The 115,343-nt window shown below is 57.6% G+C and carries 114 protein-coding genes, 2 tRNA genes and 1 pseudogene (2 of these 117 only partly in view); 77 read left to right on the forward strand and 40 right to left on the reverse strand.

The window, feature by feature from the left end; genetic code table 11:
* The 14 genes from IPP88_11200 to IPP88_11265 form a co-directional block, all read left to right on the forward strand.
* A protein-coding gene (locus IPP88_11200) for an AAA family ATPase (protein MBL0123257.1) crosses the window boundary here: on the forward strand, positions 1–410 show its end. Its footprint begins 721 nt before the window's first position; the window shows 410 of its 1,131 coding nt (coding positions 722–1,131); its start codon lies beyond the left edge, outside the window; it ends in the stop codon at positions 408–410.
* Between the two features lie 38 nt (positions 411–448).
* Complete coding sequence (locus tag IPP88_11205; GenBank protein ID MBL0123258.1) at positions 449–895, forward strand: hypothetical protein; 447 nt, start codon at positions 449–451, stop codon at positions 893–895.
* 15 nt (positions 896–910) lie between these two features.
* Positions 911–2,020, forward strand: coding sequence for a hypothetical protein (locus IPP88_11210; protein MBL0123259.1), 1,110 nt, complete (start codon positions 911–913; stop codon positions 2,018–2,020).
* Entirely contained in the window at positions 1,918–2,808 is an 891-nt protein-coding gene (locus IPP88_11215; protein MBL0123260.1) for an AAA family ATPase, read from the forward strand. The genes IPP88_11210 and IPP88_11215 overlap by 103 nt, the downstream gene beginning before the upstream one ends.
* A 313-nt stretch (positions 2,809–3,121) precedes the next feature.
* Complete coding sequence (locus tag IPP88_11220; GenBank protein MBL0123261.1) at positions 3,122–4,237, forward strand: hypothetical protein; 1,116 nt, start codon at positions 3,122–3,124, stop codon at positions 4,235–4,237.
* 7 nt (positions 4,238–4,244) lie between these two features.
* Positions 4,245–6,278, forward strand: a complete 2,034-nt coding sequence (ligA, locus tag IPP88_11225; protein ID MBL0123262.1) for an NAD-dependent DNA ligase LigA — start codon at positions 4,245–4,247, stop codon at positions 6,276–6,278.
* A 12-nt stretch (positions 6,279–6,290) separates the two neighbouring features.
* Positions 6,291–7,181, forward strand: a complete 891-nt coding sequence (galU, locus tag IPP88_11230) for a UTP--glucose-1-phosphate uridylyltransferase GalU (protein MBL0123263.1) — start codon at positions 6,291–6,293, stop codon at positions 7,179–7,181.
* 69 nt (positions 7,182–7,250) lie between these two features.
* Positions 7,251–7,808 carry a hypoxanthine-guanine phosphoribosyltransferase gene (locus tag IPP88_11235; protein ID MBL0123264.1) on the forward strand — a complete coding sequence of 186 codons (558 nt, stop codon included), beginning with the start codon at positions 7,251–7,253 and terminating at the stop codon, positions 7,806–7,808.
* A gap of 3 nt (positions 7,809–7,811) precedes the next feature.
* Positions 7,812–8,582 carry an S-methyl-5'-thioinosine phosphorylase gene (locus IPP88_11240; protein ID MBL0123265.1) on the forward strand — a complete coding sequence of 257 codons (771 nt, stop codon included), beginning with the start codon at positions 7,812–7,814 and terminating at the stop codon, positions 8,580–8,582.
* Positions 8,583–8,607: 25 nt separating this feature from the next.
* Entirely contained in the window at positions 8,608–9,150 is a 543-nt protein-coding gene (locus tag IPP88_11245) for a peptide deformylase (GenBank protein MBL0123266.1), read from the forward strand.
* A gap of 38 nt (positions 9,151–9,188) precedes the next feature.
* Complete coding sequence (locus tag IPP88_11250; GenBank protein MBL0123267.1) at positions 9,189–9,593, forward strand: hypothetical protein; 405 nt, start codon at positions 9,189–9,191, stop codon at positions 9,591–9,593.
* 245 nt (positions 9,594–9,838) lie between these two features.
* Positions 9,839–11,104, forward strand: coding sequence for an efflux RND transporter periplasmic adaptor subunit (locus IPP88_11255; protein ID MBL0123268.1), 1,266 nt, complete (start codon positions 9,839–9,841; stop codon positions 11,102–11,104).
* 67 nt (positions 11,105–11,171) lie between these two features.
* Positions 11,172–11,936 (forward strand): ABC transporter ATP-binding protein, encoded by a 765-nt coding sequence (locus IPP88_11260; protein ID MBL0123269.1) that lies wholly within the window; start codon positions 11,172–11,174, stop codon positions 11,934–11,936.
* Positions 11,937–11,971: 35 nt separating this feature from the next.
* Complete coding sequence (locus IPP88_11265) at positions 11,972–13,156, forward strand: ABC transporter permease (protein MBL0123270.1); 1,185 nt, start codon at positions 11,972–11,974, stop codon at positions 13,154–13,156.
* A 197-nt stretch (positions 13,157–13,353) separates the two neighbouring features.
* Here the strand turns inward: IPP88_11265 and IPP88_11270 are convergent, their stop codons facing one another.
* From IPP88_11270 to IPP88_11325, 12 genes are all read right to left on the reverse strand, one after another.
* A complete protein-coding gene (locus IPP88_11270) occupies positions 13,354–16,002 on the reverse strand; it encodes a [protein-PII] uridylyltransferase (protein ID MBL0123271.1) in 2,649 nt (882 codons plus the stop codon).
* A 16-nt stretch (positions 16,003–16,018) separates the two neighbouring features.
* Positions 16,019–16,819 (reverse strand): type I methionyl aminopeptidase, encoded by an 801-nt coding sequence (gene map, locus IPP88_11275; protein ID MBL0123272.1) that lies wholly within the window; start codon positions 16,817–16,819, stop codon positions 16,019–16,021.
* A gap of 285 nt (positions 16,820–17,104) precedes the next feature.
* The gene (locus tag IPP88_11280) at positions 17,105–18,307 is read right to left on the reverse strand and encodes a hypothetical protein (protein MBL0123273.1); all 1,203 of its coding nucleotides are present in this window, start codon (positions 18,305–18,307) and stop codon (positions 17,105–17,107) included.
* Positions 18,308–18,324: 17 nt separating this feature from the next.
* The gene (locus tag IPP88_11285) at positions 18,325–19,221 is read right to left on the reverse strand and encodes a hypothetical protein (protein ID MBL0123274.1); all 897 of its coding nucleotides are present in this window, start codon (positions 19,219–19,221) and stop codon (positions 18,325–18,327) included.
* Positions 19,222–19,228: 7 nt separating this feature from the next.
* Entirely contained in the window at positions 19,229–19,624 is a 396-nt protein-coding gene (locus IPP88_11290) for a hypothetical protein (protein ID MBL0123275.1), read from the reverse strand.
* 21 nt (positions 19,625–19,645) lie between these two features.
* Entirely contained in the window at positions 19,646–20,920 is a 1,275-nt protein-coding gene (locus IPP88_11295; GenBank protein ID MBL0123276.1) for a TonB C-terminal domain-containing protein, read from the reverse strand.
* A 764-nt stretch (positions 20,921–21,684) separates the two neighbouring features.
* Positions 21,685–22,878: a DUF3443 family protein gene (locus tag IPP88_11300; protein MBL0123277.1), complete on the reverse strand. Its 1,194-nt coding sequence runs from the start codon at positions 22,876–22,878 to the stop codon at positions 21,685–21,687.
* A 166-nt stretch (positions 22,879–23,044) separates the two neighbouring features.
* Positions 23,045–23,542: a DUF2844 domain-containing protein gene (locus tag IPP88_11305; GenBank protein ID MBL0123278.1), complete on the reverse strand. Its 498-nt coding sequence runs from the start codon at positions 23,540–23,542 to the stop codon at positions 23,045–23,047.
* A complete protein-coding gene (locus IPP88_11310; protein ID MBL0123279.1) occupies positions 23,539–24,648 on the reverse strand; it encodes a hypothetical protein in 1,110 nt (369 codons plus the stop codon). Before IPP88_11310 ends, IPP88_11305 begins: the two co-directional genes overlap by 4 nt.
* Before the next feature lie 81 nt (positions 24,649–24,729).
* A complete protein-coding gene (locus tag IPP88_11315; GenBank protein ID MBL0123280.1) occupies positions 24,730–27,234 on the reverse strand; it encodes a hypothetical protein in 2,505 nt (834 codons plus the stop codon).
* A gap of 222 nt (positions 27,235–27,456) precedes the next feature.
* Positions 27,457–30,492, reverse strand: a complete 3,036-nt coding sequence (locus IPP88_11320) for a hypothetical protein (protein MBL0123281.1) — start codon at positions 30,490–30,492, stop codon at positions 27,457–27,459.
* On the reverse strand, positions 30,464–33,265 hold the full coding sequence (locus IPP88_11325; GenBank protein MBL0123282.1) for a hypothetical protein: 2,802 nt from the start codon (positions 33,263–33,265) through the stop codon (positions 30,464–30,466). Before IPP88_11325 ends, IPP88_11320 begins: the two co-directional genes overlap by 29 nt.
* 268 nt (positions 33,266–33,533) lie before the next feature.
* Between IPP88_11325 and IPP88_11330 the strand changes: the two genes are divergently transcribed.
* Together IPP88_11330 and IPP88_11335 are read left to right on the forward strand one after the other, a co-directional pair.
* Positions 33,534–33,998 carry a hypothetical protein gene (locus IPP88_11330; protein ID MBL0123283.1) on the forward strand — a complete coding sequence of 155 codons (465 nt, stop codon included), beginning with the start codon at positions 33,534–33,536 and terminating at the stop codon, positions 33,996–33,998.
* A 176-nt stretch (positions 33,999–34,174) separates the two neighbouring features.
* Positions 34,175–34,576, forward strand: coding sequence for a hypothetical protein (locus tag IPP88_11335; protein ID MBL0123284.1), 402 nt, complete (start codon positions 34,175–34,177; stop codon positions 34,574–34,576).
* A 184-nt stretch (positions 34,577–34,760) separates the two neighbouring features.
* Here IPP88_11335 and IPP88_11340 read toward each other — a convergent pair whose 3' ends face one another.
* Together IPP88_11340 and IPP88_11345 are read right to left on the reverse strand one after the other, a co-directional pair.
* Complete coding sequence (locus IPP88_11340) at positions 34,761–36,554, reverse strand: cytochrome C (protein ID MBL0123285.1); 1,794 nt, start codon at positions 36,552–36,554, stop codon at positions 34,761–34,763.
* 58 nt (positions 36,555–36,612) lie between these two features.
* Complete coding sequence (locus tag IPP88_11345) at positions 36,613–37,503, reverse strand: hypothetical protein (protein MBL0123286.1); 891 nt, start codon at positions 37,501–37,503, stop codon at positions 36,613–36,615.
* Between the two features lie 113 nt (positions 37,504–37,616).
* Between IPP88_11345 and IPP88_11350 the strand changes: the two genes are divergently transcribed.
* From IPP88_11350 to IPP88_11445, 20 genes and pseudogenes are all read left to right on the forward strand, one after another.
* Complete coding sequence (locus tag IPP88_11350) at positions 37,617–38,321, forward strand: 4Fe-4S dicluster domain-containing protein (GenBank protein MBL0123287.1); 705 nt, start codon at positions 37,617–37,619, stop codon at positions 38,319–38,321.
* A complete protein-coding gene (locus IPP88_11355) occupies positions 38,275–38,997 on the forward strand; it encodes an NAD(P)-binding domain-containing protein (protein MBL0123288.1) in 723 nt (240 codons plus the stop codon). Before IPP88_11350 ends, IPP88_11355 begins: the two co-directional genes overlap by 47 nt.
* A 271-nt stretch (positions 38,998–39,268) precedes the next feature.
* On the forward strand, positions 39,269–40,012 hold the full coding sequence (gene rpsB / locus IPP88_11360; GenBank protein MBL0123289.1) for a 30S ribosomal protein S2: 744 nt from the start codon (positions 39,269–39,271) through the stop codon (positions 40,010–40,012).
* A 91-nt stretch (positions 40,013–40,103) separates the two neighbouring features.
* On the forward strand, positions 40,104–40,991 hold the full coding sequence (locus IPP88_11365) for an elongation factor Ts (GenBank protein ID MBL0123290.1): 888 nt from the start codon (positions 40,104–40,106) through the stop codon (positions 40,989–40,991).
* A gap of 116 nt (positions 40,992–41,107) precedes the next feature.
* Complete coding sequence (locus IPP88_11370; GenBank protein MBL0123291.1) at positions 41,108–41,824, forward strand: UMP kinase; 717 nt, start codon at positions 41,108–41,110, stop codon at positions 41,822–41,824.
* Between the two features lie 19 nt (positions 41,825–41,843).
* Positions 41,844–42,403 (forward strand): annotated as a pseudogene (frr, locus tag IPP88_11375) (ribosome recycling factor).
* A gap of 35 nt (positions 42,404–42,438) precedes the next feature.
* Positions 42,439–43,287, forward strand: coding sequence for a di-trans,poly-cis-decaprenylcistransferase (uppS, locus tag IPP88_11380; protein ID MBL0123292.1), 849 nt, complete (start codon positions 42,439–42,441; stop codon positions 43,285–43,287).
* Between the two features lie 21 nt (positions 43,288–43,308).
* On the forward strand, positions 43,309–44,025 hold the full coding sequence (locus tag IPP88_11385) for a phosphatidate cytidylyltransferase (GenBank protein ID MBL0123293.1): 717 nt from the start codon (positions 43,309–43,311) through the stop codon (positions 44,023–44,025).
* Positions 43,928–44,170 (forward strand): phosphatidate cytidylyltransferase, encoded by a 243-nt coding sequence (locus IPP88_11390; protein MBL0123294.1) that lies wholly within the window; start codon positions 43,928–43,930, stop codon positions 44,168–44,170. Before IPP88_11385 ends, IPP88_11390 begins: the two co-directional genes overlap by 98 nt.
* Positions 44,171–44,177: 7 nt before the next feature.
* On the forward strand, positions 44,178–45,389 hold the full coding sequence (locus IPP88_11395; protein ID MBL0123295.1) for a 1-deoxy-D-xylulose-5-phosphate reductoisomerase: 1,212 nt from the start codon (positions 44,178–44,180) through the stop codon (positions 45,387–45,389).
* A gap of 2 nt (positions 45,390–45,391) precedes the next feature.
* On the forward strand, positions 45,392–46,756 hold the full coding sequence (gene rseP / locus IPP88_11400; protein ID MBL0123296.1) for an RIP metalloprotease RseP: 1,365 nt from the start codon (positions 45,392–45,394) through the stop codon (positions 46,754–46,756).
* A gap of 7 nt (positions 46,757–46,763) precedes the next feature.
* Complete coding sequence (bamA, locus tag IPP88_11405) at positions 46,764–49,079, forward strand: outer membrane protein assembly factor BamA (protein ID MBL0123297.1); 2,316 nt, start codon at positions 46,764–46,766, stop codon at positions 49,077–49,079.
* Positions 49,080–49,104: 25 nt separating this feature from the next.
* Positions 49,105–49,602: an OmpH family outer membrane protein gene (locus IPP88_11410; GenBank protein ID MBL0123298.1), complete on the forward strand. Its 498-nt coding sequence runs from the start codon at positions 49,105–49,107 to the stop codon at positions 49,600–49,602.
* Between the two features lie 131 nt (positions 49,603–49,733).
* Positions 49,734–50,750 carry a UDP-3-O-(3-hydroxymyristoyl)glucosamine N-acyltransferase gene (lpxD, locus tag IPP88_11415; GenBank protein MBL0123299.1) on the forward strand — a complete coding sequence of 339 codons (1,017 nt, stop codon included), beginning with the start codon at positions 49,734–49,736 and terminating at the stop codon, positions 50,748–50,750.
* 53 nt (positions 50,751–50,803) lie between these two features.
* Complete coding sequence (gene fabZ / locus IPP88_11420; GenBank protein MBL0123300.1) at positions 50,804–51,247, forward strand: 3-hydroxyacyl-ACP dehydratase FabZ; 444 nt, start codon at positions 50,804–50,806, stop codon at positions 51,245–51,247.
* Positions 51,248–51,261: 14 nt separating this feature from the next.
* Positions 51,262–52,035, forward strand: coding sequence for an acyl-ACP--UDP-N-acetylglucosamine O-acyltransferase (gene lpxA / locus IPP88_11425; protein ID MBL0123301.1), 774 nt, complete (start codon positions 51,262–51,264; stop codon positions 52,033–52,035).
* Positions 52,035–53,201 carry a lipid-A-disaccharide synthase gene (lpxB, locus tag IPP88_11430; protein MBL0123302.1) on the forward strand — a complete coding sequence of 389 codons (1,167 nt, stop codon included), beginning with the start codon at positions 52,035–52,037 and terminating at the stop codon, positions 53,199–53,201. The genes lpxA and lpxB overlap by 1 nt, the downstream gene beginning before the upstream one ends.
* Complete coding sequence (gene rnhB / locus IPP88_11435) at positions 53,173–53,805, forward strand: ribonuclease HII (protein MBL0123303.1); 633 nt, start codon at positions 53,173–53,175, stop codon at positions 53,803–53,805. The genes lpxB and rnhB overlap by 29 nt, the downstream gene beginning before the upstream one ends.
* A 122-nt stretch (positions 53,806–53,927) precedes the next feature.
* Positions 53,928–54,716: an RNA methyltransferase gene (locus IPP88_11440; GenBank protein MBL0123304.1), complete on the forward strand. Its 789-nt coding sequence runs from the start codon at positions 53,928–53,930 to the stop codon at positions 54,714–54,716.
* A gap of 90 nt (positions 54,717–54,806) precedes the next feature.
* A complete protein-coding gene (locus tag IPP88_11445; protein MBL0123305.1) occupies positions 54,807–55,472 on the forward strand; it encodes a queuosine precursor transporter in 666 nt (221 codons plus the stop codon).
* A 27-nt stretch (positions 55,473–55,499) separates the two neighbouring features.
* Here the strand turns inward: IPP88_11445 and IPP88_11450 are convergent, their stop codons facing one another.
* The 3 genes from IPP88_11450 to IPP88_11460 all read right to left on the reverse strand — a co-directional run bounded on the left by IPP88_11450 (position 55,500) and on the right by IPP88_11460 (position 58,787).
* Positions 55,500–55,817 carry a DUF2007 domain-containing protein gene (locus IPP88_11450; protein MBL0123306.1) on the reverse strand — a complete coding sequence of 106 codons (318 nt, stop codon included), beginning with the start codon at positions 55,815–55,817 and terminating at the stop codon, positions 55,500–55,502.
* Between the two features lie 77 nt (positions 55,818–55,894).
* A complete protein-coding gene (locus IPP88_11455; GenBank protein MBL0123307.1) occupies positions 55,895–57,748 on the reverse strand; it encodes an autotransporter domain-containing protein in 1,854 nt (617 codons plus the stop codon).
* Positions 57,749–57,962: 214 nt separating this feature from the next.
* Positions 57,963–58,787 (reverse strand): kinase/pyrophosphorylase, encoded by an 825-nt coding sequence (locus IPP88_11460; protein ID MBL0123308.1) that lies wholly within the window; start codon positions 58,785–58,787, stop codon positions 57,963–57,965.
* On the opposite strand from IPP88_11460, the gene ppsA reads away from it, so the two are divergent.
* The 6 genes from ppsA to IPP88_11490 all read left to right on the forward strand — a co-directional run bounded on the left by ppsA (position 58,741) and on the right by IPP88_11490 (position 65,621).
* The gene (gene ppsA, locus IPP88_11465; protein ID MBL0123309.1) at positions 58,741–61,326 is read left to right on the forward strand and encodes a phosphoenolpyruvate synthase; all 2,586 of its coding nucleotides are present in this window, start codon (positions 58,741–58,743) and stop codon (positions 61,324–61,326) included. The genes IPP88_11460 and ppsA overlap by 47 nt on opposite strands.
* Before the next feature lie 4 nt (positions 61,327–61,330).
* Complete coding sequence (locus IPP88_11470; protein MBL0123310.1) at positions 61,331–61,792, forward strand: GNAT family N-acetyltransferase; 462 nt, start codon at positions 61,331–61,333, stop codon at positions 61,790–61,792.
* A gap of 9 nt (positions 61,793–61,801) precedes the next feature.
* On the forward strand, positions 61,802–62,593 hold the full coding sequence (locus IPP88_11475) for a 3-hydroxybutyrate dehydrogenase (GenBank protein ID MBL0123311.1): 792 nt from the start codon (positions 61,802–61,804) through the stop codon (positions 62,591–62,593).
* Positions 62,590–63,249: a pyroglutamyl-peptidase I gene (pcp, locus tag IPP88_11480; protein MBL0123312.1), complete on the forward strand. Its 660-nt coding sequence runs from the start codon at positions 62,590–62,592 to the stop codon at positions 63,247–63,249. Before IPP88_11475 ends, pcp begins: the two co-directional genes overlap by 4 nt.
* Before the next feature lie 33 nt (positions 63,250–63,282).
* Positions 63,283–64,638: a 3-oxoacid CoA-transferase subunit B gene (locus tag IPP88_11485; GenBank protein MBL0123313.1), complete on the forward strand. Its 1,356-nt coding sequence runs from the start codon at positions 63,283–63,285 to the stop codon at positions 64,636–64,638.
* Between the two features lie 65 nt (positions 64,639–64,703).
* Complete coding sequence (locus IPP88_11490) at positions 64,704–65,621, forward strand: cation transporter (protein MBL0123314.1); 918 nt, start codon at positions 64,704–64,706, stop codon at positions 65,619–65,621.
* On the opposite strand, the gene IPP88_11495 is transcribed toward IPP88_11490, so the two are convergent.
* Positions 65,618–66,661 (reverse strand): cation transporter, encoded by a 1,044-nt coding sequence (locus IPP88_11495; protein ID MBL0123315.1) that lies wholly within the window; start codon positions 66,659–66,661, stop codon positions 65,618–65,620. The genes IPP88_11490 and IPP88_11495 overlap by 4 nt on opposite strands.
* A gap of 199 nt (positions 66,662–66,860) precedes the next feature.
* Positions 66,861–67,691: a TIM barrel protein gene (locus IPP88_11500; protein MBL0123316.1), complete on the reverse strand. Its 831-nt coding sequence runs from the start codon at positions 67,689–67,691 to the stop codon at positions 66,861–66,863.
* A 165-nt stretch (positions 67,692–67,856) separates the two neighbouring features.
* Between IPP88_11500 and IPP88_11505 the strand changes: the two genes are divergently transcribed.
* Positions 67,857–69,749 (forward strand): ABC transporter ATP-binding protein/permease, encoded by a 1,893-nt coding sequence (locus IPP88_11505; protein MBL0123317.1) that lies wholly within the window; start codon positions 67,857–67,859, stop codon positions 69,747–69,749.
* Complete coding sequence (locus IPP88_11510; GenBank protein MBL0123318.1) at positions 69,750–70,688, forward strand: AEC family transporter; 939 nt, start codon at positions 69,750–69,752, stop codon at positions 70,686–70,688.
* A gap of 57 nt (positions 70,689–70,745) precedes the next feature.
* Here IPP88_11510 and IPP88_11515 read toward each other — a convergent pair whose 3' ends face one another.
* Genes IPP88_11515 through IPP88_11530 form a run of 4 tightly spaced genes read right to left on the reverse strand, consistent with a single transcriptional unit; the run spans position 70,746 to position 73,805 of the window.
* Complete coding sequence (locus IPP88_11515) at positions 70,746–71,324, reverse strand: GNAT family N-acetyltransferase (GenBank protein MBL0123319.1); 579 nt, start codon at positions 71,322–71,324, stop codon at positions 70,746–70,748.
* 11 nt (positions 71,325–71,335) lie between these two features.
* A complete protein-coding gene (locus IPP88_11520) occupies positions 71,336–71,698 on the reverse strand; it encodes a nuclear transport factor 2 family protein (GenBank protein ID MBL0123320.1) in 363 nt (120 codons plus the stop codon).
* Positions 71,699–71,704: 6 nt separating this feature from the next.
* The gene (gene slmA, locus IPP88_11525) at positions 71,705–72,283 is read right to left on the reverse strand and encodes a nucleoid occlusion factor SlmA (protein MBL0123321.1); all 579 of its coding nucleotides are present in this window, start codon (positions 72,281–72,283) and stop codon (positions 71,705–71,707) included.
* A gap of 25 nt (positions 72,284–72,308) precedes the next feature.
* Positions 72,309–73,805 (reverse strand): DUF853 domain-containing protein, encoded by a 1,497-nt coding sequence (locus tag IPP88_11530; protein MBL0123322.1) that lies wholly within the window; start codon positions 73,803–73,805, stop codon positions 72,309–72,311.
* Positions 73,806–73,984: 179 nt separating this feature from the next.
* Between IPP88_11530 and IPP88_11535 the strand changes: the two genes are divergently transcribed.
* From IPP88_11535 to IPP88_11640, 22 genes are all read left to right on the forward strand, one after another.
* Entirely contained in the window at positions 73,985–74,713 is a 729-nt protein-coding gene (locus tag IPP88_11535; GenBank protein ID MBL0123323.1) for a YebC/PmpR family DNA-binding transcriptional regulator, read from the forward strand.
* On the forward strand, positions 74,714–75,028 hold the full coding sequence (locus tag IPP88_11540; GenBank protein ID MBL0123324.1) for a YbjQ family protein: 315 nt from the start codon (positions 74,714–74,716) through the stop codon (positions 75,026–75,028).
* Positions 75,028–75,600: a GNAT family N-acetyltransferase gene (locus IPP88_11545; protein MBL0123325.1), complete on the forward strand. Its 573-nt coding sequence runs from the start codon at positions 75,028–75,030 to the stop codon at positions 75,598–75,600. The genes IPP88_11540 and IPP88_11545 overlap by 1 nt, the downstream gene beginning before the upstream one ends.
* Positions 75,597–76,115, forward strand: coding sequence for a crossover junction endodeoxyribonuclease RuvC (gene ruvC, locus IPP88_11550; GenBank protein ID MBL0123326.1), 519 nt, complete (start codon positions 75,597–75,599; stop codon positions 76,113–76,115). The genes IPP88_11545 and ruvC overlap by 4 nt, the downstream gene beginning before the upstream one ends.
* Positions 76,112–76,696 (forward strand): Holliday junction branch migration protein RuvA, encoded by a 585-nt coding sequence (gene ruvA, locus IPP88_11555; GenBank protein MBL0123327.1) that lies wholly within the window; start codon positions 76,112–76,114, stop codon positions 76,694–76,696. Before ruvC ends, ruvA begins: the two co-directional genes overlap by 4 nt.
* Entirely contained in the window at positions 76,696–76,995 is a 300-nt protein-coding gene (locus IPP88_11560; GenBank protein MBL0123328.1) for a DUF4442 domain-containing protein, read from the forward strand. The genes ruvA and IPP88_11560 overlap by 1 nt, the downstream gene beginning before the upstream one ends.
* Positions 76,992–77,159, forward strand: coding sequence for a hypothetical protein (locus tag IPP88_11565; protein ID MBL0123329.1), 168 nt, complete (start codon positions 76,992–76,994; stop codon positions 77,157–77,159). Before IPP88_11560 ends, IPP88_11565 begins: the two co-directional genes overlap by 4 nt.
* 9 nt (positions 77,160–77,168) lie before the next feature.
* Positions 77,169–78,200, forward strand: a complete 1,032-nt coding sequence (gene ruvB, locus IPP88_11570) for a Holliday junction branch migration DNA helicase RuvB (GenBank protein ID MBL0123330.1) — start codon at positions 77,169–77,171, stop codon at positions 78,198–78,200.
* Positions 78,200–78,643, forward strand: coding sequence for a tol-pal system-associated acyl-CoA thioesterase (ybgC, locus tag IPP88_11575; GenBank protein MBL0123331.1), 444 nt, complete (start codon positions 78,200–78,202; stop codon positions 78,641–78,643). Before ruvB ends, ybgC begins: the two co-directional genes overlap by 1 nt.
* The gene (gene tolQ, locus IPP88_11580) at positions 78,640–79,320 is read left to right on the forward strand and encodes a protein TolQ (protein ID MBL0123332.1); all 681 of its coding nucleotides are present in this window, start codon (positions 78,640–78,642) and stop codon (positions 79,318–79,320) included. The genes ybgC and tolQ overlap by 4 nt, the downstream gene beginning before the upstream one ends.
* A gap of 249 nt (positions 79,321–79,569) precedes the next feature.
* Entirely contained in the window at positions 79,570–79,980 is a 411-nt protein-coding gene (locus IPP88_11585) for an ExbD/TolR family protein (protein MBL0123333.1), read from the forward strand.
* 3 nt (positions 79,981–79,983) lie between these two features.
* Positions 79,984–80,787 (forward strand): cell envelope integrity protein TolA, encoded by an 804-nt coding sequence (locus tag IPP88_11590; protein MBL0123334.1) that lies wholly within the window; start codon positions 79,984–79,986, stop codon positions 80,785–80,787.
* A 41-nt stretch (positions 80,788–80,828) separates the two neighbouring features.
* Positions 80,829–82,145: a Tol-Pal system protein TolB gene (gene tolB, locus IPP88_11595; protein MBL0123335.1), complete on the forward strand. Its 1,317-nt coding sequence runs from the start codon at positions 80,829–80,831 to the stop codon at positions 82,143–82,145.
* Positions 82,146–82,215: 70 nt separating this feature from the next.
* Positions 82,216–82,743 (forward strand): peptidoglycan-associated lipoprotein Pal, encoded by a 528-nt coding sequence (gene pal, locus IPP88_11600; GenBank protein MBL0123336.1) that lies wholly within the window; start codon positions 82,216–82,218, stop codon positions 82,741–82,743.
* An 18-nt stretch (positions 82,744–82,761) separates the two neighbouring features.
* Positions 82,762–83,622: a tol-pal system protein YbgF gene (gene ybgF / locus IPP88_11605; GenBank protein MBL0123337.1), complete on the forward strand. Its 861-nt coding sequence runs from the start codon at positions 82,762–82,764 to the stop codon at positions 83,620–83,622.
* Between the two features lie 7 nt (positions 83,623–83,629).
* A complete protein-coding gene (gene queE, locus IPP88_11610; GenBank protein MBL0123338.1) occupies positions 83,630–84,352 on the forward strand; it encodes a 7-carboxy-7-deazaguanine synthase QueE in 723 nt (240 codons plus the stop codon).
* A gap of 24 nt (positions 84,353–84,376) precedes the next feature.
* Positions 84,377–85,069, forward strand: a complete 693-nt coding sequence (gene queC / locus IPP88_11615; protein ID MBL0123339.1) for a 7-cyano-7-deazaguanine synthase QueC — start codon at positions 84,377–84,379, stop codon at positions 85,067–85,069.
* A 339-nt stretch (positions 85,070–85,408) separates the two neighbouring features.
* Positions 85,409–86,530 carry a YeeE/YedE family protein gene (locus IPP88_11620; GenBank protein MBL0123340.1) on the forward strand — a complete coding sequence of 374 codons (1,122 nt, stop codon included), beginning with the start codon at positions 85,409–85,411 and terminating at the stop codon, positions 86,528–86,530.
* A 132-nt stretch (positions 86,531–86,662) separates the two neighbouring features.
* Positions 86,663–86,738, forward strand: a tRNA-Lys gene (locus IPP88_11625).
* Positions 86,739–86,939: 201 nt separating this feature from the next.
* Positions 86,940–87,015: transfer RNA gene (locus IPP88_11630), tRNA-Lys, on the forward strand.
* A gap of 241 nt (positions 87,016–87,256) precedes the next feature.
* Complete coding sequence (locus IPP88_11635) at positions 87,257–87,586, forward strand: YegP family protein (GenBank protein MBL0123341.1); 330 nt, start codon at positions 87,257–87,259, stop codon at positions 87,584–87,586.
* 483 nt (positions 87,587–88,069) lie between these two features.
* Positions 88,070–88,339 carry a hypothetical protein gene (locus tag IPP88_11640; protein ID MBL0123342.1) on the forward strand — a complete coding sequence of 90 codons (270 nt, stop codon included), beginning with the start codon at positions 88,070–88,072 and terminating at the stop codon, positions 88,337–88,339.
* A 206-nt stretch (positions 88,340–88,545) separates the two neighbouring features.
* On the opposite strand, the gene ppk2 is transcribed toward IPP88_11640, so the two are convergent.
* Complete coding sequence (gene ppk2 / locus IPP88_11645; protein ID MBL0123343.1) at positions 88,546–89,454, reverse strand: polyphosphate kinase 2; 909 nt, start codon at positions 89,452–89,454, stop codon at positions 88,546–88,548.
* Positions 89,455–89,681: 227 nt separating this feature from the next.
* Between ppk2 and IPP88_11650 the strand changes: the two genes are divergently transcribed.
* From IPP88_11650 to IPP88_11660, 3 genes are all read left to right on the forward strand, one after another.
* Positions 89,682–89,921: a CDGSH iron-sulfur domain-containing protein gene (locus IPP88_11650; protein ID MBL0123344.1), complete on the forward strand. Its 240-nt coding sequence runs from the start codon at positions 89,682–89,684 to the stop codon at positions 89,919–89,921.
* Between the two features lie 282 nt (positions 89,922–90,203).
* A complete protein-coding gene (locus IPP88_11655) occupies positions 90,204–90,380 on the forward strand; it encodes a hypothetical protein (protein MBL0123345.1) in 177 nt (58 codons plus the stop codon).
* 329 nt (positions 90,381–90,709) lie between these two features.
* On the forward strand, positions 90,710–91,339 hold the full coding sequence (locus IPP88_11660) for a phasin family protein (protein MBL0123346.1): 630 nt from the start codon (positions 90,710–90,712) through the stop codon (positions 91,337–91,339).
* Between the two features lie 79 nt (positions 91,340–91,418).
* Here the strand turns inward: IPP88_11660 and IPP88_11665 are convergent, their stop codons facing one another.
* The 7 genes from IPP88_11665 to IPP88_11695 all read right to left on the reverse strand — a co-directional run bounded on the left by IPP88_11665 (position 91,419) and on the right by IPP88_11695 (position 94,208).
* The gene (locus tag IPP88_11665; GenBank protein MBL0123347.1) at positions 91,419–91,685 is read right to left on the reverse strand and encodes a hypothetical protein; all 267 of its coding nucleotides are present in this window, start codon (positions 91,683–91,685) and stop codon (positions 91,419–91,421) included.
* Positions 91,686–91,886: 201 nt separating this feature from the next.
* Positions 91,887–92,231, reverse strand: coding sequence for a c-type cytochrome (locus IPP88_11670; protein MBL0123348.1), 345 nt, complete (start codon positions 92,229–92,231; stop codon positions 91,887–91,889).
* Between the two features lie 123 nt (positions 92,232–92,354).
* The gene (locus tag IPP88_11675; GenBank protein ID MBL0123349.1) at positions 92,355–92,516 is read right to left on the reverse strand and encodes a hypothetical protein; all 162 of its coding nucleotides are present in this window, start codon (positions 92,514–92,516) and stop codon (positions 92,355–92,357) included.
* Between the two features lies 1 nt (position 92,517).
* Positions 92,518–92,709 (reverse strand): YjfB family protein, encoded by a 192-nt coding sequence (locus IPP88_11680; GenBank protein MBL0123350.1) that lies wholly within the window; start codon positions 92,707–92,709, stop codon positions 92,518–92,520.
* A gap of 170 nt (positions 92,710–92,879) precedes the next feature.
* Complete coding sequence (locus IPP88_11685; protein MBL0123351.1) at positions 92,880–93,299, reverse strand: hemerythrin family protein; 420 nt, start codon at positions 93,297–93,299, stop codon at positions 92,880–92,882.
* 146 nt (positions 93,300–93,445) lie between these two features.
* Positions 93,446–93,853 carry a GIY-YIG nuclease family protein gene (locus IPP88_11690; GenBank protein MBL0123352.1) on the reverse strand — a complete coding sequence of 136 codons (408 nt, stop codon included), beginning with the start codon at positions 93,851–93,853 and terminating at the stop codon, positions 93,446–93,448.
* A 118-nt stretch (positions 93,854–93,971) separates the two neighbouring features.
* The gene (locus tag IPP88_11695; protein ID MBL0123353.1) at positions 93,972–94,208 is read right to left on the reverse strand and encodes a zinc ribbon domain-containing protein; all 237 of its coding nucleotides are present in this window, start codon (positions 94,206–94,208) and stop codon (positions 93,972–93,974) included.
* Between the two features lie 154 nt (positions 94,209–94,362).
* Here IPP88_11695 and IPP88_11700 point away from each other — a divergent pair, with 154 nt between their 5' ends.
* Positions 94,363–95,082 carry a hypothetical protein gene (locus IPP88_11700; GenBank protein MBL0123354.1) on the forward strand — a complete coding sequence of 240 codons (720 nt, stop codon included), beginning with the start codon at positions 94,363–94,365 and terminating at the stop codon, positions 95,080–95,082.
* A gap of 148 nt (positions 95,083–95,230) precedes the next feature.
* Positions 95,231–95,614 (forward strand): AgmX/PglI C-terminal domain-containing protein, encoded by a 384-nt coding sequence (locus IPP88_11705; protein MBL0123355.1) that lies wholly within the window; start codon positions 95,231–95,233, stop codon positions 95,612–95,614.
* A 195-nt stretch (positions 95,615–95,809) separates the two neighbouring features.
* Here IPP88_11705 and IPP88_11710 read toward each other — a convergent pair whose 3' ends face one another.
* The 5 genes from IPP88_11710 to IPP88_11730 all read right to left on the reverse strand — a co-directional run bounded on the left by IPP88_11710 (position 95,810) and on the right by IPP88_11730 (position 100,176).
* Entirely contained in the window at positions 95,810–96,070 is a 261-nt protein-coding gene (locus IPP88_11710; protein ID MBL0123356.1) for a hypothetical protein, read from the reverse strand.
* Positions 96,071–96,114: 44 nt separating this feature from the next.
* Positions 96,115–96,366 (reverse strand): MoaD/ThiS family protein, encoded by a 252-nt coding sequence (locus IPP88_11715; GenBank protein ID MBL0123357.1) that lies wholly within the window; start codon positions 96,364–96,366, stop codon positions 96,115–96,117.
* A 3-nt stretch (positions 96,367–96,369) separates the two neighbouring features.
* Entirely contained in the window at positions 96,370–97,626 is a 1,257-nt protein-coding gene (locus tag IPP88_11720) for an NAD(P)/FAD-dependent oxidoreductase (GenBank protein ID MBL0123358.1), read from the reverse strand.
* 208 nt (positions 97,627–97,834) lie between these two features.
* Positions 97,835–99,682: an aldehyde ferredoxin oxidoreductase family protein gene (locus IPP88_11725; GenBank protein ID MBL0123359.1), complete on the reverse strand. Its 1,848-nt coding sequence runs from the start codon at positions 99,680–99,682 to the stop codon at positions 97,835–97,837.
* Positions 99,683–99,693: 11 nt separating this feature from the next.
* Positions 99,694–100,176: a 4Fe-4S dicluster domain-containing protein gene (locus tag IPP88_11730; GenBank protein ID MBL0123360.1), complete on the reverse strand. Its 483-nt coding sequence runs from the start codon at positions 100,174–100,176 to the stop codon at positions 99,694–99,696.
* Positions 100,177–100,408: 232 nt separating this feature from the next.
* Between IPP88_11730 and IPP88_11735 the strand changes: the two genes are divergently transcribed.
* A complete protein-coding gene (locus tag IPP88_11735; protein ID MBL0123361.1) occupies positions 100,409–100,576 on the forward strand; it encodes a hypothetical protein in 168 nt (55 codons plus the stop codon).
* Here the strand turns inward: IPP88_11735 and IPP88_11740 are convergent.
* From IPP88_11740 to IPP88_11755, 4 genes are all read right to left on the reverse strand, one after another.
* Positions 100,573–103,227: a TRAP transporter permease gene (locus IPP88_11740; GenBank protein ID MBL0123362.1), complete on the reverse strand. Its 2,655-nt coding sequence runs from the start codon at positions 103,225–103,227 to the stop codon at positions 100,573–100,575. The two genes, IPP88_11735 and IPP88_11740, sit on opposite strands and share 4 nt — an antisense overlap.
* Positions 103,228–103,356: 129 nt before the next feature.
* Positions 103,357–104,352, reverse strand: coding sequence for a TAXI family TRAP transporter solute-binding subunit (locus IPP88_11745; protein ID MBL0123363.1), 996 nt, complete (start codon positions 104,350–104,352; stop codon positions 103,357–103,359).
* Between the two features lie 246 nt (positions 104,353–104,598).
* Positions 104,599–105,975 (reverse strand): leucyl aminopeptidase family protein, encoded by a 1,377-nt coding sequence (locus IPP88_11750; GenBank protein ID MBL0123364.1) that lies wholly within the window; start codon positions 105,973–105,975, stop codon positions 104,599–104,601.
* A gap of 9 nt (positions 105,976–105,984) precedes the next feature.
* The gene (locus IPP88_11755; GenBank protein ID MBL0123365.1) at positions 105,985–107,229 is read right to left on the reverse strand and encodes a nucleoside:proton symporter; all 1,245 of its coding nucleotides are present in this window, start codon (positions 107,227–107,229) and stop codon (positions 105,985–105,987) included.
* 175 nt (positions 107,230–107,404) lie between these two features.
* Between IPP88_11755 and IPP88_11760 the strand changes: the two genes are divergently transcribed.
* From IPP88_11760 to pcnB, 5 genes are all read left to right on the forward strand, one after another.
* On the forward strand, positions 107,405–109,102 hold the full coding sequence (locus tag IPP88_11760; GenBank protein MBL0123366.1) for a bifunctional metallophosphatase/5'-nucleotidase: 1,698 nt from the start codon (positions 107,405–107,407) through the stop codon (positions 109,100–109,102).
* A 377-nt stretch (positions 109,103–109,479) separates the two neighbouring features.
* Positions 109,480–112,890 (forward strand): carboxypeptidase regulatory-like domain-containing protein, encoded by a 3,411-nt coding sequence (locus IPP88_11765; protein MBL0123367.1) that lies wholly within the window; start codon positions 109,480–109,482, stop codon positions 112,888–112,890.
* Positions 112,891–113,104: 214 nt separating this feature from the next.
* Positions 113,105–113,764 (forward strand): DnaA regulatory inactivator Hda, encoded by a 660-nt coding sequence (gene hda / locus IPP88_11770; GenBank protein MBL0123368.1) that lies wholly within the window; start codon positions 113,105–113,107, stop codon positions 113,762–113,764.
* 7 nt (positions 113,765–113,771) lie between these two features.
* Positions 113,772–114,428 carry an HAD family hydrolase gene (locus IPP88_11775; protein ID MBL0123369.1) on the forward strand — a complete coding sequence of 219 codons (657 nt, stop codon included), beginning with the start codon at positions 113,772–113,774 and terminating at the stop codon, positions 114,426–114,428.
* Between the two features lie 27 nt (positions 114,429–114,455).
* A protein-coding gene (pcnB, locus tag IPP88_11780; protein MBL0123370.1) for a polynucleotide adenylyltransferase PcnB crosses the window boundary here: on the forward strand, positions 114,456–115,343 show its 5' portion. The gene runs 576 nt beyond the window's last position; only the first 888 of its 1,464 coding nucleotides appear in the window; the start codon lies at positions 114,456–114,458; its stop codon lies beyond the right edge, outside the window.

Consider the following 115,343-nt stretch of genomic DNA (forward strand, 5'->3'; position numbering starts at 1 on the left):
AGGCGTCGAAGGAACGGTACGCCAACGAAATCATCAAGACCGAAACCGGCTTTGAAGGCGAGACCGCCAGGCTTCGCGAGGTTGAGGCTGAACTCGACAAGCTGCGGCAGGATCACTACACCGAAACCGACCAGTTGACCAACGCGCAAGCCGGCATGTTCGAGGCCAACACCACCGTCGTGCAGCTCGAGCAGGAAATCAATTATCTGGGCGACAATCGCCGCCGCCTGACCGCGCAGGTCGAGGCGCTGGCGCAGCAGATCGGCGAGGTCGAGACCAATCGCGAATCGACCGCCAACGAACTCGAGCGCTGGCATCGCGAATTGGCGACCGGAATTGATCGCGTCGCGGAAGCACGTGAACGCGCGGAAGTCGTCGCAACGAAGTACCGACGTTTGAAGACAAGCTGAAGGAATCCGTCAGCGCGACGCGCGCCATCGAAAACGACGTGCGCACCGCCGAGCAGGGGCAGGCGCTGGAAGAAGCGCGAGAATCGAATGCGCTGAAAATTCTCTCGCAGCTGGAACAACGCAAGAATCGCCTCACCACTGAAAACATGAATCTGGTGGTGCCGGAGCCCGACGCGCTGGCGCACGTGGAAGCCGAGCGTGGCGAAGTGCAGGAAATGGTGTTGCAGCTTGAAGAAAAACTCTCCGATGCCGACAAACTTCTGGCCGAGCTGGAATCGCAGCGCAAGAAGTCGGTCGATGCCATCGGCGATGCCACGCGCGAACTGGCGCGCATCGAGGCAGCGTTGCTGGCGCTGCAGAACCAGCAGGCGCGCCTCGACAACAATAATCGCCTGGCCATGTGGCTATCGAAATACCAGCTCGATAACGCGCCGCGCCTCTGGCAATCGATCAAGATTCAAACAAGGCTGGGAAGACGCGCTTGAAGTCCGCGCTTGGGCGTGAAGCTCAACGCGATCAAGGTCAGCGATCGCGCGGTGATTGATCGCGTCGCGGACGATGCCCCGCCCGGCAGCGTGTCGCTGTATTTTGAAAACGGCAATTCGGCCGCGCCATCGGCGACTGGCTTCACCCCATTGGCCGATTGGGTCACCGCCGACAACGCCGCCGTCATGCCATTCGTGCGCGAGTGTCTGGCCAATGTGTTCGTGCTGGAAAATGAATCAGAAGCCAGCACGCGCATGAAGTCATTGCCGTTCGGCGCGGTACTGGTTACGGCCAACGGCCATCTCTACAGCCAGCACGGGCTGGTGTTTCATGGTCCGCAATCCGAGTTGCACGGCGTGCTGCAGCGCCAGCGCGAAATCGAATCGCTCAAAGTTGAACTGCCGGGCAAGATCGAAGCGCGTCATGCGCTGGAAGCCCAGCAGAAGGAAAGTGAATCTCGCCTCACCGATACCCAGGAAACACTGCGCGACCTGCGCACCCGCATCCAGGAAACAAAGAATCGCGAACACGCATTGCAGATGGAGGCGCTGAAACTTTCGCAGGCGGTCTCACAGGCAGAATCGCGGCGCGGCGCAATCCGCGAAGAGCTGGCGATGATTGACACTGACATCGAAAAAGAACGCGCGGAAATGGCCGAAGCACAGGCGCGGCTGGAAGAAGGCGGCAACAAGATCGGCGAAATGACCGACAAGCTGATGGAATTCGAACAAGCGCAGCAGGCCGCCGAGCGCGCGCTGGCCGACGCCCGTGAACGCGTCAACGCCGCCGATCGCGCCGCACAGGAAGCGAATTACTTCGAGCGCTCGTGCCACGACAAGATCAAGTCGCTGTCTGAAATGGTCGCGCAATTGGTGAAGCGCGGCGAAGTGGTGGCGATGAGTCGCGCCGCGCTCTCGACTGAACTGGATAACTTGCAGGAAGGCAATATCCGCGAGCGGCTGCAGACCGCGTTGGCGTTACGCGGCGAAAGGAAAAGGCCCTGGCCGCCGCGCGCGAAGCGATGGATTCGGCGACCGGCAAGCTGCGTGAGCTTGAGGAGCGGAAGACGGCGATCGAGCACAGCCTGCAGCCGCTGCGTGACAAGATTACCGAGCTGCGAATGAAGGAGCAGGAAGCGCGGATCAACGAGGAAAACTACACGCAGCAGCTCACCGAATCGGGCGCCAATATTGAAGAGCTGGCCGATCTGGTCGAGAAGCGGGCACGTTCAACCGCGTATCAGGCCGAAATCAATCGGCTGAATGCGGCGATTGCCGAATTGGGCGCGGTAAATCTGGCCGCGCTGGCGGAACTCGAACAGGCTTCCGAGCGCAAAGCCTTCCTCGACGCGCAGTCCGGCGATCTGAATGAAGCAATTGCGACGCTGGAGTCGGCGATCAAACGCATCGACCGCGAGACCCGCGATCTGTTGCAGACCACGTTCGACATCGTCAATCGCAATTTCATGGAGCTGTTCCCGACCCTGTTCGGCGGCGGCAATGCGTACCTGAAATTGACCGGTGACGAGATTCTCGACGCCGGCCTGCAGGTGTTTGCGCAACCGCCCGGCAAGAAGAATCAGTCCATTCAGTTATTGTCCGGTGGTGAAAAGGCACTGACGGCGTTGTCGCTGGTATTCTCGCTGTTCCGTCTGAATCCGGCGCCGTTCTGTCTGCTCGACGAGGTCGATGCGCCACTCGATGATTCCAATACCGAGCGCTTCTGCGAGTTGGTAAAAAAGATGTCGGCGTCGACCCAGTTCCTGTTCATCACCCACAACAAGGTGACGATGGAAATGGGCGAGCAGTTGGTCGGCGTGACGATGAATGAACCGGGTGTATCAAGAATTGTCGAAGTGGATATTGATGCGGCGAAACGCTTTGCGGCGGCGCCGGTGCCGGTTGCGGCGTAATGGAGAACACAATGGCGAACTCAAGCGGAATTTCGTGAAACCTATGAAACGCGTCATTCCCGCGCAGGCGGGAATCTAATTTCTTGCAGCTGAGCAACATTAAGGGAAACTTGGGTTCCCGCCTGCGCGGGAATGACGGAAAATGATGGTTGAGCTGAAATTCCGATGGTAGTGCGACTTAGGGAAATTTAAGGAAACACTAGCACTGGCGGAACTGCCAGGCTATTTATGCTCTATAAGCCGCCCCAGTGCTTGATTTTGTACTTTTGCTCTGCGTACTGCAACGTCTAAAACATGAATCGGAAGCCAGGCAATGATCAGTGATTTCCAGATAGCGTTGGCAGGTATCGCGGCCGTGGTGGTGGTGGCGGTCATCGCATATAACCGCTGGCAGGAGTCCAAGTACAAGCGGCATGCCGAGCGGGCGTTTTCGACGGACCATGCAGACGTCCTGTTCGGCGGCTCGCATGAACGAGTGGATCCGCAATTGGGCGATTTCCCCGCTCCGCGCGTGAACGATGATGTGGAAGAGGGCCTCCTTTCGCCAATAGTATCGGAGCCGATCGTGCCGCGCAGCATGGAGCAACCCGGCCTTCCCGCCATCAATGCGGAAATCGATACCGTCGCGCTGGTGCTGGCCGATTCGCCGATGTTGCCCGACCAGTTCTGGCCGACCATTGAACAATCGCGGAAGGTGTCCAAACGCATTCTATGGGAAGGTCTCGTTGCCGGACTGTGGCAGCCGATTTCCGAAAACAGCGATGATGATGCCGGTTTCCGTGAACTGCGCGCCGGCCTGCAACTGGCGAGCCGCAGCGGCCCTGTCGATGGCAACACGCTGCAGGCCTTCAATGAAATGATGGCGGCGTTCGCGCAGGGCATTGGCGCGCCGGACGTGGGCGCGGTGGTGCAGCGCGAAGATGTCGCTGCCGCCATGCAGCGCGCACAGATGGTCGATGCGTTCTGTGCGGATACCGATATCGAAATTGCCGTGAATGTCATCGGCAAAGGCGGCGTGACTTTCGCCACCACCAAAGTGCGTGGACTGGCGGAATCGCACGGGCTGGTGCCGCTTCCATCCGGCGAATATGTGCTGCGCGACGAGCTTGGCCAAGTGCTCTTTACCTTGCGGAACATGAATGCTGACGAACCTCCCGGCATCAAGATGGCGGGGGCCTACCTGACCGGGCTGAGTTTTGCGCTGGATGTCCCGCGTGCCCCAAAGCCGGAAATTACCTTCGAAAGAATGATGGGCCTTGCCTTGCGATTTGCCGATACGTTGCAGGGTGAAGTCGTCGATGACAATCGAAAACTGCTGACGGCCAATGGTCGCAAGGTGATCGCAGACACCATTGTGCAGATTACCGGCGTCATGGCGGCCCGCAATGTGATGCCGGGCAGTTCCGCTGCGCTGCGTTTGTATTCCTGATTCAATCATGGTGGATGCATCGACCATCGCGCGGGTCCGTGAGCTCCGGCGCGAACTCGACACGCATAACTACAATTACTACGTCCTCGATGAGCCGACGATCGCCGATGCCGAATGGGACAAACTGTTCCGCGAACTGGTTGCGCTTGAGACGCAATATCCGCAACTGGTGACACCGGATTCGCCGACGCAACGTGTCGGCAGCCGGCCGCTTGAGTCATTTGCCTCGGTCACGCATCGCGTTCCCATGCTTTCATTGGGCAATGCATTCGCCGACGAGGATATCGAGAATTTCGATCGCCGGTGTCGTGAAGGACTCGATATTGCCGGCGACATCGAGTATTCCTGCGAGCCGAAATTTGACGGGCTGGCCATCAGCCTCACCTACGAAAATGGCGCCTTCGTGCAGGGCGCCACGCGCGGCGACGGCACGGTGGGCGAGGATGTGACGCAGAATCTTCGGACGGTGCGCGCGATTCCGCTCGCCATCGACAGCAAGCTCAAGTTGCTGGAAGTGCGTGGCGAGGTCCTGATGTTGCGCAAGGATTTCGAGGTGCTTAACGCGCGTCAGGCCTTGAAGGGCGAGAAGCTGTTCGTCAATCCGCGCAATGCCTCGGCTGGCTCGTTACGGCAACTGGATTCGCGCCTGACGGCCGAACGGCCTTTGACGTTCTTTGCCTATGGCATCGGCGCGGTTGATGGTGCCGGAATGGAAATTGCGCTGCCGGACACTCACTCGGCGTTGATGGATTGGTTAGCCACGCAGCGTTTTCCGGTGGCAGCGCAGCGGCGGGTAGTGCGCGGCGTTGCCGGGTTGCTCGGTTTCTACCGGGACATCGGCGCGCAGCGATCCGCACTGCCGTTCGACATTGATGGCGTGGTTTACAAGGTGAATCGCTTTGCGCAGCAACAGGCGCTGGGGTTTGTGTCGCGCGCGCCGCGGTTTGCGATCGCCCACAAGTTTCCCGCTGAAGAGGCCACCACCGTATTGCTGGGCATCGATGTGCAGGTGGGCCGTACCGGTGCGATTACGCCGGTGGCACGCCTGCAGCCGGTGTTTGTGGGTGGCACCACCGTGTCGAACGCGACGCTGCACAACGAGGATGAACTGAAGCGCAAGGACCTGATGATCGGTGACACGGTCGTGGTGCGGCGCGCGGGAGATGTGATCCCGGAAGTGGCCGCGGTGATTTACGCCAAGCGCCCGGCGGATGCAAGGCCCTTCGTGATGCCGACTCAGTGCCCCGAATGTGGATCCGCCATCATCAAGCTGGAAGGCGAAGCGATCGCGCGTTGCACCGGCGGACTCATTTGTCCCGCGCAGCGAAAGCAGGCGCTGTTGCACTACGCGCAACGCCGTGCCGTTGACATCGAGGGCTTGGGCGACAAGCTGGTGGATCAGCTTGTCGATGTCGATATCGTGCACACGCCGGCCGACTTGTATCGTCTCGGCCTTGCGGCATTGTCGAGCCTGGATCGCATGGCGGAAAAATCCGCCGCCAATCTGCTGGCCGCCATCGAAAAGAGTAAACACACCACGCTGGCGAAATTCCTGTTTGGCCTTGGCATCCGCAATGTCGGCGAAGCGACCGCTAAGGATCTCGCCAAACATTTCGGTGCGCTGGATGCGATCATGGACGCCACGGTCGAACAATTGCTTGAAGTGAATGACGTTGGGCCGATCGTCGCGGAGAGCCTCCGCAATTTCTTTGACGAACCGCACAATCGCGAGGTCGTCGAGCAGCTCCGCGCCTGCGGCGTGCGCTGGGCGGAATCCGAACCCGCCGCAAACGCGCGGAACGTGGCGGGTGCATTTGCCGGAAAAACGGTGGTGCTGACCGGCACGCTCACGGGCATGACCCGCGACGAAGCCAAGGAAAAACTGGAGGCGGCCGGTGCGAAAGTGGCGGGCAGCGTGTCGAAAAAAACCGACTTTGTGATCGCGGGCCTGGAAGCCGGTAGTAAACTCGACAAGGCGCAGGAACTGGGCGTTGCCGTGATCGACGAAGCGCAGCTCAACGCCATGCTCTCCACAAACTAGAAAAACAGGAAAATGAAAAACGCCGCAAGGATCACCAAAGCCGTATTCCCCGTCGCCGGACTCGGCACGCGATTCCTGCCCGCGACCAAAGCGAGCCCCAAGGAAATGCTGCCGGTGGTGGACAAGCCGCTCATTCAGTACGCGGTGGAAGAAGCGGCGGCGGCGGGCATCACCGAAATGATTTTTGTTACTGGCCGCGGCAAGCGCACCATCGAGGATCACTTTGACAAGGCCTATGAACTTGAAGCCGAACTCGCCGGCAAGGGCAAGTACAAGTTGCTGCAGGAGGTCCGCGACATGCTGCCGGCGGGCGTGCAGTACGTGTACGTGCGCCAGTCCGAAGCGCTGGGGCTTGGGCATGCAGTGCTTTGCGCACGACCACTCGTGGGCGATCAGCCGTTTGCGGTGATACTCGCCGACGATTTGATCGACGCGGGAGATCACGCGCCGGTGATGAAACAGATGGTTGATGAGTACGAGAAGCACCACGCGTCGATCCTCGGTGTCGTCAATGTCGAGCGGCATGAGACGTCGTCATACGGCATCGTCGCGTCCCAACCTATTTCCGACAAAGCGGGTGAGCGTGTCTCGAGAATGTCGGGCATCGTCGAGAAGCCGAAACCCGAGAATGCACCGTCGACACTCAGCGTGGTGGGGCGCTATATCCTGACGCCGGAAGTGTTCGCACACCTTGAAAAAATCCAGCGCGGTGTCGGCAAGGAAATTCAATTGACCGATGGCATTGCCGCGCTCATGACGCAACAACCGGTGTTTGCCTACGAGTTCGAGGGCACGCGCTACGATTGTGGCTCAAAGCTCGGATACCTGAAAGCGACCGTCGCGCTGGGCATGAAGCATCCCGAAGTCGGCAAGGCGTTCGCGCGATTTCTGGCCAAACGATAGCCGTGCGTGTCAATGGCTGCTATCTTCTGCAAATCCATTTTTTTTGAATTGCCTGAATAGAACCAACTCATGAATACAAAAGACGCCAAAGCCCTGCTTGCCGATTCCGAAGTATTGTTCACCGCTGACGAGGTCAACGCCGCGACAACTCATGTCGCCAGGGAATTGAATCGCGACTACGCGGACAAGCATCCGCTGGTGTTTGGTGTGATGGGCGGCGCGGTGGTATTTGCCGGCCAATTGCTTCCGCAGCTCGATTTTCCGCTGGACTTCGATATCGTCCAGGCATCGCGCTACGGTGAAAATACCGTCGGCACGCACCTTACCTGGCGCGTCACGCCGCGCGATAACGTCAAAGGGCGCCACGTGCTGCTACTGGACGACATTCTGGATGAGGGTGTCACGTTGTCGGCGATTGTGGAATTACTGAAGAGCCAAGGTGCGCTCAGTGTTGAGTGTGCCGTGTTTTGCTACAAAGACTACGGCGCCGCGATCAATGACAAAAAGCCGTTGAAGGCCAAGTACGTCGGCCTCACCGTGCCTAACCGTTTCATCTACGGCTATGGCATGGATGTGTCCGGCGCATGGCGTAACCTGCCCGCGATCTATGCGAAAAAAGGGAATTAGGCGATGCTGGCGATTATCGGCGGCACCGGCCTCACCAACCTGGCGAATCTGGAAATCTCGCGCCGCGAAGTGGTGCGCACGCCTTATGGCGAGCCCTCGGGTCATCTCACGTTCGGCCACATCGGGTCGGCAGAAATGATATTTCTCGCGCGCCATGGCTATGCGCACACGCTGGCGCCGCACGAGGTCAACTACCGCGCCAATATCTGGGCACTGCACAAAGCCGGCGCAACGCGCATCATCGCGGTCAATGCGGTGGGCGGCATTGCCGCGAACATGGGCCCCGGTGTATTGGCCATTCCCGACCAGCTAATCGATTACACCCACAGCCGCAAACATACGTACTTTGAAGGTGATGAGCCCGTCACGCACATCGATTTCACGTTCCCGTTTTGCGAGCGTGGCCGAAAGTTGCTGCTGGCTGCCGCCAAGGCCGTTGCCATGCCGGTGCTGGAAGCGGGCGTGCTCGGCGTGTTGCAAGGGCCGCGTCTGGAAACGCGCGCAGAGATCATGCGCATGGACCGCGATGGCTGCACTATGGTCGGGATGACCACCATGCCAGAGGCGGCACTCGCGCGCGAGAAGCAGCTTTCGTATGCGACGCTGGCGCTATCGATGAATCATGCCGCCGGGTTGGGCTCGTCGTCCGCGGGAATCAAGCTGGTCGACGCCGATGCGGTGCTTGCGGCCGGCATGGAAAAAGCGCGGCTGATCATTGCCGAGGTGGTGAAGATGCACGCGGCATTGCCGGCGGCGGAAAGAGGACTGAGCTGATGGCGGCGGAAAGGGGGCTTGGCTGATGGCCGCGCGTGCGATCCTGAAAATGGGCACACCGAGTTTGTTCGAAAAATCGGCGCCGTGGCCGAGAGATAAATTCGATTCTCCCGCGCTGCATGCGTTGCTGGCCGACATGAAGGACAGCATGGTCGCGGCCAGTGGTGCGGGCCTCGCGGCGCCGCAGATCGGCGAAAATGTGCGCGTGGTTATTTTTGAAGTAACGGATAATCCGCGCTATCCCAATCGCGAGCGCATTCCGTTCACCGTGCTTATCAACCCGGAGCTCACGCCGGTGTCCGCCGCCCAAGTGGATGATTGGGAAGGATGCCTGTCGGTACCGGGAATGCGCGGGCTGGTGCCGCGCTACCCCGAGCTTCGATACACGGGTTTTGACCCGTTTGGCAAGCCGATCGACCGCACCGTCGGCGGCTTTCACGCGCGCGTGGTGCAGCACGAAGTCGATCATCTCGACGGCGTGCTCTATCCCATGCGGATGAAGGACCTGACAAAGTTTGGATATACCGACATCCTGTTCCCGGAATTGGTGGGCGTGGATGAGGAATGAAGGAATGAAGCAGCACATTTTTCTTAAAGGAGGTCACCATGGCCGAAACAATTGATGTCGTACCCGTAACTCATGCCAGTCCCGAAGGCGAACGCGACGTATCCGGTCAGATGACGATTACTCACGTTCTGTATGCCCTGCATGCGCTGGCGCCGTTTACGATGTGGCTGCTCGCCATCGTGGCCATGATCATCGGCATGATCAGACGCGACGACGTTCGCGGCACGTGGCTCGATTCGCACTATTCGTATCTGTCGCGTACTTTCTGGTGGGGCATCCTGTGGGCCATCGTCGCGTGGACCGTCTTCTGGGTGCTCGGTTTGTTGACGCTCGGTGTTGGTATGCTGGTGCTGTGGATGCTGCCAGTTGGTGTGTTGATCTGGTATTTGTATCGCGTGATCAAGGGCTGGTTGAAACTGAATGATCTGAAGCCGGTCGCGTAGCGCCGCAATACGCAGATTGCCATTTGACGGGGGTTTTCAGGCGAAAGTGTCCTGGAAGGTGCGCCAGTGCTTGAGTTTTCTGACGCCGCCCCATCAAATTCACAAGCTCACGAGCCTCTGACATTCCCGCGGCGACCAACGGGAGTCCCTATGGAACGCGGGAAAGTCGGACGCTTGGTTGTTGCCGTGTTTGCCACCGGACGCACCCCTTCCAATAACCCTTGTACGTTGACCGCGCACCCAACATGAAACTGATCACCAAAGGCCGTGTAATAGGCACCATTGTCATCCTCGCCATCGTGGCGCTGGTGTGGGGCGGCAATGTGTTGCAGAAGAAATTCATGTCGGCTGACGACAAGCCGCGCTACAAAACATCGGACGTTGATCGTGGCTCGATCGTGCAGTTTGTCACCGCGACCGGCACGCTGAATCCGGTTGGCCTGGTAAATGTCGGCACTCAGGTTTCGGGCACGGTCAGTGAAATCAACGTGGATTTCAACGATCGGGTGAAGCGCGGTCAGGTGCTGCTCAAGATAGAGCCGACGCTGCTGCAGGCGGTCATCAAGCAAAACGTCGCATCGCTCAACGCGGCGCGCGCGCAGTTCACGCTGGCGGACAGCAATTACAATCGCAATGCAAAGCTGGTCACCCAGGGTTTCATTTCCCCTGCGGCACTCGAACAGTTACGGCAGACGCTCGACGCCGCTACCGCGCAAGTGCAGGTGAACGAAGCGCTGCTTGAACGCGCTCGCGCGGACATGGCCAACAGCATCATCCGTGCCCCGATTGACGGCGTTATCATCAAACGCACGGTAGACCTTGGGCAGACGGTTGCCGCAAGTTATCAAACGCCCAATCTGTTCATCATCGCTGCCGACCTGAAGCGCATGCAAATCGATACGAATGTATCGGAAGCGGATGTCGGCTTGCTGAAGGACGGGCAGCCAGTTCGGTTTGTGGTCGATGCATTTCCCGACCGCGACTTCGATGGCAAGGTGCGGCAGTTTCGCCTCGCCGCCAACGTTCAGCAGAACGTCGTGACCTACAACGTGGTGATCGATGTCGAAAATCCGGAAGAACTTCTCAAGCCCGGCCTCACCGCGCAGGTCCGCATCATCACGGCAAACAAGCCAAACGCGTTGCGTGTTCCCACCGCAGCGTTGCGTTATCGCCCGAGCGATTTTGAAGTCGCCATGGACGCGCTGAAGAAGAAATTACTGGGCGTGAAAGATCCGAAGGACGACAAGACGGCAGACGGCAAGAAAGATGAAAAGATCGCCGAAGACAATACCGACGAACTCGGCCTGCGCACCAAGACCGGTGAGCGACTCTATCGCATCTACAAACTGGTGGAGGCGAAAATACCCGGGCAACAAGCGCAGGCAGAACCCGTCGATGTCGTTATCGGTGTCTCCAACAGCAAGTTCACCGAAGTGGTGAAAGGGCCGTTGCAGGCGGGCGACAAGGTGGTGGTGCGTTCGCTGCTGGCTGACCCGACGAAGCAGCCATAGTGCCTGGTTGAATATTCCGGCCCCAATCGTCATGTCCGACACCGCATTGAACACCGCACTTGTGCCGTTGGTGAAACTCACTGCCGTGCGCAAAAGCTACTTCTCCAATCGCGTTGAAACGCCGGTATTGCACGGCATCAATTTCAGCATGCAGCGCGGTGACTTTGTTGCCATCATGGGGCAGTCCGGCTCGGGCAAGTCCACGTTGATGAACATCCTTGGCTGCCTCGATACGCCAACCTCGGGCCAGCACCAGCTTGCGGGCCACACCGTGAATACCCTCACGCGCGCCGAACTGGCGGGACTTCGCAATCGAACCATCGGCTTTGTGTTCCAGAGTTTCAACTTGTTGAAACGCATGACCGTTCTCGACAACGTGGCGCTGCCGTTGCTTTACGCAAGCGTGTCGCGATCCGAAGCACGCAAGCGTGCGCAGGCGCAGCTCGCGAAGGTGGGCCTCGCCGAGTTCGCGCAGCGGCAGCCGAACCAGCTCTCGGGCGGACAGCAACAACGCGTGGCGATCGCCCGCGCGCTGGTGGCTGATCCGCCGCTTATTCTGGCCGACGAGCCCACGGGAAACCTGGACACTCGCACCAGTAACGATATCCTGACCGCGCTCACCGAGCTCAACCGCGATCGCGGGCAGAGCATCATCCTGGTCACGCATGAGCCGGATATCGCGGCATATGCAAAGCGACTGGTGAGGCTGAAGGATGGGCTGGTGCTCTACGATGGACCGGCGCGCGAAGGTTTGCATCAATTGCAGAACGAACCACATGAAGCTGGCGGGCAGGATCTCAATGCCACCGCGATACGCGAGGTGCGCGCATGAAATTCACCCAGGTGTGGGCAGAGTCCCTGCGAGCGATGCTGGCCAATCCGATGCGCACCATGCTCACCATGCTTGGCATCATCATCGGCATCGCCAGCGTGGTGTTGATGCTCGCGGTGGGTGACGGCATCAAGGCATTCATCAACAAGCAGCTTGCGGTGCTGGGTAGCAATCTGGTGCTGGTGCAGGCTGATTCGCGCAAGGCCGTCGGCGCGCGGCTGCGTACCGGTACCGTGCAGACCATGACGATCGATGATGCGGAGGCAATCAATCGCCTGCCGAGCGTGCAGGGCGCGGCGCCGATGCTGACGACGTTTTCGCAGATTTCATTTGGCAACGACAACAGCAACAACCAGGTGCAGGGCACCACGCCCGCCGCCTTCGCCATTCGCAATCTGCGCATGGCGAAGGGCATTGCACTGAGCGAAGTGGATATCGCCAGCGCGGCCCGGGTCGCGGTGCTCGGCAAGAAAGTCGCCGAGCAGTTGTTCTACAAAGCGGACCCCATCAACCAGCGTATCCGCATCGACAACCAGAGCTTTCAGGTGATCGGCGTACTCGACAACGAAGGTCAAAGCTTCGATGCCGGCGATATCGGCGAAGTGGTGATGGTGCCGATCTCTACCGCGCGCGTGACGCTGGTGCGCACGCCGACGCCGCGTTCGGTGCAGTACATCATCGCGCAATCAAAGAGCGCCGAAGGGCTCAACGACATGGTGGCCGACATTTCGGACCTCATTCGCGATCGTCATCGCATCCGCGCTGACGATCAGGATGATTTTCGGGTGGTGAATTTCGGTGAATTCGCCAAATCCGCCGAGGCGATCGCGACCGGTTTGTCGCTGGCGCTCGGCTTCATCGGCGCGGTGTCGCTGGTAGTGGGCGGCATCGGCATCATGAATATCATGCTGGTCAGCGTCACCGAACGCACCCGCGAAATCGGCATACGCATGGCCATCGGCGCGCGGCCGGCCGATGTGCTGTGGCAGTTTCTGATCGAGGCCGTGTCGATATGTTTGGTCAGCGGTGTGATTGGCGTCGCGTTGTCCTCTGCCCTGGCAGCGGCGATTTCCTCGACCGGAAAATTTGACATGGCCATCGGAGTGAAGGCTGTGGTCATTGCGACAGTATTCAGTTGCGCGGTAGGCGTGTTCTTCGGCTTTTATCCGGCGAGGCGCGCGTCGAAGCTGCAGCCGGTGGAGTGTTTGAGGCACGAATGAATGGTAGGTCGCGTTGTGCCACCCGACCTGGAACCGAACTTGGCGATTCCTTGAAGTTGTTAGTGGTGCAGCTTCATCGCTTTCTTCATTCCGTTTTGCAATGTACGCCGACGCCTCAACGTATATCGCGATTTGCCGGGCATCTCCGGGGATTTATAGCCTGGAAGCCGCGCTAGCGTTTGCGTTTTAAACTTGCCCTACGGCCGCAATTCCTTCGTCAACTTCGCCTGAAACTCCTTCGCAAATTCCACATTTCCCAACTCAGGATGCGCAAGGATAAATACGTCCTCCGCGCGCTGCCCCAGGGTAGTGATGCGCGCGTCGTGAAGGCTGATATTGAATTCAAGAAATACTCTGGAGATGGCGGATAGCAACCCTGGCCGGTCCGCACAACTTACGGTGAGTTCGTAGTACGGTTTCTGACGCGATGGCTTGAGCGCAATGGCCGGCTCCATCGGGAAGTGTTTTACCTGGCGGGAGATGCGTCCGGAGAGCGAGGGCGGCGGCGCGGACGGGTCGTTCAGTACGCGCGCAAGTTCGTGTTCGATCATGCCGATCACATCCCGGTAGCGGTCCGCGCTGTCGGCTTTGGGCAGGATTTGGAATACGTCGAGGGCGTAGTCGTGAGCGGTGGTGTAAATCTTGGCGGCAGCGATGTCGAAGGCGAGTTTCTCGAAGAAGCCGGTGATGCGCGCGAACAGTCCTGGCTGATCGTGGGTCATGACCATCACCGCGAAGCCTTGCTGCGGGTCATCGTCAGACTGGGGGCGTACCTTGACGACCGCTTCCGCGGGGCTTGGATTGTCATTCAGCACCAACGCATGCCACGAAATTTCGGCCGAATCGAAACGCTGGAAATAGCGGGCATCGGTGTGCGCCCACAGGTTTGGCGTGGATGCTTCGTTAATGTTGGCGGACTCGCGATAAAGTTTGAGTGCCTCAAGCTTGCGCGCCTCGATCCAGTGTTCGTTCGGCATCGAGTCGCCGCGCAACAAGCGCTGCGTGGCGCGGAATAATTGTTCGAGCAGCCTGCCTTTCCAGGCGTTCCACACGTGTGGGCTGGTACCGCGAATGTCCGCGACCGTCAGCAGATAAAGGGCAGTGAGTTTGCGTTCGTCGCCGACGCGCTGCGCGAATTGCGAAATCACATCCGGGTCGGACAGGTCCTGCTTTTGCGCAACCGCGGACATCTGCAAGTGCATTTCCACCAGCCAGGTCACCAGCGCGGTATCTGCTTTCGACACTTGCAGTTTTCGGCAGAATTGGCGGGCATCGCGCCTGCCTAGCGCGGAATGATCACCGCCGCGCCCTTTGGCAATGTCGTGAAACAACGCCGCCAGATACAGGATCTCCGGTCGCGCAAATTCGTGGGCCAGTTCGTGGCAGTACGGGAATTCGTGTGAGAAGCGCGGCAACACCATGCGGCGCAGATTGCGGATCACCATCAGGATGTGTTCATCCACCGTGTACACGTGGAAGAGGTCGTGCTGCATCTGCCCGACGATGCGGCCGAACGCGGGAATGTAGCGGCCGAGTACGCCGTAGCGGCTCATGCGGCGCAGGTTGAACGTGACTTTTTCACTTTGCAGGATTTTCAGGAATAGCTGGTTCGCTACCGGGTCGTCGCGGAATTTCTGATCGATCAGATGAACGGCGCGCCACAGCGCGCGCAAGGTGTCGGGCTCGAAGAATTCGGCTTCCTGGACGCTTTGCAGGGCAAGGAACGCGCGAAAAATAGACCGGGGATCACGTTTGAAAATTTCCACGTCACACGCGGCAATGTTGCCATTCTCCAGCACGAATTCGTCGTCGATCGGCTGAACCTGATCCTTGCGCCGATGTGAAATTCTCTCCAGCAAGGTCGGCAGCAGGATCGAGTTCATCTGCCAAATGGCTTTTGCCGTGAGGTAGTAGCGGCGCATCAGGACTTCGGAGGGCAATTTACTTTTGGTCCCTGCGAGTTTGAGTTCTTTGGCTAACGCGGTTTGATGATCGAATACCAGGCGGTCCTCGCGGCGCCCGGCGAGGTAATGCAGGCGAATGCGAATATCGATCAGGACTCGCCGGTGATGGCGGATATATTTCGCCTCGTACGGCGTAATGAGTCCCTGTTCTTCAAGTATCTTCCAGTCGTCGCCGAGATCGGCCGCCTTGACCAGCCACATGATGGTTTGCAAGTCGCGCAAGCCGCCGGGACTTTCCTTGATGTTCGGTTCCAGATTCAAGGCGACATCATTGTGGCGTGCGTGGCGGCGGTGCTGCTCGTCGATCTTGGCCTCGAAGAAACCTTTGACCGAACGGGCCTTCTTTAGCGCGCGATTGAGTTCGGCGACCAAGTCTGCACTGCCCCACACGCGGCGTGATTCAAGCAGGCCGGTATCGACGGTGATGTCTTTCCGGGATTCTTCCACGCACTCGTTCACGGTGCGCACGGAAATGCCGGGCTCCAGCCCCGCATCCCACAGCAGACTCACGAACGCCTCGACAGTCGGCATGGCGGAAGTCGTATCGGATGCGGCCCCGGCGTCGGGCAATAGCACCAGAACGTCTACATCGGATGCCGGAAACAGGAACCTGCGCCCGTAACCGCCAACGGCAACAATAGCGAATGATTCCGGCAGGCCGATATCGGTCGCGATACGCACGATGGCGTCATCGACGATCGCGGCATGTTGCCGCAGGTTGCGATCGGGTTGCGGACGTTGCTGGTAGGCGCGTTTCAGTGCCGTGCGCTGTTCAGCCAGCCAGTCGCGAATATGCCGCGCATAGGCGACACGGGTGCTGGCCTGTGCAGGCGAATTGGCGGGAACCTGTCGTAGAGATGCGGATCTCTTGGCGGAAGCCATCGTCCGCGGCGCAGTGCTAATTGAGGTGCGCCGGCGCTGCGGGCGTACCTTCAGACACCGTCAGAACTTCAAAGCCGTCTTCCGTGACCAGCACCGTATGTTCCCATTGGGCGGAGAGGCTGTGATCGGCCGTTACCACCGTCCAGCCATCGCCGAGCATGCGGATATCGCGACGGCCGGCGTTGATCATAGGCTCGACGGTGAAAATCATGCCGGGCTGCAATTTCGCCCCTGTCCCGGCACGGCCGTAGTGCAGCACTTGCGGTTCTTCGTGAAATCTTTTGCCGATGCCATGACCACAGAATTCGCGCACCACGCTGTAGCCTGCCCCTTCGGCAAATACCTGAATCGCGTGGCCGATATCTCCAAAGGTGGCGCCTGGCTTTACTTCGCGTATGCCGCGCCACATCGATTCGTACGTGCTTTCGCACAAGCGCTTGGCCTGGATTGAAGGTTCGCCCATGCAGAACATACGGCTGGTATCGCCGTGATATCCCTCTTTGATGACGGTGATATCGATATTGACGATGTCCCCATTTTTCAGCAGTTTGTCGCCAGGAATGCCGTGGCAAACTTGGTGATTGACGGAAGTGCATACTGACTTCGGATAAGGCCGGTGCCCCGGTGGCGCGTAATTCAGGGGTGCCGGGATGGTACCCTGCACATTGACCATGAAGTCGTGACACAACTCGTCGATTTTGCCGGTGGTGACGCCTGGCTTGACGTAGGGAGTAATGAAATCGAGCACTTCCGAGGCCAGTCGGCCGGCGACGCGCATTTTCTCGATGTCCTGCGGGGTCTTGATAACAATGTTCACGATTTCAATTCTGGTTGGAAAAGCAAGGCAGGAGTATAGCAATTGAGTTGCGCATGCGCCGACCAATGGCCGGTGCGATGCCCGATAAAGGACAAAAAGTCCAGCATTGGCGCGGCTTTCCGGGCAAAATCGCCCGGGACGCCGCGTCAAATGGCGATCTTCAACAATTTTCTGCGTTTCTGCCTGAGTGTGAATCCCGGTCAATGAACCGGATGGACGTGCGGACGGCAAGTTTGAATCGGCGACCACCCCCATGTCGGCGTGAATTGGCCCTGCCGTCACGATTCAGTTTGCTTCAAATTCAACTTTGGTTGCTCTGACGCTTCCATCCGACTTCCGTTTTCCCTTGGCCTTGGCTTTTTGTCCAACAGCCGGCGCGTGATCGTCCTTAATGCTTATCGATGCATCCGAGGCGTCAATTCGCCGGCCCTTGACGACGAAATCACCGATTGAGCGAAACTCGCTGATGATTCCGCTGACCTCGATTGACGATCCACTGGAATCGCTCGATTCTATTTCGGTTGAATGAAACTTGATTTCCTCCGCGACCAGAACGCCATTGACGACGAATCCTTCAACGGTGACTCGCACGCCCGGCTTCAGGTTGTTGGCGGTGCCGCCGGAATAACTTGCCGCGCCTGCATCGATGGCGACACCGGCAACGGTGAAGTTTCTTGACGAACGGAAGTCAGCGATAAACCCCTCAATGTCATTGCCCGCGTCCTCGTGGATTTCGATCTCTGGTGTGACTGAAACTTCCGTCGCCAGAACTGACGCTGACTTGGCGTCGAATATCCCTTTCACCGCGACGAAGTCGCCATTTTCGACGCGAGCTGTTTTGGAAATCACGTCAAGAACGCCGATGCGGAAGCGATCATCGCGGGTGTTGCGCACAACCCCCCGAATCTCGGAGAGCGCCGACATGGGCGGCGCGATGGCTTCAATAAGCGTTGCCGCAAACAGGTTACGTGCAGGGTCGTTCAAGCCATGTATGGCGACCCAATCGCCCGCCGCGATTTGTGAAAGGTTCGCGATTCCACCAAGTCGCGTCGACAAGTCGGCAGCCACGCGTTGCGAAAGCACCTGCATTTCGCCATTCGCGGAATTGATACTTTGCACTTGCCCAAGGATGGCGCGGTTCGTGCGCACGATAGCGGCGGTACCGGTGCCAAGCGTGTAATTGAAATCACCTTCGATTTCGACCACCATTCCGAGTTTCAGAGCCGCACGTGACTGATTGGGCACGCCATCGACGATGATGTTGGCTTGCGACTCGTCGTAGTGCACACCATGCACGACGATACTGCCAAAGTCTTCGATTTCGCCGAAGGCATAGTGCTGGCCGGTCCCGCCTGTCCGCACCGCAGCGCCCAATGCGCCGGCGACGAACAGGGTGGCCACGGATAGCAACGCGGTAAGCCAAATTACCAAGCGTTCCCGCGTGCGGCAGGCGTGTTGCGATGTGTTGAAATTATTTGTGTTTTGCATGGCGAATTCCTTGAAAGCTAACTACGGATTGCTCCCGTACGTTTGGCGGCACGTTTTCCGGTAGTGGGCGATCCATCCAGCGTAGGAACAGATTCTTTGTAGAAATACGCACCGAAGTTGATACGCGCGTCGTGTTTTTCGTCGATCTTGTCGCGTCCTTCCAGTTCAATGGCGCGCTCCATGAGCTGTTGCATGACCTGCTTCCACAAACTGCGGGCGGTGCGTTCAAGCTCCTCCGCGGAAGCGGCGGAAAGGGCGGTCGCGGAAATGCTCTGCTCAAGCATTTGCGTTTCCGCTGCGCTCAAATTGTGGACCACCGCCGCGAGATGGTCATGACCGTTTTCAGCAAGATATTGCACTTGATCGTCAAATGCTTTTTGGGGGACGAATGCATCGACAACCAAATGCACCATTTCGTTTTCGACATGAACGATGCCCATTCTTACCATTTCGGCCAAAACGACTGATGGCCTCAATTCGGCGTCAACGGACTTGACCAATGTGGAAAAGGTCTCAACCGCTTTGCCTTTGCGGATGCTGAGTGCCCTTGGCTCGCGCCGCGCAGACTGAAAGCGCTTGTCGGTGAGCCAGCGCGTAACGACATCCGCACCCATCGAAAGCGTTGGCGAGAGAATAAAGGCATCGTATCCCTCTTCGCGAAAACGCTTCACCTCCTTGCGATGCAAACCGGTCATCATGGAGATCTGCAAATCGGTTGCGGTCCCGCCAATGGCTTTGATTTCCTTCTCTGATTCCTCGGTATATACGGACTTGATGAGCTGGTGAAATGTTTGCAATACGATGCCGTGACGCATCATCAATCGAACGATCGGCCGCATGATGTGGCGGATCGAACGGATCAGCGCCGCACTGGAGGTTGCTGCAGAAGCGTTGGTTTGTCGTCGAGCGGCCATGAATAGCCTATTGGACCTTGTTGATGAGCACGGAAACTTCGCCCGCGCCGATTGCAATAGCCGCGCTGACTCCCTCGAAATCTCCAGCCTGGGCACGCGCGTCGCCGGTCCGGGATGCGCGCGCTACGATAGCGACCCGGCTGAGCGATGATAACTTGAATTCCGGCGACGTTGTATCCGCGTCGCTCAAATCAAAGCAGGTCGGCGGATTCGCGATGCAGTCGCGTTTCGCCAGTTCATGCACGTGAACAAAATGGGCAGGCCCAAACTTCTGTAGCTTCTCCCAAGCGCTAACTGCGGCGGCAGAGTTCGCGGCCCATCGTCGATCATTCGCGAGAAATTCCGCCTCGGCATATTTGATCTGCATGTCGCCATCATAGGGGTGCATAAGCGGCAGTCTCACGCTTTTGCCCCGGCAAAAATTCTAGCGTCCGCCATAGAGGAGACGAACGGCGACATCAAAGCTCCACACGCGGCGAATCTCGATGATGTCGTAGTCCACTCCCACATCCGACGGAAACGGAGAAAATGGCGATAGCATGTAAACGACTTGCCTGACGGCATCGTCGATTGCGACCACGCCGCTGGAACGATTGATTACGACGCTCTCGACACTGCCATCCCGACGAAGCGCCACAGTGACCACGGGATTTTCATAAGGGCCGCTCTTTGCGGCTTGCAGCACGTCAAGCGGGGCGTTTTGTTCGACTTTCTGCCGCCAGCCCTCGGCAAGCATTCTCAGGCGCAAATCCTGGTCCGGACCCGGGCGCCCCAAAAGCGTTCGACGCCTTGAGCTTTCCGATCGTCCTTCCGGTGGTTTTTCGGCAAGTTTAATGGGCGCGGACTGCTCGACTTTTGCTGAAGTAGCCGCCGGCGCAGTACGCTGTTGTGAGGCGGCAACACTATCGGATTTTGCGGCCTGTCCTGCGGCCTCCCGGCGCAATGCTTCCTGTCCCTGACGCATGGTGTCACGTTGAGCAGCCTCCTGTGCGCTTGCTGCTTGTGCGGAAGCTTCCTGTCGCAAGGCTTCTTGCCGCATGGCCTCTCGCTGAGCGGCTTCCTGCGCGGCTGCTGCTTGTGCAGCCGCTTCCTGTCGCAATCCCTCCTGGCGCATAGCCTCGCGCTGCGCTGCTTCCTGTGCGGCTGCTGCCTGGGCGGCAGCTTCCTGTCGCAATGCGTCCTGACGTGCCGCTTCACGCTGAGCCGCCTCCTGAGTAGCCGCAGCCTGGGCGGCTGCCTCCTGTCGCATTGTTTCCTGTCGCAGAGCTTCAAGACGCGCGGCCTCACGCTGTGCCGCTTCTTCCGTGGCGGCTGCTTGCGCCGCGGCCTCTTGGCGCGCGGCCTCCTGACGCAATGCTTCACGCCTGGCCGCTTCCTGCGTAGCTGCTGCTTGTATAGCCGCTGCTTGCACGGCAGCCTCCTGGCGCATGGCATCCTGCCGCAGCGCCTCCTGACGTAAGGCCTCACGCCGAGCCGCTTCTTGCGCGGCTGCCGCCTGCGCCGCAGTCGCTTGACGCATGGCTTCCTGCCGCAAGACCTCACGTTGAACGGCTTCCTGTGAGGCCACTGCCTGCGCAGCCGCTTCCAGGCGCAGGGTTTCTTGCCGCAATGCCTCCTGCTGCAAAACCTCGATCCGTGCCGCTTCCAGCGCTGCCGCTTGTGCGGCGGCCTCCTCGCGGCGTATTGTTTCTTGTCGCACGGTTTCTTGACGCAATTCCTCTGCCTTGCTTGCTGATTCCGGCGTGGGCGCGCTCGCCGTTACCTTCGCGACAAACGCGGGCTCCGGTGCAATCCGCTTCGTGGGCGGGGGAGGCTTGACAGATTCCTTGGCCTGCGCCGGCTTGACTTGACGCGGAGCACTCTTCGCCTGCTTCCGCGAAACCTCGGGAGGTGAGTCGGTTTTGGATTGCGTCTGGCGTTCCGTGTCAGAAGGTTTTGATACGGAGCCAGGTGTCATGACCTGACGGGGCGAATTCTGTACGGGCCGGGTGACCTTCTCTCGAGGGGATGACGACGACGGTTTTGCGTTTGTTTGCGTGGCGATGCTCGATCGGGCCGCAATTGTCACCCTTAACGAAGCATCACCGGTGCGACGTTCGGCCTTTGAAAAAAGGCTACCCGGCATGCCCAAGCTGGGCAAATCAAATTTGACGCTCAGGATCATCAGGTGAATCAGGCACGAAATAATCAGTGCGTGCTCAAAACGCAAACGAGTATAAATGCGACGGAAATACCAGCGTCGCCGGCGTGGACGCGCTTTGACCGGCAATCTCGCCGCCGACCAGTCTGATTTCGCGCGCGAATTCACCGGCGGAGGCGCGCGCCTGCTATCGCCCGGCTGTGCCAATTTTCCACGCCCCGCGGAGCGCTCCCAACGTGAAATAACCAGGCCCATCGAACCGCAGGGAACTGCGGATCAACGTCAAGCTATTCAAATCCGAAAGGGGGCGGCGATATCTGGGTCTAGAAAGCATTCCAGGGACCGTTGGGTGAAAGTGCCTGCCCCCAGATCGACGTGTAGACACTACGCCCATAAAAGAATGAAAGCCCCCACACAAAGGTCTGGGGCGCTTGATTGATGGAACCTCCCAGATTGCCGAAGGCGGTGCTGGAGCCACTGAAAAGCACATCCGCATTGGCGATTGAAAAATCGACGGGTGCGGTGCGCCCGAGTGAATCGGTCAGGATCGCGTTTCGCGTGACTGGCGCGGTGCCTGGAGGGCAATACCAGCCGGCAGACGTGGTTGATCCTGAGGAACTCTTGCAGCTTTGCGGAATACTGGCGTCATTGAAGAAAAATGCATTTGATCCGCTGTCGATGTAGCTTTCTGAAAAGCTTGTTGAGCCCAGATTTGTCGTGAAATAGAGATAGCTGGGACTGGACGGGTTGACGTCAACCATCAGCATTTTCGCGCTGGGTGAAATCTGATTGTTGGTGCGTGTGCCAATGCCGAATACCAACCGTCCCTTTGCGACACCGGCCCCCAAGGCCGGCAGTGCGGGCAAGCTGAGAATCGTACCGTTGTTGTCTGGCTGAGGGTTGCGATCGTCCGGGACGAAATGTATGACAGGATTCTGCGTTTGTTGGGCAATTGGGATGCCCGCCGGCTTGCAATTTGCCGTGACTGCGTCAGGGCAAACGTAGTACTGGACATGGAATCCGGCGTAATTTGCCGGTGACAGGCAACTCAGCCCGCAATCATAGGGGATCATGCCGATGCCAAGTATTCCATTTGCCTGTAGCGACGCCGCTGAGCTGAACACGCTCCCGCCGGAGGCCGTGACGCAGTCTGACGGCACGGTGAGAGTTGTGCCTGCGGTGTCATCGATCACCTGAATGGGAATTGCGGTGGCCGTTTCCCCCGAAATATGGACATCGGCTTTGGCCAGCGGACCCCAAACCCCACCGAGAACAAACGCGTAACACTCCACCGCAGTACCCGCGGGCGTATTGTTTTGCGGATCCGCGGCCAGCGCGATGGGCGGCAATGACAGGCTGGAAACTTTGCTTTTCAACACGCGCAAACCATAGGAACCCGTGTCGAGAAAAACATGGTCTATGATGGTACATGTGCTTGAGTTCGGCGCGCAGATGGTGACGGTAACGAACGGAACGTTTGCAACACCCAGCGAAAAACCGGCCGGGCCTGAATCCACAATCACCTCGGTCGTGTTTGGACCCGTTGGAGTGTCTAAAGTGACCGTTGTCCCCGCCGTACCCGTCCCCAGTCCGCCACCGGACAAGGTTGTGACCGATGAGTTGCCACCTCCGCAGCCAGCGCAGGTCGCCAAGACCAGTAACGCTGCCGTAAAGAGATCAAGCCTAGCGGAGCAATTCTGCATCGATACCTTCTGGAACCAGCGTCGGGACATAGGCCAATCCGGCAAATGCGTTCATGCGACCGCCTTGATGAACAACAAGGTTTGGCTGACGAATGGATTGCTGTCTCTTGATTCCGGCAACCCCGGCCGCCGCTCCAACCGTTGCGCCCTGCAAGGCGAACCGCGGGCCGAGTAACGCCTCAAGGTCCGGCTTCAGGCGAGTCCGCCAGGAAACGGCAAATACTACTCCCGCGGAATTGACATACTGCTTGATTCCCGATCCGTCACTCATTCTGATTTCATGCGTAGTCATCAGTCCGTTCGCGCTGGCACTCTCGCTACGTGCACCCTTGTAGCGAATCTGATCTGCGTGAATCGTATTGGCGGCCGCTCCCAAGACAGCGTGCGCGGTGTGTGAATAAAACAGGACGCAGCATGCGCCGGCAAACACCCAGGAGCAACGCATTGATCTGCCAGCCGACATGATGGACCACTTCATTTCAGAACCTCGGTAATCTCCAGTTTCAGGTTACTGGTGCCGACGGGAACCGGCGCCGATACACCTTCGAGATCTCCTGGCGCCGGCGTGACATCTCCCTTCAACGATATACGCGCAACAACGATAACCTTGGACAGTTTCGAAAGGCCCATATTTGGAACCATGGCCGTGGAATCATCCAGCGTGAAGCTCATCGGCAGGTCACTGACCTTTTTTCGCAACAATGCAACCGGCATGCGCGAACCGTCTGCAGGGCGCGCAAACAGGAACAGAGTTGCCTGCGCAGGCGCCTTGGCGCGCAGATCCGCAGCCAGCCAAACGCGGCCTGACACTTGCGCCGCGGCGCCGCCGACGACATCCGTTTGGGCTTTTCCCTGGACGGGTGCTGCTGTTGCCGATGATGGATCGCCAGAGAGGGACTTCGCCTGCGCGATGCCGTCGTCAATTTGACGAAGAATTGCCGCATCTGTCGACGCTGAACGAGCCTTTTCCAAATGCGAAATGGCTTTTGCATAGTCTTGCGCTTCGATGTATGCGATGCCTGTCAACAATAGTGCCTTTGCATTCTTCGCATCAAGTGCCAGCGCACGTTTCAACAGCTCGAAGGGTTCCCCTTTGAATGAGCGTCCATTAACCACCGCGAGAACGTCCGCATAATCGGCAAGTACTTGTGCATCCTTGGGTAAAATTTGCGCGAGCCTGGTATAGGCTTTGGAGGATTCAGTGAACTTTCCAAGCATTTCGTACGAGTGCGCGAGCATCCCCCATGCCGACGCATTCTTTGGTTCCTTTAGTGTTTGGCTGGTAGCCTGCTCGACCATGCGCTCCAGTTGCTCGTCTGAAAGGACTTTCAGAGTCGTTGCCGGGCCAGCCACTTTGGACGATGCGGAGTCTTCGCCGGCTTTGGATGCAACGGAAATCGGCGATCCGGATTTCTCGACAAGAAACAGGTACGCAACCGCGACCAAGGCGACAAACAGCACCGCCAATGCGAGCCAAGTCCTCTGCGAAGTCTTTTTCGACCGGCCGAACTCACTCGCCGGGGTTGATGCGTTCTCTATGACGCCACCTGTGTCCAGGTGACTGTTCTCGGGTTGCGAATTCAATCTTCATTCCTTGCGATCTGGGTTGGGTGGCGCAACGATGCGGAAAACCTTGCTGGACCAGATGGCCAATGGTGCGAATACCTAGAACAATTCATAACGCACGCCAAAATAGAAGAATCCTGAATTAATGGTGGCATTGTTTGTGGTGCCCTGATTCGTCGAACGCTCTAATAGACCTTCCCCCAGAACACTAGTTCGCTTGGAAAAGTTGTACGTGCCCCGCAGCCCCGGCGAAATCCGCGTCAGTTTGGAACCCTCGTCATCTCGCTGCGTATACCAGCGCAGGGATGGTTCCAGGGTGATCTTGTTGTCATTAAAACCAGTCAGGTTGTTGTACGACAACTGAACACCACGAAAGAGAGGTGTCGACAAATAGCTCAGGTTGAAGTTATTGATATCGCGCTTGGAATAAAGATTCGAGCCGGTAAGTTGCATCGATAGCCCGGTCTGGGCGCCCGTTGCAGGCGTTGCATCAAAGTTGCCCACGGCGGGTAGCGCACCGATATCACTGGCCCGGAGATCCCCCGTTAGCTGCCATTTTGCGCTAATGGGTCTCGAAACACTGAATAGCGCTTGGCGCGCCTTCGCGGTGGTCCCTAACGCCGCCGTCCTGATTTCTTCCAGGCTTTGCATTTGCAACAATGTTCTCAACGAGGCCGCTCCAGAGCTGATCAGGGCGTTGGTCATTTGCAAAGAAGGTGCCTTTCGGGAATCCAGCAAGATCGTGTAGGTTGTCTGTCCACCGCCTTGAAGTGAACCTTGCAGCGACACCGCATTCACCGCGCGAAACAGTTGATCGTAGTCCAACAATGCGTACATGGACCCACGCTCATTTGAATAACGCGCCTCGGCGCCGATTGCGCGGCGATTGGCAATTGTTTGCGTCCTCTGCTCAATGATGTAAATGTCGCCACTTAGATTTTCCGTGATGGCGTCAGCTTCAATCATTCCGGCGAACAAGGTCTCCGCGGGTGCAGTGACCAGCGGGTTGGCAGGTACGCCACCCATCAAGCTCAAGCGAAGACTCGGACGCACCGGATAGGTCAACGAAACGCCGTCGAAAATACCAAGCAGTCCGCCATTGATGGGCGATTGCCGGCCAAATCGGACTGCAAGTCCGCTGGCTTTCTGACGGTAATCCACGTACGCCGCATTCAGCACGCTGGTATTGTGTGAGGTCGCCGTCAGGTTTGCCGACCCGGTCCCTCTGAGCACGGCCCGGATATCTGACGCTTCCGTGGTATATCTCGCGCCGAGATCAACGTTGGTTACCAGCGCGGATTCCGTAGTCTTGCTCAAGGTCGATTGATCAATTCCGGCGGCCAGGTTCACCAGCGACTGGCTGCGGGATTTGCCGCCGAAGTAATACTGTGCGATGTTGCCGTTGTATTTGACTTCGGGTTTTTTCGCCTGTTCCGTTCGGGCAACTTCTGATGGGGCGCCAGGTTTGATTGAGCCGGCGTTCATCGAAGCAAGCCGCCGCGCAACACGCTGCGCACCATCGCCACCCTCAAAGAGCTTCAGGTACAGCTCATATTCGACCCTCGCGCGGGCAAGATTACCCGCACGCTCCCATGCGATGCCGATCATTTCCTGCGCATCTTGCGTCGCCGAATTGGGGGGCAGCAGCAATAGCTGATTGAGTTTGCTGATAGCCGTTTCCGTGTTCTCCTTGCTGACAGCCTCCTTGGCTGCCGCCAGCAACTCGGTAGCTTTGGCCTCAATTTCGGCGGAAGCCGCCGACATCGGTGGTATATCCCGTGCCGTTTCTTCCAGCTTTTCTGCGATTTTCTTATCAGCCGGCGATGCCAAAGGTTGCACGGGCTGACTCGGCGCCGCAGTTGCCACGGCCGGTTTCTTGTCGAGCTGAACCGACGCTGATTTCAACGTTTCTGCACGTCGCCGGGACAAATCCACCACAACGGCTTTTGGAAATCGCTCCAGAAGTGACTTGCGCGCCGTTTCGGCATCGGCTTCCGATGAAAAATAGCCAAGATTGAGTTCAAACGAGCTGACACCATCGACAACTGAACGCGTGTCAAAAACTTCGTAATTCTGAAACCTGGCGGGCACTGCCGGGACTCTATCCATTGCGCTCGATGGTCCGCTGGCCAACTTGACCGCGTAACGCTGTTCGGACACTTGTGCGACCGGCTGCGTTCTTGCCTTGCCGACAAGCAAGATGTCAATGGTTCTCGGGTTCGCTCCTTGCCGCGCTCGTACCTGAGTGAGTTCGCTGATCTGCATCGTCATTTGCCGTGTTCGCACATTCGGCGCGGCGTTCAGGACCAGCGTGAACTCTGGCGATGTCGCGGTTGCCGGCACGCGTCGCGACTCCGCGGTCCGTTGTTTGAGGCTCGTCTCGTCCGCCGTCAGTAGTTCAACCTGGAATTGAACGAACTGCGTGGGGGTAGCGGGGGATTGCTGAACCAGTCTCACGGATCCGGAAAAACTGACGTGCGCAACCACGTCATTGCCTTGGACCGTTACGGTTACATCGTCGAGGGTTTGTGCGAAGACCTGTTGCGTCAGCGCAGCGAAAACGCCGGCGAGCAGCCAGCGTCCGATCGCGTATCTACTTTGCATGATTACCTGCTTCCTCTTATTGCCACGGTCGACGGCCGGGCCTTCGTTAGGGAACGCCTGATCAAGTCTTTCGGCAGTCCCGGGACCAACAATACACCCTGTTTCCATGCGTTCCGAGTCTGCCGACCCTCATCCAGATTTGACGAAATCAGATCTTCCTTTGATATTAACTTTGGTATCGGGTTCGGCACAACCCCAAGTTTCGCCGATCGACTTTGCCGCTCATGGACCTGGACGGAATGGAAGCTTGGGCCGGTTGTTCCCCCGCATTTGCCGCGGAATCATTTCGCCATTGGTGATGTGGCAGCTCACGCACGTATTCTTGTCCACCTGAGGCTGGTAGAGAGGTGACAAGTGCGAGTAGGAAACCGGTACCCACGCAACTGTTCGGTGACATGAGTCACATGATTTGGCGGTCACAAAATGCCTGCCGGTCTTGCCCGTCGCCGCAGCATTGTTGTGACAGACCTGGCACTGACCCGGCAGGACACCCTGGTGGCTGAACTGTGCCGGCTTCCATGCCGTCGTGCGGTGACACGCGTCGCAAGACAAGCGTGTTTGCAGATGTTTGGCCGGCATTCCCGTCGCTGTTTGTGCGTTGTGGCAGGTTCCGCATTCCCCTGGCAATACACCCGCGTGACTGAATGCTGGCAAGTCACCCTGGAGCATTGATGAGCCCAATCTGCCACCCGGCAGAAAACGCTGGTTCATCGAATTCTGCGCACCACGCATTACGGGACGAACTCTCGCTGCAGCGCCACTCCACTTGGTGTACACCTTGGTATGACAAGCGATGCAGTCCTGACCCGCTTTACGGCCCTCGTGACCAACACCTCGGGTCACGATTGTTACGCCGTACCATTTATAGCCGCCTTCATGACAATCAATACAAGGTGTGCCCACGGCGACGTGCGCTGGCGTATTTCCCTTCATGTTCATGCCCGCAAAGGAGGTGAACACATTGGCTTTGTGGCAGATTTCGCACGCAATCGTTCCCGTTGGAACGTGGGTTGATGACGACGGCGCGGTTGGCGACCCGCCGGCGGCCAACGGCATTGCCATCGGCTGATAGGTCATCGGTGGCGGCGACGGGCAGTTAGCTTGCGTTGTGCAGCCGGCGAACGGTCCTGCGCCTGCCCCCTTGGAATGGCAAGTGATACAGCCGCTTGTTATTCCGGCATGCATTGCCGTGTTGCTGGCAAGTCCGGCAATCGAGAAGTCACCGTTAACGATGTGACAGGTTGCACAGGTTCCATTTGTCGGTATATGTCCCACCGGCTTCGCAGCGCCAGAGAAATAGTTGGTTCCCGTGTGGCATTGCGAGCAATCACCGGTGCTTGGGTGAGCCGCATCAGCGATGTTGTGGGTGCTTGCCGCCGCCTTGGGCCGGCTGTGGAAGCCCGTGTACTGCGCGCCGCTGACCAAGGTTGTCGGCGCAATCGGGTAAGCGTTCATGCCCATCCAGACATAGTTCGTGTCATGACAACTCGAACAGCCACCAGTGATGCCGGCGTGAATCTGCGCGGATGTCGGTGCGGGTGTCGCGAACAGCGTGCCTGGCGCGGTCTTCGTCGCCGAGGCCGGAATCAACCCTGCAGGCGTCGTACCCAAGTGACACGCTTCACACGTTGTCGATGACGGGATGTGCGCACTGGCGCCAACCGGCGAGGTCGGCGGCATCACCACAATCCGGCTCACCCCGGCAAAGCTGCTGCCGGTGATACTGGGGCCGTGACAGGTGTCGCACTTGTTCGTGATCCCGGTGTGACTCATGCGGGAGTTGCTGAACTTGGCGCCATTGCCCACCGGTGTGGTGGTAACGCTCGACCCCGGACCGACGTGGCAGACCTCGCAGGCTGTCGTTATCGGCATGTGGTTGCTTGGCGGGCCGACGATGCTGAAGTTGGCCGATGGTATTGCAAAGCCCGCTACGACGCTTGCGGCATGACACTGCGCGCAGTTGGTCGTGGTACTCGGCGCATACGTGTGTATGTTGAGCAGCGTTGGCATCACCGCATAGTCGCTCGACGTATGACAAGAAGAGCATTGTGCCGTGGCCGCGTACGGGATGTGATTGGCTGGTTTGTCCTGCGCCGAAAAGAAGTTGGTGCCGCTATGGCACTGTGAGCAGTCGCCGGCACTCGGATGCGCCGCATCCGCAATGTTGAAGGTTCCCGCCGCCGCTTTTGGCCGGCTGTGGAAGCCTTTGTACTGTGCGCCGGTAGTCTTCACGGTCGGCGCAATCGGATAGGCATTCATGCCCATCCAGACGTAGTTCGTGTCGTGACAACTCGAACAGCCACCAGTGATGCCGGCGTGAATCTGCGCGGATGTCGGTGCGGGTGTCGCGAACAGCGTGCCTGGCGCGGTCTTCGTCGCCGAGGCCGGAATCAACCCTGCAGGCGTCGTACCCAAGTGACACGCTTCACACGTTGTCGATGACGGGATGTGCGCACTGGCGCCAACCGGCGAGGTCGGCGGCATCACCACAATCCGGCTCACCCCGGCAAAGCTGCTGCCGGTGATACTGGGGCCGTGACAGGTGTCGCACTTGTTCGTGATCCCGGTGTGACTCATGCGGGAGTTGCTGAACTTGGCGCCATTGCCCACCGGTGTGGTGGTAACGCTCGACCCCGGACCGACGTGGCAGACCTCGCAGGCTGTCGTTATCGGCATGTGGTTGCTTGGCGGGCCGACGATGCTGAAGTTGGCGGATGGTATTGCAAAGCCCGCTACGACGCTTGCGGCATGACACTGCGCGCAGTTGGTCGTGGTACTCGGCGCATACGTGTGTATGTTGAGCAGCGTTGGCATCACCGCATAGTCGCTCGACGTATGACAAGAAGAGCATTGTGCCGTGGCCGCGTACGGGATGTGGTTGGCTGGTTTGTCCTGCGCCGAGAAGAAGTTGGTGCCGCTATGGCACTGTGAGCAATCGCCGGCGCTCGGATGCGCCGCATCCGCAATGTTGAAGGTTCCCGCCGCCGCTTTTGGCCGGCTGTGGAAGCCTTTGTACTGTGCGCCGGTAGTCTTCACGGTCGGCGCAATCGGGTAAGCGTTCATGCCCATCCAGACATAGTTCGTGTCATGACAACTCGAACAGCCACCAGTGATGCCGGCGTGAATCTGCGCGGATGTCGGTGCGGGTGTCGCGAACAGCGTGCCCGGCGCGGTCTTCGTCGCCGAGGCCGGAATCAACCCTGCAGGCGTCGTACCCAGGTGACACGCTTCACGTTGTCGATGACGGGATGTGCGCACTGGCGCCAACCGGCGAGGTCGGCGGCATCACCACAATCCGGCTCACCCCGGCAAAGCTGCTGCCGGTGATACTGGGGCCGTGACAGGTGTCGCACTTGTTCGTGATCCCGGTGTGACTCATGCGGGAGTTGCTGAACTTGGCGCCATTGCCCACCGGTGTGGTGGTAACGCTCGACCCCGGACCGACGTGGCAGACCTCGCAGGCTGTCGTTATCGGCATGTGGTTGCTTGGCGGGCCGACGATGCTGAAGTTGGCGGCCGGTATCGCAAACCCTGCCACGACATTCGCGCCATGGCATTGCGCGCAGTTGCTAGTGGTGCTTGGCGCGTTGGCGTGAATGTTCAATAACGTCGGCATTGCCCTGTAGTCGCTTGATGTGTGGCACGCGGAACATTGTGCTGTGGCCGAAGTCGGGATGTGGTTGCTGGGTTTTATTTCGCCGGCGAAGAAACTCGTTCCCGCGTGGCATTGAGAACAGTCGCCATTGCTTGGATGTGAGGCGTCGGCAATGTTAAAGGTACCTGCCGCTGCCTTGGGCCGGCTGTGGAAACCCTTGTATTGCGCGCCGCTGGTCAGAGTTGTCGGCGAGATCGGGTAGGCACTCATGCCCATCCAGACGTAGTTCGTGTCGTGACAACTCGAACAGCCGCCAGTGATGCCGGCGTGAATCTGCGCGGATGTCGGTGCGGGTGTCGCGAACAGCGTGCCCGGCGCGGTCTTGGTCGCCGAGGCCGGGATCAGGCCTGCAGGCGTCGTGCCCAGGTGACACGCTTCACACGTCGTCGATGACGGGATGTGCGCACTGGCGCCAACCGGCGAGGTCGGCGGCATGACCACAATCCGGCTCACCCCGGCAAAGCTGCTGCCGGTAATGCTGGGTCCATGACAGGTGTCGCACTTGTTCGTGATTCCCGCGTGGCTCATGCGGGAGTTGCTGAACTTGGCGCCATTGCCGACCGGTGTGGTGGTAACGCTCGACCCCGGACCGACGTGGCAAACCTCGCAGGCCGTCGTTATCGGCATGTGGTTGCTTGGCGGGCCGACGATGCTGAAGTTGGCGGCCGGTATCGCAAACCCTGCCACGACATTCGCGCCATGGCATTGCGCGCAGTTGCTGGTGGTGCTTGGCGCGTTGGCGTGAATGCTGGCCAGCGTTGGCATCACCGCATAGTCGCTCGAGGTGTGGCATGCGGAACATTGTGCCGTGGCCGCGTACGGGATGTGATTGGCTGGTTTGTCCTGCGCCGAGAAGAAGTTGGTGCCGCTATGGCACTGTGAGCAGTCGCCGGCACTCGGATGCGCCGCATCCGCAATGTTGAAGGTTCCCGCTGCCGCTTTTGGCCGGCTGTGGAAGCCCTTGTACTGTGCACCAGTCGTCTTCACGGTCGGCGCAATCGGATAGGCATTCATTCCCATCCAGACGTAGTTGGTATCGTGACAACTCGAGCAGCTGCCAGTAACCCCCGTGTGAATCTGCGCGGAGGTGGGCGCAGGCGTCGCGAATAGCGTGCCCGGGGCCGTCTTCGTTGCCGAGGCTGCAATCAAGCCCGCAGGTGTCGTGCCGAGGTGACAGGTTTCGCAAGTCGTACTCGACGGGATGTGCGAGCTGGCACCGACAGGCGAAGTGGGCGGCATCACCACAATATTGCTGATTCCCGCAAAGCTGCTGCCGGTGATGCTGGGGCCGTGACAGGTGTCGCACTTGTTCGTGATCCCGGTGTGGCTCATCCGGGAGTTACTGAACTTGGCGCCGTTGCCCACAGGTGTGGCGGTGATGCTCGAACCCGCCCCCACGTGGCAAACTTCACACCCGGTTGAGATGGGCATGTGGTTGCTTGGCGGGCCGACGATACTGAAGTTAGCTGCAGGAATCGCAAAGCCCGCCACCACGTTCGCGCCATGACACTGCGCACAATTGCTGGTGGTGCTCGGCGCGTTGGCGTGAATGTTCGCAAGCGTTGGCATCACTGCGTAGTCGCTTGATGTGTGGCAGGCGGAGCACTGTGCTGCAGCCGAGGTCGGTATGTGATTCGCTGGCTTGTCCAAAGCCGAAAAGTAGTTGGTGTTGCCATGACATTGCGAGCAGTCACCGGCGCTCGGGTGCGATGCATCCGCTACGTTGAAGGTCCCCGCCGCCGCCTTGGGCCGGGTGTGGAAGCCGTTGTATTGCGCGCCCGCCGTCTTGATTGTCGGCGCGATCGGGTAGGCATTCATCCCCATCCAGACGTAGTTCGTGTCGTGACAACTCGAGCAGCCGCCAGTAATTCCTGTGTGGATCTGCGCGGATGTCGGTGCGGGTGTCGCGAACAGCGTACCCGGAGCGGTCTTTGTCGCCGAGGCTGCGATCAATCCAACCGGTGCCGAACCCAGGTGACAGGTTTCGCACGTCGTACTTGACGGAATGTGCGCGCTGGCGCCTACCGGCGAAGTGGGTGGCATCACCACAATATTGGCGATCCCCGCAAAGCTGCTCCCGCTGATGCTCGGGCCGTGACAGGCGGCGCAATTGCTGGTGATTCCCGCGTGATTCATCCGGGAGCCGCTGAATCTGGCGCCGTTGCCCACCGGCGTGGCTGCGATGCTCGAGCCCGAACCTACGTGGCATGTTTCGCACCCAGTCGAAATGGGCATATGGTTGCCGGGAGGACCGACGATGCTGAAGTTGGCAGCCGGAATCGCAAATCCCGCCACCACGTTGGCGCCATGACACTGCGCACAATTGTTCGTGGTGCTTGGCGCGTTCGCGTGAATGTTGGCCAGTGTCGGGATCACCCTGAAGTCGCTTGATGTGTGGCAAGCGTTACATTGCGCCGTCGCCGCCGTCGGGATGTGGTTGGCCGGTTTGATCTCTTCACCGGAAAAATAGCCGAAGCCACTATGACATTGCGAGCAGTCACCGGAACTCGGGTGAGCAGCATCTGCAACGTTGTAGGGACCCGCCGCGGCCTGCGGCCGTGTGTGGAAACCCCTGTACTCAGCTTTGGAAATTACGGTACTGGGAGATATCGGGTAATTCGAAACTCCCATCCACACGAAGTTGGTGTCATGGCAACTGGAACAACCACTGGACACTCCAGCGTGGATCTGTGCGCTGGTCGGTGCGGGCGATGCAAAGCCGCTGCCGGGTGCCATACGGCTGGCGTTTGCATCAATTGGACCTGCAGGCATTGATCCCAAGTGGCAGTTCTCGCACGTGGTCGATGACGGTATATGCGAATTCAGCCCGGCGGGTGAGGTCGGTGGCATGACGACGATGCTGCTTATTCCTGCAAACGTGGATCCAGTGATCGAGGGGCCGTGGCAATCCGCGCATCCACTTGACATGCCGGCGTGGTCCATTTTCCCGCCCGCAAAACTTGTGAAGCCGGTAAGCGTCGAGGCCACATGGCACGAACCACACATTGCCGGGTTGGTGCGGGGAATATGGTTCGCAGGTGTACCCAATGCTTTTTCGCCATTGTGGCAAGTGGCACAGGTGCTCGTGTCACCGCGCAGCGTCGAATGATTGAATCCTTTCGCGGGCGTGAATGCGATGGTTGAATGACATACATCGCACGACAAATTGGTTTCAATATGATTCTGGGATTGTCCTTTTGCCCGTGTGCCATCGTGGCAGGTTCCGCAGGTGCCCGGCATGACATTCACGTGACTGAAAAGCACCGCTGAAAAGGAGCTGACGTTGTGGCAAGATTCGCAACCGGTGCTAACGCGCATATGCGAGTACGGCATGGCGACGGCGCCACGCTGATTGTTCACCGCATGGCAAATGGCGCAATCACGGGGGGTCGACTTGAAAATTCCCTTGATATGGCAGGACTCACAGCGTACGCGTTCATGCGCACCCAAAAGCTGGAAAGTAGTCGCGGCATGATCAAATCCGGCATTGGTCTGGGCCGTCGCAGCGGGCATGCCAAGCATCAGGACCGTGCTCATCAGCATCAGTGCAACCGCACGAATCCTGAGGCACACCGATTGGAATTTAATTTTATTTATCATGGCGGTTACCTTGGTATGAACTGCGACATGCAAATTGAATTCCCTCACTTGTCGCGCGTTCGAGCTGAAAATTGCGCTGCACCCTGAAGTGCGGTTTCACTATTCAGGGCCTAGAGAATGAAGGGTAAGACACGACTTGGCAGCTTTGAGTCTGTCGGCAGATGCCGCCAGCTCGAACGCCTGTGTAAGCAATTTACACACTTGGCACTTAGTGTCGCCCAGTTCCAAATGATTTGCAATATGGGTTTTGTCGCCAAATGGAGACAAAAAACTACTTCAATTTAGAAGGCTGTGGGATATTTTGGATGATACCCGGTTTCAGGGTCCGCCAATCGCGCGTGACGTGGCATCTCTCGCACTGTTGGCCGAATCCGCCGGAGTGTGTGTCGTCTGCTGCATGGCAACCTACGCAATTACGGGGCACGGCAGGAATTGGTTCGCTCGATCCGCTTGCCGCCTTGCGGTGACAGGCCTCGCAGGTGATCTTTGCATGCGCACCGTCGAGCGGAAACCGGGCTTGCCGGGCATGATCGTAATCCCATGCTTTCCACGTGCGTGAGTTGTGGCAAAGGTCGCATTTTCCGCCCATCCTGCCTTTGTGCAGGTCATCGGCAGTGTGACATCCTCCGCAGACCATCGGCGCATCCTTGAATTTCGGCGTCTTGTGGCAGGATTTGCACTCACTGCGGGCATGCGCGCCGACCAGCTTGAACCGGGATTTGTTGTGATCGTATACAACACCTGGCCACTTCCTTTCATCATGACATGTCTCACAACGTTCGCCCAGTTGTCCCTGATGCGCATCGTCATTCTTATGGCAGGCGTTGCAATTTTGCGGGGCGGCTTTCCCGCCGTCCTTCACATATAGCGTGCCCTTGTGGCAACCTTCACACTTGGCGCTGGCGTGTGAAAATTTCAACGGAAATTTTGTCGATTTGGTGTGATCAAAGATCGAGGGCTTCCAGCCTTTGTCATTGTGACAACTGTCGCACGCCTTGCCGTAGTCGCCCTTATGACTGTCATCGGCGCGGTGGCATTCGATGCAGGTCGTGGGCAGCTTCGCCTTCAGACCGGTCTTGTGACAACTTCCACACGGCGTGGACTTGTGCTTGTTGTAAAGTGGAAATTTGGTTTCCTTGTTATGGTCGAAGTTGGTTTTGGTCCAGCCGATTTCCTTGTGGCAGGTCTCGCACTTGTCGCCCAACGAGCCCTTGTGTGAGTCATCCTTGAGGTGGCAGGCCACGCAACGAGTCGGCAACTTCTCCGTGTACAACGGCGCACGGTGGCAGGCATCGCATTTCGCGGTCAAATGTTTACCCAAAAGAGGATAGCGCGCTTGACGGGCGTGGTTGAACTGGCTCTTCCAGTCCTCTGCGTGATGGCACGTCTCGCATTTCTCGCCATATCGACCCTTGTGATTGTCGTCCTTCTTGTGACAGCCTATGCAGGTTCGCGGCGTGTTCTTATATCGTTCATTGGCATGGCAGGCTTCACACTTCGCTGTATCGTGTTTGCCGACGAGCGCAAAGCGAGTCTTGCTATGATCGAATTTAACCTCTTTCCATGTGTTCTCATTGTGGCAATCCACGCATTTATTGCCCAGATCACCTTTGTGTTTGTCGTCCTTCTTGTGGCAGCCTATGCACGTTAACGGGGCATCGCGATATTTGATTTTCGCGGCATGGCAGGCCGAACACTCCGCTTTTTGATGGGCGCCCTTAAGCGCAAAATCAGTGTGTGCGTGGTCAAAAGCTTTCGAATCGACTGGGGCGACGTCGGCATCGCGGCCCTTGTGGTCGGTATGGCACACATTGCACTCTTTGTCCTTTACCGTCGGTGACAAACTGTGGAAGCCGCGATTGGCCTTCAGGTCCTCGGCCACTGGTTTGTGACAATCCAGGCAAAGTCGACGCTGATCGGACTTCTTGAACTTGGTGTGGCATTTATCGCACTGCATTTCTATCTTGGCATGTCCGGCAATCACTTTTCCGGGCATGACAAGGCCCTCGAACGCCTGTCCGTTTGCGAGTGGCGTGCATAGTGCACTCGCCAGTCCCAGCAGAATGGCGGCGAACCGAAGGGCATCAATCGTCCGGCGACGCATGGCGGAGACCAACATCTCCCTAGTACATGTGTACAGCAACGACATGATAGATAGCGCTCGCAACCAGCAGATAAATGAAAGGTACATGCACGACGTGCCATAACGAGAAGAGACGTTTGTAGGCATCAAGCTGGGCGGCGCGCTTGACGGTCGTTGTGTAGCGGGCGACTAGTGCATCGAATTGACGACCACGCCGTCCACGCTTGGCTGTGTCCCATTGCCGGGCCACACCTCGCTTGTCAAGGTGCACGGAAAGCGCGCGGTGGCACTGATTGCGGACTCGCCGTTCAAGCAGTGGCAACGTAACGAACCGAATGACCCCATCGACCTTGTTTTTGCCGGGACGCTTCACATCGTCCCGGAAATTCATCATCATTGCAATCACATCCGGCGCCCAATGCATATCCCGGTTAAAGCTGAGGGCTTCGCTTTCTTCATCCCCTTCGAGTTCGTCCAGCGTAAACTCATGGTCGGACAGGCCATCGTGAACATGTACGTAGATAAAGCGTCCCACAATACCGCTGCCCACCACCAGCAGCATTGAAATCGTGGCAATTGTTGCGTTTTCCGAGCCAAATCGAAACGTCGAATGAAAAATAATAAGCAACGGCCCGACTATGCCGCATACCATGTGAAATATGAACCAGGGCTTGCTTGGCCCGGTTCGCTGAAAGGCGCGGATCCGCTTTTTCAGCGGGTATGCGAACAATGCGAGCATGAGAATGCCACCCACAAGGCCCAAGTTGTATCCCAAGTCAGAACCCGGCGTGTACCAGTTCTGCGTCCGTATGACGATCACACTTGCGCCCAGCAGCCCGGTAACAGCGAACCAAATGACCCAGTTGCTTACAAATTTCATTGATACCAAACCCTTGTTGTATTGATCGCAGTTTCTCACATAGCCGGTCAACCGCGATGTGTAAAATAATGACACAGTTTAGTATGCTCACCGCAGTTGGTGTCATAAAGTTGGAACGAACTGGCTTGATCACGCGTGGTGAAATGGTTTGAACGGAGATTTACATGTTGTCTGAATACCTGATTCACGGTGTCTACGTCGTACCGATTGCGACTGTCCTGTGGTTTTACCTGCGGGGTCGCGCAAAACTTACCACCGAAAGCATTGCGGTACGTGACGAATCGATTTCTGCGGGACTGACCGAGCCGCCGTCGTTGCATCCGGTCATCGATAACATTCGCTGCATAGGGTCGGGGGGCTGTATTAAGGTCTGTCCCGAGCACGCGCTGGGAATGGTCAATGGCAAGGCGGTATTGGTGAATCCGTCAGCGTGTATCGGCCATGGCGCTTGTGCAGCTGCCTGCCCTATGACGGCGATTAAACTGGTATTCGGTACCGAGCGGCGCGGCATGGAAATCCCGGTCGTCAATCCGGACTTTCAGACCAATATACCGGGCATGTTCATCGCCGGTGAGCTCGGCGGCATGGGCTTGATCAGGAAGTCAGCGGAGCAGGGCAATCAGGCGATTACGTCGATTGAAAAGCTGCTTAAGTCGAAGCGGCCCGAAGGAGTTGATTTTGATGTGGTCATCGTTGGCGCGGGGCCTGCTGGTCTCGGTGCTTCACTTACCGCGACCGCGGCAAAACTTCGCTACGTGACGCTTGAACAGGAAACCAATTTGGGCGGCTCCGTTCTGCATTATCCACGAGCCAAAAATAGCCATGACGCCTCCCCTGACACTACCGCTCGTTGGCAAAGTAAATTTTAGCGAAGTTTCCAAGGAGAAGTTACTCGAGTTCTGGGAAAACACGGTCAAGACACACGCGCTCAAAATTCGCTTCAATGAGCGCATGACCGAAATCAAACGCGTCGCCGGTGGATTTGAGGTCGTGACATCAACCGGCACCTATCGATCGGCGACCGTGCTGCTCGCAATCGGACGGCGCGGGACGCCACGTAAGCTTGGCGTTGAAGGTGAGGACCTGCCCAAAGTCGTTTACCGTCTCCTCGAACCCGAACAGTACCGGCACAAGCATGTGCTGGTGGTCGGAGGCGGTGACAGCGCTGTTGAAGCCGGATTGGCACTGGCGGAGCTTCCTGATATCACGGTCACGCTGTCTTACCGGGGGGATGCATTTGGCCGTATCAAGACCAAGAATCGCAAGCGTCTTGAACAGGCAACGGCGGAGCGCTCTTTGTCCGTCATGCTGTCATCCCAAGTCAAGCACCTTGGCGAAACCGACGCCGTTCTTTCGACGCCGACGGGTGACTCGGTCATCAAGAATCACGCCGCGATTGTATGTGCGGGCGGTGAGTTGCCCACCAAACTGCTGGTTAGTTTGGGCGTCACCGTTGCGACACATTACGGAGAAACCGAAGCTGCGCCTAAAACTCGAGCAACTTCGTCCCGACCTCGACCCAGACCCGCGCTCCCGAAGAAGTAGCTGTGAACGCTGGCGAAGAATCATTCCGCAGGAAGCAAAGAATACGATGTGGCGCCGAACTGGTTTCGTCGGTCAGTTTCAGGGAAAGCGTTTGATTATTTTCACTTTTCCGCGCTATAATGCGCGGCTTGGGTAATTGTTGATGCGCCTCGCAATCTGCGTTGCGCCAATTGCCCGATGTAAATCCACACTCTCGCACCGTTAAGGTCTCCCTCTCATTGTGACGGGGAGTCTCGTGAGAGGCGGCTAACCTTAACTATTGGAGTTTTTCATGTCAGTAACCATGCGTCAAATGCTGGAGGCGGGCGTCCACTTCGGACACCAGACCCGTTTCTGGAATCCCAAGATGGCACCTTTCATTTTCGGTGCCCGCAACAAAATCCACATTATCAATCTTGAGAAATCGCTCCCGATGTACCAGGACGCGCTCAAGTTTGTGCGCCAGTTGGCGTCCAACAAAGGCACCATACTGTTCGTTGGCACCAAGCGTCAGGCCCGCGAAATTGTCATGGAAGAAGCGCAGCGTGCCGGAATGCCGTATGTCGATTCCCGTTGGCTGGGCGGGATGCTCACCAATTACAAGACGGTCAAGGGCTCGATCAAGCGCCTGAAGGAACTCGAGGCGATGGTCGCAGATGGCTCGCTCGAAAAACTGTCGAAAAAAGAAGCGCTGATGTTTTCGCGCGAAATGGAAAAACTGCAGCGCTCAATGGGTGGCATCAAGGACATGGGCGGCGTTCCGGATGCAGTTTTCATTATCGATGTTGGTTTCCACAAGATCGCCGTGACCGAGGCCAAGAAACTGGGCGTGCCCATCATTGGCGTGGTTGATACCAATAACTCGCTGGATGGCGTGGACTACGTCATCCCCGGCAACGACGACTCAACCCGCGCAATTCGATTGTATGCACGCGGTGTGGCCGACGCGATTCTCGAAGGCAGGAGCCAGGTGATTCAGGAAATGGTGAAGCCCGGTGAAGAACTCGTGGAAGTCACCGAAGACGAAGCGAAATAGTTTTGAAATCGGAAAAAAGGGGCTCCGGCCCCTTTTTTTTAGATTGCATACGAACAACGCGAATAACCAATACCAAGTTTAAGGAACAATGATGGCGGAAATTACAGCAGGCATGGTGAAAGAATTGCGCGAGAAAACCGACGCGCCGATGATGGAATGCAAGAAAGCGCTGACCGAAGCGGCTGGCGACATGGAGCGGGCTGAAGAGATTCTTCGAGTCAAGCTGGGAAACAAAGCCAGCAAGGCGGCCAGCCGCGTTGCTGCCGAAGGTGTAGTTGCCATCCACATTTCCGCCGATCAGAAACTGGGCGCAATAGTGGAAGTTAACTGCGAGACCGATTTCGTGGCCAAGAACGACGACTTCCTCGCCCTGTCGGCCAAATTGGCGGAACTGGTCGCGACGGAAAATCCGGTTGACGTGGCGGCACTGTCTGCGCTCACCATTGGCGGCACCAGCGTGGAAGAAACCCGCAAGGCGCTTGTCGGCAAGATCGGCGAGAACTTGTCGATTCGCCGCTTTGTGCGCGTGCCAGCCAAAGGCACTTTGAATAGCTACATTCACGGTGGTGCAAAGGTTGGCGTGCTGGTCGACATCACTGGTGGCGATGCGGCCCTGGCAAAGGACGTGTCAATGCATATTGCCGCGTCCAAACCGGTGGCTTTGTCCAGCGCCGATGTTCCCGCGGAACTCGTCGAAAAAGAACGCGAAATTGCGCGCCAGAAAGCGGCCGAATCCGGCAAGCCCGCGGAAATTGTTGCCAAGATGGTAGAAGGCTCCGCCGCAAAATTCATGAAAGAGGTGGCGTTGTTGAGCCAGCCATTCGTGAAGGACGACAAGTTGACCATTGAAGCGTTGTTGAAGTCCAAGGGGGCGGCGATCAATTCGTTCACCCTGTATGTGGTGGGTGAAGGCATTGCCAAGAAAGTCAGCGATTTCGCGGCGGAAGTTGCTGAGGCTGCGGCGGCTGCGGCACGATAAGCAGCAATTCGGGGAAGCGTGCGTAACGCTTCCCCGAATAGTTTTGCGGTAACGTTTTTCTGCCTGGTTGTGGACACAATCCGCGATCAAACTTGAGAACCCAAAAAGGACGAATGATGGCGACACCAAAGTATCAACGAATCCTCCTCAAGTTATCCGGTGAAGCGCTGATGGGAGATGACGCGTATGGCATCAATCGGCCGACGATTCAGCGCATTGCCGCTGAAATCAAGGATGTCGCGGATCTTGGCGTCGCGATCGGAATCGTCATTGGTGGGGGAAATATTTTCCGCGGCGTTTCCACCAGCGCCGCCGGCATGGACCGCGCAACGGCGGATTACATGGGAATGCTGGCGACAGTGATGAATTCGCTTGCACTGCAGGATGCCCTGTCAAAAGCCGGGCTGATTCCGCGCGTGCAGTCCGCGATCAACATTGAATCGGTGGTGGAGCCCTACGTGCGTCCCAAAGCGATGCAGTATCTGGAAGAAGGCAAGGTCGTTGTATTCGCGGCCGGTACCGGCAATCCATTTTTTACCACCGACACCGCTGCCGCACTTCGCGGCGCTGAGATCGGTGCCGAAATCGTGTTGAAGGCCACCAAGGTCGATGGTGTTTATACCGCCGATCCCGCGACGGACAAGACGGCAACGCGTTATCATCAACTTTCGTTTGACGAAGCGATTGTCAAGAATCTGAAAATCATGGACGCCACGGCGCTGGCACTATGCCGTGACCAGAAGTTGCCAATCAAGGTATTCTCCATCTTCAAGCAGGGCGCGCTCAAGCGGGTTGTGCTGGGTGAAGACGAAGGTACTTTGGTGCACGCATAGAAATTGGTGGAGTAAAGAAATGAACGTCGCAGAACTGAAAAAACAATCCGAACAAAAAATGGTTAAATCGCTTGAGGCGCTGAAGAGCGATCTCGGCAAAGTTCGTACCGGTCGTGCGCATGCAGGAATTCTCGATCACATACAGGTCGACTATTACGGGTCGATGGTACCGCTGAAGCAGATTGCCAACGTCACGCTTTCCGATGCGAGAACCATTACGGTGCAGCCGTGGGAAAAGAAACTCAGCCTGGTCATCGAAAAGGCGATACGCGATTCCGATTTAGGCTTGAACCCCATTTCCGCGGGCGAAGTGATCCGCGTGCCGATGCCGCCCCTGACCGAAGAACGTCGCAAGGAGCTGACGAAAGTCGTCAAATCCGAAGGTGAACACGCCAAGGTAGCTATTCGCAATATCCGGCGCGACGCCAACAGCGCCCTCAAGGACGCCCTCAAGGCGAAAACCATTCCCGAAGATGACGAGAAGCGTGCGCAGGACGACATACAAAATTGACTGACCGCTATATCGCGGAAATGGACAAGGCCGTCACCGAGAAAGAAAAGGATCTGATGTCGGTGTGAGGCCGCGAGGGCCACATTCAGACCCGGTACGCAACATGCACGACAGTTCGACTCAAACCATTCCGCACACTGGCGATGTGCCGCGCCACGTGGCCATCATCATGGATGGTAACGGTCGCTGGGCCAAGCAACGCTTCCTGCCGAGAGTGGCGGGCCACAAGCGCGGTGTCGAATCCGTTCGTGAAACGGTCAAGGCTTGCGGTGAGCTGGGCGTTGAGTTTCTCACCTTGTTTGCATTTTCAAGTGAAAACTGGCGGCGCCCGGCTGAGGAAGTCTCCGTGTTGATGCAACTCTTCATTCGCGCCCTCGAGAGTGAAGTCGCCAAACTGCATGAAAACAAGATCCGTTTCAAAGTGGTTGGTGACCTCGCGGCATTTGATGTGCGCATTCGCGACCTGATTGCTTCCGGCGAAGAACTCACCAAAGACAACAAGAAACTGACGCTCACGATCGCCGCAAATTACGGCGGCCGGTGGGATATCCTGCAAGCGGCAAATCGGCTGTATCAGGTGAAACTCCAGCAAAGACGGGTACACCAGGCGGAAAATGCCCGGAAAGGCTCGCCAATGCTTGACTTTGCCGATTTTCCCGATGCGGCGTGCGATGTGTTTTCCGAGGCCGACTTGGCAGCCAACTTGTCGATGAATTACGCGCCTGAACCCGATCTGTTCATTCGCACCGGCGGCGAAGCCCGCGTCAGTAATTTTCTGCTTTGGCAACTCGCTTATGCCGAGCTCTATTTCACGCCGGAATTGTGGCCAGATTTTGGGCGCGCGGGTTTGCTGAAGGCGATCGAATCCTACCGCATGCGTGAGCGGCGCTTTGGTCGCACCAGCGAACAGGTGGCGAGCGTGAGCGCCCCGCCCGCCGTCGACGCGGCGTAACGATTCAAACCCGAACATCACGTGCTGAAAACCCGCATCATCACTGCGTTGGTGAGCCTGCTGATTGTGCTGATCGCGCTGTTTGCCTTTCCGGCTTGGGCGTGGGGAATATTTACGCTCGTCATTGTGACGGCGGCATTTTGGGAATGGGGCCGCCTTTGTTCATTGCCGGCGCCGTGGAAGGCCATCTATCCGTTTGTCACTGCGATATTAATGGCAGTGATTTTTCTCGCGTATGCATGGGGCAGCGTGATCGGGATTGAGTTCAGCGCGCTGAAGTTGGTCGGCTTCACGCTTTCTGCTATTTTCTGGGTCGTGTTTGCACCGATATGGTTGATCAATTCCTGGCGGCCGGCATCGCCGGCGCTCCGCATTCTCGCGGGATGGCTGGTCATTTTCCCGACTTGGCTCGCGTTCCTGTCGCTGCGCGACGTCAGCCCGTGGCTGTTATTGTCGTTCGCCGCAATCGTCTGGGTGGCGGATATTGCCGCGTATTTTGCGGGCCGCCAGTTTGGTAAGCATAAACTCGCGCCTGCCATCAGCCCGGGAAAGACCGTCGAAGGTGCCGTCGGCGGCATCGTTGGCGTCATCCTGTTTTTTTTCGCCTGGCAATATCTGACCGCGAATTCTCCAGTGCGCAATGACGAATGGGTCCTTGCGCTGCACTCTTCGCTACGGGATACTGTTTGCGTTGTTCATGCTCCTTACCGTATTGTCGGTGCTGGGCGACTTGTTTGAATCATGGATGAAACGCGGCGCCGGCATGAAGGATTCCAGCAATCTGTTGCCTGGTCACGGCGGGATTCTGGATCGCATCGACGCGTTGACGTCCACGTTGCCGATTGCCGGGTTGTATGTCATGTTCATGGCGCGTGCAACGTAACAACAAGATGAAGAACATCACCATACTCGGCTCGACCGGCTCCATCGGCGTCAATACGCTCGATGTGATCGCGAGGCATCCGGACCGGTTTCAGGTGTTCGCATTGTCCGCGGCGTCGCGCGTTGAAGAACTTGCCAAACAATGCCAGCAGTTTCGACCGCGCTTTGCCGCGGTCCCCGATCCAAAGCTGGCAGAAACCCTGCGCACGCGTCTTGCATTCCTCAACGTTGCCACTGAAGTGGTGTTTGGCGAAGACGCGTTACCCATGGTTGCTTCGCATGCCGATACCCACATGGTGATGGCCGCCATTGTGGGCGCGGCGGGATTGCCATCATCGCTGGCCGCCGCCAAGGCAGGGAAAACTGTCCTGTTGGCAAACAAGGAAGCGCTGGTGATGGCTGGCAATATCTTCATGGAAACCGTCCGTGAGAATGGCGCATCGTTGCTGCCGATTGACAGCGAGCACAATGCCATCTTTCAATCCTTGCCAAGTGATTTCAGCGACGGGTTGTCGCGGGCTGGTGTAAGAAAGGTAATTCTCACCGCGTCGGGTGGCCCGTTTCGCACGCGGAACATGGCGGAATTGGCCGGCGTCACACCTGATCAAGCATGCGCGCACCCAAACTGGGTGATGGGCCGGAAGATTTCGGTGGATTCCGCGACCATGATGAACAAGGGGCTCGAGGTCATCGAGGCGCACTGGCTGTTTGATGCGGCGCCCGAACAAATTGAAGTGCTGATCCACCCTCAAAGCATCGTGCATTCGATGGTCGAATATCTGGACGGTTCCGTGCTAGCGCAAATGGGCAATCCCGACATGCGCACACCGATTGCCTATGCACTGGGTTTTCCCGAGCGGATTGCGGCAGGCGTTTCGCCGCTGGACCTTGCCAAGGCCGGTCGCCTGGAATTTGAGGCGTTGAATCTCGATCGATTTCCGTGCGTTCGTCTGGCCTACGAGGCTCTGAGACGCGGCGGCACGGCACCCGCAGTGCTCAATGCGGCAAACGAAAAGGCAGTCGATGCCTTTCTGAATGGGCAACTTGCGTTCCTGGATATTCCGCGCGTGATCGAGGATGTTCTTGGCGCGGCACGAATAGTCGACGCAACGACGCTAGCCGACGTGTTGATCGCGGATACTGCCGCACGAATAGCGGCGATCGAACGTATCGCGCATTTGCGACTCAAAGACGAAACCGCAGAATTATCCCGGACCTAAAATTGAACCTGACCATCACTATCGTTGCATTTATTCTTGCCATCGGCATCCTCGTGACCTTCCACGAACTCGGGCACTATTGGGTCGCGCGCTGGTGCGACGTCAAAATTCTGCGATTCTCGATCGGTTTTGGCCGCCCGCTGTGGTTGCGCCGACGTGGTCCCGATCAAACCGAATGGGTCATTGCCGCGCTTCCCTTGGGAGGCTATGTAAAAATGGCCGACGAGCGCGACGGCACAGTTGAGCCAAAGGACCTTGCGCGTGCGTTCAATAACAAACCGGTCGTGCAGCGTATTCTCGTTGTGATTGCCGGGCCGGTCGCCAATTTTCTGCTCGCCGCCATTTTGTACTGGGCGCTATTCGTTAGCGGAATTCCGGGTACCAAGCCGTATGTGGCGGCACCGGTCGCTAATTCGGCGGCGGCGCGGGCCGGATTTGCCGAGTTTGAACTAATCACACGCGTTGGCGACCGATCGACCAGGACGTGGGGAGACGCGCGACTGGCCCTGCTGGATGAGGCAGTGAATCGCGGCATTGTTGAAATTGAAGTGGAAGATGCGCGAGGGCAGAAATATGCCCGGCGTCTCAACATGGAATCGATCACAACCGACGACCTTGACAGTGATTTCATGTCGAAGGTCGGGTTGGCGCCGTATCGTTTGAAAGTGACTCCGGTACTCGATGAGGTGGTCGCCGGCGGTGCCGCGGCCCGGGGCGGACTTCGGAGCGGCGATCGTATCGTCGGCGTCGCCGGGCAACCGGTGGATCGGTGGGAAGCCTTTGTAGAAGCAATCGTCGCGCGTCCGGATCAGGTCTTGGATATCGACGTCACACGTGGTGCGGAGCAGTTCTCTCTCAGCGTCCGGCCTGATCGCATCACTGAAAACGGAAGGACATTCGGTCGCATTGGAGTCAAGCCGCGCGTAAACACGGCGGAAGTCGAGAATTTGCGGGTACTGGTGCGTTACGGACCGCTTGAATCACTGGGCTTGGCCGTGAAAAAAGTCTGGGATATGTCGGCGTTCAGCCTGAAAATGATGGGCCGGATGCTGATGGGTGATGTTTCCTGGAAAAATCTGTCCGGTCCCATCACCATTGCCGATTACGCCGGCCAGTCCGCGATGCTCGGCTGGATACCGTACGTAAATTTTCTGGCGCTGATCAGTATCTCTCTTGGCGTGCTGAATCTGCTGCCGGTTCCCGTCTTGGATGGCGGGCAGTTGATGTATTATATGGCCGAGATTCTCAAGGGCAGCCCCGTTTCGGACCGGACCATGCAAATCGGCCAGCAGGTCGGCTTGGCTTTGCTGCTGGGCTTGACCGCCTTCGCCTTCTACAACGACATTCACCGTCTCCTCACCGGTTAGATCCCTGATGCCCCAGCTCTCCAAAAAAACCCAAAAAATATCGAAATTGCTTTCGGCGATTATCGCCACCTTCGTCACCGCCGTGTATTCCACCGCGGCCCTTGCCATTCAACCTTTCACCATTCGCGATATTCGCGTAGAGGGCGTGCAACGCACGGAAGCAGGGACAGTATTCAGTTATCTGCCTGTCAAGGTTGGCGAGCAGATGGATGATGACAAGGCTGCGTCCGCCCTCAAGGCGCTGTACGCGACTGGTTTTTATACCGACGTCCGGCTGGAAGTGGAGAACGATGTGCTCGTGGTATTTGTCGTCGAGCGCCCCGCCATTTCCCAGATCGAGATTAATGGTGCCAAGGAATTCACCAAGGACAACCTCAAGGACGGCCTGAAACAGGTCGGCATATCGGAGGCAAAAATATTCGATCGCTCCGTCCTTGATCGTGCTGAAAAGGAAATCAAGCGTCAGTACACCAGCCGCGGTTTCTATTCCGCGAAAGTGACCACGACCGCGACGCCGCTTGAGCGCAATCGCGTCTCCCTCACGTTTACCATCGAAGAGGGCGAAGTCTCGAAGATTGTCGATATCAATATCATCGGCGCAAGCGCATTTTCCGAGAGTACGCTCCTGAAAGAATTCGAACTTTCCACCGGAGGCTGGTTCTCATGGTTCACCAAGGAAGACCAGTATTCGAAACAGAAGCTTTCCGGCGATCTGGAGAAATTGCGCTCATTCTATTTGAACCGCGGCTATCTGGAATTCAACATAGATTCCACACAGGTATCGATCACGCCGGACAAGGAAAAGATTTACATCACGCTTACCATCTCGGAAGGCCCGGTTTACAGGCTCGGCGAGATCAAGTTTTCCGGTGACCTGAAGATTCCCGAGGCCGAAATGCGCGCTTTGCTGCTGTTCAAGCCGGGCGAAACTTTTTCCCGCCAGAAAATCGTCGATTCGGTCAAGGCCATCGGTGACCGATTGGGTAACGACGGCTATTCATTCGCAAATATCAACCCGGTACCCGATCCAGACAAGGGCAAACAGATTGCCACGTTCACCATGTTTGTGGATCCGGGCCGGCGTGTCTACGTGCGGCGCATCAATGTGCAAGGCAATTCGCGGACCCGGGATGAAGTGGTGCGGCGCGAACTTCGGCAACTGGAGGCTGGCTGGTATTCGGTCGACAAGATCAATCGTTCAAAGGAGCGCCTGGAACGCACGGGATTTTTTGAGGACATCAGCGTTGAAACTCCGACGGTTCCCGGCACTACCGACCAGGTCGATCTGAACGTCAACGTCAAGGAGCGCAACACCGGCAGCTTGCAGTTTGGTGTGGGTTATTCCAGTGCGGACAAGCTCACCGTTTCCGCATCGGTTTCCCAAGCCAACATTTTTGGCAGCGGCAACCAGCTGTCGTTCCGCGTCAACAATGGCACTGTCAGCAAGGTGTACGAAGTTTCCTACCTGAATCCGTACTGGACCGCTGACGGCATTTCGCGCGGTTTCGATCTTTACCGCCGCGATCTCAATACGGCGTCACTATCGACCGGTGAGTATCAATCCCAGTCAACCGGCGTGGGCGTGCGCTACGGTGTGCCGGTGACCGAATATGACTCGATCAATTTCGGTGTTGGTTACGAACGTAACGACCTGACGCTGGATGCGTTCAGCCCGCCCCGCTATCTCGACTACGTGAATACCTTTGGTTCCCGAAGTAACACCATTCGCGGGTCACTGGGCTTTGGCCGCGATACTCGTGACAGTATTTATTTCCCCACGCGCGGATACTTGCTGGAGGCGGGGGCCGAGGTTGGGCTACCCGGCGGCGATATTAAATTCTATCGATTGCAAACCCATGCGCAATGGCTGCGCCCGATATGGGGACCGGTCGTGCTGGGCCTGAATGCCGAGTTCGGCGTCGCCAATGGCTACGGCGGCAAGCCGTTGCCATTTTTCAAGAATTTCTACGCTGGCGGTGTGGACTCGGTACGTGGATTCGAACAGAGCTCGCTGGGCCCCAAAGACAGCAATGGCAGCTTCGTTGGCGGCAACCGGCGTATAGTCGGCAACATGGAAGTGTTGTTTCCGATGCCGGGTGTGAAGAGCGATAAATCAGTCCGCCTGTCGACATTTATTGATGTGGGCAATGTTTTCGCGGCAGACGAGAAGATTCGCTTTGGCGACTTGCGCAGTTCGGTTGGGTTTGCCGTAAGCTGGTTCTCGCCGGTGGGACCGTTGAAGTTCAGTCTGTCAAAACCGTTGAAACAGAAGCCTGAAGACAAAGTCGAACGATTCCAGTTCCTGCTTGGGCGGGTGTTCTGACGTTCGGAACGAGAAAGGCGATGATATGAATAGACATGCTTGGGTACTCTCATCATTGTTGATGTTACTGCCGGTCGTCGGTCATGCGGCGGAACTCAAGATCGGGTTTGTCAATCAGGAGCGCATCCTTCGCGAATCTTCACCGGCGAAACGTGCTCAGGACAAGCTGGACAAGGAATTCGCGCCCCGACGTGCCGAGCTCGATCGCATGGAAAAACAGGGCCGGGACCTGGAGTCGACGTTGCAAAAGGAATCCGTCACATTGCCTGAGGCCGATCGCGTTGCCAAGGAGCGTCAACTCGCCCAGCTGGCGCGCGATGTGCAGCGGATGCAACGCGAATTTCGTGAAGACGTGAATCTGCGCCGCAATGAAGAGCTGGCCTCATTACAGGAACGAGCCAATAAAGTAATCAGCGGCATCGCGGAAAAGGAAAAATTCGACCTGATTTTTCAAGAGGCAGTTTTTGCAAGCGCAAAGATCGACATTACCGACAAAGTCATCAAGGCGCTTGGCGAAAAGTAGTCAAGGTTGTTTCGGGCTGGCGGTGGTGACCGGCTGGTAATACTATTTCGGACACATTGAACAGGTAGCCATCGCCGGGCAATGTCAAGCGCCGATTTCCGGGATGGCTCGTGGCATGCGAAAATGCCACAATGTACCTGCGCGATCTTAATAAAAGGCTAGGTGGCGAAGTTGTGGGCGAGGTGACGCAGCCGCTCGCCGGCGTTGGCACGATCAGTTCCGCGGATCCGACGCAAATCACCTTCCTTGCCAATCCGCGATACCGTTCAGAATTGTCTGGTACACGCGCCGGCGCAGTAATTGTTGGTCTGCAGGACCGGGATTTGACTTCGCTCCCCCGGATAGTGGTGGCCAATCCCTATGCGTACTTTGCGCGCGTGGCACAGCTCTTCAATCCACCTCAAACCTACAAGAGCGGCATCCATCCTTCTGCAGTCATTGGTGCGGATGCGCGTGTCGCGCAAAATGCCTCGATTGCGGAATTTGTTTCCATCGGCCGAGGGGCGGATATTGGTGAAGGCGTGCGGGTCGGACCCGGTAGTTTCATTGGTGACGGCGTTTCGCTGGGCGCCAACACGTTCCTGGGCGCAAGAGTAACGATCTACACGCGCTGCAGAATTGGTGCCAGAGGCATTGTCCATTCCGGTGCGGTGATTGGCGCGGATGGCTTTGGCTTTGCGCCGGATTTTTCCGCCGAATCCGGCGGCTGGGTGAAAATCCCGCAAACCGGACGCGTCATCATCGGTGATGATTGCGAGATCGGTGCCAACACCACCATTGATCGTGGCGCCATTGAGGATACTGTTATTGGCAACGACGTCAAACTCGATAATCAGATTCAGGTTGGCCACAATTGCCAAATTGGCGATCACACCATCATTTCCGGCTGCGTGGGAATCGCCGGTAGCAGCAAGATCGGTAGTCGCGTCATGATTGGCGGTGCCGCAGGGATTCTTGGGCATCTCGAAATCTGCGATGGGGCGATCATTTCGGCGATGACATTGGTCACCAAGTCGATTACCGAACCGGGAACCTACACGGGGTCCATGCCGCTGATGAAACACGAGGATTGGCTCAGGAACGCCGTGCATCTGCGTCGTCTTGGCGCGATGGCCAATGCGATCAAAAACAAGGGAGGCTCGAAATGAGCGCTTTAGATAGCACAAAGGTCACCAATCCAGCTGTCGCCAAGGCAGTCGTCATGGACATTGCCGAAATCAAGAAATACCTGGCGCATCGCTACCCGTTTCTGCTGGTCGACAGGGTGCTGGAGCTCGAGCCGATGAAACGCATCAAGGCACTGAAGAACGTGACGATCAACGAGCCGTTTTTTCAGGGGCATTTCCCGCATTATGCGGTGATGCCAGGTGTGTTAATCATCGAGGCGCTTGCACAGGCCTCGGGGCTGCTTTCGCTCAAGTCAACCGGGCAACAACCTGACGATAAATCTGTTTTCTATTTCGTTGGCATTGATGACGCTCGATTCAAGCGTCCGGTGGTGCCAGGCGATGCACTGATCCTGGAATCCGAATTGCTGCTGGAAAAACGCGGGCTTGTGAAGTACGGTGTCAAGGCCACGGTCGCCGGCCAACTGGCGTGCGAAGCAACGCTTCTTTGCACACAACGAACCTTGATCGCATCCTGATTGCCTCGCGAAACATGAGTATTCACCCCACTGCCATCATCGACTCGCGCGCGAAACTTGGCGCGAATGTTTCGGTAGGCGCTTTCACCGTCATCGATGGTGATGTGTCCATTGGCGACGGTACGACGATTGGCCACCACAATGTCATCACTGGAAACACCCGCATCGGCCGCGACAACCGTATTTTCCATTTCGTTTCGTTGGGCGAGGCCAATCAGGACAAGAAGTATCAGGGCGAGGCGACGCGCCTCGAGATCGGCGATCGCAACACGATTCGTGAGTATTGCAGCCTGAATCGTGGCACGGTGCAGGATCAAGGCGTGACCACGATCGGTGACGACAACTGGCTGATGGCCTACGTACACGTCGCGCACGATTGCGTGGTTGGCAGCAAAACCACCATCGCCAATTGCACTCAGCTTGGCGGCCACGTGCAGGTCGGGGACTGGGCAACACTGGGCGGTTTTACAGGCGTGCATCAGTTTGTAAAAATCGGCGCACACGTCATGTGTGGCGTATCAAGCGTGGTACTGATGGATATTCCGCCCTATGTCACGGTGGGTGGCAATCCGTTGTCTCCCGTCGGAATCAACTCGGAAGGGCTGAAGCGGCGCGATTTTTCCACCGACCAGATATCCACCATCAAGCGCGCCTACAAGACCCTGTATCGATCGGGTTTGACGTTTGCCGAGGCCAAAATAAAACTTGCCGCGGATGCGTTGTCCGCACCGGAACTGGAAATTTTTGCCGGCTTTCTTGAAGCATCCACACGCGGCATTGTGCGTTGATGAAAATTGGTATCGTAGCCGGAGAAGCTTCCGGCGATCTGCTCGGCAGCCTGTTGATCAAGGCATTGAAGGTCGAATTTCCCGACCTGGACTTTGTCGGTATCGCAGGACCCAAAATGCAATCGGCCGGCGCGACCTCCTGGTACTCGATGGAGAAACTGGCGGTGCGCGGCTACGTGGAAGTGTTGAAAAGCTTCCGCGAAATCCTGTCAATTCGACGCGGCGTGCGCGATCGGATGTTGAAAGAGCGCCCGGCGATGTTTATCGGCATCGATGCACCGGACTTCAATCTGGGTCTGGAGAAAGTGCTGAAGCGCGCCGGTATTCCCACCATCCACTACGTCAGTCCGTCCATATGGGCGTGGCGTGGCGAACGCATTAACAAGATCAAGGAATCCGTGAGCCACATGTTGACGGTATTCCCATTCGAGCCGGCCATCTACGAGAAAGCGGGTATCCCGGCGACGTTTGTGGGGCACCCGACGGCCGATGTCATTCCGCAGGTTTCGCAACGCGAGAACGCGCGCACGCAATTGCGCATCAAGCCCAATGAGCTGATAATTTCACTGTTACCGGGCAGCCGCCAGAGCGAGCTCGACTATCACGCCGAACTGTTCATCGAAACGGCAAAGGTGCTGCATGCCGACTTTCCCGAGGCGCGTTTTCTGGTGCCACTGACGACCCGCGAAACACGCGATATGTTCGACCAGGCTCGCTGGAGACTGGGTGCACAGGACTTACCCATGCAGATTCTCTTTGGCCACGCCAATTTTGCATTGGCTGCGGCGGATGTCGCACTTGTTGCCAGCGGCACGGCCACGCTGGAGGCAGCACTTTTGCGTTGCCCGCATGTGATTGCCTATCGCCTGTCCGCAACCACCTATCGCCTGATGAAGAAAAAAGCCTATCTGCCCTACGTAGGATTGCCAAATATCCTGGCGGGCGAATGGCTCGTGCCGGAATTGTTGCAAGATGATGCGACGCCGGAGAATCTGGCGCGCGCAATGGGAAACTGGCTGCGGCATCGCGATGCGGCCGCGGTCCTGCGTGAACGCTTTGGCGAAATTCATGCCCAGCTCGCGGTGAACAACGGTGCGCGCGTTCGCGACGCGCTCCGGCCGTTCCTGGCGCGCAGCCATGCAACGGCAACGACTGTGGCGGCCTGAAATCGTGGGCGCAATTGGCGCGGGGAAGCGCTGTGGTGTTGATGAAGCCGGTCGCGGGCCGCTGGCGGGCGCCGTCTTCGCCGCAGCGGTGATCCTTGATCCGCGCAATCCGGTTGCGGGACTCGCTGACTCCAAAGTGCTTTCCGAAAAACGGCGCGAGTTTCTCGCCGTCGAGATCAAGCAGCATGCCTTGGCCTGGTTCATCAGCAGCGCAAGTGTCGCGGAAATCGATGCGCTCAATATCCTTCAGGCGACTTTGCTGGCGATGAAACGTGCAGTTGAAGGGTTGTCCTGTCGCCCCGATGAAGTGCTCGTCGATGGCTTGCACGTTCCGCATATTGATATCGCCAGCCGCGCAATCGTCGAGGGCGACCGCATCATCGCGGAAATTTCCGCGGCATCGATTCTCGCCAAGACCGCGCGCGACGACGACATGCGAGGATGGGACGTGCGCTATCCCCAATATGGATTCGCGCGACACAAGGGCTATGGCACGCGTGCGCATGTTGACGCGCTGAATCGTGTAGGACCTTGCGAGATTCATCGCATGAGCTTCGCGCCGGTGCGCGAGGCAAAGCGGCAGTTAAAGTTGTTTGGCGGCTGAGTTGTACCTGGCTCTCGAAGTGAAAACTCTAGCACTGGCGAGGCGTCCAGGCAATAAATGGCTTGAAAGCCTCGCCAGTGCTAGGGTTTTCATATTTTTCGTATGCAACCTGCGTACACGACATGAAAACCATCCGTTCCCGCGATAACGCATTCGTCAAGCAGCTCGTTGCGCTGGCGCATTCGTCGCGCGAGCGCCGCAAGATCGGATTGACTGTGCTCGATGGCATCCACTTGGTGCGCGCGTATATCGATGCGCAAGGCCCGCCGCATGCGATTGCCGTGGCGGAGTCGGCATTGGCGCGAGATGAAGTAGGCGGCATGCTCGCCGATTGCCCGCCGCAAATCGTGAATGTTCTGGCCGACAAACTGATGGCGGATGCGTCGAGCCTCGAGTCGCCGGCATTCGTGATCGCCACGATCGCGACGCCGGAAGCCCGCACCGTACCGGCGGAGGCAACGGTGCTGGTGCTGGAAGATGTGCAGGACCCCGGCAATGTCGGTTCGATGTTGCGCAGCGCCGCGGCGGCGGGTATCACCGACATTTTGCTGTCGAAAACCACGGCATTCGCATGGTCACCCAAAGTGCTGCGGGCGGCGCAGGGCGCCCATTTCCTGTTGAACATCGCCGAAGGCATCGACGTCGTTGAATATGCGCGGATCTATCGGGGCCGGTCGCTGGCACTCGTGCCGCGCGGTGACGGCGTGGAGCGATTGTATGATGTTGATATGACGGGTCCGACAGCGCTTGTGATCGGCAACGAAGGGTCTGGCCTGTCGGCGGAACTCATCAATGCGGTGTCGCTTCGCGTTACCATTCCAATGCCGGGAAAGATTGAGTCGCTTAATGCCGCCGCTGCCGGGGCGATTTGCATGTTTGAAATGGCGCGCCAGAGAGCTTTGCGCAAATAGGACAACCGCCACCAATTGCTGGAGAAGCACGTGAATTCTGCCAACGAAGCCGACCCCGCGCCACGCAGTTACCGCTACTACGAATTCGTGATGGTCGCCTTTGTGACCATTCTCATTTGTTCGAATCTTGTCGGCCCGGCGAAGATTGCCCAGATCGACGCACCGTTCCTGGGGACGCTGACGTTTGGCGCGGGCGTGTTGTTCTTTCCGATTTCATACGTGTTCGGCGATATCCTCACCGAAGTCTATGGCTACGCACGTTCACGGCGTGTCATCTGGGCGGGCTTCGCCGGACTCGCCTTTGCGTCGTTCATGGCCTACGTGGTGGTGGCATTGCCGCCCGCACCGTTCTGGCAAAACCAGGGCGCGTATGAAACAGCGTTCGGCTCGACCTGGCGCATCGCGCTCGCATCGTTGATTGCGTTTTCCTGCGGTGAATTCGTCAACTCGTTCGTGCTGGCGAAAATGAAAATCATGACTGGCGGAAAATGGCTATGGTCGCGTACCATCGGCTCCACCATTTTCGGCGAGGGCGTGGACTCGGTGCTGTTCTATCCGTTGGCGTTTTATGGCACTGGCATCATTCCCGATGACAAATTGCCGATGGTGATGCTCGCCCAGTTCGTGACGAAGGTCGGTGTCGAAGTCCTCTTCACGCCGGTAACCTACAGGATCGTCGGCTGGCTGAAACGTGTCGAGCATGAAGATTACTACGACCGCAATACCAATTTCACACCGTTTTCATTGAAGGCGTGACGCAGTTGCGTGGCGCATCCAGCGGCACTACGCTCCAACACCGAGCGCCGCCGCGCAATTCCAGCATATTTCGAATTCGCCGGGATTCTGCTCGCCGCAAGTCGCGCAATTTTTCGTGATTGTTGACGCTGACCGGGTTTCGAAGTCAGCAATCACCGTGCGGGCATGTTGCTCCTGATGTTCCTGGGCGATCCATACCTGCGGATACGCAGAACCCAGCGCAAGTTCACCCATCGCCGCCATTGCATGTTCGTTGAATACGTGGGCCGCCACGCCAGAGCGGGTCAACAGATCGCGAACCAGATAGGCTTCGGGCAGGTTTTGCGCCGTGTAGATTCGCTTCATGCCGCCATCATCGCACGGCGGCCAGAAATGAAAAAGGCCGCAAGGTTGCCCTGGCGGCCTGTTGGATTGTTCGCCAATCAGAAATCGTAAGACACGCTTGCGGTGACACCATCCTGCTTCACGTTGCTGTTGCTGGATACTCCCGTATATACAACCGACAGTCCCACACGATCGGCAAGCTTGCCGCGCACGCCGACACTCGCAGTTACCCAGGTGGAATCCGCCTTGTAAGCAGGAATATCGTAGGTATTGCCAGCGGCCACTGTTACCGGATTGGCACTCACAAATCGGTCCGCGTTGATGGCATCGCGGTCCATTGATATCCGCGCAAATGGCGTCCAGTTACCAAAATTCATCGATGCACGAATACCACCACTGGTGACACGCGACTTGCGAGTCTGTTCAAGAATGTTGAGGTTTGCGGAACCAGCGCCATCCTCGGTGAAGGCATTTACCGTCACGAGTTGCGAGGTGCTGGAGACGAATGGGCCGATTGTCAACGCACCCCATTGATGGTCGTAGCCGAAGGTAAGGTTGGCTGACGCATTTGATCCTTTGGTGCTGGCGGCGGCTGTGCGCGTGACTTGGCCGAGTTTGACCCGCCGCTGGATGTTGTCGTACTTGACATCGGCGAATGAACCCATGAAGTTGGCATACCAAGGGCCACTTCTCGCGCTGCCGAACACGGAAAGCGCATTTTCCTTGAGGTCAAACTGCCCGATGCCCATGCGGGCTTCGCCTTTGGTATTGCCCACGCCGGCGCCAACGGTTACGGCCTCGGAAGCGCGCATCGTGACACCGACGGTCACGGCGCGGTTCTTGGTGTCGGCTTGTGGACTCAGGGCATTGCTGCCGATGTCAAACTTGCTGCCTTCGGCCGCGGCAAACGCCGAGACCCGACCAATCTGCGCTGACTGCCCTTGGCGCAAACCTTCATCAAGTGTGCGAATATGCGCAGCGCGCGAGGAAAGTGGTACCTCGGCCATCAACGAGTAGGCGTTCGGGCCATCGATCAGGGATTTTACGAAATCCGCAACGATTGCATGCGTGGCAGTGGTTGGGTGGATGCCGTCGGCAAAGACATAGGAAGACGCCGCGTTGCTGGCAGCGAGGTTGGTCGGTCCGCAAAACTGCGAACTCGGCGTTGCGGCGAACGGCGGGAAGGGTAGGCAAGCCACGCCGGTCGTGTTGGTGAAACCAAACGCCGAGGCATTTGCAATGACGTCATTGAAAAGCGCAAATGTGTCGACCGGAATTACTTTGACGTTCGACGATTTCAACCCGGTGAACAACAGGGTGTTGTAACCGACTGCCGCGGCGGTTCCTTGCCCAATGGCTGCTGCGCCGCCGGCAATCGAAGAAGGCGTCTTTCCGAGATCAGGGAGTCCGAACACCAGGATATAACGCGCTCCCGCGGCCTGCAGGCGGGCAGCCTGGAGAACGTTTGCGGGCGCGGCGGCGGAAACACCGGCAGCACCAGCCTGAAGTACGTCATTGCCGCCACCCCATATCGCGTAAAGTCCATTCGGATTGGCGTTACCGCCATTGGCACTAAGGTATTCGCTGATTTGCGTGGAAATCGGGCGCTGGCTAGCAGCTACTGGCGGGGTAGAGGCGGAATCTACCGCAACGCGCGCGCCGCCCTGGGCATAAATTCCGCCGCCGGCGTTCGACGGGTTTGGATTGCCGCCGTAATATTGCGCAATCAACTCAGACCAGACGGGGCCGGGGTTGGTCGTGAAGCGGCCTAATCCGGCGACAGTCGTCGCGGGAAGTCCGATGGCGGAAAGAAAGGGCCTGAAATAGCCGGCGTCTGAAAGTGAATCACCAAATATATAAACGCCGCTGAACGGGACGGCGCTGGCCGCAGTCGCGCCCATGGCCAACGTTGCGCCAACAAGCACGGAAATCAAACGTTTTTTGAGGGACATGGAAGCTCCTTGCGAGGGTGGAAACAAAATTCTTGTTGTTTTGTGGCGGGACCCGACGGCGGTCACCGTGTGGCTGGGCGAAATCATGGCACAAACAAGGGCGAATCTCAACGAAATTGCCGTGTTCTGCCGCCAAGCGTCTCCTGCCTACAACAACGCACGCCTTATATTTATCACGACCTTCGTCGCGCCGTTCGTCGCTGGACTCGCATGGCTAGTAGACGCGCCGATCCAGTTGAGCTTCGTGAAGGATGGTCGTCGCCAGTTCCTCGATGCTCTTGGTTGTGGAATTGAGGTACGTTACGCCAGCATTTTTCATCAGGGTTTCGGCCGCCTGGATCTCCCATTTGCAGTTTTCAAGCGAGGCGTACTTGCTGTCGGGTTTGCGCTCCTGGCGAATCTGCTGCAAGCGGTCCGGCATGATGGTTAATCCCCGGATCTTGTGTTTGAGCGGCAACAGTGAGGGTGGCAGCTTCATTTTCTCCAGATCTTCGGGAATCAGCGGGTAGTTGGCTGCTTTCACCCCGAATTGGAGCGCCATGTACAGGCAAGTCGGCGTCTTGCCGCTACGCGATACACCGACGAGAATGATATCCGCTTCGGCGAGATTTCGATTGGTGACACCGTCGTCGTGCGCCAGTGTGTAGTTGACGGCGTCGATGCGATGGTTGTAGTCCTTGAAGTTGCCGGCCGAATGGCTCCGACCCACCGCGTGCGCCGATTTCACACCCAATTCGGCCTCCATGGGAACGATGAACCGGTCAAAAAGGTCAAGTACCATCGCATCGGCATTGCCGACCTCGGCGCGCAGTTCATTGGACATCAAGGACGTAAAGACTAGCGGGCGTTTCCCTGACTCAATCCGCGCAGCCTCAATCTGGCTGAGCGCATCGTGGACCTTGTCCATGTTATCGATGAAGGGCAGCGTAATCCGCTGGAATTCAACGTTGTCGAACTGCGTCAGAAGGGAATTTCCCAGCATTTCCACCGTGATGCCGGTGCGGTCGGAGATGAAAAAGGCAGTGCGGCGATCGGGCATTTTTTTGAGTCTCGGCGTGGCGTTCGGCGTGGTGATTGGGTCGGCTATAATTCTAGCATTGCGCACTGCAACAATTCTCCCGATCCTGGCCAACCCCCCTCGATTCCTTCATCCCTCCCTAGCGGCTGCCATCATGTCCAAAGCGACCACCGTCTCACCGTCCCCGTTAGTTCTGCCGCTCGCACAACTTCGCATGCACGATGTCGCCACGGTTGGTGGCAAGAATTCGTCGCTTGGGGAGTTAATCAGCCAGTTATCGCAAGCCGGCGTTCGCGTTCCGGGAGGATTCGCCACCACGGCCGAGGCGTTCCGGGAGTTCCTCAAGCACAATGGCCTCACCGAAAAAATAAATCTCGCGCTTGGGACGCTCAATGTAGATGACCTGGATGCTTTGTCGAAGACCGGCGCCATGGTGCGCGAAATGGTCGTAAAGGCACCCTTTCAGCCAAATTTGGAGAGGCAGATTCGCGACGCCTACGCCGAATTGACAGAAGGCAATCCTGATGTGTCGTTTGCCGTGCGCTCGTCGGCGACCGCCGAAGATCTCCCCGATGCGTCGTTCGCGGGCCAGCAGGAAACGTATCTCAACATCAAGGGCATCGACAATATCCTGGAGGCAATTCGCCATGTGTTCGCGTCGCTTTACAACGACCGCGCAATTTCATACCGCGTGCACAAGGAATTTGTTCATGCCGATGTCGCCTTGAGTGCAGGCGTGCAGCGCATGGTGCGTGCCGACACAGGTGCCGCGGGCGTGATGTTTACCATGGATACCGAATCCGGCTTTCGCGATGTGGTCTTCATCACTTCCAGCTACGGGCTCGGCGAAATGGTGGTGCAAGGCGCCGTCAATCCCGATGAATTCTATGTCTCCAAACTTTGCCTGAAGAACGCCAAGCCCGCCGTGCTGCGGCGCGGCCTCGGCACGAAGGCCCAAAAAATGATCTTCGGTTCGACATCCTCGGCCGGCAAGTCGGTCGAGACTCTGGCGGTTGCACCCGCCGAACGTGAGCGCTTTTCGCTTAACGATGCTGACGTGGAAGAGTTGGCCAAATATGCGATGTCGATCGAGGCGCATTACGGCAGGCCCATGGATATCGAATGGGCGAAAGAGGGAAATGCGGACGGCGGCGACGGGAAGATTTATATCCTGCAAGCGCGTCCCGAGACCGTGAAATCGCAAGAAACCCGGACCGAAACCCTGACGCGTTATCGCATGACCGAAAGAGGCGAGAAAATCGCCGAAGGCCGTGCTATCGGTGGGAAGGTCGGACAGGGGCCTGCACGGGTGATCAAGAACGTGAATGAAATCAGCCGATTCAGGGACGGCGACGTGATCGTTACCGATATGACGGACCCCAATTGGGAGCCGGTAATGAAGCGCGCCTCGGCCATCGTTACCAATCGCGGCGGCCGCACTTGTCACGCGGCCATCATCGCCCGCGAACTGGGTGTGCCGGCGGTGGTCGGGTGCGAGCATGGCACGGAGGTCGTCACCGAGGGTGAAGTAATCACCGTGAGTTGCTGCGAAGGCGATAACGGCAATATCTATCGCGGTAAAGTCGGTTTTGAAGTGCAAACCATCGCGCTTAACAACATGCCGGCAATTCCGGTGAAGATTGCGATGAATGTCGGCAACCCGGAATTGGCTTTTGATTTTGCGCAATTGCCAAACGAAGGTGTCGGCCTGGCGCGGCTCGAGTTTATTATTTCCAACACGATCGGCATCCATCCGAAGGCGTGTCTGGAATACGAACGGCTACCGATGGACTTGAAGGAAGAGGTGGCCAAGCGCGCGCGTGGTTACGCCAATCCGGTCGAGTTCTACACCAAGAAAATGATCGAGGGCGTGGCGACCATTGGGGCGGCGTTCTGGCCGAAGAAAGTCATCGTGCGCCTTTCAGACTTTAAATCGAACGAGTATCGGAACCTGATCGGCGGACCGCGATATGAGCCTACCGAAGAAAATCCCATGCTGGGATTTCGTGGGGCGTCGCGTTATATCGCGAGTTCGTTCCGCGATTGTTTCAGGCTCGAATGCGAAGCGATGAAATATGTCCGTGACACCATGGGCCTCACCAACGTCGAACTGATGGTGCCCTTCGTTCGTACGTTGAAAGAAGCGGACACCGTGCTGGAAATTATGAAGAATTTCGGCCTGGAACGTGGAAAAAATGGATTGAGGATCGTGATGATGTGCGAGATTCCATCAAATGCGATTCTCGCCGAAGACTTCCTCAAGCGCTTCGATGGATTTTCGATCGGCTCCAACGACATGACGCAGATGATGCTCGCGCTGGATCGCGATTCCGGCCTGGTCATGGATTCCTTCGACGAACGCGACCCGGCAGTGAAGCGCATTCTGAGCATGGCGATTCAGGCGTGCCGCAAGGATAAAAAATACGTCGGTATCTGCGGGCAGGGCCCCAGCGATTTTCCCGATCTCGCGGAATGGCTGATGAAGGAAGGCATTGAATCGATGTCGCTGAATCCCGACTCGGTCGTGGAGACCTGGTTGCATCTGGCGAAAGTCCAGTAACAAGATGCTACGTTGGCAGTTCGCCAGATTCGACGACTTGCCGATTCGTGATTGGTATGCGGCCTCGGCCGCGCGCATCGATGTTTTTGTGATGGAACAGAATTGCCCCTTCCAGGATAACGATGGCGCGGATTTTCAGTCGTGGCATTTGCTCGGGTGGGTCGAGGAGAATGGCGCGCGTGAACTCGCTGCCTATTGCCGCCTCGTTGATCCCGGCGTCAAGTTTAAAGAGCCATCGATCGGCCGCGTGGTGACGCCGCGCGGTTTCCGGTCGAAGGGCTACGGCAAAGTGTTGATGGCTGAGGCCGTACGGCGGCACCAGAGTCTTTTTCCGGGTCAGCCGAATCGCATTGGAGCACAACAACGGCTGGAGAATTTTTACGGAGAATTCGGCTATAGAACCGCGTCGGAAATGTATATCGAAGATGGAATTCCACATGTGGAAATGCTGCGCCCCGCCAACTAAGGAGTCGTCATGAGTAAACAACTTTCCGGAAAATCCGCCGTCATCACTGGCTCCACCAGCGGCATTGGTCTTGGCATTGCGCGCGCCTTTGCAGGTGCGGGCGCAAACATCATGTTGAACGGTTTCGGCGACGCCAAGGAGATTGAGAGCATTCGCTCCGGTCTCGCGTCGGAACACGAGGTCAAGGTCAACTATTCAGATGCCGATATGAGCAAGCCCGCTGAGATTACGACAATGGTGGCTGACGCGCAGAAGGCTTTCGGCAGCCTCGACATCATTGTCAACAACGCCGGCATCCAGTTCGTCTCACCGGTCGAGGAATTCCCGGTGGAAAGGTGGGATGCCATCATTGCCATCAACCTGTCCTCAGTATTTCATGGCACGCGCGCAGCGATTCCCGGCATGAAAGCCCGGAACTGGGGGCGCATCATCAACATTGCCTCGGCGCATGGCCTGGTGGCGTCGCCGAATAAATCCGCCTATGTCGCGGCGAAACATGGTGTGGTGGGCTTCAGCAAATCGGTCGCGCTGGAGCTGGCCGAGACGGGCATCACCGTGAATTCGATTTGTCCGGGATTTGTGCTGACGCCATTGGTGGAAAAGCAAATTGTCGATCTCGCTGCACAAAAGAATTTGCCGCGCGAAACTGTAATTCGCGATGTGTTGCTGGCACCACAGCCGTCAAAACAGTTCATCACCATCGAACAGGTGGCGGCGCTGGCCCTGTTCCTCGCTTCTGACAACGCGCAATCGATGACCGGCAGCGCGTATTCGATCGACGGTGGCTGGACAGCTCGATGACCGAACGGGCAGTGCGCCGCGTATTGGTTACTGGCTTCACGCCATTTGGCGGCGAACGGGCCAATCCGTCGTGGGAAATCGTCAAGGCGCTGCCCGACAGCATTGGCGGCTACGGCATTGAGAAACTCAGGGTACCCACGGAATTTGGCAAAGCCATCGATGTCGCGGCGGCTGCAATCGACAAATGGCAACCGCAGGTGGTGCTGTGTTTCGGTCAGGCGGGCGGGCGATCGCGCATGAGCGTTGAACGGGTAGCCATTAATGTCGACGATGCGCTCATTGCCGACAATGCCGGCAAGCAACTGATCGACGAACCGATTCGCACCAACGCACCCGCCGCCTATTTCTGTACGGTGCCGGTCAAGGCGATGGTGGCCGGCATGACGCGCGCCGGGGTGCCATCGGAGGTATCGAACAGCGCGGGCACCTTTGTCTGCAATCACCTGATATATGGCGTGTTGCATCATATCGCGAGCAAGGGATACAAGACGCGCGCAGGATTCATTCACGTGCCGTTCATGGAGCTGCAGATAGTCGATCGGCCCAACACCGCGGCGCTGTCGCTGGCGACGATGGTCACGGGGGCCAAAGCGGCGATAATGGCGGCTGTCCGCAACAAGACCGATTTGAAACTGGTGGGCGGCGCGCTCGATTGAGCCGCTTTGGTCCCGCTAATACTGGAGCAATAAATGAGCAAGTCAAAAGTTTATGCGGACGCCAAGTCTGCCCTCGCAGGACTCATTCACGACGATATGACCATTGCCGCGGGCGGCTTTGGGCTGTGCGGTATTCCCGAGAATTTGATTGGCGCGCTGGTGGATAGCGGCGCCAAAGGACTCACCATTGCCGGCAACAATGCCGGTGTGGATGACTTTGGCATGGGGCTGCTGCTGAAGACGCGCCAAGTAAAAAAAGTGATCGCTTCCTACGTCGGCGAAAACAAGGAGTTCGAGCGCCAGGTGCTGGCGGGAGAACTTGATTTGCAGTTGGTCCCGCAAGGTACATTGGCCGAAAAGTTCCGCGCGGGTGGTGCCGGCATACCGGGCTTCTACACTCGCACCGCGTTCGGCACCAAACTCGCCGAGGACAAACACACTCACAACTTTCACGGCAAGGAATACGTGCTGGAAGAGGCGATCCATGCCGATGTGTCGATCGTGAAAGCGTGGAAAGGCGACAAGGCCGGCAACCTGGTTTATCGCATGACCTCTCGCAACTTCAATCCGATGATAGCGACGTGCGGCAAGGTGACGGTCGCGGAAGTAGAGGAACTGGTGGACATCGGCGAACTCGATCCCGACCAGATCCATACGCCGGGAATTTTTGTCGACCGGATCATCCAGGGCGCCAAGTATGAGAAGCGCATCGAATTTCGTACTTTGTCCGGCGTAGCCGCCTCGAAGAAGGATTCACCGATTCGTGATTTGATGGCCAAGCGCGCCGCCAAGGAATTGCGCGACGGCTATTACGTCAACCTCGGCATCGGCATTCCAACACTGGTCGCCAACCACATTCCGGACGGCATGACCGTGAACCTGCAGTCGGAAAACGGGCTGCTCGGCATCGGGCCGTTTCCGACCGAGGAAAACGTTGACCCCGATCTCATCAATGCGGGCAAGCAGACGATTACCACGATTGCAGGCTCCAGCTTTTTCTCGAGCGCGGATTCCTTCGGCATGATCCGCGGCGGGCACATCGATCTCTCCATTCTCGGCGGACTGGAAGTCGACGTGAATGGCGATCTCGCCAACTGGATGGTTCCCGGCAAGATGGTTAAGGGTCCGGGTGGCGCGATGGATCTTGTGTCGGGCGTAAAGCGTGTCGTGGTGCTGATGGAGCATTGTTCCCGGGACGGGGCGTCGAAAATATTGACCAAGTGTTCGCTTCCGCTGACCGGCAAGGGCGTGGTCAATCTGATCATTACCGACCTTTGCGTGTTTGAAGTGAAGCCACTATTGGGGCTGACGCTGATCGAGTTGCACCCAGGCGTGACGCTTGAAGAAGTCAAATCTAAAACTGCCGCGGAATTTCTTGTCGCGCTCTAGTTCCTGCCTGACTCGGCGCTATGTTGATGCACGTGCTTCTGTCCAAGTAAGTTGGTGATGAAACCATGAATATCGTCCGTGTTCATTCGCCGACTTTCTTCGCATGGATGTCGGTCTTTACGTCCGTCCTGACGATCGGCCTCAAGTTCGCGGCGTGGTGGGTCACGGATTCCGTTGGCCTGCTGTCTGACGCGATCGAATCGCTGGTGAATCTTGCGGCCGCGCTCGTGGCGCTTTGGACACTGCACTATATTTCCACCGGCGCCGACGAAGACCACAACTTTGGTCATGAGAAGGCCGAGTATTTTTCCAGTGGCATTGAAGGCAGCCTGATTTTCGTTGCCGCCATTTCAATCATCATCAGCGCCATGCCGCGATTGATCCACCCGGAACCGCTTGGGCCGCTCGGCCTCGGCGTCGCGTTATCGGTGTTGGCGGCAATCGCCAATGCGATTTGTGCCTGGTTCCTGCTCAAGGGCGCGCGCGCGCACCGGTCCATCACGCTCGAGGCCGACGCACACCACCTTTTGGCGGATGTGTGGACGACGGTTGGCGTCATCATCGCAGTGCTGCTGGTACCGGTAACCGGTTGGTGGCGGCTCGATCCGATCGTCGCGGTGGTCGTTGCCCTGCAAATCCTCTGGACCGGCTGGCGATTGATCAAGCGTTCATTTGATGGATTGATGGACAAGGCCATTCCGGACGCCGAGCGTGAAGAAATTGTGCACGTGCTGGAAACCTTGCGGCACCAAGGCTGTGACTATCATGCCCTGCGCACGCGCCAGGCAGGCCGCAAGCATTTCGTCGATGTGCATATCCTGGTGCCGGGCACGATGAGCGTGCAGGCAGGTCATGATCTCGTTGAACGCATAGAAAACGAAATCAATCTGAAAGCGCCCTACGTTGAAGTCATGACGCATCTTGAGCCGCTGGAGGATCCGCGCAGTTGGGACGATCCGAAGAACCCGCTGGCGGGAAACTAGCCGGGCGAGCCCCACTCCGGCTGAAAATTGGTATGCCCGATCTCGAACTTGTCGCGCAATGACTGGTTGATGCGCGCGACCAGCGCTGTGTAATCCGTCACGGCGTCCGGCTTGACGCGTACGTGTGCGGTCAGGCAATTGAAGCGCTGGGAAATCTGCCAGATATGCACGTCGTGAATATCCAGCACCTCGGGGAAGTGGTGCAGCACATGTGCCTTCAGCGCGGCGACATCGATGGGCGAGCCCTCCATCAGGACATGCAGTGAATCGCGCAGCAGGGTCCATGACCATTTGAGGATAATGACGGCAACGACCAACGCCAGCAGCGGATCGATAAATTGCCATCCGGTGTAGTGGATCGCCACCAGTCCGGCGATGATCGCCACCGACGACAAGGTATCCGTGAGCATGTGCAGGAACGCCGAACGAATGTTCAGATTGCTCTGGTCGCCACGCATGAGAATGGCGCCGGTAATCAGATTGATCACCAGGCCGCCAATGGCGATGATGAGCGTGGTGCCGATGGCAACCGGTTCCGGTGCAATCAGGCGCGTGACGCCCTCGATCACAATCCATATCGCCGACAAGAGGATGGTGATCCCGTTGACGAACGCGGCGACCACCTCGACGCGGTAGTAGCCGAACGTCTTTTCCATGTTTGCCGGGCGCGATGCCAGCACAATTGCGCCCCAACTCAGCCCCAGCGCAAAGGCGTGGGTAAACATGTGGATGCCATCCGAAACCAATGCCAGCGAATGGGTGAGGAGTCCGCCGATGATTTCAACCGCCATGGTGCTGACGGTGATCGCGAAACTCACCAGCAGCAGTGATTTGTCATGAGCGCGGTAATCGTGTTGATGGATCGCCCCATCGTGATGCACATGCGGGAGAGCATGATCATGTTCATGCGCGTGATCGTGGTGGTGCGCGTGTTGGTTTTGGAGATCATGTCCCTGGCCCGGGTCGGCGCGCATCGGCGCATGGCCACCGTCGTGCGGGCAGGGTGATGGATCGTGCGTGCGTGTGCGGGCGGTAGGCATGGGCAATTATAGTGCCGTCATTTCCGGGCGCTCAGAAGGTCACAATTCGCAGACTTCCACTATTTGCCGTACGGTAACCTTCGATCTGTATTTCGCGACCCGAAGAGACAAACTCTAGCACTGGCGAGGTGTGCCGGCCATAAATGCCTCGAACGCCTCGCCAGTGCTAGAGTTGTATCAAATTCGATGCCCGTGTCGCCTATAGCGCCGTCGCACCAAGGTCCTGCTGTGGCAGAAACGAGTTCAACCAAACAAGACTGTCATCCGTTCTTCCGCTGGGCCGGTATTCCGCGCCCAGCCAGCCTGCATAGCCGATGGTATCGACGTGCGCGAACAGCGCCGGAAAATCGATGTGTCCTGTTCCGGGTTCGTGCCGGCCCGGGGCATCGGCAAACTGGATATGGCCGATCATGGGTAGAAGCAGACGCATGTTATCCGCGAGCCGGTTCGCGCGTGAACCAGGACGTGCACGTTCCATGATGTGCATGTGATACCAGTCGTATTGCAGCATCACATTGTCGGCACCGATCTCATTGATGATACGCATCGCGTCGCGCGTGTTGCTAATCAGAAAGCCAGGGACATCGTACGTATTGAGCGCCTCAATGTTGAGTGTGAGGCCAATCTTTGCGCATTCCTCCGCGGCGCGCCGCACATTGTCGATGAACACAAGTTCGCAGGTGCGCATATCGACATTGGCCGGCTTGACGCCGGCGAGGCAATTGATTTGCCGGATGCCGATTTCCAGCGCGTACTCCATTGCCTCGATCACGCAGAGGCGAAAGGTCTCTTGGCGCCCCGGGATACCGGCAAAGCCCCATTCGCCGCGTGCGGGATTGCCGGCGCGTATGTTCATCAGCACCGGTGTCAGACCATGCGCATCAAGGCGCCGGCGAATTTCGGCGGGGTCGAACGCAAACGGATAGTGAAACTCAACGCCGCGAAATCCGGCGCGCGCGGCCGCCTCGAAGCGGTCGAGGAACGGCAGCTCGGTAAACAGAAACGTGATGTTGGCGGCGAATCGGGGCATGAAAGTACTTCGCGGGACGTCCTTTGTCGCGTTACGCTTGAAAGTGGGTCTGCGCCCCCTCATCTCATGGGAATACGCCGACAACGCCGTCCCGATTGCAGGTGGCTGGCCGACAGCACGTCATAATACTAGCCTGCCCGCATTTCGCACACCGAAAAAACCCCCATGTCGAATCCCCACGCCCACACTCACGCCGATGCAGCGCCCGCTACAACCGTTGTTCCGGCCAGTGCGGCCTCGGCTGCTGCCTCCGCACCGGCATCCAAGAGCGATTGGCGGGTCATTCGCTCGCTGGTGCCTTATTTGTGGGATTTTCGCTGGCGGGTCGCGCTGGCGCTGACTTTCCTGGTAACAGCCAAGCTGGCCAATATTGGCGTACCGCTGCTGCTGAAGGAAATCGTTGATTCGCTCGATAGGTCCCGTGCCGTGTTGGCGGTGCCATTTGCCCTGCTGGCGGCATACGGGTTGCTGCGGCTGTCATCGACACTGTTCGGTGAATTGCGCGATATTGTATTCATCAAGGTCACACAGCGAGCCATGCGACGCATCGCGCTGTCTGTTTTCCGGCACCTGCACGCGCTGTCGCTTCGGTTCCATCTCGAACGCCAGACCGGCGGCGTGACCCGCGACATCGAGCGCGGCACGCGCGGCGTTTCCACGCTGATGTCGTTCATGCTGTTTTCGGTGATTCCGATCCTGCTGGAAATCACGCTGGTCACCATTCTGCTGGCGAAGAAATTCGATATCTGGTTTGTGGTCATCACGCTATGCGCGATCCTGCTGTACGCGGGCGCGACCATTGGCATTACCGAGTGGCGCACCGCGCATCGCCGGCGGATGAACGAGATGGACTCGAAAGCCAACACCAAGGCCATCGATTCGCTGCTCAATTACGAGACCGTGAAGTATTTCGGCAATGAAGAATTCGAAGCCGGGCGCTACGACAAGAACCTGCAAAGCTACGAAGCGGCGGCCACCAAGAGTGAAACCTCGCTGGGATTGCTAAACGTCGCGCAAAGTTGCGTGATTGCGACCGCCGTGACATTGCTGATGTGGCGCGCCTCCGATGGCGTGGTCAACGGCAGCTTGACGCTGGGCGACCTGGTAATGGTGAATGCGCTGCTGATCCAGTTATACATTCCGCTGAATTTCCTCGGTGTGATGTATCGAGAAATCAAGCAGGCGCTGACGGACATGGAAAAAATGTTCCGCCTGCTGGGAGAAAATCGCGAGATCGCCGACAAGGCGGGCGCCAAGGGGCTGGCGATCAACGGTGCGGCCATCCGATTCGAAAATGTCGACTTCGCCTATGATCCCAAACGCCAAATTCTCCATGGAGTAAGTTTCGACGTGCCGGCGGGACACACGGTCGCGGTGGTGGGTTCGAGTGGCGCGGGTAAATCCACGCTGTCACGATTGCTGTTTCGCTTCTACGATATCCAGAAGGGCAGCATCACCATCGACGGGCAGGACATTCGCGACGTCACCCAGAACAGTGTGCGTGCCAGCCTCGGCATCGTCCCGCAGGATACGGTGCTGTTCAACGACACCATTCGCTACAACATTGCCTATGGCCGGCCGGGTTCGACCGATGCCGAAATCGAGGATGCCGCGCGGCGCGCGCACGTGCTGGAGTTCATCGAGCGTCTGCCGGATCGCTGGGAGGCGATGGTGGGTGAGCGTGGTCTGAAACTGTCGGGTGGCGAAAAACAGCGCGTTGCGATTGCACGCACGTTGCTCAAGAATCCGTCCATCATGATTTTCGATGAAGCGACTTCGGCGCTGGATTCAAAGACCGAGAAAGCGATTCAGGCAGAACTGCGGGAGATCGCGGAAGACCGCACCACGCTGGTGATCGCGCATCGGCTCTCTACAATCATCGATGCCGACCAAATCCTGGTGCTGGAACATGGCCGCATTGTCGAGCGCGGCAATTTCCGGGAATTGATCGACCTGAACGGAAAGTTTGCGGAGATGTGGCAATTGCAACAGCAGGAGGAGCGGGCCGAAGTCCTGCAATTGCCCGCGAATACGATTCCGGCGCCTGAAGCGGTTTGAATGCCGCTGACTGAAAAACTCCTGCCGATCTTCCTGCTGGCGTTTGCCGGCTATCTGTTTGGCCGCGGCAAGGCCTTTGACAGCGGCCACGTTACACGCGGAATATCAAACGTTGCGTTCTACCTGTTCATTCCCGCGCTGCTGTTTCGCACCACCGCACGCATCGAACTGGCGAGCCTCGAATTTCGTGCGCTGGCCGCGTTCTTTGTGCCGACGGTACTGCTGATGCTGTTGGTCGTGGCCTACGAGCGGCGGCGCCGCGTGGCGGGCGATGTCGCGACGGCGCGCGCGTTGTCGGTGACGTTTGGCAACACGGTGCAGATCGGCATCCCTGTTGCATTGGCGACATTTGGCGAAGCCGGCCTCGCCATCCACGCGACAATCATTGCGGTGCATGCACTGGTGCTGTTGACGTTGGCGACGATCATGATGGAATGGACGCGACGCGATCGACAGGGCACAAAGTCGCTTGCCACGGTGCTGCTGCCAATGCTCCGGCAGACAATGATTCATCCGGTAATCCTCCCGGTGGTAGCCGGTTTTTCATGGAATATTTTCGGGCTGCCGCTGCCGGGCCCCGTGGATGCCACGCTGGTTACGCTCGCGCAGGCAGCTGTGCCTCTGTGCCTGGTGCTGATCGGCTTGTCGATCGCGCACTACGGCGTGGTGGGCGTGGTAAAGCCCGCCATCGCGTTGACGGCGTTAAAACTGCTGATTCATCCCATGCTGGTCGCGGTCGCGGCCTTCATATTGATCCCGCTGGAACCGCGAACGGCGGCGGTGACGGTGTTATGCGCGTCGCTGCCGATCGGCGCCAATCCATTGTTGTTCGCGCAACGCTACAACGTTGCCGAACGCGAGATTACCGCGGCAATTGCAATCTCAACGGTGGCATATGGCGGAACGGTGATTGTGTTGTTGGCGCTGTTGACGCGCTGATATCGAATTCCAGGTATTCATCCTGCATTTCTTCACCGACGCCGCGGTCGCACAAGACTACCCCATTCTGATCCAGCCCGCATCAAACGCGGCATTGGTAACGGACGTCAGGATATGGTCGCGCCACGCGCCGTCAATAAACAGGTAATCCTTTGCATAGCCATCGATCCGAAAACCGAGCGTTGCCAGCAAGCGCCCGCTACGCACATTTTCAGGCCGGTAGTTGGCGGCAACGCGATGAAGTTTCTGTTCTTCGAACATGTAGCGTAGCGCCGCACGCATGGCTTCGCTCATCATGCCGTGGCTCTCAAACTCACGGTCGATCTGATAGCCAGCCACGCAGGAGCAAAACGGTCCACGGAAAATTTGCGAAAAGCCGATGCTGCCGATGATGCGGTCCGGCTGGTCGCGCGGCGCGAGCCAGAAGCGCACAGCGGTTCCGTTTTCAAATGCCAGCGCATATTTTGAAATCGCCTCCCGCCAATGGAGCAACGTATACAGGTTCGGCGGTTCCGGCGGATTCCACGCCTTGAGATGCTCGCGATTGCGCGCCACGAAATCGAGCATGGCAGCCGCCTGATGGTCGCGTGGTGTCGTGAGAAGCACGCGACCGGTGGAAATAGCCAGGTCAGGCATGTAAAACAACTTCAGCTGGACTCTCGCAAAAATCGCACGTGTGCGATCAATCCGGAAGTACGGTCGATGCGATAAATCACCACCGCCCGGCGCAATTCGGGTTCTGTGCCGGGCAGGCGGCCACTGATGCTTTCTTCGTCGATCACATAGTCGCCGATACGGGTGCGGTGGACAATGACGCAGTGCAGATTGGGTGAGCTGTCAAACAAAGCACGGTAGCGCGTCCGCATTTCGGCATGCCCCGACATCAGGCGAGCGCCAGCACCGTCGTCAATCGTGCAATTTGACTCATAGCAGGCGATAAAAGAATCGACATCGCGAGCGTTGTACGCCGCGAGTTGCGTGTCCACCGGGTCGAATGTCGCGGTGCTCATTGCGTGTCAGCCCGCGAACACACTCCAGCTTTGCGCCAGATTCTCTGTTGGAGAGCGCTTGAAGCCGGATTTGGCGAACTGGTGCCAGCGCCCGACGATAAACGACATGACCGCGTTGGCATAGGCATTGGCATCGAGTGAGGCGTGGAGCGCGCCATCGCTCGCGGCGACGCGTGCGCTCTGACGCAACGAGGCTTCCAGTCGGTCATGCAACTGGTTCATCCGCACCTGCAGGCGCTCGTCTTCGTTCACCAGTGCGTCGCCGATCAGCACGCGGGTCATTCCTTGATTCTTTTGCGCAAACGACAACAGCATGGAGACAATGCCTTCAGCCTGCTTCATGCCATTGGTCTCCTCGGACTGAATCTTGTTCACAAGCGAGAAAACTGTCTCCTCGATGAACTCAATCAGGCCTTCGAACATTTGCGCTTTGCTGGCGAAATGGCGGTACAAGGCCGCCTCCGACACATCGAGTTTCGCGGCGAGCAGGGCCGTGGTGATCTTCTGTCCCTTGGGGTTTTCCAGCATTTGGGCGAGGGTCTGCAAGATCTCCTTGCGGCGCTCCCCCGGCGCTCTTTTTGCCATGTTGTTTTCTCCCTAAAGCCTGTTTCTACTTGCGACCGCCCAGAATTGAGCCCAGTACACCGCGAATGATTCTGCGTCCCGCTTCGGACGCCATTGCCCGCGCGGCACTTTTCATTGCGGCTTCCACCACGCCTTCGCGCTTCGATGTGCCGCCCGAAGTGCCCGAAGGAAAGCCAATCTTGTCCAGCATGCCGCCAAGTCCACCACCGCTTCCGGTGTCGGCTGTTGGGGTGGATGGATCCCCGCGTCGAGCCTTCAATTTCTCAAACGCGGACTCGCGATCAACAGCCTTTTCGTACTGGCCCGCGACCAACGAATTCTGCATCAGCACTTTGCGTTGCTCAGGCGTAATCGGGCCAATTTGCGATTTTGGCGGGCATACAAAGGCGCGCTCGACAACGGTGGGACGACCTTTTTCATCGAGGAATGAAACCAGCGCCTCGCCGACCCCGAGTTCAGTGATGACCTGCTCGACCTTGATTTTGGGATTGGCGCGGAACGTCTCGGCCGCCGCCAGCACCGCTTTCTGGTCGCGCGGCGTATAGGCACGCAGCGCATGTTGCACGCGATTGCCCAGTTGACCCAGTACGGTGTCGGGGATGTCGAGCGGGTTCTGTGTCACGAAATAGACGCCCACGCCTTTCGAGCGCACCAGGCGCACCACTTGCTCGATTTTCTCCAGCAATTCCTTTGGCGACTCGTTGAACAGCAGATGCGCTTCATCGAAAAAGAACACCAGCTTGGGTTTGTCGCGGTCGCCTACTTCCGGCAGGTTTTCGTAAAGCTCGGAGAGGAGCCAGAGCAGAAAGGTTGCGTACACACGTGGACTGGAAAGCAATTTATCGGCAGCGAGGATGTTGATGACGCCTTTGCCGTCGTCGGTTTGCATGAGGTCGTCCAGCGCCAATGCCGGTTCGCCGAAAAACCGGTCACCGCCTTGCTGCTCCAGTGTCAACAAGCCGCGCTGGATGGCCCCAATGCTCGCAGGCGAAATGTTGCCGTAGCCGGTCGTGAACTGACTGGCGTTTTCGCCGACCCAGGAGAGCAGTGAACGCAGATCCTTGAGGTCCAGTAAAAGCATGCCATTGTCGTCGGCGATCTTGAACGCCAGCGTGAGCACACCGGACTGGGTATCGTTAAGGTTGAAGATGCGCGACAGGAGTAGCGGACCCATTTCGGAAATCGTTGCGCGGATCGGGTGTCCCTGTTCGCCGAAGACATCCCACAGTGTGACCGGGCACGCGGCGGGCGTGTGATCAAGGTGAAGCAACTTCACGCGCTCATCGATTTTTGTATTGGGCTTGCCCGGCTGCGAAATGCCCGTGAGATCGCCCTTGACGTCCGCCATGAATACCGGCACCCCAATGGACGAGAAGCGTTCAGCCAGCACTTGCAGGGTGATGGTTTTACCGGTGCCGGTCGCGCCGGCAACCAGTCCATGCCGGTTGGCCATGTATGGCAACAGGCAAAGCTCGGTAAGTAATGTGTCGCTGGTCTTGGCGATTAGGAGCGGGTCGGCCATGGCAAAGAGGTGATTAGGCTTCGGCGATTGGGTGAGTGAATGTTAACATTACATTTTGAAAATTGTTGGGGCACCGTAGCGTCCCGATGGTCAATCAACGCAAAGAGTCCCGAGCGTCGCATTTCACCATGCCGCACAGGCAAGCGAAGACTCGTACTGGCTAGAAAGAAGAAAGCAAAATGGCGGGACATAGCAAATGGGCGAACATCCAGCACCGCAAAGGTCGCCAGGACGCCAAGCGCGGCAAAATATTCACGCGCCTCATTAAGGAAATCACCGTCGCATCGAGACTGGGCGGCAGTGACGCAAGCTGCAATCCGCGCCTGCGGCTGGCGACTGACAAGGCGTACGAAAACAACATGCCCAAGGATACGGTCGAGCGCGCGATCAAGCGCGGCAGCGGTGAACTGGAAGGCGTGAATTACGAAGAAATTCGATACGAGGGCTACGGCATCGGCGGGGCGGCGGTGATGGTCGATTGCATGACCGATAACCGTGTACGCACCGTGGCTGAAGTTCGGCACGCTTTCTCGAAATACGGCGGCAACATGGGCACTGACGGGTCGGTCGCGTTCCTGTTCAAGCATTGCGGCACGCTGCTGTATGCGCCCGGCACGAATGAAGACAAGCTGATGGAAGCCGCGCTCGAAGTTGGCGCGGAAGATGTTGTGACCAACGACGATGGCTCGCTCGAGGTAATCACCGGGCCCTATGAATTTTCGAATGTGAAAGCGGCGCTGGAAAAGGCCGGATTCAAGGCGGAATTCGGTGAAGTCACGATGAAGTCCACCAACGAAACCGCGCTGGTTGGTGACGATGCGGTGAAGATGCAGAAACTGCTCGATGCGATCGAGTCCCTGGACGATGTACAGGATGTATATACGTCCGCTGTCATGGATGAAGCCTGAATGTCAGTCCTGATCACCACCACCGACTATGTTGAAGGCAAGCGCATCACCAAATATCTGGGCATGGTGACAGGCGAGGCCAGTGCCGAAGTGCAACTGGTGTCCGACAAGCCGGTCGCCGGATTTGCCGACGCCTATCACAAGGTGATTCCCGGGGTTCGCGACAATGCCTTGCGCGGCGCCATGCAGGGAGCCGAGCAATCCGGCGCCAACGCGATTGTCGGCGCGCGCATCGACTACATCATCCACGGCAGCGGACGTGGCATGGTGATGGTATCGGTGTCGGGCACGGCGGTGGTGATCGAGGACCGTTGATGGGCCCAATGCAGCGCGCGCTGCTGCTAGAGATTCCCGAGACAATCGAGACCGAACGCATGATCCTGCGCGCCGCGAAATCAGGCGACGGGCCGGAAGCGTATGAAGCCGTACTCGAATCAGTTAACGAACTCAAGCCGTGGATGCCGTGGGTGCATCCGGCGCCGACGCTGGAAGGCTCCATCGAATTTCACGCGAACGCGCAGGCCAAGTGGTACAGCCGCGAGATGCTCGATTTTCAGTGGATGGACAAAACGACCAGGCAATTGATCGGCAAGGGTGGATTCCACACCATCAGTTGGGACGTGCCAAAGTTTGAGATTGGCTATTGGGTGCGCACTTCAAGGGCGGGAAACGGTTATTGCACAGAAGCCGTGAATGCGCTGGTCGTTTTCGCCAAACGGGAGCTGGGGGCGAAGCGCCTGGAAATTTGCAGCGATCCCAGAAACCTGAAAAGCCGTCAGGTCGCTGAACGCTGCGGATTCGTACTTGAGGGCATCCTGCATCAAAACATGCGGGACCCCATCGGCGGACTGCGCGATTCCTGCATGTATGCACTGATACCGGAATGAAAATCCTCGGCCTCGATCCCGGATTACGTGTAACCGGCTATGGCGTCATCGAAAAAAATGGTTCGACCCTGACCTACGTGAGTAGCGGATGCATCAAGTCGCCAGACGGAGAGTTGCCGGATCGCCTAAAGAATATTCTGAATTCGGTGCAGGAAGTCATTGCCCGCTTTGGCCCCGACGAGGTGGCCGTGGAAAAGGTATTCGTCAACGTCAATCCGCAATCGACGCTGTTGCTGGGCCAGGCGCGCGGCGCCGCCATCTGCGCGGCGGTCTCACGCGATCTGCCGGTATCGGAATACACTGCGCTTCAGGTCAAACAGGCGGTGGTCGGAAATGGCCACGCGAAGAAGGAGCAGGTTCAGGAAATGGTCAAGCGATTGCTGAAATTGCCGGGGTACCCGAGTCCGGATGCGGCGGATGCGCTGGCATGTGCGATTTGTCATGCGCACGGTGGGCTGCTGGGAGAGATGAGTACGCGCGGGTATCGGGTCAAGGGCGGGAGATTGGTGAAATGATCGGACGCATATCCGGCGTGCTGCTGGAAAAAAATCCTCCGCAAGTCGTCATCGACGTCAACGGCGTCGGCTACGAGATCGATGTGCCGATGAGTACTTTCTACAATCTCCCCAAGCTCCAGGAAACGGTCGCGCTGTTCACCCATATGGTGGTGCGCGAAGATGCCCAGCTGCTCTACGGCTTCGGCACCGAGGCCGAGCGCGCCACCTTTCGGCAGTTGCTCAGGGTGAGCGGTGTGGGGCCGAAGGTCGGGTTGGCGGTGCTTTCCGGCATGAGCGTCAACGACCTGGCTGAAGCGGTGGCCATGCAGGAAAGCGGGCGTCTGACCAAGGTACCGGGAATTGGCAAGAAGACGGCCGAACGATTGCTGCTGGAACTGAAAGATCGATTGAAGGTGGATGTGCGGATCTCGGTCGGCGGCGAAGCGCCGGCGCCTTCATCGGCCGCGGATATCCTGAATGCGCTGATCTCGTTGGGATACAACGAGAAAGAAGCGCTGTTTGCGATCAAACAACTGCCGCGGGACGCATCCGTGTCTGACGGAATCCGGCAGGCGCTGAAACTATTGTCGAAGTCCTGATGTCGTCGAGCAAGCAGGGCTTCTATAGCCGCTTTCGCCTTGGTCCCGGCACGTTCCGCCATCTGATGAATTGCTGGCCGCCTTTCATTGGCCTGCGAATTCACATTGAGCAGATTTCCGTTGACTGGCGGCATGTGCGCGTACGCATGAAGCTGGGCGCACGCAATAAAAATTTCGTGGGCACGCACTTTGGCGGTGGCCTGTTTGTCATGACCGATTCGTTTTACATGATCATGATGATGCATCTGCTCGGCGGCGAGTATGTGGTGTGCACCACGGTGTTGCGGATTTTCACTTGAGCGAAGAGCAGATCGAGGATGTGAAGCGGAAAACCTCGAACGGCGAGAAGTTCGAGCCAATGTATTCAATTGATGTGGTCGACACCGCGGGCAAGGTTATTGCCCGCGTCGAAAAAACGCTCTACATCCGCCGGAAGCAGGAAAAACCCCGGGCGGTCGCGTAAAATCACCGAATGATCGAGGAAGACCGTCTCATCTCCGGCATTACCGCCTCCCCGCAGGAAGAAGCGCTGGAGCGCGCACTACGCCCCAAGCTGTTGAATGAATACGTCGGCCAGGAAAAAATCCGCGGTCAATTGTCGATATTCATCCAGGCAGCGCGCGGTCGAAAGGAACCTCTTGATCATACGTTGCTGTTTGGGCCGCCCGGCTTGGGCAAGACCACGCTGGCGCACATTATTTCGCGGGAAATGGGCGTGAACCTGAAGCAGACCTCGGGACCGGTGCTGGAGCGCGCCGGTGACCTGGCGGCGATGCTGACCAATCTTGAGCCCAACGACGTCCTGTTCATCGACGAAATCCATCGGCTCAGCCCGGTGGTGGAAGAAATCCTTTATCCCGCGCTGGAGGACTACCAGATCGACATCATGATCGGTGAAGGCCCGGCGGCGCGCTCGGTGAAGCTCGATTTGCCGCCGTTCACGCTGGTCGGCGCGACGACTCGTGCCGGCATGTTGACCAATCCGCTGCGGGACCGGTTCGGCATTGTGGCGCGGCTGGAGTTTTACTCGCCGGAAGAACTGAAACTCATCGTTGCCCGTTCGGCAAAATTGCTGAACGTGCGTGTTGACGATCATGGTTCCCAGGAAATTGCGCTGCGTTCCCGCGGCACGCCGCGTATCGCCAATCGCCTGTTGCGGCGGGTGCGCGATTTTGCCGAAGTGAAGGGGGATGGCCATGTGGACAAGTCCACCGCTGACGCCGCGCTGAAAATGCTCGATGTCGACCAGATCGGCCTGGATGTGATGGATCGGAAGATGCTGCTCGCGATCATCGAGAAATTCGCGGGCGGGCCGGTTGGCGTGGAAAATCTGGCGGCGGCGCTCAGTGAGGAGCGCGATACGATTGAAGATGTGCTGGAGCCGTACCTGATCCAGCAAGGCTATTTGCAGCGCACGCCGCGTGGGCGGGTAGCCACCGCGCTTGCCTATCGTCACTTTGGCCTGACCGCGCCGGCGAGCAGTATGGCGCCGGAACTATTCTGATGGCCAAACTGTCCCTTAAGAATGCCCAGCAAACACCGCTGTTCACGTTTGATTTTCCGCAGCGCATTTATTTTGAAGATACCGATGCGGGCGGCGTGGTGTACCACGCACAGTATTTGAAGTTCCTCGAGCGCGCCCGTACCGAATGGTTGCGTTACTTGGGATTCACCAATAGCGAGCTGGAACGCAAGTACAAGATGCTTTGGGTGGTCAGCGAAATTGCGGTGGAATTTGTTAAGCCGGCAAAGCTGGATGATTCGGTCAACATCAGCGTATCGATAGAAAATCTGGGCCGGGTGCGATGTACCTTTCATCAGGAAATTCGCCGGGGTGATGAGCTGCTGGTGAGGGCGCGGGTGCTGGTGGCGTGCGTGTCGGCGGATGGCTTCAAGCCGATCGAAATTCCGGCCGATGTGCGTAAAAAAATGGAGGCAACCGTTTGAATCTCTCGAGTGATACTGGATTCCTGCAGATGATTTTGCAGGCCTCGATCGTGGTCAAGATCGTCATGGGCATTTTGGTGATGGCATCGCTGATGTCGTGGTGGTACATCTTCGTCAAGATGTTCTCGATCAGCCGGACCAAGAAAGAGACCGACGAATTCGAACGCGAATTCTGGGGCGGCACCGATCTGGTCGGTCTCTACCAGCGCGCCAATGCGGGCCATTACGAGCCGGCGGGCATGGAGAAAATCTTTGAGGCGGGCTTCAAGGAATACCTGAAACTCAAGAGCAGAACCGGTGCCGATGTCGGGGCCCTCATGGATGGCACACGGCGCGCCATGAAGGCGACGTTCCAGCGCGAACTGGACTACCTCGAATCACATCTTTCATTCCTGGCGACGGTCGGTTCGGTGAGCCCGTACATCGGCTTGCTTGGTACGGTCTGGGGCATCATGAATGCGTTCCGTGGACTATCGAACGTCGCGCAGGCCACGCTGGCACAGGTGGCGCCGGGCATCGCCGAAGCACTGATCGCGACGGCGATCGGTTTGTTCGCCGCCATTCCCGCCGTGATCGCGTACAACCGCTATACAGCCGAGATCGACCGCATCGCCAATCGCTACGAGAGTTTCATGGAGGAATTCACCAATATCCTGCAACGGCAGGCCACCCACTAGCGGTATGAAAGTGAAAAGACAAACTCCAGCACTGGAGCGGATTGCGGGCCATAAATGGCTGGAAAGGCGCTACAGTGCTTGTGTTTTATCAATTGGTGCTTCCATTAACTTCATTTCCGTTCGCCCTGAGGTATCGAAGGGCAATCCGGACGTAAATGAATCGGTGGCTTGCATTAAATGTGCTTCGATACCTCAGCACGAACGGGGAGTTATTAAAATTTCCCCAAATGGTGCCGGACGGTTCTGCCGATGAGACGCCCCCGCAAATCGATGGCCGAGATCAACGTCGTCCCCTACATCGACGTGATGCTGGTGTTGCTCATCATTTTCATGGTGACCGCGCATATCCAGCCTGGCGAGATCGATCTTCCCAGCGTCGGCCAGGCATTGGCGCCAACTGTTGCGCCACTCGAGGTCCGAATCAAGAAGGACGGAAGCATCAGTCTCGCGGATCTTCAGCAGGGCGGTCGGGAGCAAGCTGTCTCGCGCGACAATCTGCTGCGCGCGGTACGTGCGGTGCAGGCCAGTCGTCCCGATCAGGCGGTGGTCATTTCAGCCGACAAGAATCTGAAATACGATGAAGTGGTGCGCGTGCTCGATATCTTGCAGGGAGGCAAGATCAAGCGCGTGGGCCTGCTCACGAAACCGCTGGCGCGCTGATCCATGGCAGCGACTTACCCACCGAACATGCCGCGTCCTTCCGGGCAATCCAGGCAGGTTGCGCGTAGCGAACCTGGCAAATTGCCGGCGGCCTTGCTGGCGCTCATCGTTCATGCCGGTTTCTTTGCCGTTATCGTGTTTGGTGTGTCGTGGCAGGTGAGGCACCCGGACCCGGTGATGGCGGAGTTGTGGGATCAGTTGCCATCTTTGCGCAAGGAACCCGAACCTCCCGCGCCGCCACCCCCGCCACCGGAACCCGAACCGGAAGTGAAAAAAATCATTGAACCGCCGGTTGAAAAACCGCTGCCGCCGCAGCCCAGCAAGGCCGATATTCAGTTGAAAGCAAAGAAAGAAAAGGCCGAGCGCGAAAAGGTAGAACGCGAACGCCTTGAGAAGCAAAAGCAAATCGATCTCGAGAAGAAGCGCAAGGAAGAAGAGGCGCAAAAGAAAGCGGCCAAGGCGGCCGATGACAAGGCCAAAGCCGAGCAGGCATTACGCGAAGCGGCGGCAAGTGCGTCGCGCAATGCAGCCGTGCAGGACTACGCCGGCAAGATCGCCGCCCTGATTCGCAGCCGCGCAAATATTCCCGATACGGTCTCGGGCAAGCCGGCGCTGACCGTTCGCTTGCGATTACTGGTGAACGGCGTGATCTTTGATGCGCAGGTCATCAAACCGTCCGGCAACCGTGTGTATGATGAAGCAGTCGAACGCGCCATCAACGGCATCCGCCAATGGCCATTACCGGAAAATGCGGAACTTTTTGGTAACCGGCGTGAACTTAACCTTAATATCGAACACGAGCGGTAGTGCAAAAAATGAATACGAAAACGAGCGCCAGCATGATGAAAATGATACGAACGGGTGAGGTACTGCGCCGCTTCATTGGCTTATCCGCGCTGACGGCACTGCTTGCGATGGCAATGATGCCCACTGCGCAAGCTCAACTGACCATCGATGTCACCACTAATGCCGGGCGTCAGGTTCCCGTCGCTATCGCACCGTTTGCCAATGAGACGAATGCACCGCAGAACATCACGCCTGTCATTTCCGCCAATCTGGCGCGCACCGGCCTGTTCCGGATGGTCAACATGGGCGGCATCATCAAAATGCCGACCGAACCGTCAGAGATAAATTTTCTCGATTGGACAAGCCGTAGCGCCGAAGCGCTGGTAATCGGCACGATGGTCGCGCAGCCGGATGGCCGTTTCGAAATCCGGGTGCGATTGTTCGATGTCGCCAAGCAGAACCAGCTGGCGATTTTTTCCTATGTCGCGACCGCCTCGCAGCTGCGCGCCACCGCACACAAGATTTCCGACGAAATCTACGAAAAACTGATCGGCGAAAAGGGTATTTTCTCCACCAGGATCGCGTACGTACTGAAGCGCGGCCCGCGATTTGAATTGCAGGTGGCCGATGCGGACGGCTTCAATCCGCAGGCAGTGCTTTCGTCGCTGGAGCCGATTCGCTCACCCAAGTGGTCTCCCGATGGCAGCAAGATCGCCTATGTTTCGTTTGAAAGCCGCAAATCCTCGGTGATCGTGCAGGACCTTGCCACGGGGCAGCGCAAGACGGTGGCGAACTTTCGCGGTGACAATTACGCACCGAGCTGGTCGCCGGATGGCAGCAAGCTGGTTGTTACCCTGTCCAAGGATTCGGTCGCGCAGATCTATGTCATTTCGGCCGCTGGTGGCGAAGCGGTTCGTGTGCTGGATAGCAACAGCATGGACCTGAATGCCACCTTTAGCGGCGATGGCAAGGACATCATTTTTGTCTCTGAGCGTTCGGGCGGCGCGCAACTCTACATCGTGCCGGCAGCGGGCGGCACGCCGCGACGCCTGACCTTTGAAGGCGGCAACAACACCAATCCGCGCATGAGCCCGGATGGCAAGCTGGTGGCCTTTGTCAGTCGCGAGGCCGGCCGTCTTCGTATCGCGACGCTGGAACTGGCGACCGGCCAAATCAATGTGCTTACCGACGGCCCGCTCGATGACAGTCCGAGTTTTTCTCCCAATGGCCGCACCATTCTGTATGAAGACAAATCAGGCGGCCGGGGCAAGCTGGGTGCGGTCTCGGCCGACGGCCGGGTCAAACAGAAACTGTCATCGCAGGCAGGTGATGTGCGCGAGCCCGCTTGGGGTCCTTTCGGCACCTCAAGCGCGCGGTAATGTGGTCCGGCGCAAAAGCGACTAAAATTGGCCGGTAATGTTCAAATATTGAGTCACTAGGAGAATTGAAATGAAAAGATTACTCATTGGTCTGAGCCTGGCCTTGTTGTTGGCTGCCTGCGCAAGCAAGGACCCCGTCAAGGAAACGAAGATCGAAGACCGTACGCCGCCGAAAACGACCGCGTCCACGACCCCTCCGCCAAGCACCCAGGCCACCCAAGGCCAGCAAGCCGTCAATCCACTGAAAGACCCCAACAACCCGCTGTCGAAGCGCGTGATCTATTTCGAATACGACAAGGACGTCGTCAAGCCCGAGTACACCTCGCTGGTGCAGGCCCATGCTTCTTACCTGGGACAGAACCGCAATCGCAAAGTGCGCCTCGAAGGCCACGCTGATGAACGCGGCTCACGTGAATACAACATGGCATTGGGCCAGCGGCGTGCCGATGCGGTTCGCAAGGCGACGGCGGTTCTCGGCGTCGGCGGCGAGCGTATCGAGACCATCAGCTTTGGTGAAGACAAGCCAAAGTCCAGTGGCCATGATGAAGCCGCATGGGCGCAAAACCGCCGCGTTGAAATCCTGTACGACGGCGAATAGGAAATACTGGAACTTCTCATGTCAGGAATCCCCCGCGGTCGTTCATGTTTGATGTTGGTGGCGCTGGTTGCGGCGCCGATGTTGGTGCCAGGCATGAACGCCACCGCAGGAGTGTTCGATGAAGATGCCCGCCGCGAGGTCAGGGATCTTCGTATCGAGATCGACAAGAAAGACCGTGACATCGATGGGCGGCTGCAAAGACTTGACGAGTCACTGAAGAATCTGGGCATCATTCAATTGCTCAATCAAATCGAGCAACTGAATACCGAGATTGCCAAATTGCGCGGGCAGGGCGAGGTAATCGCGAACCAGAATGATATTTTGACCAAGCGCCAGCGCGATTTCTATCTGGACATCGATACCCGTTTGCGCAAGCTCGAAGGTTTGCCGGCCGATACGCCACTCGTCGCGCCGGCTGCGTCCCCGCCGTCGCTCGTGTCGCCTGCGGCGGGTCCAGTCCCGACAGCCGCTCCCCCAACCACGGTCACGCCGGCGGTACGAGAACAGGAAAATCGGACCTACGATGTGGGATCGAATTTGTTCAAGCGCGGCGACTTCCACGCGGCTATCCGCGCCTTCCAGGTATTCATGAAGGATTTTCCCGCCAGTCCGCTCGTATCCAACGCGCAATACTGGATCGGAATCTGCTATTCCAATCTTAAAGATTTCACCAACGCGCGTACTTCGCAGGAATCGTTGCTGAAGATGTTTCCGGATTCCCCCAAGGCGCCTGATGCCCTGCTGGCGATCGCAAGCATTCAGATCGAAAGCAGCGACCATGGATCGGCGCGCAATACACTGGAAGATATCATCGCCAGATTCCCGGCGTCCGACGCCGCGGTAAAAGCCCGAACCCGGCTTGCCCAGCTAAAGCGGTAAACGTTCCATGACCACCGTGACCAGGATTCCCGCTGCGATCCCTCGCAAAGCCGAAGGGAAGAAAGCGACCGTCTCACGCCGCGACAGGATTAGCGAGCTTCGCGTCAACGAGATTTTTTTCTCGTTGCAGGGCGAATCAACGCGAGTCGGATTGCCGACGGTATTCATTCGCCTGACTGGTTGCCCGCTGCGTTGCGGGTACTGCGATACGGCCTACGCTTTTCATGATGGCATCACCCGCACCATCGACGACGTGCTGGCCGAGGTTGCAACGCACCCGACGCGCTACGTGTGCGTGACGGGCGGTGAGCCTCTCGCGCAGCGAAATTGTCTGTTGCTCCTGAGCCGGCTTTGCGATGCGGGGCTTTCAGTTTCGCTGGAGACCAGCGGCGCGATCGACATTGCCGAAGTCGATGCGCGCGTGTCGCGCATCATGGATATCAAGACCCCTGGCTCCGGCGAAAGCGGGAAGAATATCCGGGAAAATCTGGCGCGCATCACTTCTCACGACGAAATAAAATTCGTCATTACCAGCGAGGCAGATTACGTGTGGTCGGTGGCAATGCTGCGAGAGGAAAAACTCGCGGAACGCTGCACCGTACTTTTCTCGCCATCATATGCTGACGTGCGACCGGAACAATTGGCCGGGTGGATTTTGCGTGACGCATTGCCGGTGCGTATGCAATTGCAGTTGCACAAAATCCTCTGGGGCGAGAAGCGGGGCGTATGAGGACCAACGCATGAGGACCGGGCCATGAACGGCAGCCGCAAAGTTGTCGAAAAAGCCGTCGTGCTGTTATCCGGCGGGCTCGATTCCGCGACAGTGCTGGCGATAGCGCGCGAGCAGGGTTTTGAGTGTTACGCACTGTCGTTTGACTATGGCCAGCGGCATCGTTCCGAATTAGTGGCCGCCGCCCGCGTCGCAACAACAATCGGTGCGCATGAACATCGTGTGGTCAAACTTGACCTGACTGGTTGGGGCGGCTCTGCATTGACAGACAGCCACATCGCGGTGCCCACCGAGGCAACCGCCGGTATCCCCGTCACCTACGTGCCGGCACGCAACACCATATTTCTGTCGCTCGCCCTGGCGTGGGCCGAAACGCTCGGCGCCCCGAACATATTTGCCGGAATGAACGCCGTCGATTACTCGGGGTATCCCGATTGCCGGCCCGAATACATCGCGGCGTTCCAGACCATGGCGCGCCTGGCGACCAAGGCCGGCGTCGAGGGCGCATTGCTTACGATTCACACGCCCATCATCAAAATGAGCAAGGCGGACATCGTTCGCGAGGGAACAAGGCTCGGCGTGGATTACGGAATCACCGTTTCCTGCTATCAAGCCGATGTGGGCGGAAATGCGTGTGGAGTATGCGATTCCTGCCGATTGCGCCGCGAAGGGTTTCGCGCGGCGGGGATCGCTGATCCGACCCGATACGCAACATGACGCTCATGTCACTACATTAAGGCCGTGTTGCGCGTTGGTTGTCGCCAATTGCGAGGATCATGGAACAGTCGCCCCTGAGAACAACCACAAGGGTTGCGCCGGGCAGGGGCTCAATTTTACGTGGCGAAACTTGGGCCAATCTACTGCATTGGATTGGCGCTCGCCGGGCGCAGAGCATGCTCTGCGAATTCCCCGCCTCTCCCCCGGGACTAAATCCGGGACGACAACCTTGAGGTAGCGCCATGACCCCGCTTGCGGATCGGAACGGCCACAAGGTTTCGCCACCCAATGTGCAACGCGTAGAATGGCGATCTTCAAGACATCTGCTATTTCCGCTTCATGAGCAACACGCCCAATCTTGCGGTCACCGTCGCCTGGCTTAGTTTCGCGATTGCTTTCGTACTCGGCGCCATTTCCGCGCGCACACAGTTCTGCACGCTTGGCGCCGTCTCGGACATCGTCAACATGGGTGACTTTTCGCGCATGCGGATGTGGGTGCTGGGCATGGCGGTGGCGATTGTCGGCGCGCAGGCGCTCTACGCGTTCGGTTTGATAGATCTGTCCAAAGCGTTTTACGTCCGGCCGAATGTGACGTGGCTTTCCTACCTTGTCGGCGGCCTGCTATTCGGTATCGGCATGACATTGTCCAGCGGCTGCGGCAGCCGCACGCTGGTGCGCATCGGCGGGGGAAACGTCAAATCGCTGGTGGTGTTCGTGTTCCTTGGCATATCGGCCTACATGACGATGAAGGGCCTGTTCGGCGTATGGCGGGTCAACTATCTGGATGTGGTTAATGTCGATCTGGCACCGCAAGGCATCGGCACGCAGGAATTCGGGGCGCTGGTGGGTTCCATGATGGGAGTCAGCAAGAAATCCGCGCAAATCGCCATCGCGGCAATAGTCGCGGCGCCGATGCTCGTATTCGTATTGGCGGGAACGGAATTCCGCAGAAGTCTCGATGGCTGGCTGGGCGGATTGGGCTATGGCCTTGCCGTGGTGGCGGGCTGGTACGTCAGTGCGCACATCGGCTTTGGTGAGAACCCCGACACACTGGAAATGGTGTTCTTCGGCACCAACAGCCGGACGGCGGAATCACTGACCTTTGTCGCGCCGACCGCGTATAGCCTTGAATTGCTGATGCTCTGGAGCGACAAATCGCTGATCGTGACCTTCGGTATCGCCTCAATCGCCGGCATGATTGCTGGCTCGCTGGCCTATGCCTTGATCACCAAACGGTTTCGCTGGGAGGGCTTTGCGAATATCGACGATACCCGCAAGCATATTCTGGGCGCTACGCTGATGGGATTTGGCGGCGTTACCGCAATGGGCTGCACGATCGGACAAGGCATGACCGGGCTTTCCACGCTCGCCGTGGGCTCATTTCTGGCCTTGGCGGCAATTGTTTTCGGCTGCTGGGCAACACTCAAATATGAGTACTGGAGACTGATGCAGGAGGGCTGATCCGTTGCGCAAGGCGATTCTTGGGTTGACCGGAATTTGATGGAAAGTTATAATTGCGAGCTTTGTGGGGGCGGGGGAGAAAGGGGGGGCGCCCCCCGCCCCCCCCCCCCCCCCCCAAAACCCGGCAATGTTGGGTCGTTAGCTCAGTTGGTAGAGCAGCGGACTTTTAATCCGTTGGTCGCAGGTTCGAATCCCGCACGGCCTACCAGTTTCAAACAAAGGGCTGCCATTGGCAGCCCTTTGTATTAGATAATGTCCTTCTGTTTTGGGTCGTTAGCTCAGTTGGGTGAATCAGGGGTTTCGCGTTCCACGGAACGCGCCTGATGAACCGGAAAGCCATGCAGGGCTTTCCGTGGAAGAGCAGCGGACTTGTTGCCGAGCCTGCAGTGTTAGAGAATCAAAAAAACGTGGGTCGTTAGCTCAGTTGGTAGAGCAGCGGACTCTTAATCCGTAGGTCGAGTGTTCGAGCCACTCACGGCCCACCAAAACTTTAAAGCACTTAGGCCTGTCTGATGACGGGCCTTTTTGCTTTTTGGGGCGTCGGCATTGGGTTGGCGCTTTGCTTACCGGAAGGCTAACAAAACTAACTTCCAAATTGCAGTTCCCACAGGTCGGTGTTTGCAAACCACACAAGGTTCGGCACAACGACGTAAACTGTACGTTGCGCACGCATTTTCGGGCTTGTACCAAGTACCATTTCACTCCAGTTTGCGAAAGGAATTTCATATGACCGGCTACTACGAACTAAAGAAGTCTGGTGCCTCTGGATACGTGTTCAATCTCAAGGCGGGTAATCATGAAGTAATCCTGACGAGCGAGACTTATGGCTCTAAAGAAGCGGCGAAAGGTGGGATTGCTTCAGTGCAGACCAATTCGCCGAAGGATGAGCGGTATGAAAAAAAGACTGCGAAAGATGACAGTCCATATTTCGTTTTGACGGCAACCAATGGACAGACGATAGGCAAGAGTGAGATGTACAGCAGTGTGGCTGCAAGGGACAACGGCATCGCGTCAGTGAAATCCAATGGTCCTACACCGACAATCAAGGAAGTCTAATAGTCCCTCACGCCCCACCAAAGCTTTGAAACACTTAGGCCTGTCTCCGGACGGGCCTTTTGTTGGTTTTTTGCGGCTAATTGATGAAGCCACGTCGCACCTGAATGTGCGTTCCCGGCCGCTATCAGTTTTTCTGAGCATGGGCCGGACCAAAGAAACGCGTAGCCGTCGTGCCATTGCTAGTGATTTGTACGATGTTCCTGCGCGGCCCAGATTACCCAGCAATGCGCGAGTGCGACGACCCAGCCAAAACCGTGCTAATGCGTTGGTTTGGAATGCCAATGCAGTTCGAAAACCGGGTACCCGTCGTCGCGCGCAGTTGGGTAATTTCGTTCGCGCAACAACACACGTGGTATCCCCAGCGCAATCAATCGCAGATCGCCATTTGGCGCGCCTTCCAGGCAAATAATGCCGGGAAATGCGCGCCAGTGCTGGAGTTTGGCTACAGTTTCGAGGGGGATAGACAGCTGAAGAATTAGCCCGGTGACGCAGCCCACCATCCGGGCCGCATTTGAAAGAAAGCGCGTCCTAGCCTTTTTTTCCGGCGACCGCGCCGGCTTTATTTTTCGCCTCTTGCCGGCTGAGTTCTTCCTTGGTCAGTTTCACCTTTTTCACTTTTTCGATTTTGACTTTTCCACCTTCACTTTTTCTTTCTTTACCTTCTCTTTCTTCACGACGGGCCCTGCCAACGCTAGCTTCGCCTCCTTCTTCGCTTTCTTTTCGGCCCCGTCGAGGAGTTTTTTGTTTTTTTGATTTTGCCTTCTGGCCTTCAACATTTTTGCGTGACTCAATTTAACCTCCGGTTGATGAACGATTGAATTCCGTTGTAGTTTGATCCGATTTTGCGTTCTTGGCTAACTGTTGTTGCACGGCCCAGATTGCGCATGGTTACGCGGTCACGGGTAAGCCGTCGTCTGCATCTTTGCGGCGTGCTCCAGGTCTTTGCCGATGCGCGGCCGCTAGTAAATCTTGGGGACGAACCGCTGGCTCGACATCTTCGGGCGCTTGTAGCCGATGTCGGCCTGCCGCGGCGGCACTTCGATCTCGACCGGGGTGATGTGTTCGTAGGGAATCTGGTTAAGCAGATGGGAAATGCAGTTGAGGCGGGCCTTTTTCTTGTCGTCGGCTTCCACCACGTTCCAGCGCGCTTTGGGTTTGTCGGTCGCGGCAAACATCACGTCCTTCGCCTTGGAATACTCGATCCAGTGTTTGCGTGATTCCATGTCCATCGGGCTGAGCTTCCAGCGCTTGCTGGGATTGCGGATGCGTTCCTGGAAGCGCTTCTCCTGTTCTTCATCGTTTACCGAGAACCAGTATTTGATTAGGTAGATGCCGGAACGAATCAGCATTTCCTCGAACAGCGGGCAGGATCGCAGGAACTCCTGGTATTCAGCCTCGGTGCAAAAACCCATCACATGTTCGACGCCAGCGCGGTTATACCAACTGCGGTCGAATAGCACGATTTCGCCGGCGGCCGGCAGGTGCGGAACGTAGCGCTGGAAATACCACTGGCCGCGCTCGCGTTCGGTCGGTGTGCCCAGCGCGACAATGCGGCATACCCGCGGGTTGAGGCTCTCCGTGATGCGCTTGATCACACCGCCTTTGCCCGCGGCATCGCGGCCCTCGAAGATCACCGCGACACGCAGGCCGTGCCCGCGAACCCATTCCTGCAGCTTGATGAGTTCCATCTGCAGGTGCGCGAGCTCCTCGACGTACTTGTATTTCTTGCCAGGCCTGCGCGGCTTGGAGCGGCCGGTCGATTTCCACGCTTTCTCGATGGCTTCCGCTTCTTTCGCATCCGCGAGAAGCTCGCCGCCTTTCGTTTTCTGGGACTTCCTTATCTTGGCCGTATTTGCCATCTTCGTCATTCCTGTCTCCTGTAGATCTCGTCTATGAAAAAGGATACACCACCCGGGCAAATTCGACGCTTGCCGCGCGGCCCGCATGACCTGGCGCCGCGCTTGCGTGGTTCCGTATTTGTAACTTTATTGGCTTGGTTTCGGTTGATTGACATATCGCAGCGGCGGGAAATTGTGTCAGGATCAATGTCTCAGGACGAATCCCTTGAATTCGTTTCTGGTAAAGGAGTCAGAAAATGGTCATACCTGAAATCGCACAAAAATCGCCATATCCCGTCGCCGTTGAAGCGGGGAAAAGTTATTGGTGGTGTGCTTGCGGCAAGAGCAAGAGCCAGCCGTTCTGCGATGGCTCGCATAAGGGAAGCGAATTCAATCCAATCGAGCACAAGGCGGCGGCGAGTGGCACGGTCTACTTCTGCGGCTGCAAGAACAGCAAGAACGGAGCGCTTTGCGACGGTAGCCACAAGAGCCTGTAACACAACACGCGCGAAGCGAGGAGCTCGCCGGCGCCTGAGTGCGAGTGCCTGGTGTCCCGATCAGGTAATCGATCGACAAACTCTCACCTGCCCACGGGTTTTTCCGTGTCCGAGTAGTTGCGCGGACAGGGAGTGCACTTGGCCTCGCAAACGGTGCAGGCCAAATTGACTTTGGCGGATCCACCCGCCAATTGTTAAACATTGAAAAACGTGCGCTATCCCACACCCCTATTCCGCCGGGGAGCTCAATATTTGCGCATCACCACTAACCACCCGGCGATCATGAAAACCACCGACAAGAATCTGCAAACCAAAGTTGATGCACTGGACTGCCTGCTTGCAGAACCCTGTCCGGAGGACGCGGGCTGGTTCGATCAGGTACTGACGGCACTTGAACTCGTCGCCGAATATGCACTCAATCCCGGCGTGCCGGTGAAAGCGTTGTCGCGGGTCGCGTAGCGTTTTGGAGGGATCGAGGATTGAAGGGGCACGCACTAGCAATTGCCCCCGAGGCCACTTTCATAGAGACATAACGCATAGAACGCCATTTGGCGAGGGCTTCCAGACATTTATGGCTGAGAATCCGCACCAGTGCTTGAGTTTGATGTTTATTTCTTGACAGCACAGCGCCGCTTCGTGGATGTGCGCCCAAGCGCGTTGTCTCGCGCCTTCGCGCAAGGTCGCACAACCACGCCTGATGCCAAAACGATGCCTGTTGATCCAAGTCAGATTATCGTAATGCATTGGTGGTAAATTAATCCCGTCGAATAAATCACGGGAGAACCATCATGGCAGGCAAAGGCGAACAATTCAGCGAATTACAACGCAAGAACATGGAAGCCGCCATGCGTATGGCGCAGCTTTCGATGGATAATTCCCGGCGCATCATGGCGCTGCAAACCGAGCTGGCCAAGGAAATGTTTCAAAGTGGCGTGGAAAACGCCAAGGCGCAGACCAGCGCGCACGATCCGCAGGCGATGATGCAGTTGCGCACAAAGTACGCGCAGGAAACGACCCAGCGCATGGTGGAAGCCGCGCAACAGATTGCCGAGATCAGTAACGCCGCGCGAGCCGAGTTTTCCCGGCTGGTCACCGAGCAATTGGCGTCTGGCAGTCAGGACATGAACGAATCCATGCAGACTTTCATGAAGAATCTGCCTGGCCAAACACCAAACATGATGGAATCTTTCCAGCAGGCGATCGCTTCCGCCAACGCGGCTTTTGAGCAGATTTCAAAGGCATCGACCGCCGCCATGGGTAACGTCAACGAGACAGTCAAAGCGACAGTCAAAGCGAGTCAAGAAGCCCGCGAGCGGCGCAAAACGCAAGTAAGCACGCGGGCCCGTCAGCGCATCACCCGCCGAATGGCGGGGCGCTGCCGCGAACGCCAAATTGGCATGGCACGCCACATTCGTTGATCCACCGTCCTTCGCAAACATTTGATTGAGATAGGCCATGGGACTTTCGTGATCGCGTGCCGAAAATCGGTGGCGCGGGTCAAATTCGCGTCGGCGGAATCGTTTTTCGTATCACGCGCTGATAGACATCGGCGGCCTCCTGCAGCATTCGCAGGCGCATCGTCTCGTTCCGGATAGCGTGACTCTCGGGGGAAACTTTTCCCCACCACACAACGCCTTCCATATCCCGGCAGCAATCCGTGTCGCAATACGAGCCCATTGGTTGCGCCGTGAACTTGACGACAAATCCACCGGTCTGTGCCGTGTGCGCTCTAAGATTGATTTCCCACATCCCAACCGTGTGCATGCTTGTTTATCGGCACGAACATCGAAAACCAAAGTCGCCATTCACAGCACCCAATCAAACACCGGCGGGTGATCCAGTTTCAGGCCGCGAGGAAATTGAAAACAGGTTACCGGTCACCGCGCACAACGGGACTATCTTGCACGCAAAGAAAAATCCAATGGGTGCGCGGGCCTTCCGGCACGAATCAAGAACAGAAGTTTTTTACTGCGCCAGAATCCACTGCACCAGATTCTTGATCTCCTTTGCATCCTTTGACTCGATCACTTTGTGATCTTCTTCCGTTCCGTCCTCGAATTTCACCCTCGGTCCTTTGGTGATGCTGTCGGTCACCTTGGCTTCGCCGTCAGCCTTGCCTTTATATTTCGCCGCAGTCTTCTGGTATGACGAGCCTTTTTTCGCCTTGTCGATCGCGTGGCACTTCATGCAACCGCTTTTCTTGGCGAGAGCCTGCGCGGCATTGGCGTCTACGGCAGCATGCACAGGGACGGCGCAGAGTACAGTGGCTGAACCTGCAAAAATCAGACTGGCGATCAACTTCAGTTTCATGCTCTATCTCCTTCAATTGAATGGGTACGGCTGACACGAATTGACATTAAAAACGTACCGCGCAGGCGAGATTGTGATCAGGATCAAACAATGTAAAGATAGGCAAATCACGTTTGATCCACATCAACTGCTGACCCGCACGCGCGGATGGATGGCGGTACGCGGCACCAGGTAATCGGGGTTGCGCGCAATGGGCCGGAGAGTGAAGGATTTGACGGATTTGATGCGCTTCGCGGAGCGATCGATGGCGCCAGTGTGCCGAAACCGCGCGGTACTGTGCTCCATTTCACGCCGTGGCATTCACTTTCTGCCCCAGGCTGGACGAAGGGCTTGGAAGCGCGGGAAGGGCGGCGACCAGGGACATCGCACCGTTTGCCTGTACATCGAGCGCTTTTCTCAAGACGGCGATACCGACTGCCTGGTCGGTGCGTGCTACCGACATGTTTATCGCCAGTCTTGCGATTTTGCCAACGTCCATCGGGCCCTCATCCTTGTTTTGCGTAGCGTGCAAGACGTATATCGGCAATGGCGGCCCGCTCTTAAGGGGAAACGATTGTGTCAGTGCGAAATAACTTGCTTGGGAGCCGCCACAAATGCGGGACCGGCATCCTTACGGCATCCACAAGTACTGGGGCTCGGCCCCGATTTTCATTCTGCCGATTTCGTCAGGCCATTGGCCGCGAGATATGTACCCAGCATCTTGTCCGATTGGTCAATGTGGTGCCATAGCCAGTCTTGCAGGAAAGCGATGGTATCCATGGTGAAAGCACCTGCGCCCGACCCGAAAATCTTCTGCAATTTGAGGGCAGTTGAGACTAATTTCCTGTGCTCCTCGATATGGGCGACCGATTCCGGATACCCGTGCTTGTTCATGAGCCCTTCTTCGGTTTCAAAATGAAACGCGGTGTATTCGATCACGCGGCGGAGAACTTTTTCCATAGTCTCCATTGCATCGCCGGCGACAATATGGTCGTGCAATCCGTTGATCAATTGCACCAGTTGCATGTGCTGGGCATCAATTTCGTCGATTCCAACCGCCAGCTGGTCACTCCAGGATAATCGCGAAATTTCAGGCTCCTCTCATGCGCCACAAAGCACCAGTAAAATTGCCCGCTTCAGCCGATGGCAATGAATTTACGCAAGCCGCCAGAATGCGGCTGCGATATTTTCTCACTTTTCCTTTTTTTGGTCAGAGGATATTTTGCAAGCCGTGTTCATTGGGGGCAAATCCGGCCCGCGCCGCGATAGGCGTGGTTTGCAGCCTCACTGCTTTTTCCAAGATAGCGCAGATGGCTTCCGCAGCCGTTCCGGCAATCGGAAGCACCGAAACCCGGGACCACAATCGTGCCAGTCACTTGTTGATTGAGTGCGCATTCACCTTTGCCGGAGCACGTCACACGCGCGACTGTGACCCCGGGCGCCGCCAGTAGCCAGTCGATGTGCCAGTGGAACGCCTTCTCCTTGCGCAGGTGCCTCGCAATTCGCGTTTCTATGTTGCGTTTGGCGCTGCCAGTGTAGACATAACTGCCAGCAGGAAACTGGAAATGGCCAAGGCACCCAACGCGTATCCGAATCGACCGCTTGACATCAATGTGGAGCTGGTAGGAAATTGTTGGTGTCATGGCGCATCCGGGAGCGGTCGTACTCCGTCGTTTATCCACCGCCACTTACCGCTGCCGGCGACCTTTGCCGTATTCACCGCCGCGTTTCCGACACCTGCAGAAACGCCGCACGCGGCGATCAGCCTTGCGAAAACCCGCAGGCACCCGGACCGCCTGGCATGCCGCAACCTTGGCATGGGGTGGGTGTTTCGTTGAAGGTCGTCGAGGAGGCCGCCGTCACGGCGGCGAACGTGGACAGCTTCTTTTGCAAAGCGGTGCTGCCGCATTGGGGGCACGCCGGGGCGGGTGTGGACGACCGCATCAATTTCTCGAATTCCTTGTTACAGTCGCGGCATTGATATTCATAGATCGGCATTTCAATATTTCCGTATTTTCGTGGAGAAAACGCACTGCACCGCAAATTATATGACGCTTGCGCAATCATCAGTCTATTTATGGCGCGGCGATGTTACGATTGTACGATTGCGTTGAATTGACGGCCCAAACGAATCAATACTCACAGGCAAAATGTGCAGATAGTCCGTGGCGTGTTTTTTGCCTCACTTTTTCTTGGCGGATGCGCGCATCAGGCGCAAGTGGAGGCGACCAAGATTGATCCGGTTCATTTGTTTGAACGGAGCTATTTGCTTGGCACGCGTAGCCGGGTGGCGGTCGGCGACGCAATAGTCAAGGTCAAGGACTATTATGTCGAGCGCATCGAGCACTCGGCCGTCCGGCCGACGCACGCGATAACCATCGCCAGAGATTCCATTCCAACAATGAGATTCGCCGCGAATCGCACCTATCCCATCCTGGCGCGATTCGAAATGGATGGCGTGTCCCATTTCGTTGTGCCGGACCCGCTTTCAAGGGGTATTGCCGCGATTGTCCGTCCCGATGGAATTATTCTCCAGCGAGCCGCGGGAGTGGTGGGCAATGCTGTTTCCGGGCTCGCCTGGTTTGACAGTACCGTCTCGCCGTCCGACGCGCGCATGCTGCAAGACGTTGAAGACCGTGTGCTGAAGGCGAGGGGTTACGTAAACTATGAGTTGATCTACAACGGCGCGTCTGGGGGCCACCTGCACATGACATATCGAGAGTTCACTGCGGAAAGCACTGCGCGTACGGCGCGTTTCCAGCGCATGGACTATGACGCCAATGCAGAAATTGTCACGTTCCGAAAACTGAAGATACGTATTCATGCCGCAACCAGCGAGAATATCGACTTTACGGTCGTCGAAGAAGGCTAGAGTCGTGGCACAGGCCATGGTCGTGCCTCGGAACTTATCCCAATACATTTTTCGAACAGTAGCTGGATTTACATTTGCCCCGGTTTCGCTAAGCATCATGCTCACGTCACGCTTCTTCAAATGAACAGGAAAAACCACGGAGGTCACCATGCATTTTTTTACCAAAGTTTCCACACTCGCATTCATGATGGCATGTACCACTCCTGCCGTCGCCCAGTTGAATCTCCCATTTGGAAGCCAGAAGGAAGTCGACAAGCTTTCCAAGGTCGACATTTCCAAGGTGGTCCTGTTCGCGACCGGCGACATCAACAAGTGCCGCAGCGAACACAAGAAAAAGGAGCCGAAAGTCTCCGGAAAGCTGGTTGCGCGTTTCACGGTGGACCCTTCAGGGAAGACGTCCAACATCAACATTGTCAGCACTGAATTCAAGGGGTCGACCTTCGCCAAGTGTCTGACCGGCCTGATCGGTGATTGGTCGTTTCCGAAGAGCAAGCAAAAAAGTGCGCCTTACGATCTGCCGCAGACTTTTTGACGAAATTGTCCGCGCTGACGGGGATTGCCGGAACGTTTCTCTGCCGGTTGGCCGACGCGATTGCCTGCCCCGCAAACTGTTTCCCGCCCAAGACTTGCAGTCGCTGGATAGTCCTCCTCAATCCTCGTTCGAAAAAGGAGGAAGTGCTTTGCGGCGACATTGAACTGTCGCGCGACACCCAATTTCAACAAACCCCTAACCGCCGCCGCGCTGTGTTGCCCGGTCTACCTTTTCCTGAAGAGTTTTCGCAGCGATATCGTTGCCTGCCCGAACGCTGATCTCCACGCGCAGCAGGGTGATACTTAGTTCGCCCACGTGATATGGCATTTCGCTCGTCAGGGCGAAATGCAGAACCGCATCTTCGGTGGTCAGCAACAGGCCGGAATTGTCCTCGCTCACGGAATTGCCGAAAGCCTGTACCAGCGTTCTGCGGAATTCCAGCGGCGTGCTGTTCATCCGTCGAACGCGGCTGGCACTCCATGGGAAGGGGCCATCAGCCATCAGCCACCGGCAATCGGCGGCCATACAGCGAGGGTGTCACCATCCTGCAAACAGGTGCCCGCGCGACCTTCCTGCGGGATATAAACGCCATTTACCAGGACAAGATGAGTCATTTTTGCGGGCAACGCGAATGGCGCGAGCGCTGCGTCAATGGTGGTGCTGTCAGCCAGATCGACCTCCACCCGATTGTTCCTCGTTCCCGGCGGAAGATAATCGGTGAGTGTCGCGTAGAGCTTGATCGAGACTCGCATTGTCTAGCTATTTGGCCGCTGGCAGGCGATAAAGGCCTCGGCGAATCGGGTCGGTGTTTGCAGCAGTCTCTGTTTCCACGCGCCAAGTCGCGATTTGCCCTGAATCAGGCCGCGTAGCGCGCCGACGTGTTCTGTCAATCCGATGGAAGTCGCGCCAATGAGCACGTCGTCCTGGAATTGCAGGCTGATGTAGCGGCCGTTGGCTTCGTCCACCTTCTCCACGCCATCGCCACCATCGACGCCTTGCCACTCACCGAAAGAGGACGAAATCATGCCGAGCGAGTCGAGCACATTGATCGCCAGCACGCCCTTCATCCTGGCAGCCTGCCCGGCCATGTTGAGCGCGGCGAAGCGCGCCTGATCGGCCGCGTTGGGCTGGATGGCGGCCACCAGGTGACGGCCGCTGAAAAGGTCGGGAGCCTCGGCCACATCACCCGCGGCATAAACGCCGGGAACCGACGTCTGCATGGTGTCGTCAACCAGAATTCCCTTTGCAACGTGCACTTTCGTTCCTTCCAGAAAGCTCACATTGGGCGCAACACCGGCTGCGACAATCACCAGGTCGCACGCAACCTTCTCGGCGTTGGTAAGTGTCACGGTTAATGGTGCGTTGGCATCCTTCGCGCCTCTGCTGATGCGTTCGACGCCGGCTTTGGTCACCACCCGCACACCTTGTTTCTCGACCCATCGCTTGATCATGCCACCGGCTTCGGGCGTCATCATGCGCGGCACCATGCGGTCGCCCATTTCGACCACTGTCAGTTTTACCCCGCGCTTCACTAGCGATTCCATGATGATGCAGCCGATGAAACCTGCGCCGAGCTGCAGCACGCGCGAACCAGGTTTGGCCAATACGGCAATGGCGCGCGCATCGGCAAGCGTCCAGCAGGTCTGCACTTCCGGCAGATCGATGCCGGGTATCGGTGGCCGCACCGGGTGTGAGCCGGTGGAGATCAGCAGGCGATCGAAATTCTCAAAGTGACCGTCATCGAACAGCACCGTGCGTTTTTCGGTGTTGACCGAAACCGCCATGCCGCGCCGTTGGCTGATGCGCAGGCGTTCAAAGTGTCCGGGCGACTTGCGCAGATATGTTCCGGCTTCATCGATATTGCCTTCGAGCAGATAAGGAATGGCCATTCGCGAATACGGTGGCGCATCTTCGTTGCCGACCAGCAAGATCTCATCTTGCGGTGCGGCGCTGCGCAGGGTTTCAGCGGCCACTACACCGGCCGGGCCGTTGCCGAGAATGATGTGTTTCATTGATTTCCTCGTTGGAGAGAAAAGATGCGCGTGAACGGAAGTGTTCACCACGCCAGATTCGCAGCGTCATCTCCTCGCTACATTTCCGTTCGCCCTGAGCTGTCGAAGGGCTGAGCAGGCTGACATCAGCCCATACAGTGCTTCGACAGGCTCAGCACGAACGGAGAATCCTGGAAATTGGTCTCCCGCGCTTTATTCCGCCGATCGCTTACAGACCAAGCCGCTTCAGCGTTTCCTTCTCCGGCACACCACCCGCTGACCAGCCGCGGACCTTGTAGTACTCCGGTCGCATTTTTTCGATGCCGCTGACCAATCCTTTGGCGGGTCCGGTCTTGGCAGGCTCGTTTTTCAGGCGCGGCGGCAAATCGTCGTCTTTTGCGGTCATGCCGGCGGCGAGATTGAACTGCCGCTCCATGTTCCAGATGCGCTCGCCGACCAGATTCAATTTCTCCATCGACCAGTCACCTTCGCACGCCGCCTGAATCTGCGGTTGCACATCCGCGAGCGTCCACGCAAAACTGGTGAACACGCAAATACCGGCGGAATCAAATACGCCGGTCGCGTCCTGGAATGCCTTGACCAGATCTGCTTTGCCTTCGGTAACCAGCGGATCGGTCTTGACCGGAATGCCGAGCACTTCGGACGCCACGGTGTAGCCGCGCAGATGGCAGGCGCCGCGATTCGATGTGGCGTAAGCGAGTCCCATGCCCTGAATACCACGCGAGTCATAGGCCGGGAATTCCTGGCCCTTGACGCTCATCGACAGTTCCGGCTTGCCATACTTGGCGCACATGCGCGCGCTGCCCAGTCCAAGCTCCTTGCCGAAGCCTTCGCCTTTGGCCGTCATCTCCACCAGCTTGCACAACGCCTCGGCTGAACCGAATTTTGCGTCGAGCCCAATCTGCTCCTTGGTGAGAATGCCGAGGTCCTGCAGTTCCATCGCCGCACCGACTGTGGCACCAAAGGAAATCGGATCCATGCCGTGTTCGTTGCACAACAGGTTGGCGTATTGCAGTGCTTCAAGATCACCGACGCCATTGGCCGCACCCAGCGCCCACGCGGCTTCATATTCGAGGCCACCGGATGCACCCCAGTATTGCGGGCTGTTCTTGACCGAGAAATGCGTTTCATCCATTTTCGAAATACGGCCGCAAGCGATGGTGCAACCGAAGCACGCTGCATTGGTTACGAGATGCGCCTTGCCATCGGTGGGACGTTTTTCGTGCATGGCTTCGCCGGAAATTTTGCCGGCACTTTCGAACTGCACGTCGCGGTGATTGCGCGTCGGCAGCGCGCCCATTTCGTTGATCACGTTCATCAGCACCTGCGTGCCGTACTTCGGCAAGCCCTGGCCGGTGACGGCATTGTCCGCGAGTACCTTCTTGCCCGCATTGGCAGCTTTCATGAACGCCGGGAAATCCTTGATGCCGGAAAAGCCCTTGGTGCCGCGGATCGCCACGGCCTTCAGGTTCTTTGAGCCCATCACCGCGCCGACGCCGGAGCGTCCTGCCGCCCGATGCAGGTCGTTGACGATGCAGGCGTACATGACTTTGTTTTCACCGGCGCCGCCGATCGACGACACGCGGATTAGCGGATCCTGATGGCTGGATTTGATCGTCTCTTCGGTTTGCCAGCAAGTCTTGCCCCACAGGTGTGCGGCATCGCGCAGTTCGGCCTTGTCGTTCTCGACGTAGAGGTAAACCGGCTTCGGTGATTTGCCTTCAAAGATAATCATGTCCCAGCCGGCGAATTTCATTTCCGCGCCGAAGTAGCCGCCGGAGTTGGAGCAGGCAATCGCATTGGTCAGCGCGCCTTTGGTGGTGACGGTGTATCGGCCGCCGGTTGATGCCATGGTACCGGTCAACGGGCCGGTGGCCATGATCATCTTGTTTTCCGGAGAAAGTGGATCAACCTTCGGGTCGATTTCCGAAACCAGATATTTTGCGGAGAGACCGCGCGAGCCGAGGTACTCATCGGCCCACTTCATGTTCAGCGGTTCGGGCTTGCAGGTGCCAGCGGTCAGGTTTACACGCAGGACTTTTCGGTTCCATCCCATGGTCAAGGCTCCTAAGCGGCTACAGCAGGGGTATTGGTGTTGGCTTTGGCGGCCCAGGCGCGCATGCGATCGATCCCGGTCCAGTCAGAGTCAACGTAGGTAATCGCGGCCGTCGGGCACGCCTCGACGCATTTGGGGTCGCCACCGCACAGGTCGCACTTCTGCACCTTGCCGGTTTCGGCGACGTAATTGACGGTACCAAAGGGGCAGGCAATGGTGCATACCTTGCAGCCAACGCAGGTTGCCTCATTGACCACCTTGGCGCCCGTGACATGGTCCATCGTGATCGCATCGACCGGGCACGCTTTCAGGCACCACGCATCGGCGCATTGCGTGCAGGTGTAGGGCACCTTGCGGCCTTCGTGTTCAAAGTCGAAGACCTTGATGCGCGATTTGGACGGATTGAACGTGCCGGTGTGCTCGTAGGAACAAGCCATCTCGCACTGCAGGCATCCGGTACATTTGGCGGGATCAATGTGAAGCGACTTCTGCATGGTGCTTCCTCCAGGAAATAGTGGGTGTCGCTGGGGATTGCGCGGAAAATTTGCGCAGGAATGCATGATAAGACAAACGTTTCAGCTTGTCATGCTGCGGCGCGCCAGCCGAATGTGCGCGAAAAAAACGGGCGAAAGTACGTGTCCGTACCTTGCCCTCAAAGCTGAACGACACTGACTATTGTTCGGGCGAAGACGAGGTACTCGCCGGGGGCGCAAGGTATCGCGAGAAATGCTGCTTTATTGTCGTAAGGCGATTCAAATTGCCGCCATGCAGGCGTCACGCGTGGAGCATTCCTACGCTTCTATTGCGCCCGGCGGCTGGTTGAAACGCCAGCACTGGCGCAGCTTTACAGCCATTTTACGCCTGAATACCGCACCAGTGCTGGAGTCTCTCTAATTCGCCGCTCCTTCGCGCACGATTCGGCGGCGCTGTGAAAAGATCACCAGCCCCAACAGCAGGAATGCCGGCAGCGCAAACCACTCCTTGTCCGGCTGCGGGTTTCGCACCTCGATGCCGAGCAGGCGGTTCTTGTTGCCGATATCGAGACGCGCCCTTTCGGCTTTGCTGTCGACGCCGATGTCGACGATCTCCAGCTTGCCGTCCCTGGGCGCGGTATCGAGCTCCAGCCCGACGCGCTTCAGGCGCCCTTCATCCGAACCCTTGGTCACCGGCAGCACAAACGTGCGCTGCTCGATTTCCACTTTTCCGGTCTTGTCCTTTTCCTCGACCTCGATGCGCAAGCGCATGTTCTGGTCGGGTTTCAGCTTGCTGATTTCCGCCTGCAGTTGCGACAGCGGGGCCACGCGATATGGCGCATAAAACCAGTCGCGGTAGATGTCCGGGCGAAACAACGAAAACGTGACCAGGACCAGGGCGACGGCTTCCCACGCACGGTTGCGCGTCAGGAAAAAGCCCTGCGTCACCGCGGCAAAAACGAAACAGGCGGTAATTGCCGTCACCACGACCCACACGAAGTGCGGCCACGACGTGATGCCGATCATCAGCAATTCGGTATTGAAGATGAACATGAAGGGCAGGATGGCCGTGCGAATCTCATAGATGAATCCCTGGATGCCGGTCTCCAGTGGGTCCGCGCCCGACAGCCCGGCGGCGGCGTAGGCGGCAAGCGCAACCGGCGGCGTGGCGTCGGCCATGATGCCGAAGTAGAAGACGAAGAGATGCACGGCAATCAGCGGCACTTCCAGCCCGTGTGATGCCGCGAGCGAAACAATCACCGGCGCAAGCAACGTCGCGACGACGATGTAATTGGCGGTCGTCGGCAGTCCCATGCCGAGGATCAGCGATAACAGTGCAGTCAGCAACAGCACCACCATCAATGAGCCGAATGACAATTCTTCGACGACATTGGCCAACACCTGTCCGATGCCGGTGAGGCTGACGGTGCCGACGATAATCCCGGCGACGGAAGTCGCGATGGCAATGCCGATCATGTTGCGTCCGCCCAATTCCAGGCTCTGGTAAAAATCCAGGAACCCATGCCGGGCAGCACCGGCAAGCGATCGCTTGCGGAAAAACGCGATCATTGGCCGTTGCGTGACCAGCATCAGCGCCATAAAGGTGCAGGCGTAGAACGCGGCGAGGCCGGGCGATTGCTCCATCACCATCAGGCACCACACCAGGATGAACAGGGGCAGGATGTAAAACAATCCGGCCAGCAGGGTCGGCATGGTCGCCGGCAATTCGGTCATCGAATCCGGGTCCAGTTCGTCGGTCACGTTGTCCGGCCAGCGCACGGAATACCACACCAGCCCCACATAGATGATCGCAATCATCGCACCCACCACCAGGCTGGATGCTTCACCAAACACGGCGGGAATCCATTCAGTCAGCGCAAGCGAGACCTTCACGATGATCAGCGTGCCGGCAATCGCCCCCGCCCAGCCGAGCAGGCGGCCCTTCAGTGGCGAGATGCGCCGCGGCAGCCCGACCATGCCCGCCTTGCAGGCCTCCAGGTGCACGATATACAGCAACGAGAGATAAGCGAGTATGGCCGGCAGGAATGCATGCTTGACGATTTCGCTGTAAGGGATGTTGACGTACTCCACCATCAGGAACGCAGCCGCGCCCATCACCGGCGGCATGATCTGGCCATTGCTTGACGAGGAAACCTCGATGGCGCCGGCCTTCACGGCGGAATAACCTACTCGCTTCATCAGCATGATCGTGACATTGCCGCCGGTAAGAACGTTGGCGACCGACGAGCCGGAGATCATGCCGTTCAATCCGGACGACAGCACGGCTGCCTTGGCCGGCCCGCCGCGCATGTGCCCCATCAGCGCGAACGCCACGCGGGTCAGGTAATTTCCTGCGCCGGCCTTGTCCAACATCGCGCCGAACAGGACATAGAGGAACACGAAGCTGGTCGATACCCCCAGCGCCACGCCGAAAACGCCTTCGGTGGTGATCCATTGGTGCGAAGCCGCGCGCGACAGCGAAGCGCCTTTGTGCGCAATCATGTCCGGCATGTACTGGCCGGCGAACATGTACACCAGGAACACAATACCCATGATCATCATCGGCTTGCCGAGGCAGCGGCGCGTCGCCTCCAGCAACATGACCACGCCCACGCACGCAACGCCGATGTCCAGCGTGGTCGGGCTGCCTTGGCGGGTGGAAAGTTCGGCGTGAAAGACAAACAGGTAACTTGTGCAAAACGCGGCGGCGAAGGCGAACAACCAGTCATAGGCCGGTACGTAGCTGCGCGGGCTCTTCTTCCACATGGGATAGGCGAGATACACCAGGAAGATGGCAAAACTCAGGTGAATGGAACGCGCCATGGTGTCGTTGAACATCACGAACTTCTGCAAGGCCGGTACGGCCGCCGACACCCAGAACGGCACCGGCGACGATATCCACAGCTGGAACAGCGACCACGCCACCGCGAGATAAACGATCAGTTGCCGGGTGAAGCCCTCAGGCGCGCGCGCGCCGGATTCGGCAGCGATGACTTTTTCGATCAGTGCCTGGCCTTCCGGTGCCGGGGCATCCGGTGCCGACGGCGATGATGTGATTTTGTTGTTGCTCATGCACTCCCCCGTGTTTCACAATGCATCTCGCCTCTCGCGGGCAAGGTCACCATTCGCGCAACGCCTGACGGCGCAATGACGAAGGGCGCCACGGCGCCCCTCGTATCTTCGGCACTGTCGCCGATGCGTTTATTTCATCAAGCCTTTTTCCTTGAAGTACTTCATTGCGCCGGGATGGAACGGCACGGTATTGCCTTCAAGCATCTGTTCCTTGGTGATGTTCGCCACCGCGGGATGCAGTTTCCTGAAGTCGTCGAAGTTGTCGAATACGGCCTTGGTGATGATGTATGCCGTCTGTTCCGGCAAATCCGCGCTGGCCACGATGGTCGCGAGCACACCAAACGTCGGCTGCGGATTGTCGGTGCCCTTGTACATCTTGCCCGGGACATTGGCCTTGGCGTAGAACGGATTGTCTTTCACCAGTTTGTCCACACCAGGCCCCGTGATCGAGGCGATGTTGGTTGAGCAGGAGGTGGCGGCTTCCTGGAAGATCGCGTTGGGATGGCCGGCCACAAAGGTGAAGGCGTCGATCTTGTTGTCGCACAGTGCCGGGGCCATTTCAACAAACTTCAGTTCACCTGCAAACTTGAGGTCCTCTTTCTTGATCCCCATCGCGCCCATCACCAATTCGGTGGTGGCGCGGGTGCCGGAACCCGGATCGCCGATGTTGATGCGCTTGCCCTTGATGTCGCTGAAGGTCTTGATATTCGCGTCCTGGCGCGCGACCAGCGTAACCAGCTCCGGATAGACCGAGAACAAGGCGCGCAGTTTCGGCTGTGGTTTGTCCTTGAAGGCGCCCGCGCCGGTCATGGCGTAATACTGGGTATCGCTTTGCGCGAACCCGATATCCATGTCGCCGGACATGACGGCATTGATATTGAACACCGAACCGCCCGTGGATTCGACCGTGCAACGCAGGCCGTGGTCCTTGCGGCCGGCATTGACGAAGCGGCAGATCGCACCGCCAAGCGGGTAGTACACCCCGACGATACCGCCGGTACCGACGGTAACGAATTTAGATTGCTGCGCGACAGCCGGGGCGCTGACGCCCATCGTGCCGCCCGCCACCAGTGCAGCGGCGACCAATACCTTGAACTTGAGTTGAATACGTGATTTCACTTGCATAGCGCCCTCCAGGCAATGATTGTCTTGTGTGATGCAACGCCTAGGTTAGCACGCAAGCACTGGATGGATGGCGGGAAAATTCCGTACATGATCGGCTGGAAACATCCTATCCATGCGGTTCTTGAAGGGACATGCCCGGAAAGCCGCGCCAGTGCTGGAGTTTAGGCGGGCACGATGGCTGTGATGCCGTTGCACAGGCGTGAACCTTGTAACCGTTGGCCGCAATCAACGTGCGGTATGGCACGCCTAAGTGCGGTACTTCGCCTCCAGCATCGCGAAAACGGCACGCAATGCCTGCGCCTCGCCACCTTCCGGTCGGCCGGGCTTGGCCTTCGGCGTCCAGGCGAAAAGATCGATGTGAATCCACGGCTGGCCCGATGGCACGAAGTGTTCAAGGAATAGTGCTGCGGTCACAGCGCCGGCCTGCGGGCCGCTGGTGTTGACGATGTCGCCGATATTGCTCTTGATCATGTCGTTGTAGTTTTGCCAAAGCGGCATGCGCCACAGCGGATCATGCGTTTGGATGCTGGCCTCATTCAATGCGGCGAACAATGCGTTGTTGTTCACAAACGTTGCCGGCAGTTCCGGGCCAAGTGCGACACGGGCGGCACCGGTGAGTGTGGCGAAGTCGATGATGATTTCCGGCGCCGATTCGGCGGCATACGAGAGCGCATCCGACAACACGACGCGGCCCTCGGCATCGGTATTGCCGATTTCGATATTGAGTCCATTGCGGGTTGTGACTACCTCGCCAGGGCGATAGGCGTTGCCGGCGATGGCGTTTTCCACGGCGGGTATCAGCATGTGCAGTCGAATCGGCAGATTCATGTCCATGATCAGGCGCGCCAGCCCGAGCGCGTGCGCGCCGCCGCCCATGTCTTTTTTCATGTTGCGCATGCCTTCCGCGCCCTTGATGTCGAGGCCGCCTGTATCGAAGCAGACACCTTTGCCGACGATGGCGATGCGCGGATGTTTTTCGTTGCCCCAGATGAGTTCGATCAAGCGCGGCGGACGATGGCTGGCACGGCCCACCGCGTGAATCGCCGGAAAGTTATGCGTCAACAGCTCGTCACCGACCCACTCGCAAAATGTCGCGCCGAATTCACTTGCCAATCCCTTCGCGATATCAGCCAGATGCTGCGGCCCCATGTCTTCCGTCGGCGTATTGACCAGATCACGGATGAGCGTCGTCGCCGCCAATATCTTCTGCGCGCGCGTCACATCATCGCCGGCAGTGATCACCAGGTTCGCCGCCGCGCGTGGCGCCTTCTTGTACCGCGTGAACTGATAGCTGCCGAGTCCCCAACTCAAGGCGGCGGCGTCGCGGTCAAGCGTATCGTGATGGGTGGCGATGGTGTAATCGCCAGCGGGCAGGGCGAGCGGCAGATGCGAGAGCGCATACACGTCACCAGCATCCTTGATGCCCACCAGCACCTGTGCAATGCTGCCATCGTCCGCCGGTACCAGCGCATATGTGTGCGGCTTCGCATGAAACGCGGTTGCGCCGAGCCATGTCCTGGTGCGCGCATCAGCATGCGCGACGTAGGCATCGAAATTGCCACTGCGGATGACGACAATGGGTATGGCCTTCGCGGCCAACGAAAGGTCGATAACGATTGCCATAGGGGCTTTCTAGTAAATAATGCCGACCAGCGCGCCGCAGGAAAGTGTCGCCAGCGTACCGGCGATCAGACTCTTGTAGCCCATGTCGATGATGTCATCGCGCCGCTCCGGGCAGATGCTGCCGAGGCCGCCGATGATGATACCGATCGAGGCGAAGTTGGCGAAACCGCACAGGGCGTAAATCATGATGACGCGGCTGCGTTCCGTCATCACGCCCGGGCCCATTTTGGCAAGATCCAGGAACGCGATGAACTCATTGAGGACCGTCTTGGTACCCATCAGCGCGCCCGCGGTCTGCGCCTCGGCCCATGGAATGCCGATCAGCCACACCACCGGCGCCATGAACCAGCCGAGGATGCCCTGCAGCGTCGGCGCCTCGCCCTTTGCGAACGGCAGACCGAGGATCATGTTGGTGAGCGCGATCAGCGCCGTCAGCACGATCAGCATGGCGGCGACGTTAATGTAGCTGGCGACGCCGTCGACGGTGCCCTGCGTCACCGCATCCATCACGCTGCTCGATGGCTTGTCGGCGGTGATATCTCCATCGGTGACCGGTCCTTCATGAGGCACCATCAGTGCCGAGACCGCCACGGCGGCCGGCGCACTGATGAAAGAGACAATCAGCACATGACCAATCGCATCCGGCACCACCGGGGCGAGGATGATGCCGTACAACACCATGACGGTGCCGGCAATGCCCGCCATGCCGCCCGCCATGGTGATGAACAACTCGCCGCGCGAGAGCTTGGCCAGATACGGTTTGATGAACATCGGCGCTTCCACGGTGCCGAGGAAAATATTGGCGGCCGTTGAAACGCCGACCGCACCGCCGACGCCGATGGTCTTTTTCAAGAGCCAGGAAAATGCATTGACGATCATCGGCAGGATGCGCAAATAGAACAGCAGCGACGACAGCGCCGATACGACAATGATTAGTGGCAACGCGTTGGTCATCAGGATGAAAGGACTCCGGCCGTCCTCGATTTTGAACGGGGCATCCGCGCCGCCCAGATAGCCGAATACGAACTTGGTGCCTTCGCGCGTGGCGGCAGCGACACCATTCAGTGCGTCGTTCAGCAGCATCGACATTTCCTTGAACCACGGAAATTTGAACAGCAGCACAAACATCACGACCTGCAGGATCATCGCGCCAAACACGGTGCGCCAGTTAATGACGTGGCGCTTTTCCGAAATGGCCCAGGCGAAGACGAATAACAGGATGAAGCCCATTAGGCTCTGCAGGGCGAGTGGCATGGATGGATACTCCAGGGCGGATGCAAGGGGGAAAGGCGGAATCATACCGGGGAAAGGAAGCGCGCGATATGCGCCCTGCCGCGCGTCGCTTGCGGCCGCAGGCTCGGCGTATGAAGCCGGAGGCTCGGCGTAAAATAGGCCGCTTCGTTAATCTCTTTTTTGGAAAGTTGCCACCATGAAGCGCGTTTTATCGTTGCTGCTATTTTCTGCCGCCATTTTTGTGGGCGGGTGCGCCACGCCGGGTCGCGATATTCCGCCTGCAAAAGCAACGTCCGCGACGGTGGATGTGAAACTCATCGCCTTCAATGATTTTCATGGCAACCTGAAGACACCGAATCTGCGCGTACCGGTGCCCGACGCGACCCAATCGATCGGCTTTCGCCTTGAGCCCGCTGGCGGCATTGAGCAATTTTCGGCGCTGGTTCGCTTGCTAAAGGGAAAAAACTCAAATCACGTCGTCGTGTCCGCGGGCGACATGGTTGGCGCGACGCCCCTGCTCTCTGCGTTTTTCCGTGACGAGCCGACGATCGAAGCCATGAATCTGGTCGGTGTCGATATTCACGCTGTGGGAAATCATGAATTTGACTACGGTGCAAAACACCTGAAACGTCTGCGTGCGGGAGGCTGTGCCGAAAACAAGGAAGGCAAACCCGATTGTGGAGGACGCGAACCTTACGCAGGTTCCCGGTTCCCGTTTCTTGCCGCCAACGTCGTGGAAAACGCCACCGGCCAGACGCTGTTTCCCGCTTATGTGGTCAAGGAATTTGACGGGGTAAAAGTCGCGTTCATCGGCTTGACGCTGCATGGAACACCAGCGATTGTGCGGCCGGGCGGCACGACAGGGCTCGCCTTCAACGGAGAAGCAGAAACCGTCAATAAGCTGGTGCCGGAGATCCAGGCCAAAGGCGTTGCGGCGATCGTGGTCGTCATGCACGAAGGCGGGGTGCAAGGCGCCGGTGGCGGCATCAACGAATGCAAGGATTTTAGCGGCAAGGGCAAAGATGTCGCCGAGAAATTCAGCGCGGCCGTGGACGTGGTGCTCAGTGCGCACACGCACCGCTTTTATGTTTGCGATGTCGGCGGCAAACTCATGACGAGTGCCGGCAGCTACGGTACGTTGGTGACGGAAGTTGATCTGAGAATAGATCGTGCGACGGGAAAGATCGTCAGCAAGAAAGCGCAAAACCTCGTCGTCGATCCGAAAGGGCCGAAGGATGTTGCGTTGACGGCCCTGGTGGAAAAATATTCACGCCTGGCCGAGCCGCTGGAAAATCGTGTCGTCGCGAAAGTGAATCGCGAGATCACGCTGGTGGCGAATCCGTCAGGCGAATCCACCATGGGCAATTTGATCGCCGACGCGCACCTGTTTTCCGCCGCCGCGCCGGACAAGGGCGGCGCGGTAATCGCCTTTAATAATCCGGGCAGCCTGCGCTCCACCATCATCCCGGCGCCGGATGGCAGCGTGAAGTACGGCGAGCTATTCAAGACCCAGCCATTCCAGAATGATTTGATCAGCATGAATCTCACCGGCAAACAATTGAAGGCGTTGCTCGAACAGCAATTCAATGGTGATCGCGCACGCCTCATGGGTGTTTCCAGCGGTTTCAGCTACACGTGGGATGCCGCCAAACCGCGCGGCGAGAAAGTGATCGCCGCATCCATGAAGCTGAATGGAATGCCTGTCAGCCCGGAACTTCAGTATCGGGTTGTGGCAAATAGTTTTATCGCGGGCGGAAGCGAAGGGATGACGGTTTTTCAGGAAGGCACCGAGCGACAAGTCGGGGTACTTGATCTTGAAGCGCTCGTCGCGTTTCTCGGTGCGAACTCTCCGTATTCGCCACCACCACTGGGAAGGATTTCAAAACTCAACTGACGCGACGTGCAACGCAACTTGCCCTGTCTTTTGCATGATCGCTTTTCCAGCCAGGGACCAATCTGTTGCATGTACGCAACACATTCATGCCGGGGTTCCTGTCATTTTCAGGAAACATACTTAAGACAAGAATTGCAATTCAAATCGGAAGTCCCTGTTGATATTGGGATTGTTTCCCGAGTACGTCTCGTAACCTGACTGTTTGGTTCACTAATTGACTTGAATCCGTCATAATCGCCCGCTACAAAGCTAGTTGTGAACCAAGCACCTGTATTCCTGTCCTCGGCTGTTTTTTTGAATCGATCTGGAAAAGAAATTCAGGTGGTTTTCCAAATCGCACTCACCCTCATCACTACTTCCACTCTGGGGTAACTACCATGATCAATAACAATCGGGTTCGCCTCTCAAAGCTTGCCTTTGCCGTCGCGCTTGCCATGAGTACCGTACCGGCCTTCGCGCAAAATACGACCTCCGCGATTGGCGGACGCATTACTGGCATTGACGGCAAGGCCGTCTCCGGCGCGCAAGTGACCGTCCTCCACCAGGAGTCCGGTTCGATCAGCAACCTCACCACCGATGCCGAGGGACGCTATCTGGCGCGAGGTCTGCGCACCGGTGGTCCGTACACGATCACCATCACCAAGGATGGTGTAGTCGAAAAACGTGAGAACGTCTTCCTGCAGCTCGCGGAAACGGCAAGCGTAGACGCCAAGCTAGGTGGTGCGACTCAGGCGATCGATACCATTGTCGTGACCGGCCAAAACGTCGGCTCGGATAAATTCAGCAACACCTCAATGGGCGCTACCACCAGCATCGGTCGCGCCGAACTCGACGCTTTTGCATCGGTGCAGCGCAACCTGCAAGACTATGCTCGTATCGATCCGCGCATTTCGCAGACCGACAAAGAGCGCGGCGAAATTTCCGCTGGCGGCCAGAACTCACGCTACAACTCGCTGACCATCGACGGCGTCACCACAAGTGACACGTTTGGCCTGGAATCGAACAATGCGCCGACCGCCAAGCAGCCCATATCCATCGATGCGATCCAGTCGGTGCAGATCAACGTGTCCAACTACGACGTGACCCAGAAAGGCTACACCGGCGCGAATATCAATGCGGTCACCAAGTCGGGAACCAATGAGTTCAAGGGCAGCGTGTACTACGTCACCCGCGATGACAAACTTGTCGGCCAGCGTTACAACCGCACATCCGACGCCTATGTCGACGCCCCGGCATTCAAGGAAAAGACCACGGGTGCCACCCTTGGCGGCCCGATCATCAAGGACAAACTCTTTTTCTTCGCCGCCTACGAAGAGCTGGAAAGCACTCGCGCTGCGCCGGATTTTGGCCCCATCGGCACCGTCACCAGCACTACCGTCCCTGTGACCCCGGGGTTTATTACCGCCGCCGCCGCGCTCGCCTCCAGCCAGTACGGGTTGAATATCGGCACGGCCAGTACCAACAACGGCGCCAAGTTGCTGGTAAAGGATACATTGCTCAAACTCGACTGGAACATCAACGCGCAACATCGCGCCAGTGTTCGTTACGCCAAGACGGAACAGACCGAGCCGCAGTTCCCTGATTTCTTTCCCAATCAGCTGACCTTGAGCTCGCATTTGTATACGCAGGTCAAAGAAATTGAAACGATCGTGGGCCAATGGTTTGCTGACTGGACGCCAACGTTTTCGACCGAGGCCAAGTTTTCGACTCGCGACTACAAGAGCAAACCGGTCAATACGGTGGACACGCCTGAAATCAAGCTGAATGTCACGGGACCGCTGCCGGCCGGCGCGCCTGCCTCGTTCGGTACGGGTACCCGCGGCATCATTTTCGGAACGGAACGCAGCCGTCATTTCAATAATCTGGCGACCGAAACGCAGGACATGTACCTTGGTGCAAACTGGACTCGCGGTACACACGAATTGAAATTCGGTTCCGACTATAGCGACAACAAGATTTTCAACGCTTTCCTGCAAAACACCAAAGGCAACTACACGTTTGCCTGCGTAAACAGCAGCGCCACCTACGTATATACGCTCGGTGCCGTTAACTGCGCAACATCGTCACCTGCCGTTATCGAGCAAGCTGTGCTGGAAAACTTCAGCCGCGGTCGTCCCACCGCCTATACCGTGCAGGTTGCGGCGCCGGGCAAAACGCTCACCGATGGTGTGGCGAACTTTACCCTTAAGAACCTGGGTGTTTTCCTGCAAGACACCTGGTCCATCAACAGCAATTTGACCGTTTCTGCCGGTGTACGTCTCGATTCCCTGAGTATCCCGGAGAAGCCGCCCGCAAACGCTGCGGCGGCAGTCGCACCCGTTAAGGGAAGCGTTTCCGGCAATACCATTACGAGCGCGACAGGTGGGTTCGGTCTGGACAATACCCGGACGATTGACGGCAGTGATCTGGTCCAGCCGCGTGTTGGTTTCAACTACACCTTCGATACCAGCCGCGCCACGCAATTGCGCGGTGGCTTCGGGCTGTTTCAGGGCGCCGCGGCCAACGTCTGGTTTGCCAATCAATTCCAGAATGCGGGCGTAGCGACCCGTGTTATTACCTGCACGACCGCCACTTGTCCGACAAGTGGATTCTTCAGCGCTAACCCGCTGACCCAACCGACCAATGTCCCGGGCACACCACCAGCCGCTTCAGTCGACTTTGTGGATCCCAACATGGGCCAGCCGTCGGTTTGGAAAGCAAATCTGGGCTTCGAGCATGAATTACCATTCGGTGGTGTGGTGTTCGGAATGGAGTACCTGTACACCAAGACGAAACAAGGCGTCTTCTACCAGAATCTAAACATTGGTGAACCAACCCGAACTGGTACGGATGGCCGCCAACTGTTCTATTCGCCGCAATCGTATGCGGCGAATTGCTGGGGTCCTGGGGCAAACTGTGCCGGCTTCGGCAACACCGCACTACGGAACCGTAGCTTCGCAAATGTGTTGCTGGCCACAGGAACAGACAAGGGCCGTGGCAATTTGGCAACCGTCTCGTTGAGCCGTCCGATGTCCAAGGGCTGGGGTTGGTCCTTGTCTTATACATACACGGATGCGACCGAAGTGAGCCCGTTGACTTCTTCGGTAGCGTTCTCGAATTTCCAGTCGCGCTCGATCTTCAATCCAAACGAAGAAGTGGCCGCCAACTCGGCCTATCTGGTGAAGAGCCGTGCAAATGGTACGCTCAACTGGCAACACAACTTTTTCGGCAGCTACAAGACATCTGTCGGCTTGTTTGCCGAAGTACGTAGAGGCAAGCCGTATAGCTGGACCTATGAGAATGATTTGAACGGTGACGGTACTGCCGGCAATGACTTGATGTACATTCCGACGGGTCCGGGATCTGGCGAGGTGATATTTTCGGGCGATAGCGCCACGGATCGCCGCGTCGAGTCAGCCTTCTGGGCATTCGTGAATTCACAGCCGACTTTGCGTGATGCAAGGGGAAGGGTAGTTGAACGCAATTCCGCCTTTGCGCCGTGGACCAATAGCTTCGATCTGCGCATTAGCCAGGAATTGCCGGGCTTGCTCAAGAAGCACAAGTCTGTGTTCGTGCTTGACCTGCTCAACGTTGGCAACATGATCAACAAGAAATGGGGCCAAATTGATGAAGTGGCCTTCCAGTCGGCAGGCGGTTTGGCGCGCAGTTTTGTTCAATTTGGTGGTCTGGATGCCAGCGGCAAGTACATCTACCGCATGACCGGTGTTACGACCGAGGATTTTGTTACCCGTCAGGCACGCGGCGAATCGCAATGGGCGGTGCAGGCAACATTCCGCTACGAGTTCTAATTCCAGCACACCCTGTTGCGCGACAAAAAAACGGCCGGTGGGAACACTGGCCGTTTTCATTTGAAGCGGCGCGGTGCTTGCCCCACCACTGCGCGCCTTTCATTGATCGCACTCTTTCACACCGGTGCGGGCCACGGGACTTCCGATGAACCACATTTACATTCAATGCGGCGGCATTGCCGGTTCTCGTTCGGGTGAAAGGTATAATTCCGTTGTGAAGCAACTCGTTCTGGACCTCATCCCCATCCCCGCGCCCACGCTTACCAATTTCGTTGCGGGCCGAAATGTCGAGGCGCTGGCGGCCTTGCGCGGCCAACTGGATACGGCGCCGGGAACTTCCGCCAAAATTCTTTACCTGTGGGGCGTTGCCGGCAGTGGCAAATCGCACCTCATCAAGGCTTGTCAGGGGTTCGGTTATGCGACTCTGTCGCCAGAGACGCCTGTCGGCAAACCGGACGCCGCAATCCACTATGCCATCGATGACGCCCAGTCGCTGAACGGCGACTCGCAGCAGGCATTATTCGATTTGATCAACCGTCAGCATATGACATCGGGCGTGTTGGTCGCCTCAGGCAATGCCGCACCCCGTGATTTGACGCTGCGTCGCGATCTGGCGTCGCGACTCGGTAGCGGCCTGGTGTTTCAGTTGCACCCGCTGTCGGATTCCGAGAAGGCCGAAGCGCTGCATGCGCATGCGCGTACGCGCGGATTCGCGCTGCGCGAAGAAGTGGTTGGCTATCTTCTTCGCCATGCCCGTCGTGATATGGCATCGTTAATCCAGATGCTTGACGCACTGGACCAGTATTCACTGGAAACCAGCCGTGAAATCACGCTGCCGTTGCTGAAACAAATGTCGCAGCCCTCACTGGTGTGAAACCAACATGAATCTCGCGCTCTTCGATCTTGACTACACATTGCTGAATGGCGACAGCGATCATGCGTGGGGCCAATTCCTGGTCGAGGCAGGCGTCGTCGATGGCGACGTCTTCAAGAAGAAGAACGATGAATTCTGGGCACAGTACAAGGCAGGCACCCTGAACGTCCACGAGTACCTGGCATTTGCCTTGTCGATGCTCGCGGGCAAGACGCCCGAAGAACTGAAGCCGCTGCATGATGGATATATGGCGAAAAAAATCGAACCCATGGTCACGGCTGCCGCGCTGGCGCTCGTGGCTCAACATAAAGATGATTTGTGCGCGGTCGTGACCGCGACCAATTCCTTTGTCACCACCCCTATTGCCGAGCGATTCGGCGTGCCACATCTGATCGCGTGCGTGGCTGAAATCGCCGATGGACGCTACACTGGCAAGGTATCAGGCTTGCCATCGTTTCGCGAAGGGAAAGTGACCCGCGTCGAACAGTGGCTTTCCTCGTTGGGCAAGAAGATGTCTGATTTCGAGCGCTGTTATTTTTACAGCGATTCACTGAACGACTTGCCACTGCTGAGCGTGGTGAGTCACCCCGTCGCCGTCAATCCCGATGCCACCCTGCGTGAGCATGCGCTCACCCAGGGTTGGCCGATTCTTTCTCTTCATTGATGCGCCCGCGCTGATTGCACATTACTCGTGATAAAAAAATTCATACAAAGAGTGTTTGGAAGCACCAAGGCTGCGAACCCGGCCAATGCCGACGACGCGCGCAGGGCGCGCGCTTCCGGGACCAAGGCAGCCAAGCCGGGCAAACCGGCAAATGGGGGCTGGCGGATCTATTCGCAGCCGGAACACGGTATCCATCGCGATGATCTTTCCGAATCCGCCATCACGGTATGCGAGGGCCTGCAGCGCGCAGGGTACAAGGCGTTCGTCGTCGGCGGCGCCGTGCGCGATCTGCTGCTGGGGCGCCATCCAAAAGATTTTGACGTCGCAACCGATGCCACGCCCGAACAGGTGCGCGGCGTGTTCCGGCGTGCGCGCATCATCGGCCGGCGATTCCGTCTCGTGCATGTAATGTTTCGCGATGAAACGATCGAGGTCTCCACGTTTCGTTCGAGCCATACCGATCCGGAAGCCGACGATAGTAACGCCCGTTCTGACGAACACGGCCGGTTGCTGCGCGACAACGTGTTCGGTAATCAGGAAGAGGACGCCATCCGCCGCGATTTCACCATGAACGCGCTGTTCTATGATCCGGAACGCGAAGAGGTGTGGGACTTCGTGCACGGCGTCGCCGATATCCAGAAAAAGCGTGTGGTCATGATCGGCGATCCCGAGGCGCGCTATCGGGAAGATCCGGTGCGCATGCTGAGAGCGGCGCGGCTGGCGTCAAAGCTGGAGTTTGCCATCGACACCGCGACCGAAAAGCCGATCGCGACCCTGGCGCCATTGCTTGACAACGTTCCGACCGCGCGACTGTTCGATGAAATGGTGAAGCTGCTGTTTTCCGGGCACGCACTGGTCGGTCTCGCCAAGTTGCGAAAGCTCGGGTTGCATCTGGGTTTGCTGCCGGTGCTGGAC

It is taken from the genome of Betaproteobacteria bacterium (assembly GCA_016720925.1).
Classification (GTDB): domain Bacteria; phylum Pseudomonadota; class Gammaproteobacteria; order Burkholderiales; family Usitatibacteraceae; genus UKL13-2.

Bases quoted from the DNA above. Each gene is read 5' to 3' on its own strand.
- IPP88_11215 (MBL0123260.1), top strand. From the start codon at position 1,918: ATGGATTCGGCGACCGGCAAGCTGCGTGAGCTTGAGGAGCGGAAGACG.
- IPP88_11220 (MBL0123261.1), top strand. From the start codon at position 3,122: ATGATCAGTGATTTCCAGATAGCGTTGGCAGGTATCGCGGCCGTGGTG.
- ligA (MBL0123262.1), top strand. From the start codon at position 4,245: ATGGTGGATGCATCGACCATCGCGCGGGTCCGTGAGCTCCGGCGCGAA.
- galU (MBL0123263.1), top strand. From the start codon at position 6,291: ATGAAAAACGCCGCAAGGATCACCAAAGCCGTATTCCCCGTCGCCGGA.
- IPP88_11235 (MBL0123264.1), top strand. From the start codon at position 7,251: ATGAATACAAAAGACGCCAAAGCCCTGCTTGCCGATTCCGAAGTATTG.
- IPP88_11240 (MBL0123265.1), top strand. From the start codon at position 7,812: ATGCTGGCGATTATCGGCGGCACCGGCCTCACCAACCTGGCGAATCTG.
- IPP88_11245 (MBL0123266.1), top strand. From the start codon at position 8,608: ATGGCCGCGCGTGCGATCCTGAAAATGGGCACACCGAGTTTGTTCGAA.
- IPP88_11250 (MBL0123267.1), top strand. From the start codon at position 9,189: ATGGCCGAAACAATTGATGTCGTACCCGTAACTCATGCCAGTCCCGAA.
- IPP88_11255 (MBL0123268.1), top strand. From the start codon at position 9,839: ATGAAACTGATCACCAAAGGCCGTGTAATAGGCACCATTGTCATCCTC.
- IPP88_11265 (MBL0123270.1), top strand. From the start codon at position 11,972: ATGCTGGCCAATCCGATGCGCACCATGCTCACCATGCTTGGCATCATC.
- IPP88_11270 (MBL0123271.1), bottom strand. From the start codon at position 16,002: ATGGCTTCCGCCAAGAGATCCGCATCTCTACGACAGGTTCCCGCCAAT.
- IPP88_11280 (MBL0123273.1), bottom strand. From the start codon at position 18,307: ATGCAAAACACAAATAATTTCAACACATCGCAACACGCCTGCCGCACG.
- IPP88_11285 (MBL0123274.1), bottom strand. From the start codon at position 19,221: ATGGCCGCTCGACGACAAACCAACGCTTCTGCAGCAACCTCCAGTGCG.
- IPP88_11305 (MBL0123278.1), bottom strand. From the start codon at position 23,542: ATGAAGTGGTCCATCATGTCGGCTGGCAGATCAATGCGTTGCTCCTGG.
- IPP88_11315 (MBL0123280.1), bottom strand. From the start codon at position 27,234: ATGCAAAGTAGATACGCGATCGGACGCTGGCTGCTCGCCGGCGTTTTC.
- IPP88_11350 (MBL0123287.1), top strand. From the start codon at position 37,617: ATGTTGTCTGAATACCTGATTCACGGTGTCTACGTCGTACCGATTGCG.
- IPP88_11355 (MBL0123288.1), top strand. From the start codon at position 38,275: ATGACGCCTCCCCTGACACTACCGCTCGTTGGCAAAGTAAATTTTAGC.
- rpsB (MBL0123289.1), top strand. From the start codon at position 39,269: ATGTCAGTAACCATGCGTCAAATGCTGGAGGCGGGCGTCCACTTCGGA.
- IPP88_11365 (MBL0123290.1), top strand. From the start codon at position 40,104: ATGGCGGAAATTACAGCAGGCATGGTGAAAGAATTGCGCGAGAAAACC.
- IPP88_11370 (MBL0123291.1), top strand. From the start codon at position 41,108: ATGGCGACACCAAAGTATCAACGAATCCTCCTCAAGTTATCCGGTGAA.
- uppS (MBL0123292.1), top strand. From the start codon at position 42,439: ATGCACGACAGTTCGACTCAAACCATTCCGCACACTGGCGATGTGCCG.
- IPP88_11390 (MBL0123294.1), top strand. From the start codon at position 43,928: ATGACGAATGGGTCCTTGCGCTGCACTCTTCGCTACGGGATACTGTTT.
- IPP88_11395 (MBL0123295.1), top strand. From the start codon at position 44,178: ATGAAGAACATCACCATACTCGGCTCGACCGGCTCCATCGGCGTCAAT.
- bamA (MBL0123297.1), top strand. From the start codon at position 46,764: ATGCCCCAGCTCTCCAAAAAAACCCAAAAAATATCGAAATTGCTTTCG.
- IPP88_11410 (MBL0123298.1), top strand. From the start codon at position 49,105: ATGAATAGACATGCTTGGGTACTCTCATCATTGTTGATGTTACTGCCG.
- lpxD (MBL0123299.1), top strand. From the start codon at position 49,734: ATGTACCTGCGCGATCTTAATAAAAGGCTAGGTGGCGAAGTTGTGGGC.
- fabZ (MBL0123300.1), top strand. From the start codon at position 50,804: ATGGACATTGCCGAAATCAAGAAATACCTGGCGCATCGCTACCCGTTT.
- lpxA (MBL0123301.1), top strand. From the start codon at position 51,262: ATGAGTATTCACCCCACTGCCATCATCGACTCGCGCGCGAAACTTGGC.
- lpxB (MBL0123302.1), top strand. From the start codon at position 52,035: ATGAAAATTGGTATCGTAGCCGGAGAAGCTTCCGGCGATCTGCTCGGC.
- rnhB (MBL0123303.1), top strand. From the start codon at position 53,173: ATGCAACGGCAACGACTGTGGCGGCCTGAAATCGTGGGCGCAATTGGC.
- IPP88_11440 (MBL0123304.1), top strand. From the start codon at position 53,928: ATGAAAACCATCCGTTCCCGCGATAACGCATTCGTCAAGCAGCTCGTT.
- IPP88_11445 (MBL0123305.1), top strand. From the start codon at position 54,807: ATGGTCGCCTTTGTGACCATTCTCATTTGTTCGAATCTTGTCGGCCCG.
- IPP88_11450 (MBL0123306.1), bottom strand. From the start codon at position 55,817: ATGAAGCGAATCTACACGGCGCAAAACCTGCCCGAAGCCTATCTGGTT.
- IPP88_11455 (MBL0123307.1), bottom strand. From the start codon at position 57,748: ATGTCCCTCAAAAAACGTTTGATTTCCGTGCTTGTTGGCGCAACGTTG.
- ppsA (MBL0123309.1), top strand. From the start codon at position 58,741: ATGCCGGTGCGGTCGGAGATGAAAAAGGCAGTGCGGCGATCGGGCATT.
- IPP88_11460 (MBL0123308.1), bottom strand. From the start codon at position 58,787: ATGCCCGATCGCCGCACTGCCTTTTTCATCTCCGACCGCACCGGCATC.
- IPP88_11470 (MBL0123310.1), top strand. From the start codon at position 61,331: ATGCTACGTTGGCAGTTCGCCAGATTCGACGACTTGCCGATTCGTGAT.
- IPP88_11475 (MBL0123311.1), top strand. From the start codon at position 61,802: ATGAGTAAACAACTTTCCGGAAAATCCGCCGTCATCACTGGCTCCACC.
- pcp (MBL0123312.1), top strand. From the start codon at position 62,590: ATGACCGAACGGGCAGTGCGCCGCGTATTGGTTACTGGCTTCACGCCA.
- IPP88_11485 (MBL0123313.1), top strand. From the start codon at position 63,283: ATGAGCAAGTCAAAAGTTTATGCGGACGCCAAGTCTGCCCTCGCAGGA.
- IPP88_11490 (MBL0123314.1), top strand. From the start codon at position 64,704: ATGAATATCGTCCGTGTTCATTCGCCGACTTTCTTCGCATGGATGTCG.
- IPP88_11495 (MBL0123315.1), bottom strand. From the start codon at position 66,661: ATGCCTACCGCCCGCACACGCACGCACGATCCATCACCCTGCCCGCAC.
- IPP88_11500 (MBL0123316.1), bottom strand. From the start codon at position 67,691: ATGCCCCGATTCGCCGCCAACATCACGTTTCTGTTTACCGAGCTGCCG.
- IPP88_11505 (MBL0123317.1), top strand. From the start codon at position 67,857: ATGTCGAATCCCCACGCCCACACTCACGCCGATGCAGCGCCCGCTACA.
- IPP88_11510 (MBL0123318.1), top strand. From the start codon at position 69,750: ATGCCGCTGACTGAAAAACTCCTGCCGATCTTCCTGCTGGCGTTTGCC.
- IPP88_11515 (MBL0123319.1), bottom strand. From the start codon at position 71,324: ATGCCTGACCTGGCTATTTCCACCGGTCGCGTGCTTCTCACGACACCA.
- IPP88_11520 (MBL0123320.1), bottom strand. From the start codon at position 71,698: ATGAGCACCGCGACATTCGACCCGGTGGACACGCAACTCGCGGCGTAC.
- slmA (MBL0123321.1), bottom strand. From the start codon at position 72,283: ATGGCAAAAAGAGCGCCGGGGGAGCGCCGCAAGGAGATCTTGCAGACC.
- IPP88_11530 (MBL0123322.1), bottom strand. From the start codon at position 73,805: ATGGCCGACCCGCTCCTAATCGCCAAGACCAGCGACACATTACTTACC.
- IPP88_11535 (MBL0123323.1), top strand. From the start codon at position 73,985: ATGGCGGGACATAGCAAATGGGCGAACATCCAGCACCGCAAAGGTCGC.
- IPP88_11540 (MBL0123324.1), top strand. From the start codon at position 74,714: ATGTCAGTCCTGATCACCACCACCGACTATGTTGAAGGCAAGCGCATC.
- IPP88_11545 (MBL0123325.1), top strand. From the start codon at position 75,028: ATGGGCCCAATGCAGCGCGCGCTGCTGCTAGAGATTCCCGAGACAATC.
- ruvC (MBL0123326.1), top strand. From the start codon at position 75,597: ATGAAAATCCTCGGCCTCGATCCCGGATTACGTGTAACCGGCTATGGC.
- ruvA (MBL0123327.1), top strand. From the start codon at position 76,112: ATGATCGGACGCATATCCGGCGTGCTGCTGGAAAAAAATCCTCCGCAA.
- IPP88_11560 (MBL0123328.1), top strand. From the start codon at position 76,696: ATGTCGTCGAGCAAGCAGGGCTTCTATAGCCGCTTTCGCCTTGGTCCC.
- ruvB (MBL0123330.1), top strand. From the start codon at position 77,169: ATGATCGAGGAAGACCGTCTCATCTCCGGCATTACCGCCTCCCCGCAG.
- ybgC (MBL0123331.1), top strand. From the start codon at position 78,200: ATGGCCAAACTGTCCCTTAAGAATGCCCAGCAAACACCGCTGTTCACG.
- IPP88_11585 (MBL0123333.1), top strand. From the start codon at position 79,570: ATGAGACGCCCCCGCAAATCGATGGCCGAGATCAACGTCGTCCCCTAC.
- IPP88_11590 (MBL0123334.1), top strand. From the start codon at position 79,984: ATGGCAGCGACTTACCCACCGAACATGCCGCGTCCTTCCGGGCAATCC.
- tolB (MBL0123335.1), top strand. From the start codon at position 80,829: ATGATACGAACGGGTGAGGTACTGCGCCGCTTCATTGGCTTATCCGCG.
- pal (MBL0123336.1), top strand. From the start codon at position 82,216: ATGAAAAGATTACTCATTGGTCTGAGCCTGGCCTTGTTGTTGGCTGCC.
- ybgF (MBL0123337.1), top strand. From the start codon at position 82,762: ATGTCAGGAATCCCCCGCGGTCGTTCATGTTTGATGTTGGTGGCGCTG.
- queE (MBL0123338.1), top strand. From the start codon at position 83,630: ATGACCACCGTGACCAGGATTCCCGCTGCGATCCCTCGCAAAGCCGAA.
- queC (MBL0123339.1), top strand. From the start codon at position 84,377: ATGAACGGCAGCCGCAAAGTTGTCGAAAAAGCCGTCGTGCTGTTATCC.
- IPP88_11620 (MBL0123340.1), top strand. From the start codon at position 85,409: ATGAGCAACACGCCCAATCTTGCGGTCACCGTCGCCTGGCTTAGTTTC.
- IPP88_11635 (MBL0123341.1), top strand. From the start codon at position 87,257: ATGACCGGCTACTACGAACTAAAGAAGTCTGGTGCCTCTGGATACGTG.
- ppk2 (MBL0123343.1), bottom strand. From the start codon at position 89,454: ATGACGAAGATGGCAAATACGGCCAAGATAAGGAAGTCCCAGAAAACG.
- IPP88_11650 (MBL0123344.1), top strand. From the start codon at position 89,682: ATGGTCATACCTGAAATCGCACAAAAATCGCCATATCCCGTCGCCGTT.
- IPP88_11655 (MBL0123345.1), top strand. From the start codon at position 90,204: ATGAAAACCACCGACAAGAATCTGCAAACCAAAGTTGATGCACTGGAC.
- IPP88_11660 (MBL0123346.1), top strand. From the start codon at position 90,710: ATGGCAGGCAAAGGCGAACAATTCAGCGAATTACAACGCAAGAACATG.
- IPP88_11665 (MBL0123347.1), bottom strand. From the start codon at position 91,685: ATGCACACGGTTGGGATGTGGGAAATCAATCTTAGAGCGCACACGGCA.
- IPP88_11670 (MBL0123348.1), bottom strand. From the start codon at position 92,231: ATGAAACTGAAGTTGATCGCCAGTCTGATTTTTGCAGGTTCAGCCACT.
- IPP88_11675 (MBL0123349.1), bottom strand. From the start codon at position 92,516: ATGGAGCACAGTACCGCGCGGTTTCGGCACACTGGCGCCATCGATCGC.
- IPP88_11680 (MBL0123350.1), bottom strand. From the start codon at position 92,709: ATGGACGTTGGCAAAATCGCAAGACTGGCGATAAACATGTCGGTAGCA.
- IPP88_11690 (MBL0123352.1), bottom strand. From the start codon at position 93,853: ATGACACCAACAATTTCCTACCAGCTCCACATTGATGTCAAGCGGTCG.
- IPP88_11695 (MBL0123353.1), bottom strand. From the start codon at position 94,208: ATGCCGATCTATGAATATCAATGCCGCGACTGTAACAAGGAATTCGAG.
- IPP88_11705 (MBL0123355.1), top strand. From the start codon at position 95,231: ATGCATTTTTTTACCAAAGTTTCCACACTCGCATTCATGATGGCATGT.
- IPP88_11710 (MBL0123356.1), bottom strand. From the start codon at position 96,070: ATGAACAGCACGCCGCTGGAATTCCGCAGAACGCTGGTACAGGCTTTC.
- IPP88_11715 (MBL0123357.1), bottom strand. From the start codon at position 96,366: ATGCGAGTCTCGATCAAGCTCTACGCGACACTCACCGATTATCTTCCG.
- IPP88_11720 (MBL0123358.1), bottom strand. From the start codon at position 97,626: ATGAAACACATCATTCTCGGCAACGGCCCGGCCGGTGTAGTGGCCGCT.
- IPP88_11725 (MBL0123359.1), bottom strand. From the start codon at position 99,682: ATGGGATGGAACCGAAAAGTCCTGCGTGTAAACCTGACCGCTGGCACC.
- IPP88_11730 (MBL0123360.1), bottom strand. From the start codon at position 100,176: ATGCAGAAGTCGCTTCACATTGATCCCGCCAAATGTACCGGATGCCTG.
- IPP88_11735 (MBL0123361.1), top strand. From the start codon at position 100,409: ATGCTGCTTTATTGTCGTAAGGCGATTCAAATTGCCGCCATGCAGGCG.
- IPP88_11740 (MBL0123362.1), bottom strand. From the start codon at position 103,227: ATGAGCAACAACAAAATCACATCATCGCCGTCGGCACCGGATGCCCCG.
- IPP88_11745 (MBL0123363.1), bottom strand. From the start codon at position 104,352: ATGCAAGTGAAATCACGTATTCAACTCAAGTTCAAGGTATTGGTCGCC.
- IPP88_11750 (MBL0123364.1), bottom strand. From the start codon at position 105,975: ATGGCAATCGTTATCGACCTTTCGTTGGCCGCGAAGGCCATACCCATT.
- IPP88_11755 (MBL0123365.1), bottom strand. From the start codon at position 107,229: ATGCCACTCGCCCTGCAGAGCCTAATGGGCTTCATCCTGTTATTCGTC.
- IPP88_11760 (MBL0123366.1), top strand. From the start codon at position 107,405: ATGAAGCGCGTTTTATCGTTGCTGCTATTTTCTGCCGCCATTTTTGTG.
- IPP88_11765 (MBL0123367.1), top strand. From the start codon at position 109,480: ATGATCAATAACAATCGGGTTCGCCTCTCAAAGCTTGCCTTTGCCGTC.
- IPP88_11775 (MBL0123369.1), top strand. From the start codon at position 113,772: ATGAATCTCGCGCTCTTCGATCTTGACTACACATTGCTGAATGGCGAC.